Here is a 108814-nt window from a genome sequence, read left to right as displayed (position 1 = left end):
ACGGTCGTCTCCCCGACGACGTGGCGTCGTGGACGCAGTGGCGGGACGACGAGGCATCGTTCGAGTACGTCGACGACTACGTCGACCTCGAGCTTCGCGCGCACCCAGTGCAGGTCGACGACCAGCCGGTCGCACTCGACGACGGCGACGTCCTCCTCTGGGTGTGGGGTGACGTGTTCGGGCACGGCACTCGCGGCGAGTACACGCCTCGCCCCGGTGGGCCGGACGCGAGCGCCGACTACTGCGCGACGCTGTACGAGCGGCACGGACTGGAGTTCGTCGAGGAACTGAACGGACACTACGCGATCGTCCTCTACGACCGTGCAGACCGCGAGCTGACGTTCGTCACGGACCGGTTCGCCACCCACCCGATATATCACGCGTCGGTCGGCGGGAGCGTCGCGTTCGCGTCCAACCCGCAGGCGCTGACCGCGCACCCGGACGTCTCGCCCGCGTTCGACGAGGACTACCTCCACGAGTACCTCGCCCTCCGTCGCGTCTTCGGTCGCGAAACCGCGCTCGAGGACGTTCGCGAACTTCCGCCCGCGACGACCGTCACCGTCGACCTCGACGACTTCGCGACGAGCCACGAGACGTACTGGCGTCCGACGTACGAACCCGAGGACCGTCCGTTCTCGTACTTCGTGGATCGACTCGTGGACGTCCTCTGCACGATGTTCGCGGACTGGACGACCGACGACCTCGCGTACGGGACGCTGCTCTCCGGCGGCAGCGACTCGCGGATCGTGCAGGCCGCGATCGACCAGTCAGTCGTGGCGTTCCACAACGCGGACTGGATGAGTCGCGAAGCACGGATCGCGAACCGGGTCGCTGACAGCGCCGGCGACGAGTTCTGTCTGCTCGAGCGGTACGACGACCACGAAGCCCGGACGCTCACGACGACGCCGCGGCTCTCGTCGTTCAGCGGCTGGTTCGACCAGGCGTACTTCGCGGAGTTCCAGGACGAGATCACTGATCGCGTCGACGTCCTCGTCTCCGGGCTGTTCGCGGACATGCTGTTCGACGGTGGCCCACTCCAGACGCGGACCGTGTCGCTCGGGTCGGTCGGGACCGTCGACCTCCCCGTGGAGACGCCGATCGAGTCCGTCGACGACTACGTCGACGCGAAGGTCTCGAGCGCGACCGAGGTCCCGTACTTCGACGCGAACCGCGACCTCGCCGACGTCGTCCGCGACAACATCCAGGTGCTCGAGGACGGTCGCGTCGTCAGTCACGGCGTCGAGTACGCGTCGCTCGAGGACCTCGTGATGTACGGCGACTACTATCCGCTCGGCGCGGACACCGAGGCGATCTTCCCGCGGAGTCTCGGACAGATGCGTCCGTACCGGACGCCGTTCCTCGACAACCGCGTCGTCGACCTGCACCGCCGGATGCCCCAGCAGTTCTTCCTCCGCCGGAACGTCGTGAACGCCGCCCTCGAATCGATCTCGCCTGCGCTCGCGGAGATCCCGCACTCCCGGACGGGCGTGTCCCTGAAGCGCTCGTTCCCCGCGGCGTTCCTCAGCCGGAACATCACTGGGTTCTACCGCAAGCACCTGGACGACGAACCGACTCCGCAACCGCACTTCACGCACAAGCCCTGGCCGGACCGGAGCGAACTCCTCCGCGTCTCGCCGTTCGCGATCGACGCGATCCGCGAGAACGAGCACGTCCTCGACGCCCTCCCGTTCCTGGACGCCGACGCGGCCGAACGAACGTACGCCGAGCACGTCGACGGCGCCGAGTACCACCAGGTCCTGTACTCGCTGCTGACGCTCCTCGAGATGCCGGTGACCGAGCGCGTCGCGGGCGTCGACGAAGACGCTGCGAACGACGACTCGGAGGACGACTCCGGGCGGCGCGGGGTGGTCGCGTCGAGCATCGGCCGGGACGAACCCGGTGGGGGCGACGCATGAGTGCGGCAGTCGGCGAGTCGGACGCGTCGCGACGCAGCGCCCGATCGTCGATGAACACAGAGCTGTTCGGCGTGTTCGGCGACCGCGAGGAGTTCGAACGGCATCGCGACCCGACCGCGTTCGACGTCGTCCTCGAGACGCCGGGGGCGACCGTCGGCGTGCGCGCTCGCGACCTCGACGTCGACCGGCGGACGGACACGTACAGCACCGACGCGGGCGGCTGCGCGCTCTTCGGGGAGGTCGTGGAACCACAGGGCCAGGACGGGCCGGCGCGAGCGGTCTACGAGCGCGCCGACCGCGACGTCGACGCCGCACTCGACGCGCTGAACGGCTCGTACCTCGCGTTCGTCGACGTCGACGACGACCCGTTCGTCGCGACCGACCCGCTACGGTCGTGGGAGTGCTTCTACGCGGACGTCGACGGGACGCGCGTCTTCGGGACGGACGTCGCCGCACTGGAACGACTCGTTGACGACCGCACGCCCGACGAGACCGCGGTTCTCGAACTGCTCCACCTCGGGACCGTTCTCGGCGAACGCACGCTGTTCGCGGACGTCGCACGCGTGCCGCCGGACGCGACGCTCACCCCGACCGGCACCGCGGACCTGTCGCGGTTCGTGTACGAACCCAGCGAGTTCGACCACGTCGGCGAACTCACCAGGCGTCTGGAGGCCGCGATCGAACGTCGCTCGCACTACCCGGGCTCGAAGGGCGTCCTCCTCTCGGGCGGCCACGACTCCCGGCTCCTGCTCTCCCAGATCGACGACGTCGCGGCCTCGTACACCGTCGGGAGCGAGGACTCGCGGGAGGTTCGCGTCGCGAAGAAACTCGCCAGCCAGTACGACGCCCCACACACGACCCTGGAACCGGGCGCTCGCTACCTGTACCCGAGCGACGACAAACTGCTGTACGCGCAGGGCGTGAAGGAAGCCCTCCACATCCATCACGCCGGGTACGAGGACGCGTTCGACGTGGACGTCATGTACCACGGTCTCCTGTTCGACACCATCCTGAAGGGATACTTCCTCGAGTGGGACGACACGACCGCGCTCGGCGCGACCGTTCCGTCGAACTCGCTCGTCGACGACCCCTCGCCCGTCGACTGCCTCCTCGACACGCTCGGGTTCGAGCCCGATGCGAGCGCGCGACTCGGAACCGCCGCCGGCGACCTCCTCGCGAACCTCGACGTCGACGTCGACCTCCACGTCGATTCGTCGTGGGAGTTCCTCGCGGACCGCTTCCGCGAGGAACTGGACGCGTGCCGCGAGCGCGCGGACTCCCTCCACAACGCGACGGACCTCCTCGTCCTCCGGAACCAGCCCGTGATGCCGTTCCGCGTGCACCTCGCGGACAACTACCTCGAGCCGTTCGTCGCGATGGACGCCGACCTCCTCGACTGGCACCTCCGCACGCCGCCCGGGAAGCGAAACGGCGACACGTGCCGACGCGCCCTCGAGCGCGTCGACGAAGACATCTTCGAGCACGCCGCACCGAGCAAACCTCACTCGTCGCCGTACCTGAACGTCGCGGAGGAGCTCGTTCGGCGGGTCACGCCGTTCGTCGAGGAGTTCGAGCGCGCCTGGCCGAACCGCGGCGAGGTGTACGACGAAAACGACCTCGCCGAGCGATTGTTCCCCGATCATCCCGCCGTTCGCGACCTCCCCGAACGCCAGCAACTCCGCGTGAACGGCGTGCGCTGGTGGCTCGGCTGACAGCGCTGGCGACGCCGCGGTCCCGCGACCGGCTGCAGTGGGTCGCTCCGAACCGACGCGATTTTTCACGCCCGGCGTCGTCGCTTCGCGTATGCCCGGGCTGTACTACGAGGAGTTCGAAGAGGGCCAGACCATCGAGCATCGGCGTCGACGCACGGTCTCGGAGAGCGACAACCAGCGGTTCTGCGACATGACGATGAACCAGCAGCCGCTGCACCTCGACGAGGACTTCACCGCCGACACGCAGTTCGGGCAGCGGCTCGTGAACGGCCTCTACACGATGAGTCTCGCGGTCGGCATCACCATCCCGGAGACCACCGACGGCACGATCGTCGCGAACCTCAGCTACGACGACGTCGAGCACCCGAACCCGGTGTTCCACGGCGACACCATCCGCGTGCAGTCGACGATCACGGACAAACGAGAGACGAGTTCGGGCGAGCGCGGACTCGTGACGATGCGCGTCGAAGCGTTCGTCGTCGACGCCGACGCGGAACGACTCGACGAGGGCGAGGACGAACTCCTCGTCTGCGAGTTCGAACGCACCGTCCTGTCGCTGAAGCGCGAGCACGCCGAGTGACGAGGTGCGTGCTTCGGCGGACCTCACGCGCCGGCGAGGACCGCGACGTTCGCGACGGCGACGGCGCCCCACGCGACCGCGAGGGCGCACGGTGCGACCGCGGGCCGGTCGAAGCACTGGGTTCCGACGACGGCGGCCGCGAGGAGGATGCCCGCCTTCAGGAGGACGAACCCGGGGACGCCAGCGGCGGCGAGGACGCTGGCGACGAGCGGGTTCCCCTCCGCGTGACCGAGTCCGGTCCCGAGCGCCGTCGTCGCGACGTCCGCGACCGTCGCGAGCACGGCGAGACCCCACGCTACGCGCACGTGTCGTTGCCGCGACGCCGTGGAGACCGGCGTGGTCGACCGGAGGGCCTGCACCAGCGGGGACACACTAAATTCCATGTCTCTATAGGTTAAATTAGTTTCGCCACCCGCGGGTGTGTTTGTGGCTCCTGCAGCCGCGGACCGCGCTGTCGGTCAGGCGCTCGTCTCGTTCGCCGCCGTCCCGCTCGTCGACTCGTTCGCCGCCGTCCCGCTCGTCGACTCGTCGTCCTCGTAGGTGACGGTGACCTCCTGCGTGACAGGCTGGATATTGTACGTCGACCCCTGGCCGCGCTTGACCGGCGTGAAGTCCGCGGTGAAGTTCGTCGTCGTCCCCTCGCGGACCTCGAACGCCTTGTTCAGCTTCAAGCCGTTGCTGGGGACCTTCACCGTCGCGTCCCCGCCACCGTCCGCGAGGGTCGCGTCGACGTCGCCGTCGATGGTGACGCGCAGCCAGTCGTACTCGCCGGTCTCGAGGTCCGACCTGTCCACCAGCTCCGACTTCTCGCCCTTGACCTCGGTCAGGTCCACCGAGCCCTCCTCGACGTCGAGCGTCTCGGACTCGTCCGCGTCGGCCGGCATGACGTCCAGTTCCGTGACGGTGACGACGCAGGACTCGAAATCCTCGATGTCGCCAGGCCGGTCGCTGACGTGCGTCGCGAGCGTCCCCGTGCTCGCACCAGTGATACTGCTCAGGCACCCGCCAAGCGCCGCGACCGTCGAAACCGCCGTCGCGCCGAGTAGTGTACGTCGTCGCATACGTCACCGTCTCGGCGGTCTATGCGTGAATGACCGACCTAATCGTTCGAACAGTAACCGGACCAAACCTCCAACCACACAACACGAAACTGATGCTGGAGAGGTCAAACACTCCCCGCGACCCGAGCGCAGGACTTCGCGCGACCCGGCTCAGATGACGGTGCCGTGCTTCTTGTCCGGGAGGTCCTTCTCGACGGTCTCGTAGAACGCGAACCGGTTCTCGAGTTCCTCGCGGAGCGTACTCGGCGGGACGATCTCGTCGATGACGACCTCGCTCGCCATCCGATGCACGTCGATGTCCTCGCGGTACTCCTCGCGCAACTCCGCCTCGCGCTCGGCGCGCTCCTCGGGGTCGTCGATGTCGTTCAGCTTGTTCGCGTACACCGCGTTGATGGCGGCTTCGGGCCCCATGATGGCTATCTCGCCGGACGGGAGCGCGATCGTACTCTCGGGGTCGTACGCCGGGCCGCTCATCGCGTAGATGCCCGCACCGTACGCCTTCCGCACGACCACGCACTGCTTCGGGACGGTCGCGCTCGACGTCGCGTAGATCATCTTCTTCCCCTTCTCGAGGATGGCGTCCTTCTCGACGCCACTCCCCGCCATGAACCCGGGCGTGTCAGCGAGGTACAGCAGCGGGACGTTGAACGCGTCTGACTTCCAGATGAACTCCGCGGCCTTCTCCGCCGCGTCCGGGAAGATGGCGCCCGCTCGCTGCGCGGGGTTGTTCGCGACGATACCGACCGTGCGCCCGTCGATTCGCGCGTACCCCGTGACGATCTCCGCCCCGTAGTCGGGCTGGAGTTCGAAGAACGAGTCCGCGTCGACGACGCGGTCGATGACGTCGCGGATGTCGTACCCGCGATTCGGTTCCTGCGGGATGACCGAGTCGATACCCTCCGGGGACTTCTTCGGCGGCTTCCCGTCGGTCTTCGGCGGCTTCTCGTCGCTGTTGTTCGGCAGGTAGCTCACGAGGTCCGCGACGAGTTCGCGCGCGTGCTCCTCGTCCTCCGCGACGAGGTCCGCGCTCCCGGACTCCTCGGCGTGCACGTGCGCGCCGCCGAGGTCCTGCATGCTGATGTCCTCGCCCGTCACCATCTTCACCATCCGCGGGCTCGCGATCGCCATCGCGCTCATGCCCTCGACCATCACGGTGAAGTCCGCGAACACGGGCGTGTACGCCGCGCCAGCGATACACGGCCCGTACAGCACGCACACCTGGGGGACGCGCCCGGAGAGCATCGAGTGATTGTAGTAGTACTTCCCGATGCCCTCGCGGTTCGCGAAGAACCCCGTCTGCTGGTCGATGCGACCCCCGGAGGAGTCCATCAGGTACAGCACGGGCTTCGCGGTCTTCAGCGCGCGCTGCTGCATCCGAAGGAACTTCTCGACGCCCTTCCCCGCCATCGACCCCGCTTTGACCGTGAAGTCGTTCGCCATGAAGTGAACGTCACGACCCTCGAAGTCCGCGGCGCCCGTCAGGAGGCCGTCGGCGGGAATCCGGTCCTCGTTGTCGAACTCCGCGAACTTCCCGTCCTCGAACAACATCCCGTCCTCTCCGAACCACAGGTCGATGCGGTCGCGGACGAACAGCTTCCCCTGGTCGCTCAGACGATCCTTGTACTTCTCCGGGCCGCCCTCGAGTATCTCCTCGATCTCCGTCCAGAGCGCCTCTTCGCGGTCGGTCGGGCCGAGTTCGTCCTCGACGGCGGCGGCGACCTCCCCGGCGTCCGCTGGCGTCTCGGCGGTCGCGTCCTCGGGTGCCTCCTCGACTGCCGCGGGCTCGTCGGCGTTCCCGACGAACACCTCGACGTCGTCGCCGAAGCGTTCGGCGAGCGCGCCGGCGATCGCCGACGCCTCAGCCTCCGTCGCCCCGTCGCTGATTCGGACCTTCATGCCCGGGATTGCTCGCGGCGGTGAGAGAAAGGTTTCCCTTTCGGTCGCGGCGACTCTCGCCGCCCGACCGGGTTCGCTCAGGCGGTACGGTACCGGAGTGCGCGTCGGGCGCGCTTGACGCCCTGGCCGAGCGCGACGACGGCTGCGGCGACGGCGGCGAGCGCTGCGAGCGAGACCACCATCCCGAACGCGACGTAGTACATCGCGGACGCGCCGACGAACGGGATGATGCCGGCGAGCGACAACAGCACGGCCTCCAGGACGAGGAAGCGGACGGCCCACGGGTGTCTGACGAACAGCGCGCCGAGCGTCTCGCGGTCGAACGAGAGGTCGATGGACTCGGTCGAGTTCTGGTGTTCGTGTATCTGCGCCATCGTCTACGTCCCGGTCGTGGCGCCAGCCCGGTATGAGTCCGGCCAAGGCTGTGCTCCGTGAAACTCCGTCCCTGCGCGTCTCGGAGCGTTGCGAGGCGTCCTGGCGGTTCGTCGAACTCGATGCCGTGAGCGAGCCGATTCGCTACCGGCGCGCGTTCTCGTTCCGTGAAGCCGCGGGCGCGAGCCCGGACCGTCGACGCCTCTTGGCTGAGCCTTTTTGCGTGTCGGGTCGCTGTGGCTCGGACGTGACTGGTGAGTGGGACGCCGAGACCCTGTTCGACGTGTTCGAACGCGAGACTGCGCGCAAGATACTGGCGTTGACGTCAGTCGAGCCGATGGCGGCCCAGGAGCTCGCCGAACGAACCGACGAGTCCGAACCGACGATCTACCGGCGACTGGACGCGCTCGAGGAGTACGGCCTCGTCGAGGAACGCACGCACATGGACGCCGACGGGAACCACTACAGCGAGTACGAGACGAACCTCGAGGCGGTCTGCTTCCGGCTCGAGGACGGTGGGTTCACCATCGACGTCACGTACCGGACGGAACTCGTGGACTGAGCCGGTCGCGTGGGCGTGACCGACGCCACGCGAGACCGCGACGCCCGGGCGCGGTCAGTCCAGTGCGGCCTCGAGCCGGTCGATGAGGGCTTCGTTCCCGACGTGCAGGGGGACGCGCTGGTGGACGTCGCCGTCGGGCTCGACGTCGAGGAGCGACTGCGTGCCGTCGCTGGACGCACCGCCCGCGGTCTCGATTATGTGCCCGATGGGGTTCCCCTCGAACTGGAGGCGGAGCTTCCCGTCGGGCGCCGACTCCAGCGACGGGTACGCGAAGACGCCGCCGTACTCGACGACCTGGTTCACGTCCGCGATCATCGCGCCGCCGTACCGGAGCTTCAACTCTTGCTCTATCTCGCGAACGTACGCCTCGAAGTCGTCGTGCCAGTCCGGAACGCGGCCGCCGAACCCGTAGACGACGGGGTCGTCGGGGACCGTGACGTCGGCGTCCCTGACGCGGCGGTCGCCGTCGACGACCTCGTACTCGGTGACCTCGTCGTCGCGCGCGACCGTCATCGTCGTGATAGGGCCGTAGAGGACGAACGCGCTCGCGACGAGGTCGCGGCCCGACGCCGGAATCGAGCCGTCGTACACCGCGAGGATGGTCCCCATCGCGTTGTTCGACTTGAGGTTCGACGACCCGTCGAGCGGGTCGACCGCGACCGCGAGCGCGCCGTCGGCGTCCGCGTCACCGCTCGCGGAGTCGCCAGAGCCGGTACCGGAGGCGTCGCCCGCGGAGTCGCCAGAGTCAGTAGCGCCGACGGCGACCACGCCCGTGCGTTCCTCGCTCGCGTACTCGACGACGCCGTCGATGCCGCCGAGGCGTTCCTCGAGGAGCTGGTCGGCGTACACGTCCGCGGCGAGCTGGCGTTCACCGCTCTCGTTCTCGGTGTCCTGGTAGCTGCGTCGACCGACCAGCCCCTCGCGAATCTCGGGCGTGGCGCTGGCGAGCGCGTCGAGGACCGCGTCGACCGTGGTCTCCATCGTCGCGTGCATCTACTGGACTGCGTCGAGCGCTTGCTCCGCGGACTGTTCCTCGAAGATGACCTTCTCGAGCGCGTCGAGGATCTGGACGGGGTTGTCGCGCTGGAAGACGTTCCGGCCGACCGCGAGGCCCTTCCCGCCCGCACTGATGCACTCCTCGACCTGTTTGAGGAACGCGTAGTCGTCGCTCTTGGAGCCACCACTCATGACGACCTTCGTCTTCCCGGCGGCGTCGACCGCCCACTCCATCGCCTCGGGCGTTCCGGGGTACTTGACCTTCGCGACGTCGGCGCCGAGTTCGAGCGCGAGACGCGCGGCGTACGCGATGGTCTCGGGGTCGCGGTCGCTCCGGAGGCCCTGCCCGCGCGGGTACGACCACATCACCATCGGGAGGTCGTGCTCGCGTGCCTTCTCCTGGGCGTCGCGGAACTCCTCTGCCATCTCGATCTCGTTGTTCGAGCCACCGTAGAGCGTGAACCCGAGCGCGTCCGCGCCGAGTTCCTCCGCGGCGTAGTCCACCGAGCAGTTCACCGCCGAGTCGGGTTCGCCGCGCCAGAGGTTCGACGTCCCGTTGAGCTTCGCGAGGAGGTTCACGTCGTCCTCGTAGCTCGGGTAGTACGCCTCGGCGACGCCCTTCTGGACGGCCATCGCGGTGACGGCGTCGTGGGTGCCGACCTCGAAGACCGTCTCGGGGTCGATGGTCTCGGGGACGGGTTCGAAGTCGACGGGGCCGTGTTCGAGGCCGTGGTCCATCGCGAGGATGAGTATCTTGCCGTCGCGCACGAGCGGGGTGTCGTCGATGGGGAGCATGCTATGCGGGACTCCGCAAACTGACTACTAAGGTTTGACGGTCGTTCCCCGCCTCGTCGACGGTTCCCAATCCGGTAGGAGCCGGCTTCTCCAGGCAGGAATCGCTGGAATCGAGATTCTGGAAACTGACTACTGGTGTAGTTAATAGTACTTAAACCGGGGTTGCGGGGTCAGTCCGCGAGTTCGCGCGCCTGGAACCGCCACGTCCGCACCGCCATCACGTTCATCTCGAGGAGGTCGGCGACGGTGCTCGCGGAGGCGAACGCGAGCTGGCGGACCGAGGTCACGCCGACGTCGGCGAGGTCTTCGGCGTCGTCGGGGCCGACGCCGGGGACGGCGGTGACGGGCGTCGGGCGGTCGCGGTCCGCCCAGACGTCCGCGGGTTCGCGCTCGACGGGGTCGTACTCGGGGACGCCCATCTCCTCCCAGTCGCTCGCGCTCGCCGCCACCCACTCGCGCTCGCCGTCCTGGAGGCCGGAGACGTCGGCGGAGCGGTCCTCGATGCCCTCGCCGAATCGCGTCGAGTACGGGAGGCTGAACTCGCGGCGGAGCGCCGTCGCCGTGTCGGCGTCGACGCCCGCCGAGAGGAGGTCCCTGTAGCTCACCGCGCGCTCGTGGACGTCAACCGCGTCGACGTCCGCGTCCGCCATCGCGCTGGCGTCCGACTCGTCCACCCCTGGGAGCGCGGTCCGGTCCACCACTGCCTCACCCACCCCGCGCTCGGACTCCTCGCTGGCCACGTTGTCCAACCCAAGACGGGGTATCGCTTCAATGTTGGCACTCGCAGAATCGAACTTACACTTTCCTCACTAGTTCGCGCCAGTTATATTTCAGAATCCAAATCGGTTTTAGTTGAGACAGCACCGTCCAGCCAGATAGAAGCCGGCATACCTCCTCGCTTTCGTCTGCTTTTTCCGAAACTAGTTGGCACTTGCCTTCAGATACCAATTACATTATATTTAAATAATTGGTCCGGATTTCGAACTGTATGCATCGACGAGATGTACTCAAGGCGGTAGCTGGAACGAGTGTGATAACGAGCGTCGCGTCGACGGCCACGGCTGAGCGGTCGGACGGCCCGAGCACGGACGTCCGGTACCGCGGCACCCGCATCTTCGAGTACGAACCCGAGCGCGACGGGGTCGCGTACACGGAGAAGTTCCGGAGCAAGGAACTGCGGTCGACCGTCGGCCGGACCGTGGTCACCATCGACCGCGGGGTCGTCGCCGAGCGCGAACTCCCGGAGCGATACCGCGACCGCACGTCCGCGTTCAGCGTCGAGTTCGAGGACGTCGCGTACCTCGCAACCATCGAGACCTTCGCCGAGAAGGAAGCCGATATCAAGCGTCAGGCGAAGTCGTCGTCCGAACCGACCGTCTCGTCCATCGACACGGTCCCGCTGTACTCGTACTCGGACACGTCCACGGACCTCTCCGAGCGCACGGGCCCGATAAGCGTCATCTGGGACACGTTCCGCGACGCGGACCAGATACAGTACGAGATGCAGAACCTCGACGTCTGGTCGGGCAAGTGCTGGTGCTCGGCGCTCCCGAGCAAGGACCGCTACGTCATCCTCGACGACGGGAGCACGCCCGCACAGCACGCGGGGTTCGCGAAGGGCACCGGCTACCTCGGCGCGCAGTGGCACGCCCGCCTCTGGGACCTCCCGGACGGCCGCGTCGTCGCGCAACCCCACTACGACACTGCGGACCACTGTCAGATAGCGCTCGAGTGCGACTTCCGTTTCGACGAGACGCGTGACAAGGTCGTGGACTCGTTCACGTCGAACGTCGGCGATTACAGCGCCGACATGCAGTGGGCCGGCAACGGCGACGGCTACACGGACGACGAGAGCGCCGATGGCTGGGCAAAGATTATAACGCGGAACTGATAGGTACTACGTATGACTGCTACCGTCGACTCCACGTCGGTGAACCGGGACGACCTGGTCCGCGTCGCCGTGGCCACGGTACTCGGCGTTCTCGGTATCTACGTTGCCGTCGTCGCGGCCGACGCCCTCCTGCACGGGTCCGTGTCGCGGCCGGGAGACGCGGTGCTGGTGCCGTTGCTCGGCCTGCACGCGCTCGTCGTCGGCATCTGGTGCGGGCTCCGGGACATGTCGGAGAACAGCACGGTCGTCGTCAGCACCAGTTACGTCGTCGCCCTCGTGGCACTGATGCCGGTGGCCGAGTTCGTCGAACCCGTCGGCGCGCTCACCGACCCGAACCTCCCGCTGCTCGCGGTGCTGTTCGTCATGGTGCTCGGCGTCGTGCAGGGACTCTCGTACGTCGGGTATCGAGTCGGCGGCGCGCTCGCGGACTGACGCGGCGACGAGCGAACCTCCCACATTTTTACTGCCGTTCGGCGAACTACCGCTCATGGTACGCACACTCGACGACGTGGAGCGCGTCGGCGTTGTCGGCGCCGGCACGATGGGCAGCGGCATCGCGCAGGTCGCGGCGCAGGCGGGCTACGACGTGACGATGCGCGACATCGAGCAGGACTTCGTCGATTCCGGGTTCGAGACCATCGAGGACAGCCTCGACCGGTTCGTCTCCCGCGACAGCATCGACGCGGACGAGAAGGCGGCTATCCTCGACCGTATCTCGGGGACGACCGCGCTCTCGGACCTCGCGGACTGCGACGTCGTCGTCGAGGCCGCCCTCGAGGAGATGGACGTCAAGCAGAGCATCTTCACGGACCTCGAGGACGCCGTGGACGACGAGTGCCTGCTCGCGACGAACACGAGCACGCTCTCGATCACGACCATCGCGAGCGCGATCGACAGCGAGGAGCGCGTCGTCGGCCTGCACTTCATGAACCCCGTGCCCGTGATGGAGGGCGTCGAGATCGTCGAAGGCGAGAAGTCCAGTAGCGAGGCGCTCGACCTGGCGCACGCGTTCGCGGAGGACCTCGGGAAGACGACGTGGGAGTCCGACGACAAGCCGGGGTTCGTCGCGAACCGCATCCTGATGCCGTGGATCAACGAGGGCATCCGCGCGTTCGACGAGGGCGTCGCGACGAAGGAGGACATCGACACCGGGATGGAACTCGGAACGAACGTCCCGATGGGGCCGCTCACGCTCGCGGACCACATCGGCCTCGACATCTGCCTGCACGCCAGCGAGACGCTCCACGAGGAACTCGGCGACCGCTACAAGCCCGCCTACCTCCTCAAGCGGAAGGTCGACGCCGGCGACCTCGGGAAGAAGACCGGCGAAGGCTTCTACGAGTACGACTGAATCTCGTTCAGTCGTCGTCAGTGGCTGTGGTGGCAGCAGTGGTCTCGAACATCTCGCGGGGGTACTCCTCATAGCCCGTTCCGGTGACTGCGAGCTTCGAACTCGTCTCCAGCGTGAACTTCGGGACGACCCAGGGGGCGTGGTCATCGATGAGTTCCTTTGCATCGGCAACGACGTCCGTATCGGCGGCTTTCGCAGCGACCAGGTAGTCGCTTCGCGTATCTGTCCCGCCAACGATTGTCTGTTGGTTGTTCGCATCGATCTGCACAGTTTTCGAGTATGGGACCGGTTTCCCGCCATCGGTCACGCCAAGCTCGAACGTCCGCGTCCGCTGTGTCTCGTTTCGTGCGATGTATCCCGCGACGTTCAGCCACTCGTCACGGTTGTTCGACGAGAGGCAGCCGGCGAGTCCACACGCGACGGCCGACCCTGCAGTCGTCAGTAGCTGTCTTCGCGAGGTCATGTTGGGCACGACCTAGCCGTCGGACAAATGCTTCGTGGTGTTTCTGGCCGCAATTATCGGGGAATGACACGGGGAGCGGACCGCTCCAGTTCGTGGCCGGTACAGTCGGCGTTTCACTCTGGCGTGGTTTCTTGTCAGTTCGGGGAGACGGTCGAGTCGTGACTCGCAGGTTGGTCCCCGTGGTCGCCGTGGTCGCGGTCCTCGCGCTCGTCGTCGTCGCGCCGGCGCCAGCGGCCGGCGCGCACCCGCCGGTCCCGCTCTGTGGCGGGTGTACTGGCGGGTTCGAGGACGCGGCCGCGGACCACGGCGCGAACGCGACGGTACAGCGAAGCGAACTCACGCTCCGCTTCCACGAGAACGGCACGGCGACCGGGGAGGCGACGCTCCGCGTCGACGAGCGCGCCGCGAACCGCTTCCACGAGAACGCGTCGCTCCTCGACGCGGTCGCGCGGGACGCGTTCGTCACGCCCGAGCGGAGCGAGCGCTCGCACTGGGTGAGCGGGGCGGTCGTCCAGGGCGTCGAGAACGTCCGCGCCGGTATCGACGACCGGACGGTGACGGTCCGGTTCGCGCTCGACGACGTGGCTCGCGACGGCTACGGGGGCGTCGTCTATACCGACCTGTTCCGCCGGAACGGCACGGTCGGCGGTATCGACCTCCAGGTCGACGAGGCGACGGTCCTCGGGCCCGACGACCACGTGATCGTCCGCGCGCCGGACGGCTGGGGCGGGGACGCGATACGGTTCGTGGCGACGGACGGCTCGCGGTTCGTCGGGTACGGCGGGTACGTCGCGTGGGCGCCCGACGCCGGCGCGGCGAGTTACGTGAGCGCGGCGGCGAGCATCTGGACGTCGGAGGCGAGCACGGAGGTTCCGCGCGTGCTGTCGGTATCCTGGATCGCCGGGGTGCTCGCCGGCGCGCTCGCGGGGCTGTTCGCGCTCGTCGCGCACCGGTTCGACGGCCCAGAGTGGGACGACGCGGCGTGGTCCTCGCCTGGCCGCCTCGCGGTCGGGTACGCCGCGGCCACGGTCGCCGGCCTCGCAGTGACGTACGTGGCGCTCGCGTGGTTCGGGCTCGGCGGCCTCGGGATGACGGTGCTCGCGACCGTTCCCGGGGTCGTCGTCGCCGCAGTCCTCGCGGGTGCGCTCGCGGTGGTCGGCGGTCGCGTCCGGCGACCGGTCGCTCGACTCCCGACCGCGGTGCTGTACGTCCTCCCGGTACTCGCCGTCGGGTCGTTCGCGGCCGCGGTCGCGGCACCGGGGACGGCGGCGCTCTGGGCGTCGTCGACGAGCGTCCTCCTCCTCGGCGCGCTCGGCGTGGCGACGACGCGCGGAATCCGTCCGACGCTCGCGGTCGCGGTCGCGTTCGCGCTCGCACCCGTCTGTCTGGCGTTCCCGACGCTCTCGCCGTCGAACTTCGCGCCGCCGCTCGGCCTCGCGTGGGTGCTGGTCGTCGCGCTCGTCGGCGTGCCGCTGTTCGCGCTCGGCCGCCGTCGCGGCGGCACGGAGCGGCGCGGGTCCGGAGAAGGCCCCGCGGCGACCGCCGACTGACTCAGAGGTATCCGGCGCGGTCGGCGAGCAAGAGCGGCGTGAGCGTCCACCCGGTCGCCTCGGCGCTCGTCGCGACCCCCATGGCTTCGTCGGGGTCGACGACGTGCACGTCCAGGAACTCGTCCGCGTCCGGGTCCGCGCCGTCTGGGGTCGGTTCGACGTCGGTCGCGACCGCGACCGCACGGCGGACCCTCGCGACGCCCATCGGTCGGTACGTCTGGAGGACGTGGACGTTCCGACTCTCGACCGCGTACCCGGTCTCCTCGCGGAGTTCGCGACGCGCCGCTGACTCGAAGGACTCGCCGTCGCGCACGCCGCCGGCGGGGCACTCGACGCACGCCTCGCCGAACGTCGGCCGGTACTGCTCGACGAGCACCACGTCGCCGTCGGGCGTGAGCGCGACCACCGCGACCGCCTCTGGTGTGTCCTCGTCGCCTGCGTCCACGTACGCGTGCTCGTCGCGGACGCCGTCCGGGCGGACGAGGCCCTCGCGGACGAGCGCCAGCGAGCCCGCGGTCGCGACGCGCTCCTCGTCCCCGTCGTGCTCCCACTCCTCGACCATGCCTGATGACACCGGGTTCTCGGACAAGACACTTACCGTCGCCGGGCGCACCGCGTTGGTATGAGCGCCCTCCATCGCGCTATCGCGGTCACGTTCGCGGTCCTCGCGGTCGCGAGCGTCCTCGCGCCGCTCGCGGTCGTGCCGGCGACGGCGAGCACGCCCCCGGACCCGGTGTGTCCGGTGTGTGCGCGCCACGTCGAGTACGCGAGCGACGACGCGGGCGTCGAACTCGAGGTCGTCGAGAGCGAGGTCGTGATGCGAGTACAGGACGACGACAGCGCGCGGTTCCGCGCTCGCGTCACGGTCACGAACGACACCGCGAGCGCGCTCCGCGGGAACGAGAGCGCGGTCGACGCCGTGGTCGACGAGGCGTTCGAGTACCGGTACGTCGGCGACGAGCGCGGTGCGCGGAACGTCACGGCGTCGTTCGCTGGCGACGAACTCGTCGTCGCGTGGACCATCCCGGACGCGGCACGCAGCGGCCCTGGTGGGACGACGATACTGACGCTGTTCGGCGAGTCACGGGTGGGCGTCCAGCTGAACGCGGACCGCCTCGTCCTCTACGGCGACGACGACGCGCGCGTCGTGAACGCACCGCGCAGCGGCGTGGTCGAGGACCTCGCGGCGACCGGGAACGGGTCGCTCGACGGCGAGCGCGTCGTCTGGAACGGGAACGCGGACTACGACGCGCCCGGGCACCTCGAATCGGGGACGTACGTCGCGTTCGCACCCAGCGAGGGCGTCGTCGCGAGTGCCGGCGGCGAACTCGGCGTCGCGCTCGCCGTGGGGCCGGCGATGCTCGGCGACGCCGTGATGGCGGGCGGCCCGAGCGCGCTCGTGCTCGCCGCGGCGCTCGCCGCGTGCCTGTTCGTCCTCGGCGGGAGCAGTGATCCGGCGCGAGACGCCCGCTGGCTCGCGGTCGTCGCCGCGCTCGCGGTCGTCGGAGGCGGCGCGTACGCGCTCGTCGACGGCTACGGCCCGCTGCTCGACCGGAACCTGGAACTGCTCGCGCTCCCCGCCGGCATCGCCGCGTTCGGCGCGCTCACCGCGCGCGCTCCCGCGGTGGCGAACCTCCGCGAGGCCGCGCTCCGCGTCGCCGGCACCGTCGGCGTCGGCGGCGCCATCGCCGTGGCACTCTCCGGGTCCTTCGTGAACGTCGTCGTGGCGACGTTCACCGTCGCCGTCGGCGGGTTCTACCTCGTCGGCGTCTACGACGGGCGCGTCGGCTGGCCCGTCGCCGCCGTCACCGCACTCGTGCTCGCGACGCCCGTCCTCGCCGTGCTTCCGGCCACGCCCGTCGGCGGATTCGGTCCCGGGTTCGTCGCGTTCATCGTGACGCCCGTCGCGCTCGTCGCCGCGCTCGTCGGCGTCGTCGCGTACCGCATCGGCGCCGGCAAACCGGTGACCGGCGAACGCGTCGTCGAACGCGCCCAGACCGCCTGAAGCGGTCGCGTCGAACCAGCACCGAAGCCGCGAGAATCAGTACTTCCGCGCGAACGTCAGGTAGCCGGTGTGGCCGACGCCGCCGGTCGCGGGTCGGCTCCCGCGGTCGTCGAAGTCCATCGGTCGCTGGATGGTCTCGTCCGTGCGGGCGTCCTGCAGGCCCGCCTCGCGAGCGGCTTCGACGGCTTCGCGGGTCTGTTCGACGAACGGCGAGTACACCGCGACGAACCCGCCGTAGCGCAGGACCTCGGGCGCTCGCGCGACGACGTCCGCGGCGTCGCCGGTGTCGAGCGTGAGGACGTCGTAGGACTCGTCGGCGTGCGCGTCCAGTTCCTCGGTGAGGTCGCCCGTACGGACGTCCACGTTGTCGTCGACGCCCGCGAGCCGCATGTTCTCGCGAGCGACGTCCGCGAACTCGGGGTCGCGCTCGTACGTCGTCACGTCCGCGCCCATGCGGCCGAGGTACGCCGACAGGACGCCCGTGCCGGTTCCGGCGTCGAGCACGCGATCACCTGCTGCGACGCCGGTATTTCCGACGACGAGGCCGACGTCTCGCGGCATCATCGGCGCGCCGGTGCGCTCGAAGTGCTCGAAGAGGTCCGGGCCGCGGAGCGGCCGGACCGTGAACGTCTCGCCGAGATGCGTCTCGAGGACGTCGCCGTGTTCGACGTCCTCGGGGACGTCGAGCACGCCCAGGTCCGTGTGGAGTTCGTCCCCGGGAGCGCGGAGGTACTCGCGGTCCTCGTGGACGAGGAGGACGCTCACTCTTCGAGCTCGGAGACGGCCGCGGCGAGGTCGCCGTCGTTCGCCTCCAGGGCCTCGCGGGCCTGGTCCTCGGGGACGCCGGCGCGCATCGCGACGAGCTCGACGTCGTCGTCCGGGATGCCCGCATCGTCGGCGTCGCCGTCCGCGTCGCCGGACTCGACTGCGGGCGCGTCACCGCCGCCCTTCTCGCGGGTGTCGGGCGACCCGACGACCTGGTAGGTCTCCTGGCCGCGAGCGTCCATCTTCGTCACCTGCGCGTCCGAGAAGTACAGCTCCTCGTCCGCGGTCCGGATGATGACCTCCTCGACGTCGAGCTCGTCGACGTCGATACCCATCTGCTTCATCATCTGCTGCATCTTGCGCGGGTTCATGCCGCCGCCGCCTCCTCCAAACATACCCGAGAGTCCTGCGTCGACGAGCAAAAGAGTGACGAACGGTCGCGTCCGGGTCGAAGACGCCCGACGGCGCGCTCGCGGCTCGTCGGGACCGCTACTCGTCGGCGCCGTCGCGCACCTGGACGGCCATCCCGGCGTCGAAGTCGAGCATGGCGTCGGCGGGGAGTTCGGCGCGACCGACCGCGAGGACGTCCCCAGAGTCCTCGTGGACGACCGCGACCTCGTCGTACGGACGGATCTGGGGGTCGGCGTCGGTGACGAACTTCGCGAAGACGTTCTTGCCGTCGCGGACGAACGGTTCGCTCTCGTCGCCGACGACGACCTGGTAGGCGTCGTCGCCGAGGCCGGCGACGAGGCGGCGGCCGGCTTCGATGCCGAGCGTGTACCGGCCGTCGGTGCCGAGCGTGACGAGGCGGTCGTCGCCGACGGCGACCTGCTCGATGCGGCCGCTCGACGTTCGCTTCACGTCGTACTCGTCGTCGGCGGGGAACAGCGCGTCGCCGGCGCCGGCGCCGAACTGGTAGTCGGCGACGGTTCGGGCGCGGGCGGCGTCCGCGAAGGCGTCCGTGGTCATGGCGAGGCGTTCGCGAGTGCGGACCGAAAGGGTGTCGAAGCGACTCGGCGGGTCCGTGGTGACCGACGACCGACAGAATATCACGTTCGTTCACGATTCATCCTGGTCTTGCATGAGACGCGGTAGCATATTTCTCAGGTATTTCGAGAGAGAAAGATATAACCTTGGAGAACCGCACTAGGCGTGTACGCATGGACACAACGAAAGTCGCACTCGGCGCGCTCCTGCTCGTTGCGAGCACGGCAGCGCTCTTCGCACTCAGCCCGACGGACAGCGTCCTCCCGCTCCTCGTCGGAGGCGTCGCCTCCCTGACCATGGCAGCGGGCGCACTCCTCGTCGGAACGTCCGGCGAAGGCCGCCCGGTCTGAGTCCTCTCCCTTCTCGCTGCACGCAACACGCTCGATAGCACCCGCGCTGTCCGTCGAGCACTCGTGCTGTCCGTCGAGCACTCGTGCTGTCCGTCGAGCACTCGTGCTGTCCGTCGAGCGGTCGCGGTGCGAACGACGCCGCGCTCAGAGCAGGAACGTCTCGTGGCGTTCCTCGAGGTCGATGAACTCGTCGACGGCGTCGACGAGGTCCTCGCTCGTCGACGTCTGGAAGCCCATCGCTTCGACGCGCACGCCCTCGTGGCGGAGGTGACTGCAGAGCCGCGAGAAGTCGCCGTCGCCCGTGCAGAGGACGACGGTGTCGACGTGGTCCGCGAGCGTGACCGCGTCGAGGCTCATCCCGACGTCCCAATCTGCTTTCTTCGACCCGTCGGCGAACGTCTTGATGTCCTTGATCTTCGTCTCGAATCCGATGTCGACGAGCGCGTCGAAGAACGACTCCTCCTCCTCGTGGTCCGCGCGGATGACGTACGCGATGGCGCGCGTCAACGTCCGGTCCTGTACGGCCTTCTCCAGCAGCGACGAGTAGTCGATGTTCCGCGTGTACTTCGATTGCGCCGTATGGTAGAGGTTCTGGGAGTCGGCGAGCACCGCGACGCGCTGGCCGGGATGGATGTCGGTCATGCCTCGAACTGCGGCCGTCTCCCTGAAGGGTCTTGCTACCGACCCGGCACCAGCGAACACCCCGCATCCACGACCCCGCATAGCAGCGCGCCGTGTGAGCACGAACCACGGTATCGCTGGGTGACACGGGCACTTTCTGCGGTCGGCACAAACATTATGCCACTCGGTCCCCCTCGAATCTCATAATGCGGCGTGACACCTCGCGACCGGTTCGCTCCCGGCCCGAGAGTGCCACAGCTGGTTTTACATTCGGCAAACGGACGCGATAGCCGCTCGCAGCGGGCGTAGCACCCCCGTTCCGGGCGATACCGACGACCCGAATCGCGTCCGACATCGAACGCCGACATCCGCAATCCGACAGCCGAACCCCACGTAATGACAGACCACATCGACCTGCGCGGCGTCTACCCCGCGCTCACCACGCCGTTCGCGAGCGACGGCAGCATCGACTTCGAGACACTCCGCGAGAACGCCCGACGCGTCGAAGCCGCTGGCGTCGACGGCGTCGTCCCCGTCGGTTCGACCGGCGAGTCCGCGACCCTCACGCACGACGAGCACGTCGAGGTCGTCGAGGCGGTCGCCGACGCCGTCGACGACGTCCCCGTCATCGCCGGTGCGGGCTCGAACAACACCCGCGAGGCGCTCGACCTCGGCGAGCGCTCCGTCGAGGCGGGCGCGGACGCGCTCCTGCTCATCTCGCCGTACTACAACAAGCCCGAGCAGCGCGGCCTCCGCGCGCACTACGAGACGCTCGCCGACGAGATCGACGCGCCCCAGATCGTGTACAACGTGCCCTCGCGGACGGGCCGGAACATCGAGCCCGATACCGCGGTGGCGCTCGCCGCCCACGAGAACATTGTGGGGTTCAAGGCCGCGTCCGGCGACCTCGGCCAGATAACGGAGATCGTCGAGCGGACGCGCGACGAGGAGTTCGCGGTGCTCTCGGGCGACGACGCGCTCACGCTCCCCATCTGCTCGATGGGCGGCCAGGGCACCATCTCGGTGGTCGCGAACGTCGAACCCGAGCGGACGACCGCGATGGTCGGCGCCGCGCTCGCCGGCGACTACGAGACCGCCCGAGCGATCCATCACGAGCTCGGCGAGCTGAACAGGGCGCTGTTCTGGGAGACGAACCCGATTCCGGTCAAGGAGGCGATGCACATTCGCGGGCATCACGCGCCCGAGTTGCGGTCGCCGCTCGGCCGGCTCGCGCCGGAGTACCGCGACGACCTCGCGGCGGTGCTCGACGACCTCGACGACTTCGAGCGCGAGCAGTACGACCGCGGTGACGGCTCCGCCGACGACCAGCTCGCGGAGGTGGATTCCTGATGCGCGTGGCGGTCACGGGCGCGACCGGTCGCACCGGCGGCGAGGTGCTCGAGGAAGCCGTCGCCCGCGGGTACGAGGTCGTGTTCGCGACCGCGCGGAACCCACCGGCATCGCCCGCTCACGGCGTCGACGTCGACGCGAGCGAGGATTTCGAGGCGCTCGTCGACGAGCACGAGCCGAACGTCGTCGTGGACTTCACGGGCCCCGACTCCTGCGTCGCGTACGCCGAGGCGTGCGCGGACGCGGGCGTCGCGTTCGTCACCGGAACGACCGGCCTCGGCGACGACCAGCAGGCCGCGCTCGAGGCGGCGAGCGACCATATTCCCGTCCTGCAGGCGGCGAACTTCGCTCGTGGCGTCCAGGCGTTGCTCGCGCTCGTCGGCGACGCGGTCGCAGCGCTCCCGGGGTACGACGTCGAACTCGTCGAGGCGCACCACAACGGGAAGCGCGACGCCCCGAGCGGGACCGCCGAGGCGATGCTCGACGCGGTCGACGACGCCCGCGAGCGTCACGACGTCGACGCCGGCGACGCTGCCGGCGAGCGCGTGCACGGACGCGAGGGCGAATCGCTCCGCGAACCGGGTGAGGTCGGCGTGCACTCGCTGCGCGCGGGCGACGTCCCCGGCGAGCACGAGCTCGTCGTCGCCGGGAACCACGAGGAGCTCCGCCTCCAGCATCGCGCGACCGACCGCGGCGTGTTCGCCGCGGGCGCGCTCGACGCCGCCGACTGGCTCTCCGGGCGCGACCCCGGCTTCTACGCGTTCGAAGACGTCGTCGCCGCGGGGTCGGCAGATATGGTCGGTACCGACGACGGTCAAGTACCCGGGGACGCTGGAGGGGAGCAATGAGTCTGGAAGCCGACGTCGCCGACCTCTGGGCGCGACACGAGGCCGGTGACCTCGACGCGGACGCGCATCACGTCCACGACGTCCTCCACGAGTTCCTCGACGCGCTCGAAGCGGGCGACGTGCGCGCTGCGGAACCGACCGGCGACGGGCCGGGTCGCTGGGAGGCGAACGCGTGGGTGAAGCAGGGCATCCTCCTCGTGTTCGCGACGCACGGCATCGACCAGTACGAGTACGGCGGCGTGACGTACAACGACGTCCTCCCCTTGCAGGATACGAGCGACTACGGCCAGCGTGGCTCGCGGAACACGCCCGACGGTACGGTCGTCCGCACGGGCGCGCACGTCGGCGCGGACTGCATCCTCATGAGTCCGAGCTTCGTCAACATCGGCGCGTACGTCGGCGACGGGACGCTCGTCGACTCCTGCGACACCGTCGGCTCGTGCGCGCAGATCGGCGCGGACGTGAAGCTCGGTGCGAACACGCTCATCGGGGGCGTGCTCGAGCCCGTCGAGGGGACGCCGGTCGTCGTCGAGGACGGCGTCTCGCTGGGCGCGGGCTGCCGGGTCACGTCGGGGTTCGTCGTCGGCGAGAATTCGGTGGTCGGCGAGAACACGCTCCTGACCCCCAGGATTCCCGTGTACGACCTCGTCGACGACGAGGTGTACTACGGCGAGCTCCCCGCGGAGCGCCGTGCGTTCCAGCGGTACGTCGAGTCGAGCGTGAGCGACGAGGACCTCATCCCGGGGGCGGCGTACAAGCCCGCGGTCGTCGCCACGGACCTCGGCGAGGAGACCCTGGAGGCGACCGAGCGCGAGGAGGTACTTCGAGAATGAGCGAGGAGTCCGCGAGCCGAACGGGCGACGACGGCACCGGCGAGTCCGGCGCTGTGTGCGACGGCGCTGGCGAGTCCGGCGCCGCGTGCGACGGCGGTCCCGAAGTGCGACGGCTCGCGGACTGGGACGCCGACACCCTGCTGGACCTGCGCCGCCAGTACGGGAGCCCGAGCTACGTGCTCGACCTCGACCGCGTGCGCGAGAACTACCGGCGGCTCGCCGCGGCGTTCCCGGACGCGGCCGTGCACTACGCCGCGAAGGCGAACGCGCTCGGGGACGTCTTCGAGGCGCTCGACGACGAGGGCGCGGGCGTGGAGTGCGCGAGCGCCGGCGAGGTCGTCCGCGCGCTCGACGCCGGCGTCCCGAGCGACCGCGTGCACTACACCGCCGTGAACCCACCTGCGGTCGACCTGGACACGGTCGTCGAGTTGTGGACCGACGGCGTCGCCGCCGACCTCACCGTCACCGTCGGCGCCGAGGACACCGTCGCGCGACTCGCGACCCGCGGCTACGACGGCCGCCTGTGTGTGCGCGTCAACCCCGGCGTCGGCGCCGGTCACCACGAGAAGGTCCAGACCGGCGCGAACGCGAAGTTCGGCGTGCCGCGCGACCGCGCGCTCGACGTAGCCGAGACCGCCACCCAGGCCGGCATGGACGTCGTCGGCGTGCACGCCCACGCCGGGTCGGGCATCCACGACGCCGACGACCTGGACGCGCACCGCGAGATGGTCGCGCGCGTCGGCGACGTCGCCCGCGAGTTCGACGCCGCGCACGACCTCGAGTTCGTGGACGTCGGCGGCGGCCTCGGCGTCCCCTACCGCGAAGCCGACGCACCACTCGACCTCGACGCCGTCGCGGACGCCACCCGCGACGCGCTCGGCGACGTCGACGCGCAACTCGTCGTCGAACCCGGCCGCTACCTCGTCGCCGACGCCGGCGTCCTCCTCACCGACGTCAACACCGTCAAGGAGACCCCCGACACCACCGTGCTCGGCGTCGACGCCGGCATGACCACGCTCGCGCGCCCCGCCATCTACGGCTCGTATCATCCGATTCGAAACGTTACCGCAGGGGGTGACGGTCGCGGCGAGGTGCGTGCGACCGTCACCGGCCCCATCTGCGAATCGAGCGACGTCTTCGCCGAGGACCGCCCGCTCGCCGAACCGGTCCGCGGCGACGTGCTCGCCATCGGGAACGCCGGCGCGTACGGCTACGAGATGGCGAGCAACTACAACACGCGGCCGCGGCCCGCGACCGCAGTCCTCGAAGACGGTTCGGCGTCGCTCGCGCGACGCCGCGAGACGCTCAGCGACATCACGACTCTGGAACTATGAACGTACAGCGACACACCCATCACCGACGCAGTCACGCCCCGCTTCGACCCGAACAGCCAGCGAACCACGAACTCGCGACCGACGCCAGCACCCGCCGCGGTGCGCGCGGAGGCGAGCGATGAGCGTCCACGACGAGGTCGGGTTCGAGAAGTACCACGGCACGGGGAACGACTTCCTCGTCGTGGACGCGAACGAGTACGTCCCCGACCGTGCCGCGTTCGCGACCCGGCACTGCGACCGAGCCGACGGCGTCGGCGCGGACGGCGTGCTCTTCCTCGCGCTCGAGGACCGCTTCGACCCGCCGCGGGTCGTCATGACGCTCGTCCAGCCCGACGGGTCGACCGCGGCGATGTGCGGGAACGGTGCGCGCGTCGCCGCCGAATGGGCGATGGAGCGCACTGGCGCCGCGGACGTCATGATAGACACGCAGGCCGGGACCCGGCACGCGCGCCGCGAAGGCGACGACGTCGCCATCGAGATGGGCGAGCCGCGCTTCGAGCCGGAGGTCGTGCCGCTCGCCGACGAGTACGACGAGCCGATGCTCGGCGAGGACCTCGAAGGGTACGCCGTGACCGCGTTGAACACGGGCGTCCCGCACGCGGTCGCGTTCGTCGACGACGTCGACGCGGTGGACGTCGACGCGGTCGCACCGCCGATCCGGAGTCACGACGCGTTTCCAGAGGGCGCGAACGTGACGTTCGCCTCGCGGCGCGAGGACGGCGGGTTCGACCAGCGGACGTACGAGCGCGGCGTCGAGGGCGAGACCGCGTCGTGCGGGACGGGTGCGGTCGCGATCGCGGCGGCGGCGCGCGTCCGGGACCGCATCGCGGCGGACGTCGTGCACGTCTCCCCGCCGGGCGGCGACCTCGTCGTGTCGTTCCCGGAGGACGGCGCGGCGACGCTGACCGGGCCGGTCGCGCACGAGTTCGACGGCGAGGCCGCGGCGACCGTCGACCGCGTCGAGCCGCAGCCGTGACCGCAGGCGACGACGCGTCCGCTGGCGGTGACTTCGACCCGGTCTCCTTCCTCGTCTCGCTCGCGTCGTTCGAGACCCACGAGCGCGTCGACGACGCCCGCGAGTACCTCGTCGAGACCATCGACGAGTACGCGGCGTCGGGCGTGGACGCGACCGTCGACGACGCGGGGAACGTGCTCGCGACGACCGGCGACCCGACCAGCGGGCCGCACGTCGTCCTGAACACGCACGTCGACACGGTCCCGCCGGACGTCCCGTTCGAGCGCGACGGCGACGTCCTCCGCGGTCGCGGGACGTGCGACGCCGGCGGGCCGCTCGCGGCGCTGCTCGCGGGCTTCCTCGCAGTCGACCGCGTGGTCGCCGCTCACGAGCGGGAAGACGCCGGCGACCGCGACGAGAACGACGACCGCGACGCGTCCGTCGCGGGTGCGGTGACGCTCGCGGTGACGCCCGACGAGGAGACGCTGAGCGAGGGCGCGCACCACCTCGTTACGGCCGGCGGGACCGCCGATGCGCCCGCACCAGTGGCGGCCATCCAGGACGCGGACGCGTTCGTCGTCGGCGAACCCACCGACCTCGCGGCGTGCACCGCCGCGAAGGGCCGGTTCCAGGGGACGCTGACGCTCCGCGGTGAGAACGCGCACGCCGCGGAACCCGATTCCGGGACGAACGCGGTCGCCGCCCTCGAGGACGCGCTGGGGGCGGTCGGGACGTTCGACGATCGCGCCGACGCGCCGCCGGTCCACGACCAGCTCGGCGCGGCGACGCTCACGCCGACGGTCGTCGACGGCGGCACCGCGACGAATCAGGTGCCGGCGAGCGCGAGCGTCGTCCTCGACCGGCGGTCGGTCCCGCCGGAGACCGCCGCCGGGTTCCGGGACGCGCTCCTCGCGCACCTCCGCGAGGCGGTCCCGGGTGACGTCGGCGTCGAGTTCGCGTTCACGGAGCGCGAGACGCCGTTCCTCGAGGCGTGGGCGACCGACGAGGGAGCGCGGGTCGTGGACGCGCTCGTCGACGCCGGCGCGCGCTCGCCGCGACCGTTCGGGGCGGCGACCGAGGCGTCGTACTTCGCCGCGCTCGCGCCGACCGTCGTCTTCGGGCCGGGCGTGCTCGCGGACGACGACGGCGCCGTCGCGCACTCCCCGCGCGAGTACGTCCACGCGAGCGACGTCGAGCGCGCCGCCACCGTCGTCGCCGACGCGCTCCACGCACTCCTCGACTGATCTGTTTCTTCGACGACGGCCCCGAAACCGCCCAGGACGGCTGTCTCGGCCTCTCAAAAATATCTGAACGGTAGATTCATACGTTCATTCCGCGTAGTTCCTGTCATGAGCGCGATATCGATAGCGGGGTTGACGAAGGACTACGGGGACGTCCGCGCGAACGACGACGTCACCCTCGACGTCGAGTCCGGCGAGGTCTTCGGGTACCTCGGCCCGAACGGCGCCGGGAAGACCACCACCATCCGGACCATCATGGGCTTCCAGTCCCCGACCAGCGGGACCGCGACCGTCCTCGGCGCGGACGTCGACGACGAGGGCGCGCTCGTCGACGCGCGCGAACGAATCGGGTACCTCCCCGCGAACCCCGCGTTCGACGACGAGGCGACCGGCCGCGAGGTCCTCGACCTCCACGCGAGCGTCAAGGGCGACTCGCGACGCGAGGAACTCCTCGAGCTGTTCGAGGTCCCGGTCGACCGCGAGATACGCGGGTACTCCACCGGGCAACGCCAGAAGCTCGGGCTCGTCCAGGCGTTCATGCACGACCCCGACCTCCTCGTGATGGACGAACCCACCGCCGGCCTGGACCCGCTCGTCCAGCGGACGTTCAACGACTTCGTCCGCCAGGAGAAGGCCGCCGGGAAGACGTTCTTCCTGTCCTCGCACGTCCTCAGCGAGGTCCGCCGGGTCTGCGACCGCATCGGTATCATCCGCGACGGCCGCATCGTCGAGGTGGCGTCCGTCGCGGACGTCCTCCAGCGCGCCGGCAAGTACGTTCGAGTTCGCGTCGCCGCCGACGTGGCGCGCGAGGACGTCTCCCTCGACGGCGTGCACGAGCTCACGGTCCAGTCCGTCGACGGCGGATACGCGGACCTCCCGATGGCGACCGCCGGCGGGGCCGGCGAGGGGAGCGACGAGCGAGACGCGGACGCGACCGGAACCGCGTTCGCCGAGTTGACGTTCACGTACACGGGGTCGTTCGACGCGCTCGTCGACTACCTCGACGGCTTCCACGTCCTCGAACTCGACGTCGAGGAAGCACCCCTCGAGCGCGTCTTCATGCGGTTCTACGACGACGAGACCGTCGGCGTCGACACCGGGGCCGACGTTGCCGGAGCCGGGACCGGAGACGCCCGCACCGAGTCGACCGACCGCGGCGACGACCCGATGCCAGCGGGCGCGGACGCCGGCCACGGGGGTGACGCCTGATGTTCGAGTTCGCGCGGTACTACGGGCGTCGACGCGTCAAAGGAACGGCCGTGATGACCGCCGGGTTCGCGGTGCTCGTCGCGCTCTACGTCTGGATGTTCCCGTCCATCAGCGAGGGTATCGACCTGGACGCGTACGTCGCGTCGCTCCCGCCCGCACTCCAGCAGGCGTTCGGCCTGCAGTCCCTGAACACCATCGAGGGGTTCCTCGCCGCGGAACTGTACGCGTTCGGGTGGGTGCTCCTGCTCGGCATCTACTTCGCGTACGCCGCCGCCAGCCTCGTCGCGGACGACGTCGACCGCGGCCGCATGGACATGCTCCTCTCCCTTCCAGTGACTCGGTCGAAGGTCCTCCTGGAGAAGTTCGCGAGCATCCTCGTCCCGCTCGTCGTCGTGAACGTCGTCACGCCGGTCGTCGTCTACCTCGCCGTCCTCGGCATCGACGAGTCCATCGCGATCGCCGACCTGGCGATGGTGCACGCGCTCGCCGTGCCCTACCTGCTGGTCGCCGCCGGCGTCGGCCTCCTCGCCTCCGTCGTCTTCGACCGTGCGAGCGTCGCCCAGCGCGTCGCAGCCGGCGGGTTCTTCGGGTTCTTCCTGCTCGACTCCGTCACCGCCGGCACCGACGTCGCGTGGCTCGGCACGCTCTCGCCGTCGCGGTACTACGACCCGACCGCGGTGCTCGTCTCGAGCGAGTGGGACCTCCAGGGCGCCGGCGTCCTGCTCGCCGCCGCGGTCGTCCTCGTGCTCGCGAGTCGCGCGTACTTCCAGCGGAAGGACGTTGCATGACCCGCACCGGACGCCACTCGCGGTCGTCCCGTCGACGTCACGTCGCGAACCGGAAGCGTCGAGTCCGTCGGGTCGAACGTCGAGGTGAGAGATGAGCAGCGGCTTCAGTGACGCGGACCGGGAACGCATCCGCGAGGAGCTCGTCGCGGCGGGCCGCGAGCTCTTCGAGCGCTACGGGCTCTCGAAGACGACCATCGCCGACCTCACCGACCCGGTCGGTATCGCGAACGGGACGTTCTACCAGTTCTTCGACTCGAAGGAAGCCCTGTTCCTCGAGGTGCTCGACCGCGAGGGCGAACGTCTCCTCCCCGAGCTCGTCGCGCCGTTCGAGCGCGAGGACGACGACCCGGAGGCGGTCATCGTCGCGTTCCTCACGCGCCTCATGGACGAGATCGAGACGAACCCGCTCATCGAGCAGTTGCTCGTCGACGACGACGACCTCCAGCGGCTCAGGAACGTCCACACGGACGCGGAACTGGAGGCCGAACGCCAGGAATCGCTCGCGTACTTCCTGCCCTACGTCGAAGCGTGGTACGAGGCCGGCGCGGTCGACGGCCCGGACCCGGAGACGGTCGCGAACGCCATCCGCGCGGTCTCGCTGCTGACGCTGCACATCGACGACCTCGGTGGCGGCGACACGTACCGCGAGACCCGCGACCTCGTCATCCGCGCCGTCGCGAAGGGATTGACGACGGATTGACTGGTCCGTAACGTCCCTTACTCGTCCACGTCGTCGACGAGGTCGCTCGCCACGCCGACGTACCCCGTCGGCGTGAGCGTCTTGAGTTCCTCGCGGACGCCGTCGTCGACGTCGAGGTCGTCGAAGAGGGCGTGGAAGTCCTCCATCGTCACGCGCTTCCCTCTGGTGAGGGCCTTGACGCGCTCGTAGGCGTCGGTGTCGCCCTCGCGGCGGAGGATGGTCTGGATGGCTTCGCCGAGTATCTCCGGCGTGGATTCGAGGTCCTCGCGCATCACGTGCTCGTTCGGGACGACCTTCGCGAGCCCGTTCTGGGTCTTACCGTACGCGATGAGGCAGTGCGCGAACGCCCCGCCGATGTTGCGTTTCACGGTCGAATCGGAGAGGTCGCGCTGGAGCCTGGACGTGGTGACGTACTCCGCGAGGAAGTTGAGGTCCGAGTTCGCTTTCGAGAGGTTCCCTTCCGAGTTCTCGAAGTCGATGGGGTTGACCTTGTGCGGCATCGTCGAACTCCCCGTCTCGCCCTCGGTGGCTTCCTGTCCGAGGTAGCGCTGGCTGACGTACAGCCAGACGTCGAGGTCGAGGTCGAGCAGGACCTGGTTCGCGCCGCGGAGCGCGTCGAACAGCGCCGCGAGGTCGTCGCAGGGGTTCACCTGTGACGCGAGCGGCGTGAACCCGAGGCCGAGGTCGGTGACGAACTCGCGAGCGAACGCCCGCCAGTCGACGTCCGGGTACGCGGCGTGATGCGCGGCGTACGTGCCGGATGCACCGGCGAGCTTCCCGCTGAGGTCGGCGGCGGCGCTCGCGACCCTGGCAGTGGTCCGCCCGAGGCGGGCGGCGTACACCGCCATCTCCTTCCCGAACGTCGTCGGGGTCGCGGGCTGGCCGTGCGTGCGTGCGAGCATCGGGACGTCTCGGTGCTCGCGAGCCATCTCGGTGAGCGTGTCCCGTATCTCGCGGAGCTCGGGGAGGAGGACGTCCTCGACGGCACCCTTCGCGAGCAGGCGGTGCGCGAGGTTGTTCACGTCCTCGCTCGTGAGCCCGAAGTGGATCCAGTTCGCGGCGTCGAGGCCCTCCGGCTGATTCAGGCGGACGTAGTACTCGACGGCCTTCACGTCGTGGTTCGTCGCCGAGTAGTCGCCGTAGCCGTCGACCTCTATCTGCTTGACGACCTGGGCGTCCTCGGTCGACCAGTCCTCGTAGCACGACCGGAGTTCGGCCGCCTGCGCGTCCGATATCTCCAGGGGCGTGGCGTCGAGGTCGCTCAGGGCGAGGAGGTACTCGACCTCGACCTGGACGCGAGCGCGCATCAGCGCGGACTCGCTCGCGTACGGCGCGAGCGGACTGGTCCGCGAGGCGTACCGGCCGTCCAGTGGCGAGACGGCCAGCAGGGGGTCTGTCATGGCCGGAACTGCCACCGGTGTCGGGAAAAGCGTGTCGGAACGCAACCACACGGGCGTGCATACTCGTGGCGATACTCAGGGCACTCGCGGCACAGTTATGCTCGTTCGTGCATACATTCGCGGTCTGGACCGAAACCACTAACCCGCCAGCGAAAGCGGCTGTAGGTATGACACGCATCGCGGGCCTCGCCTCGAACCGCGGCCGGAACCTCGTGCACGTCCAGGACCTCCAGCCCGGCGGCGCCGACCTCGCCGTCGTCGCATCCAATCACGCCGACGCACCCGTCCTCGAGAAGGCAGCGGACCGGGGCATCCCCACGGTCGCCGTCGAACGCGGCGACGACGAATCCCGACGCGAGCACGAGCAGCGACTCGTCGACGCCCTCGCCGAGTACGACGTCGACCTCGTCTGCCTCGACGGCTACATGCGCATCCTCTCCGATACCTTCCTCGACGCGATGCCGACGACGATCAACGTCCACCCGAGCCTCCTCCCGTCGTTCCCCGGCATGGACGCGTGGGGCGACGCGCTCGACGCCGGCGCGAAGACCACGGGCTGCACGGTGCACGTCGTCACCGACGCCACGGACGACGACGGGAACGTCGTCGACGAGAAGGTCGACGGCGGCCCCATCGTCACGCAAGAGCCCGTCCCGGTCTACGAGGGCGACGACGAGGATTCGCTCGCCGAGCGCGTCCTCTACGAGGGCGAGTTCAAGGCGTACCCGCGCGCCGTGAAGTGGTTCGCCGAGGACCGCGTCACCGTCGACGTGGACGCGAACACCGTCAGCGTCGAGGGCGACGACGCGGACGACGAAGGCGGACTCCCGGAGCGCCGCGTCGTCACCGAGGACCGCCACGCGGACCTCCGGTACGGCGAGAACCCGCATCAGGACGCCGCGCTCTACGCGGACGCGACGAGCGAGGAGGCGAGCGTCGTCCACGCCGACCAGTTGAACGAGGGCGCGAAGGCACTCAGCTACAACAACTACAACGACGCCGACGGCGCGCTGAACCTCATCAAGGAGTTCGACGAACCCGCCGCGGCGGTCATCAAGCACACCAACCCCGCGGGCTGCGCGACCGCGGACACCCTCGCCGAGGCGTACTCGGACGCGCTCGCGACCGACGCGAAGTCCGCGTTCGGCGGTATCGTCGCCCTCAACCGCGAGTGCGACGCCGACACCGCCGAACGCGTCGCGGACTCGTTCAAGGAGGTCGTCGTCGCCCCCGGCTACACCGACGACGCGCTCGACGTCCTCACCGCGAAGAAGAACCTCCGCGTGCTCGACGTCGGCCACCTGACTGCCTACTCTGACGACGGCGAACTCGTCGACGACCGCGAGCGCTTCACGAGCAAGGAACTCGTCGGCGGCCGCCTCGTCCAGGAGCGCGACCTCGAACCCGTCACGCGCGAGGACCTCGAGGTCGTCACCGAGCGCGAACCCACCGAGGAAGAGCTGGAGTCGATGCTGTTCGCGTGGAAGGTCCAGAAGCACGTCAAATCGAACGGTATCGTGTTCGCGAAGGGCACCGAAACCGTCGGGCTCGGCGTCGGCCAGGTCTCCAGAGTCGATGCGGTCGAGATCGCGGCGATGAAAGCCGAGCGCGACGCCGAAGGCAAGACGGCGGAGGGCGCCGTGATGGGGTCGGACGCGTTCTTCCCGTTCCCGGACGCCGTCGAGGAAGCCGCCGAAGCCGGTATCGAGGCCGTCATCCAACCCGGCGGGTCGAAGAACGACGACAAGGTCATCGAAGCGGCGAACGAGCTCGGAATGACGATGGTGCTGACCGGGCAGCGGTGTTTCCGGCACGATTGAGCGTCAGCGATTGAGTGCCGGAAATCGGCGAGTCGCAGCGCGCGAGCGAACGCAGTGAGCGAGCGCGACCGTCTCGCACGACTTCCGACATGACTGAACGTCAGTGAGGGAGTGCCGGAAGGCAGCGAGACGAGCGGAGCGAGTCTCGCCCGCCTCCAGACGCGGCCGAGCGGAGCGAGGCCGGGTCTGGAGACGGTGCACGTGGTCAGTCGGTGGTGGTTTCGTCGTCGCTCTCGATGCTGATGGTTCGTGTGAGACTGTTGAGGCCCCAGTCGAGGGTGAGTTCGAGTTCGTAGCTGTCGCCGTCGGTTGGGGCGTAGGGTTCGAAGGGGATGGTTTCGGTGTTGCCGGGGGTGATGGTGTCGCCGCGGGTCCACCACTTGTCGTGGATGGCGTTGTGCGTGCTGGTGGCGACGAGGGTGGCGGGGCTTCCGCCGTTGTTGTGGACTTCGAGTTCGTATCGGAGTGGGCCGCCGGTGACGGTGTCGGGGACGTGTGGGGTGACGTCGAGTTTCGGGGGGTCGCGGAGCGTGGCGAGGTGGGCGTCGTCGAGCGGGTATCGGGCGGTGCCGTTCGCGGTGTCGAGGACGACGCTGGCGGTGTCGTGGTCACCGGTGGGGACGGCGACGGCGAACTCCTCGGGTTGGTTGTCTTCGAGGCGGGCGTACCCTCCGTCGGTCACTGCGTCGTCGTCGACGCGAGCGCGAACGGGTGGGTCGCTGAACAGCTCGGTCGCGCGGTCCGTGCTCGCGTCGAGGACGCGAACGTCGAGGACGACCATGAGGTGGTCGGCGTGGCCGTGGGCGTCCCAGACCGGCCAGCCGTACTCCACGAACGACGACTGGAGGTCGAGCGCGCCGAGTTCCACGGTGACGGACCCGAGGTCGACCTCGTCGTCCTCGCCGACGACGCGCGGCGCGTCGGGCGTCGACGAGCCGTCGGTCGTGTTCGAACGGCTCGCGGGTTCGTTCGTTCCGCCGGTCGTGGTGTCGGCGTCGTCGCCGGTGTCCGCGTCGAGACAGCCGGCGAGGCCGAGCGCGAGCGCGTTGCTGGCGGTCGCTCCGAGGAGGGCGCGGCGGCGCATGCAGGAGGCTGGCCGGGCCGTCGGTAAGTGTCTTCGGCCCGGCGTCGACGGACGCGGGCCACCGACGCGCGGTCAGTCGTCGACGACCGCGACGTCGAAGTCCTGTTCCCCGAGCCCGTAGTCGACGACGACCTGAACGGTGTCGTAGCTCTCCTCGTCGACGCGCGTGTCGTGGACGTGTTCGGCGCTGACGGTCTCGCCGGGTGGGACGGTCGTGCGGTACGTCCACCAGGCGTCCTCGATGACGCTGTGGGTCGTCGTCCACGCGACGGTGCCGGGGGTCGCGCCGTCGTTCGTGACGGCGAACTCGACGGGGACGGTTGCGCCGCCGGTTTCCGCTGGGACGTCGAGCGTGGTCGAGTAGGTGGGTGGGTCCGCGAGGACGTCGCGCTGAGCGTCGGTCAGCGGGTAGCGTGCAGCCCCGTCGTTCCCGAGGACGACGGCGGCGTCCTGGACGGCGTCGCGGTCGGGGACGCTCGCGGCGAGTCGGTAGCCGTCCTGGTCGTTCTCGTTCACGAGCGCGCCGCTGCTGGCCTCCTCATCGTCGACCTCGACGTGGACGACGGTGTCCTGAATGACGTCCGCAGCGTCCGACGAGTCCTCGCCGGTCGGCGTCAGTGGGAGGACCGCGAACCGGCCGCGAGGATTCTGCTTCGCGTTCCAGTACCAGAACGGGCGGCCTTGCTCGACGAACGTCGACTGCAGGCGGAGGTCGCCGACCTCGAAGTCGACGCCGCCGAGGGTGACCACGTCTCCCGCTTCGATTTCTCGCGACCCGCCGAGCGGCCCGGCGATGCAGCCGGCGGTGCCGAGGGCGAGGGTCGTGCTGGCGGTCGACGCGGCGGAGGCGAGGAGGGCACGGCGGCGCATGCGTGGGTCTGTCGGTTGCTCCGACAAGTGTCTTCGGCTGGTACGCACCCGCGTCGTGCGTCGACGGCGCAGCGTGTCACGTCTCGACCGGGACGGTGCCGGTCCAGGCGTCCTGCCCCCAGTCGAGCGTGAGTTCGAGTTCGTCGCGGTCCCCGCAGAGGCACCCGAACCGGAAGCCGAACGTGGACTCGCCGCCGACGTCGGCGTCGAACTCGTGGGTCCAGTAGAGGTCGGTGGCGGCGTCGTGCGTGAGCAGCGCCGCGAGTCGACCGGGGGTGTCGCCGGCGTTCGTCGCCGTCGCCCAGGCGCGGGCGGTCCCAGCCTCAGGGACCGCGTCGGGCGGGTCGACGGCGACGCGCCACGCCGGCGGGGAGCGTAGTCGCCGCTGGAGCGCACGGTCGAGCGGGTACCGTCTTTCGCGGTCGTCCGCGTCCGTGAGGACCACGCGCCAGGCACTCCCGGAATCGCCGCCCGTCGTCGTCGACGGTGCGTCGAATCCGTCGAGCGCGTCGCCCGCGGGCACGGGGAACGCGATACGCGGCTGGCCGTCGCCGGCGCCGGAGGCGAGCGCGCCCGCGGCACCCGCGAGTCGGTCCGCGCCGCGTTCGACCGCGAGCGGGAGGTCCTCGATGGGTGCGTTGTACGCGCGGAGGTCGCAGTCGAGGACGACGTAGGCCGTGCCTGCGTCGCCGTGGACGGCCGCGGGCGCGGTGGTGTCGTCGACGAACGACGACTGCACGGAAAGCTCGCCGAGCGTCACCTCGCCGGCGTCGAGTTCGACGACGTCGCCCGCACCGACCTCGCGCTCGGGACCCAGGAGGGCGCAGCCGGCAAGGCTGGCGGGGACGGTCGAGCCGACGGTGGCGAGGAGGGCGCGGCGTCGCACGCTCGGGGATGACGCGGCCGCAGGTAAGTGCCTTCGGGAGCGTCGCGCGCCTTCGGCCGAATCGTGCGTGGGTTTTTCTACTGTGTACCGCGAATCTGGCGGTATGAGCGTACTCTCGGACCGACGGCTGCGGTGGTTGTCGGTGGTGCTGGTGCTGTCCGTGCTGGCGGGGGTGAGTGTGACGGTCGCGGGCGCGGTCGCGGTGGTGTCGGCGGTCGCGGGTGCGGCGGCCGGTGACGTTCTGTTGGTAGTCGCGCTCCGTGCGGCGCTACCGTTCCTGCTCGGGCTCGCGACGCTCACGGTGGTGGGCGCCGGTGCGCTCGGGTGGTTGCTGGTTCGGGCGCTCAGGCTCGCGGAGCTCCCGCGGAGCGAGCGACTGGAGCGCGTCGCTCGCGCCGTCGAACGGCTCGTTCCGTGGCTGGTCGAGGGGAAGGTGTCGCGGCGGGTCGCGCCGACGGTCGATGACCGCCGCGAGGCCGTCGCGCACCGGTACGCGGCCGGCGAGCTCACGGAGGACGAGCTGGAGCGGGAGCTCGAGCGCGTGCTGGCCGACGAGGAGTCGGCGACGGAGTGGTCGATGGCGGACGGCGACGACGCATTCGATAGAGCGTTCCGGGCGGACCTCGCTCGAGGGAAGACCAACACGGACGACGTCTACGAGGTTGCAGGCGGCGACCCCGACGTGCTCGAGGGTGCCGGCGGCGACCACGATGCTGAGGTCGGGGCGCACGACCGCGCCGGCGTGGACGTGGACCACGATCGACGGTAGGCGCTGGCGGCTTCTCCCTCGCAGGTTTCTTCTCTCGGCGGCCCGTCGACGGTTCCATGGGGTTGTTCGACGCGATGCGTCGCGCGCTCGGTCGCGGCGGCGACGCGGACGCGACAGACGACGGTGACGAGAGCGACGGTGCCGACGCTGGCGGGGACGGCGCGAGCGGCGAGTGGGGCGTGGACGCGGACGCGGCGGCGCTGGACCCGCAGCCGGGGCCGCGGCGTCGCGGCGGCGGGCACGGCCGCCACTGGGATACCGCGGTCGACTCGGACGCGGCGCTGCAACGCGTCGTCGCGACGACGCTCGACGAAGGGCGCGTCCGCGAGAGCCGCGTCGAGGGCGTGGACGCCGTCGAGTACGGCGCTGGCCACTTGCGCGCTCGCGTCCTCCGCGAGGACGGCGACGTCCTGACCGCGTACCCGGTCGGGGACGGCGTCGTCCACGAGACGACCGTGACCGACGTGACGCCGTGGGAGACCGACCTGGAGGCGGACGCGACGATCGTCCTCGGCCCGGAGGAGTTCGCGACGTACGGCGCGAGCGCGTGGGGCGTCGGCGGCGTCCCGCTCGGCGACGCCGAGGTCGAACTCGCGGCGCTCGCGTACGCCGTCGAGCTCGCGGACGAGGAGACGTACGAGACCGACGACGGCGGCGAGTTCTCCACGCGCGGGATGGCGGGGTTCGCGCCCGTCGAGGGCGGTGGCGTCGCGGACTTCGCGTTCCAGACCACGGTCAGAGAGGTCCAGCGCGTCCCGTTCTTCGACGCGAACGGCTACCGGTTCCGCGTGCCGCTCACCAGGGACGGCGACGGCACCGACTACGAGACGTGGCTGTACGCCGGCGCGCACGCTATCGACGGCCGCGTGCCCGAAGCCGGCGAGGACGTCTCGGGGGTCTTCTGGGTGCAGTCGCACGTGCGGTGAGGTCGGGCGAGGGGGTCAGCCCTCGAGGACCTGGTCGTAGAGCAGGAGGCGATCGAGTCGATAATAGCTGTCTGCAACCCGAACGGAGATGTTCTCGGGCGGTTCGTCGTGGCGTTCGCGGTACCGGTCCGACGCGTCGGTGAGCGCCGAGAGCAGCGACTGGAACGCCGTCGGGTCGTCGCCCTCGCAGGCGACGGCGCTCCCGCGGTCGAGGTAGTAGCGGACGACGAGCTTGGCGGGGTCGGCGAGGTCGCGGTACGGGACGACTGCCGCCTCGTCGCCCACCTCGTCCAGCGGCCCGGCGAACGACACGGACGCTCGCACCCAGTCCTCGTCGCAGGCACCGCGCTCGCGGAGCGACTCCGGCGGGTTCGAGACGGTGAACGTGTCGGTGCCGGTGGCAGGGAGTCCAGCGAGGCAGCCACCGCTCCCGGCTGCGAGGCCGGTCGCGGCGACGAGCAGGGGTCGTCGTCGCACGCAACCGGGTTCGGCCGCGTCCCGCAAGAACCCCGGCGTTGGGTGAAACGCCGACTTGGGTGACCCGCCTTCGACACGCCTAAGCGCCGCGGTCCGGTGACTACAGGCATGCAGTATCACGAGGCGGCGAACTTCCTGTTCGACCTGCGGCGGTACCGTCCGAGTCCGGGGACGGCGTCGACCGCGCGCCTCCTCGAGCACCTCGGCGACCCGCACGAAGGCTGCGAGTTCGTGCAGGTGGCGGGGTCGAACGGGAAGGGGAGTACGGCGCGGATGGTGGAGTCCGTGCTGCGGGAGACGGACCTGACGGTCGGGTTGTTCACGAGTCCGCACCTGGAGGACGTCCGCGAGCGCGTTCGCGTCGACGGGCGGAAGGTCACGCGCGAGGCGCTCGGCGAGTTCGTCGAGGAAGCGAAGCCCCACGTCTCGGCGCGGGCGGCCGACGGGGAGTCGCCGACGTTCTTCGAGACGATGACGGCGCTCGCGCTGTGGTACTTCGGGGAGCGCGAGGTCGACGTGGCGGTCTTGGAGGTCGGTATCGGCGGGAAGTTCGACGCGACGAGCGTCGTCGACCCCGCCGCCAGTGCGGTCACGAGCGTCACCCTCGAGCACACGGGCGTGCTCGGGGACACGATCGCGGAGATCGCGACCGACAAGGCCCACGTCGCGCCGGCTGACGCACCGCTCGTCACTGGTGCGACCGGTGAGGCGCTCGCGGCGGTCCGCGAGCAGGCGGGGGACGTCGTCACCGTCGGCACGGACGACGACGCGGACGTTCGCGTCGCGTACGAGGGGCGGACGAATCACGCGGAGGCGGCGGTCGGTATCGAGACGGACGCCGACGGTGCGCTCGACGTCCGCATCCCGCTCCTGGGCGAGTACCAGGCGGTGAACGCGGGCATCGCGGCGACGCTCGCGCGCCAGGTCGCGGACGTGAGCGACGACACGCTCGCCACGGGCCTGCGCTCTGCGCACTGGCCGGGCCGGTTCGAGGTGGTCTCCCAGGAGCCGTTGACGGTGCTCGACGGCGCGCACAACCCGGGTGCGTTCGAGGGGCTCGCCGAGACCCTGTCGACGTTCGACTACGGCGACCTCCACCTGGTCGTCGGCGCGATGCACGACAAGGACCACCGCGGGATGGCGGAGGCGATTCCGACGCCCGCGCACTGTTATCCGTGCGAGCCGGACCTCGACCGAAGCGAGGACGCCGACGTCCTCGGACGCGTCTTCGGCGCGGACGCCGAGACGGTGACGCCACGGGAGTCGGTCGCGAGCGCGCTCGACGCCGCGCTCGACGCCGCCGGGTCGGAGGACTGCGTGCTCGTCACGGGGTCGCTGTTCGCGGTCGCGGAGGCCCGCGAGCGCTGGACGCGCATCGAGGTCCCGAAGACGATACGCGACCTCGACGACGCCGAGCGGACGCTCGCGGGCGCGAACGTCACCGACGGCGGCGTCGCGGAACTCCGCTCTGAGGGCGTGCATCGCGTCCTGCGGACGCGCCTCCAGGAGCGCCAGGCGAACGCGCTCAAGGAGGCGTTGCTGCGCGTCGGCGGCGAGTGCGCCGTTTCGGGACTCGACGGGAACGACGAGCGCGTGGACGTCGTCCTCATGGGGACGCTCGCGCAGTTCGAGCGACTCGCGGCCGCGCTCGACGACGGCCCGTACGGCCTCGCCCGGTTCGCCAGTGAACTCCGGGACGCACTCGCCCTCGACGCGCCCCACGGCACGGGTTCCGATACCGTCGAGGGCGACGGCGACGACGAGAACGCCGACCCGCAGTGGCCGTGGACGGATGGGACGGCCGTGATGGGTATCCTGAACGTGACGCCGGACTCGTTCTTCGACGGCGGCGAGTACGACCGCCTCGAGGACGCGGTCGCGCGCGCCGAGGAGATGGTCGCGAACGGCGTGGACGTCGTCGACGTCGGCGGGGAGTCGACGCGTCCGGGCGCGGACCCCGTCACGGTCGACGACGAGATCGACCGCGTCGTCCCGGTCATCGAATCCATCCGCGACGCGGGCCTCGACGTCACCATCAGCGTCGATACGCGGAAGGCGGCGGTCGCGGACGCCGCGCTCGACGCGGGCGCGGACGTCGTGAACGACGTCTCGGGGCTTTCCGACCCCGAGATGCGGTTCGTCGCCGCGGAGCACGACGCCGGGCTGTGCGTGATGCACTCCATCGACACGCCCGTCGACCCGGAGAACGACGTCGCGTACGACGACGTCGTCGAGGACGTCCTCGACCAGCTCCGCGAACAGGTCTTGCTCGCGGAGAAAGCCGGTGTCGCGCGCGAGGATATCGTCGTCGACCCCGGGCTCGGGTTCGGGAAGACCCCAGCGGAGTCGTTCGAACTGCTGGGGCGCGTCGACGAGTTCGCCGCGCTCGACTGCGCGGTCCTCGTCGGGCACTCCCACAAGTCGATGTTCGGCGCCATCGACCGCGACGAGGACGACCGGCTCTCGGCGACGGTCGCCGCGACCGCGCTCGCCGCCGACCGCGGCGCGGACGTCGTTCGCGTGCACGACGTCGACGAGAACGTCGCCGCGGTCGACGCCGCACGCGCCGCTCGTCGCCCCGGGGAACTCGAAGAAGACTGATTGTCGCGGGTCGAACTCCGTCCGTTCGACTCGCTGTGTGGAACTGGTCGCTCAGTTCGCGTCGGCGACGACCATCGCCCCGGCGTTGGCGGCGTCGAAGCCGGCCGGTGCGACGCGCTCGGTCGCGCTCTCGTTCTCGTCGGTCTGATGCTTGATGCCCTCGATCATCGTGAGGATCTCCTGTTCGCCCGCGGGGAGTTTCGTCGGGTGGCCGCCGATGGCGAGCACGATGTCGTCGCCGTGACGCACCCGGGTGACGTACAGTTTCACCTCGACCTCCTCGCCGCCGAACGTCGTGTTCGTCGCGAACACGCCGACGCGCGCGTCCTTCCCGAGGACGGACGCGGTCTTGTTCTCGACGAACCGCGCGTTCTCGAGGTTCCCGAACGCGGTGTCGTAGTCCGCGGTGAGGTTCGCGAGGATACCGCTGTAGCTCATGTTCGCGTACGGGTTCGTGGTGTGCCCGAACACGTCGACGCGATGCGTCGAGACGACCGCGAGGACGCCCGTGGTCTCCTCGGCGATGTCGTCGTACTTCTCGTACCGCAGGTACCAGTTCGTGACCTCGATCCGGCGGTCCGAGACGGTCTGGTTCACGACCAGTTCCTCGCGTAGTTGCCGTTCGTATCCGCTCGCCGTCTTCGCGTCCGCGTCGACGCTCACCTCGTTCGCCTGGTAGACGAGCGCCTCCTCGCCCGTGACGAACCCGATGCAGCCGCTCGTCACTATCACGAGGACGAGCGCGACGACACCCACGCTCCGCGTCGATTCCATGCACCAGTGGTGTCGGTAAGTGCCAATCAACCTTCCGGCTGTTCGGGTGCAGTGTATCGGCCCGCGAACTGGTCGATTCGGGCGAATTCTGGGATGCTGGTAGGTGTCCGAAACGCCCGCATTGTCGTGGTAAGACGTACCATAACGCGTGCTGAGTCGTCCAAAAGACCCTTAACCCAGGCTCTAATTACATCTCATTACAGATGGCCGACTTCCCCGACTACCTCGACGTCGACTACACGGACGGCGAAGGCGAGAACCCCGAGGACTACCCCTCGGTCGAACACAAGATCGAGAAAGCCATCGAGGTCACGAAGAAGGGCCTCGAGGAGTACGAGAACCCCGTCGTCATGTGGACCGGCGGGAAGGACTCGACGCTCACGCTGTACTTCGTCAAGGAGGTCGCCGACCGTTTCGACCTCGAGGTGCCGCCGGTCGTCTTCATCGACCACTTCCAGCACTTCGAGGAACTCATCGACTTCGCGAAGCACTGGGCCGACGAGTGGGACCTCGACGTCATCTGGGCGCGCAACGAGGACATCGGCTCCATCGTCGACGAGCGCGACCTCGAGCCCGGTGACGACATCGAGATCGACGAGCTCAGCGACCACAACCAGCATCACGTCCGGAACATCCTCGAGTACGAGGAGGACTCGTTCCCGTTCCTGCTCGACACGTACGTCGGCAACCACCTCCTGAAGACGGTGGCGCTCAACGACGCCATCGAGGAGCACGACGTCGACGGCATCCTCTCCGGCGTCCGCTGGGACGAGCAGGAAGCGCGCGCGGACGAGACGTTCTTCAGTCCGCGTCACGACCCCGACATCTACCCGCCCCACGACCGCATCCAGCCCATCCTGCACTTCGACGAGCGCGCGGTCTGGGACACGTTCTGGCACTTCACCATCCCGGACGTCGTCGAGGGCTACCCCGAGGAGGGCTACGTCCCCGAGAGCGACACGGACCTGCCCGAGGGCATCGAGCAGGAGGACATCCCCGTGAGCCCGAAGTACTTCGCCGGCTTCCGCTCGCTCGGGAGCGAAGTCAGTACGGACAAGTCCGCGGAGGAACCCGCGTGGCTCCAGGACCTCGACAACACGACCGAGCGCGCGGGCCGCGCCCAGGACAAGGAGGACCTGATGGAGCGCCTGCGCGACCTCGGCTACATGTAACGGCGGGCGACTGACGACTGACACACGTGACTGCGGCCGACTGACGGCCGACCGTCGACTCGCGGCCGGCCCGCGACGCAGCGTCTCCGTTCGATTCTTCGACGCTCGACCACGTAGCCGGCGGCTACTCGCATCGAGCTTTGGTAGCCGATTCCTGTGCTACTGGTTGTCGGCATACAACCAATACCTCCGGGCGCGTCAAGAGGGACATGAGTACGTTCCCAGAGTACGTCACAGTGGACTACGAGCGCGGGGCGAGTGAGACGCCCGCGGACTACGCGTCGCTCGAATCGAAGTTCGCGGTCGCCGCCGAGACGGTCCGGACGGCGCTCGAACAGTACGAGAACCCGGCCGTGATGTTCACGGGCGGGAAGGACTCGACGCTCGTCGCGTACGTCGTCCGCGAGGTCGCCGTCGAGGGCGGGTTCGACCTGCCACCGCTCGTGTTCCTCGACCACTACCGTCACTTCGAGGAGACGCTCGCGTTCGCCGAACGCTGGGCCGACGAGTGGGGTTTCGAACTGGTCGTCGCTCGCAACGACGCGTTCGCGAGCTTCGAGCCGGGGAGCGAGGTCGCGGTCGCGGACCTCCCCGAGCACACGCAGCGCGAACTCCGCGAGGTCCTCGAGTACGACGACGACGCGTTCGTGTTCTCGCCGGACACGCTCGCGGGCAACCACCTCCTGAAGACCGTCGCGCTCAACGAGACCATCACCGACCGCGGGTTCGACGGCGTCTTCTCCGGCATCCGATGGGACGAGCAGGACGCGAGAGCGACGGAGACGTTCTTCAGTCCGCGTCACGACGCCGAGAAGTACCCGCCCCACGACCGCGTGCACCCGATCCTCGCGTTCGACGAGCGCGCGGTCTGGGACGCCATCTGGGGGTACGTCGTCCCCGACAGCGTCCCCGGCTACCCGGACGGCCACGTGCCCGTCGACGTCCTCGACCTCCCCGACGACCTCGACGTCCTCGACCTCCCCGTGCACCCGCTGTACTTCGAGGGCTACCGGAGCCTCGGCACGAAGGAGGGGTCGGCGGCGAACGACGACCGCGCCGCGTGGACCCAGGACGTCGAGGGCACGACCGAGCGCGAGGGGCGCGCGCAGGACAAGGAGGACATCATGGCGCGACTCCGGGACCTCGGCTACATGTAGGGACGCGTCGGCGAGGGACGCGTCGGCGAGGCGTCCGTTCCGCGGGCGTCAGTCCCAGGAGCGGACGCGCGTGTAGTAGTTGAACATGTCCGCGTACGTCGGGTCGGCCGCGGCGACCTTCTCCCGGTTCGAGTCGTCCGGAATCGTGCGTTTCGCGAGGTCGACGGTCGCGCCGTCCTGGAGGAACCCGCGGCGTTCCTGGCCGTCCTCGAACAGCCGGCCGTCGCGGACGAACTCGGAGACGTCGCCGACGAGCCGACGGCCGTCGACGCGGAGGACGCGCGGGACGTCCGCGAGGAGCGCGTCGGGGTCGCCGGCGGCGACGCGCTCGCCGTGCTGGACGAACGCGACGTGACTCGCGATGTCGGCGTCCATCGGTTCGTGACTCGTGAAGACGACGGTCTTCCCGTCGTCGACGAGGTCGCGGAGGTACGAGTGCAGGCGGTCGATCGTCGTCATGTCCAGTTCCGCGCTCGGCTCGTCGAGCAGGTAGAGCGGGACGTCGACCGAGAGCGTCGCCGCGAGCTCGAGCTTGCGCGTCATCCCGCCCGAGTAGTCGCGAACGGGTTTGTCGAGCGCGTCCCTGTCGAGGTCGAGCCAGTCGACGATGTCGCGCCACTCGTCGGTCGCTCGCGGGTGGAGGCCCGCGTAGAACTCGAGGTTCTCGCGGCCCGTGAGGTCCGGGAGCGCGAGCCCGCCCTGGATCATGAACGAGAGGTCGGTTCTGGCCTCGGTCGGCGACCGCCCGAGCACCTCGACGTCGCCGTCGTCGGGCGAGAGCGCGCCGCAGAGACACGACAGGAGGATGGTCTTCCCGGCGCCGTTCGGCCCCATGAGGAGCGTGACGTCGTTCGCCGGCACGCGAAGGTCCGCGTCGTCGAGCACGACCGCGTCGCCGAACGTCTTCCGGACGCCGGTCGCGCTCACCGCGAGCGCGTCACTCACCCGCATCACCCCCGTAGACGGCGCGACGCATCGTGAGGACGGCGACACCCCAGAGCGCGACCGCGAACCCGAGGAGGACGACGAGGTAGACGGGGTCCGCGGGGAGTTCCGGCGGCGTGACGCCGGCGCTCGCGGCCGCGCTTCCATGGACGTCCGTGAGGTGGTATACCTGGAGGCGTGCGGCGAGCGAGTTCGGGACGAGGTTCACGTAGTCCGCGAGCGGCGACATCGCGGGCTGGACGCCGTTGAAGCCCGTGGAGAAGAACAGGACGAGGAGCGTGGTGTTCGTGATGACGGTGAGGTACTCGCCCTTCGTGACGACCGCCGAGAGCACGACCGCGGTCGACATCCCGACGATACAGAACAGGAGGAGGCTCGCGAGCACGACCGGCACCGAGAGTACGCTGTGGAGGTCGAAGCTCGCGCCGTCGACGTACCCGACCGCGATGACGCTCCAGAACGACGCGAGCGCGAGCACGAACCCGGCGAGGAACCGCCCGGTGAGGTCCGCCGACGGATAGACGGGGAGCGACCGGAGCTTCCGGTAGCGCTTCTCCTCGAGGTCGGCGGTGAAGTTCTGCGCGAACGAGACGAGCGTCACCGTGAACGCGCCGAACAGCCCGAACGAGATGGCGTTCGTCGCCTTCGTGTCCGCCATCACCGCCGCCAACTCGGCCTCCGGGACGCCCTGTGGTTCGCTGATGAACAGCACCATCGTGAGGAAGTACCAGAACACCGGCCAGAGGATCGCCCAGAACAGCGCGACCTTGCTGCGCGCGAGTTCGCGGAGCGACCGCCGAGCGAAGCTCTTCGTCTGCCTGTACCATGGGGCGACGCCCGTGGCGTCGTCCGCTCGCTGCGTCGTCTGGGTCGATGCGTGGTCGGTTGCCATGTGTGTCCTGGAATGGTCGGTCGTCGAGTGCGCGCGCTCGGTCGTTGCGTGATCGGTCGTCGTGGACTCGGACGTGGTCATGGGTCGAGCCCCCGGTCGAGGTACGCGAGCGCGAGCGGCCACGCGGACCGGGCGGCGCGAGCGTTCGCGTCGACCGAGCCGCCGCCGGCGAGCGAGAGCCCGGGCACGATGTCGCCGACGTCCGTGCGCGTCGCGTCGTACGGCACCGGGACGACGTGCCCGGCGCCGTCGGTCGAGTGGTGCTCGTGAGCGTACGCGTGGTCGTGCGCGTCGAGGCGCGCGTCGAGCTCGTCGCAGAACCGGCTGGACGGCCAGAGCGCGTCGTCGGTCCCGGAGACGAGGAGGACGGGGCCGGCGACGCGCTCGACGGGGATGCGGGCGTCCGCGACGACGTCGTCGTCGGCCTGCTCGATGCTGCGTTCGTAGATCGGGCGGAGTTCGAGTTCGTCGCGCTTCACGAACCGCCCGAGTGCACCGGGCACGAACCGCTTCCCGAACGAGTACGGGACGAAGGGAACGTCGACGCCGCCGCGCGTCCACGGCGTGCCGACGCTCCCCCAGCCGTCCGGGATGCCCTGGAAGACGACGCTGCTCGGCGCGTACGCGACCACCGCGCCGATCTCTGCGTTCTGCGCGGCGAGCAGGAGGCCGGCGTTCGCGCCGCGAGACCAGCCGACGACGCCGAACGGGGCGGCGCGGACGCTCGACCGGTTCGAGAGCCAGTCGAGCGCACGCTCGAAGTACTCGATGCGGATGCCGTCGAGCGCGTCCGGCCGCCCGTCGACCTCGGGGCCGAAGTACGAGAGCGCCAGCACCGCGTACCCCTCGCTCGCCAGCAGCGGCCCGACCTTCCACGGCGGGTCGCCGCCGCCACCGGCGAGCACGAGCACGCCCGGGTGCGGGCCGTCGCCCGCGGGTTCGAGGAACCGCCCGACGACGCCGCGGTCGTCGACGACCGACGCCGTGACGCCCTCGGGCGCGAGCACGCGCTCGACGGTCGTCTCCGCGACCGGTTCGCCGTCGACGCGCGCGGTCACGTCCACGACGAGCGACGTGACGGCTTCGTCGGGCGCTGCGAGGTCGCGCTCGGTCGTCATCGACAGCGTCCGGAACAACCCCATCGCGTCCGCGCCGTCGTACGCGTCGTCGACCGGCGCGTGCTCGGCGAGGTCGACGACGCCGTCGCCGTCCGCCTCGAACGTCGCCGACGACTCGAGGACGCCCGACCGGTCCGGCATCCGCGCCGAGAGTTCGACGCGCGCACCGGGGTCGACGCCCGAGAGCCGGAGTTCGACGCGCTCCGTGAACGCAGGACGGCGAGGCGTCACGTCGAACGAGGCGTCGGTCATGTCGACGCCACCCCCGTCGCGTCGCGGTCCGTCAGCGTGATGTGCGTCCGCGGTGACCGCTCGGGCACGATGCACGACGGCCGCGAGATAGCGCGACGAGTGACGCCACGGGACCGCGACCCGAGCCGCCGACCGCGGAGGCGGGTCGCGTGACGGTCGCGTGGGCCGCCGTCGCGCTCGCGTACGTCCTCGTCGTGCCGGTCGCGTTCGCGGGCGTCGTCGTGCTCGGCCCGCGCGTCGGGTACGCGTACCGGCGCGAGCACGACCGCTGGGTGTACGCCGCGCTGTCGATAGCGTTCGCGAGCGCGCTCGTCCTCGGCGGACCGGTCGCGCCGACGCTCCGGTTCGAGCCCGCGTTCGCGCTCGCACTCCCCGCCGGCGTCGCGCTCTACTTGCTCGACACCGCCGTCGTCGAACGCGTCACGGGCGCGGCCGTCGAACGCGGAACGAGCGAATTCGCGTACGCCGCACCGATGCTGCTCGCGGTCGTCCCCGAGGAACTCGTCTTCCGGACGGCGCTCGCCCCGCTCGCGAGCGCGTACGGCGACGTCGCGTTCGTCGCCGCCTCCGCCGTCGGGTTCGGGCTCGCGCACGTCGCTCGCGGCCGCCGAGAGGTCGCCCTGAAGACCTGGGATGGCGTGGCGTACGCCGTCGCGTACGTCGCGACCGGGACCGTCGTCGTGCCGGTGCTCGCTCATCTCGGGTACAACCTCGCTGCGTTGTGGACCATTGCGTTCACGGGAATGGATGCGGTCGGTCGGTGAGTTCGTCCCCGTCGAACGCCGGATGGTTCTCGGGGAGCGCGAACGGGAGCGTCAACGGCACGAGTTCCGGGACGACGACGCGCGTCACGGCGAGCCCGACGTCGCGGACGTCCCGCGTCGTCAGGTCGAACGCGATCGGCGTGAACCCCGCGTCGTCGAGTTCGTCGAGCACGAACTCGAGCGCGCGCTCGGTCGACCAGTCCGAGCGGTCCGGGAACCCCTCGGACGGGACGGGCTCCGGGTCGCGTTCGAACAGCGTCGCGACCTCGTCGAAGTGCTCGGGGAGCGTGTAGTAGAGGACGTTCGCGTCGAAGTTGTCCTCGGGGTCCGCCGGGTCGAGGTCGTCGACGTCGTACTCGACGGCGAGTTCGGCGGCGTACGGCCATCCCTGCACGCACTCGACGAGCGACGACAGCACGGCGTCGACGGGGTCGACGTCAGCGCCGCCGCCGAGCAGGAACTTCGGGCGTTCGTCGCGGTCGTTCACGAGCGCCGCACCGAGCGTCGGCACGTCCAGCGGGGAGTCGTACGCGAACGCGTGCGCGGTCGTCGCCCGGTCGACGTGGTCGTCGAGGAAGTCGTCGACGCCCGGGATGGACGCGGGGTCGTACCGCGTCGGCGGCTCCTGGCGCCCCCACGACCGCATGAACGCGTCGCGTTCGACGAGTTCGTAGAGCGACCCGAGGAGCGCCGACGGGACGTCCGGGCCCGCGGCGCAGCCGTTCGAGGTGCCGAGGAGTCGCGTCTCCGTCGCGGCGAGCGACCCGACGTCCGCCCACACGAGGTCCGCGGGCACCGCTACCGGTTCGCCCGTGAGGAGGTTCGTGCCGGTCGTCCACGGCAGTTCGACGTCGCGCGAGAACTCGGCGAGTCGCTGCTCGTAGACGCCGTCGCCCCAGATGTCGAGGTGCTCGTAGTCGACGACGCGCTCGCTTTCGGCGACCGCCTCGTACGTCGCCATCTCGAGGTCGTCGAGCGCCGGCGGGAAGCACAGACAGTAGCGTTCGACGGTCTCGCCGAGCGCGCTCATGAACGACCCTTCGAGGTCGCGGGCCTTCCCGCCGAGCGAGAGTTCGAGGGGCGCGTCGGCGTCAGCGAGGTACGCGACGTCGGTTGTGTCGGGCGTGCACAGCGTCGCCCGCGGCTCGTGGCGGGACTGCTGCATGAGGTGCAGCGAGTTCACGATGCCCGTGTGCTCGCCGAGCAGCCGTCCCGCGTTCGCGTCGATGGGCGTGTCGTGCACGTGGACGTCCACGGTCACGCACCTCCCCGAGCGGTCTCAAGCACGGTCAGTCACCTCCCCGAGCGGTCTCTGTCGACCCCCGGATGCGGTCGGCGTGCACGACGTCGTCGAGCGAGACGAACGGCGAGTGGCCGTCGTCCGGGTCGACGCCGCAGGTCGGGCAGCGCGGGAGGCGCAGGACGTCCTCGGTGGTGGTCGCGCAGTCGAGCGCGTTCACGGTGACGACCGCACCCGCGGTGAATCCGACGCCGAACGCGAGCAGGTGCACGAGGTCGAGCGAGAGGTAGCCGGCGACCGCGCGTTCGAGCATCGGGAGCGAGCGCGCCGCGAGGTGGTCGTCGACCTCGACCGCGTCCCGGTACCCGAGGTAGCCCTCGCGGTTCGCGACGTTCGCGAGCGTTCGCCGCTCGAAGCACTCGTAGCACGCGGTCTCCCCGGGGAAGACGGCGGGCCCGACGACGCCGTCGAACCCGAGCGCCTGCCCGAGCACCCACGGCGTCCCCGCCTCGTGCGTCGCCTCGTTCAGGTCCGCGAGCAGCGTCGGTCGCGGGCGCGTCCCCGCGTAGACGACGAAGTCCGCGGCCGCGACGACCTCGTGGAGCGCATCGCGCTCGAACACCTCGAACCGGTCGTCGTCGCGGACGTACGCGAACGCGTCCCCGCCAGCGACGCCGTCGACCTCGACTCGCGCGGCGTCGCCGCCCGCCGTCGACGCGTCCTCGCCGACCGTTGCTCCGCCGCCCGCGGTCGCGTCGTCGAGCGAGACGACGCCGACGTCGCCGACGCCGAGCGCGAGCACGTCCTCCGCGACGTGACGCACCATCCTGGCGTCGCCGACGAGCGCGACCGTCTTCGACGCGACGCGGTCCGCGTCCGCCGCCCGGAACCGATGCCGCATCGCGAGATGGTGATGGAGTGGGTCCGCGTCGTCGCTCGCGTCGTACACGACGTCGTTCTCGGCGAGCGCCGCGAGCGCGTCCAGGACCTCCTCGCGTTCCGCGCCCTCGAACCCCTCGAGGACGTCCTCGACGTGCGTCTCGCCGTCGATCCGGTCCACGAGCGCGGTGATGCCGTCGTCCTCGTCCGCGTCCCGGAGCGTGAGGATGGGGCCGCTCCACGGGCCAGCGCGAACGTGGAGGGTGTTCTCGTCGACCTGTGCTGGGACGACCGTCGGGTTGAACGCGGGATACGTCACGTCCAGCGCGTCGTGCGTTGCTGATTCGTCTGTCATGGATCGCCTCCGTGGTCGAGCTGCCCGACCGAGATACTGTAGACTGCGGCCTCGTTCACGCCGTCGACGCCGAGGAGGTCGTTCGCTTCGTCGTCGTAGAACGCCGCGAGCGGCACCGACGCCAGCCCGACCGCGTTCGCCGCGAGCTGGAGGTTCTGCGCGAGATGCCCGGACTCCTGGAGGACGAACCGGTACCCGCGCGGCCCGTACTTCGCCATCGCCCGCCAGAACGCGCCCGTGAGGAACACCGACACCGCGGCGTCCGTCGGGTCGTGGACGTCACGTGGAATCGAGATGACGTCGTCCACTCGGTCGACCACGTCCGGGTCGCGGTCGAGCACGCGGACCGCGTGCTCCTCGGGGACGTAGTAGTACAGGCCCCGCGGGAGGTCAGCGCCCTCGTTGACGACCGCGACGTACGCCTCGACCGGGTAGAGTCCACCCGCCGACGCGTACGCGCGGAACGGCTTCTCGACGTCATCGTGCCCGTCGCCCGTCTCCCCGACGACGTCCTTCCCGGTGACGCCGCACGCGTGCTGGAGGAGCGTCGACAGGTCCTGGAGCGAGATACCTTCGCCCGACATCGCTCGACGGCTTCGACGCGTCACCACGACCGTGTCGAACCGGTCGTCCAGGCCGTCCGTCGGCGGGAGGTCGACGAGGTCCGCGTCGGCGTGGTCGGGCTGGAGGCGCGCTTGCGCGTACCCGAGCGACGGGTCGCCCGTGAACGTCCCCGCCGCAGGACCCAGCTGGAACTCGGATTGACGCGTCAGTTTCGTGTTCTCGTGGAACCGCTCCGCGACGTTCCCGGACTCGAACGCCCGCCCAGTGTACTCGTTGAAGTACGATTCGCGCGGTCGCGCGACCGTCGGGTCGAAGCGCTGACTCCGGAGTTGACGGAGTCGATTCAGGTCGACGTTCATCGCGCTCGCCCTCCGTCAGTCATCGCACCGGTCCTCCGTCGGTCGGCGCGTCGCGTTCGTGAATCGTGGCACTGGGTGTCCGTCGGTCGTCACTCCGAGTTCGGTGGTCATGGCGCTGGGTCTCCGTGGGTCATAGCGCTGGGTCTCCGTGGGTCGTGGCGTCGAGTCGCGATGGTGGGTCCTCGTGGAGGAGGCGTCACGGGAGCGGGGTCGTTCGAGTCGGCGCCGTCGCCCCCGCTGCGAGAGGACCGGGTGGCGACGGCGGTCGTCGGTCGATGCGTCCGGGAGTGCAGCGCACTGGCGGCCCGCCGGCGCTGCTGGCTCCCCGTCAGTTGGCGTTACAACAGCAGGAGCTGCACGTGCAGCAGCTACAGCTGGAACCGCCGTCGACGGGGACCGTGCGCTCGGTCGTCGAATCGTCGGTGATCTCGAGCTTCATGAGATACATCTTATCCACTGTTAGGATAATATTTAAACATTCTGGCGGTGGAGATTATCGCGGCTCGAACGCCGGTAATCCGCCGCTGTCTGTCGATTCAGTGGCGAGCGAACGGTCGGGAACGGACACGGAGTTCTTCCTCGCGAACGCAACTGCATGAAGAGCCGTGGGGCGAATACGGACGCTCATTTATGGCGCTGACGCAGCGTCGACCGATACCCACAGCCGAGACCCACACCCACAGCACGCGCTCGGCGAGGGACTGCACGATTGCGGCGGCACCGGAGAACGAAGAACTGCTGGGGCTACCCGCCGAACTGTCGCGACCCGTCACCGCCGCCGCCCGCGCGGTGCTCGCCGTGCTTCACGCCGAGGAACAGACACAGCCCACCGAAGACGAGCACGGACGGTGCCACCATCATCAAGATCGTCGACGCCGCCATCACGCCGGAAGCGAGCAAGCCGCCGACGCCAACGACGACGACGAGCAGGAAGAGACCGATCGTTGTGCCTTGAGTGAACTCCATACCTGTCGATACGAGTGCGACGACGAGAAGATGACGGTCGCGGAACCCCCCGCCGGACCCGTCCCCGGAGTCGCGACGACCTACGCGGTCGGCCGGGCGGCGTTCGCGAGTGACACCAGAATCCCGACGAGCCATCCGAGCGGGATGGACACCGCGAGCCACATCGCGACGTACGCGACCCCGGTGAGGTCGTACTCGGTCCGCAGGTAGTCGTTCACGCCACCGAGCGCGAGGACGTTGTCGAGGAACCACGCCGCGACGCTCTCGCTCCCGCCGAACACGACGTCGCCGAGCGCCGGCGAGTAGAACGCCGCGACGACCGGCGGCAGGAACAACGCGGTCACCGCCGCCGGATACGCCGCGAGCACCGTCGTGGCTCGGCCACCGACCTGCGAGAACAGGAACGCCAGCCCCGCGCACGCCGTCGCGACGAGCGCCGCCGCCACCATCGCGATGAACCCACTGAACGTGAACCGGAAGTACGACGCCGCCGCGAGCGCACCCCACGCCAGCACCGCGAGGAACAGCGTCCCCAGCAGCCCCAGGCGCGTGGACGTCGAATCCGCGCTCCACGCGAGGTACCGGAGGACGACGCCCGCGAGCGCGAGCGGATACCCCACCAGCACGAAGAGCGCGCCGAGCGCGCTCCACGCGCGGTACGCGACCATCCCGCTCGTCGTCTCCGGCGTCCACTTCCCGAGCACTTGCGACTCCTCGGTCCGCTGCCGCGGGAAGAACAGCGCCATCCACGACTCGTGGAGCCGCCGCACGTCCACCGCGACCCCCTCGACCAGACCACTCATACGCTACCGCACGCCCCCCACCGTTTGAACGCTTACGGCTCTCGCCGCCACGCGAACGGACGCGAACCGCGGTGTGCGACCGGTCGCGACCACGAGCACGCTACCAGGGCGCGAACCCGGGGTCGACCTCGCGGTCCGAGCGGTCGAGCCGCCCGATGCGCTCCAGGTCGCCGTCGTCCAGGTCGACGCCGAGACTCAGCCAGTTGTCCTCGATGTGCGCGTGCCCCGTCGCCTTCGGGATCGCCGTGATGCCCTGCTCGCGGAGCCACGCGAGACTCACCTGCGCCTCGCTCACGTCGTGCTTCCCCGCGATCTCCGAGATGACGGGTTCGTCGAACACGCTCCCGCGAGCGAGCGGCGAGTACGCCACGAGTTCGACGTCGTGCTCGTCGCACGCCGCCCGGAGCTCCTCCTGTTGGAGGAACGGATGACACTCGACCTGGTTCGCGAACACGTCCGCCGCGAGTATCTCCTCCGCCTCCGCGACGTGCTCGGGTTCGAAGTTCGACACGCCGACGTGCTCGATGGTGCCGTCCTCCGCGAGCGCGTCGAACGCCGCGAGCGTGTCCGCTGGGTCGTACGTTCGGGACGGCCAGTGGACGTAGAGGAGGTCGACGTAGTCCACGCCGAGCTTCTCGAGGCTCTCCTCGGTCGTCGCGAGCACGTCGTCGTGACTGAGGTTGTCGATCCAGACCTTCGTCGCGAGGAAGACGTCCTCGCGGTCGACGTCCGCCGCCTCGATACCGTCGCCGACGGCCGCCTCGTTCCCGTACGCTTGCGCGGTATCGATGTGTCGGTACCCCATGTCGAGCGCGGTCCGCACGGACTCCGCGCACTGCTCGGGGTCTTCGTTCTGCCACGTCCCGAGGCCGAGCATCGGCATGTCCTTCGCGTGCGGTACGTCGCTCGCCGTTCGCGGTGGTGTCGTCATGGTGAGTGCGAGACGCTATGCCCTGAAAGCGATTGGGGTGGCGGCCAAGAGACGTTGGCGACCACCGGGCAACGACGACCGACGCGACGCGTCGACGCGGGCGCTGCGGGCGAGTCACCGGCGTTTAACTCGCTCGCGGTCGACCGACCGCGCATGGAGTACGTCTACGTCGTCGCCGCCGCCGCGATCGCCGTCGTCGGGTCCGGATTCGCGCTGCTCGTCCTCCGGAAAGGGAAGAACGCGGAAGCCCGGAAGTCCGAGCGAGCGCACGCCGACGCCCAGAAGCGCGACCCGCCCGTCGACCTCGGCGAGACCTACGAGTTCGGCGTGCACGAGTTCACCACGCATCACTCCGGCGAGTCGATCGCCGTCGGGAAGGTCGAAGGGTTCGTGCTGTTCGTCGAGGACGTCCCCGCGAGCGTGCAGGTCGGGGACGTCATCGAAGCGACCGTTCTCTCCTGGAACGACGGGCGGACGTCCGCCGACGCGACGTTCGAACGCGAACGCTGACTCGGCCCGCGGCGACGCTGCGAGGCGACGCCGGTCGAAGCATCGCGGCCATCGTTTTATCCCACCCCCGGGCGTCGTGCGGAGTATGGCAACGACGGTCTCCAGCGTCATCGTGTTCGTCGTATCGCTCCTCGTCGGCGGCGTCGCAATCCACCTCGGCGCGACGTTCGCGCTCAAGGGCAAGGACTACACGTACGCCGTCGTCACGGCACTCCTCGGGTCGCTCGCGTGGACGGGCGTCGAGGTCGCGTTCTCGCTCGCGGACGTCTCCCTCGGGTCGCTCGCGAGCGTCCTCGCGCTCGTCGTCTGGGTCGGCGTCGTCAAGTGGCGGTATCGAGCGGGCTGGCTGCGCGCCGGCCTCATCGGCGTGTTCGCGTGGATCGCCGCGCTCCTCGTCCTCTCGCTCCTCTCGCTCCTCGGCGTTACCGCGGTCGACGCGTACGGCGTCCCCGGAGTCTGACCCCAGGAATCCCATTCTGTCGATGGCGTCCCGCGGCCCGCTTCGCGCGCCGCGACCGCCACCCCGGTCGCGTCGTCACGTGGTCGTCGACTGGTAACCAACCAGCAGGTATCGGGGCGGTACGATTGTCATTCTGGGGTGCAAGGAGCCAGCAATGGACCGCCGCCAGCTCCTGGCATCGGGAGCGCTGGTCGGGAGTGGGCTCCTCGGCGACACGACGCTACGTGCCGCTCGACGACACCTCGGCCTGTGGAGCGCCCCACCGAAGCCGCGCGCGACCCCCGTCGTCCGCGACCCAGGACTGACCGGTCGCATCGACGCCGTCGACGACGACGCCGTGACCGTCTCCGTGACCGCGACCGACCCACGCGACCCGTTCCGGGTCGTCGTCTGCAGGCGCACGTACCCCGACGGTCGCGTGCGAGCGCGAGCGAGGACCGACCGCGTCCGGGTCGACGCGGACACGCCCACGGCGACGGTCACCGTCGAGGTCGCTGACGGGACGGTCGAACGCGACCGCGACCCCTGGTTCTACGAGGTGTACGCACGCCCCGGGCTCGACGGCGAACGACGCGCGTACCTCTGCGAGTCCGCACCGTACGCGTGGACGTCCGCCGGGGACGCCGTCCGTGCACCGCGCGTCGCCGACGCCAAGCCCGCGGTCGACGGCGGCGACTTCGAGCGTCGACGCGACCGGAACGACTACGCGCTGACGTACCGCTGGCGGGACGTCGCCGACGCGACGTGGGCGGTCGACTACCGAGTGCGGCGGTCGACGCACGAGGCCGCCGTCGCCGCCGACCGCGGCTACGTCCGGACCTACGAGGAATCCCTGGCGAGCCCGGTCGCAGCGCACCTGCTCGCATCCCTCGACCAGGACGCTCGCCGCCCCGAGACGAGGAGACGAACACCGGACGACGGTCGCAACGACAGCCCCGACGCCAACCGCGACGACAACCGCGCCGACGGCCGCGACGACAGCCGAGACGACCGAGACACCGACAGCGGTCTCGCGTCGCTCTCCGCCGGCCGACGGTTCGACGCCCTCGTGCGGTTCGTGCAAGCCATCGAGTACGGGTACGACGCCGACACCGTCGGCGCGTACGACTACCACCGCACCGTCGAGGAGACCCTCGTCGCCGGCGTCGGCGACTGCAAGGACCGCACGTACCTGCTCGCCGGCCTCCTCCACCACGCGTTCGACTGCCGGACCGCGCTCCTCTTCCAGTCCGGGCACGTCCTCCTCGGCGTCCACCCCGACGACGTCCCCGCACTCCCCTACGCCCACGACCCCGTGCGTATCGGCGACGACGACTGGGTGCCCGTCGAACCGTCGCTCCGCGTCCCCGTCGGCTACCACACGTCCGCGCCGTTCATCGCCGTCTACGCCGGCGGCGAGTGGCGATACCACGACGCGAGCGCCATCGTCCGCGGCGCCGACCGCGTCCTCGAGACCTTCACGGACTACGTCATCTGACAGACCCAACCACGTCAGGTCACTCCTTCGGCTGCGCGACGCGGTCGCTCCGCACAACAGACAGCCGTCGAGAATCCGAACCGCTCGTCTCGCCGCACCGCTCGCGCCGCAGTATCAGCTGATGAACTTGTTGTCGCGCCAGTTCACGCCGCTCTTCCCCTCCTCGTTCTCGCCGGGACCTTCGACGACCTCGATCTTCGCCGGGCGTTCCTCGCCGTCGACGATACGGTGCGCGGTCAGCTCGCCGTCCTGGCTCGTGATGGCGGTGAGCGTGCCCTTGTCCGCGAGCTTCGCTATCTCGCGGAGCACCTGGAACATCTCGTACTGCAAGAGGGAGTTCTGGAGGACGGTCTCGCGGTCACCCTTGAACGCCGCGAACTCCACGAGCTCGCTCTCGATCTCCTCTTCCTCTTCGTCGCCCCACGTCGGCCCGTTGTTCACCTCGTCGGGGTCCTCCTCGTACACGCGGACCTCCGTGACGCTGGCCTTCAGCTGGGCGGTCGGCGTGTACTTGCTGACCTTGTCCTCGGCGATGGCCTTGAGAATGAGGGTGTTGTTCCGACGCGTGATGTCCACGTCGTCGACGTCGACGGGGAGTTCCGGGTCGTTGTCGAAGTACTCTCGAACGTCTTCGAGAGGCAGTTCGAGTGTCGAATGCAATCGGTAGACGTGACCTGTTTCGTCTGATGACATGGGAATAGTTTACGGCGCCGCCTGGTGGCCCTGCCGCTTGCCCTCTAGTAGGGCTGGCGAGTTTATATGACCTGCTGTTTGTTCCGAGTTTTGCGGTGTGGAATATCGGGCCTCAGCCCGCGAACCGCACGAACGTATGAGAAACCCTACCACGACCGGTGTGGGTGGTGGTGGCGTGGTCAACCGAGCACGACCGAGACCAGGGAGCAACCGCGTTGGCGACGAGAACCAGGACCGGGGTGCTCGTCCGGGAAGGCACCGGTACGCGTTCAGGCGTCGGTCGTCACTCGTCGTTCCCGACGCGCAGCACCTGCAGGAGCGAGTAGACGGGGACGCCGTCGATCTCGTCGTGGCCCTGTTTGTCGACGAGGACGCACGCGGCGACGGGCTTCCCGCCCTGCTTCTTGACGGCTTCGATGGTTTCGGTGAGCGTCGTGCCGCTCGTGATGATGTCGTCCACGACGTAGCACTCGCGGCCGCGGATCTGCGCGAAGTTCCGCGAGAACGACCCGCCGAGGTCGTCGAGGTCGCCCTCGTCCCACTGGTGCTTGCGGGGCGCGTACGTCGCCAGGTCCGTGTCGAGTTCGCGCGCGATGCTCGTCGCGATGGGTGCACCCGCCTTCTCGATGCCGATGGTGAGGTCCACGGAATCGCCCTCCTTCTCGAGGAGGTCGGCCATCGCGGCGGACATCGTCGACAGCCGCCAGGAGTCCCGTCCGATGGCGGACCAGTCGACGTGGATGTCGTGCGGGCCGCTCGGGCCGTCGCTGGCGCCCGCGTCGGCGGCGGGTGACGCGCCCGAGCGCTCCACGAGCCAGCTCGCGGTCTCGCGGGACACGTTCAGTTCGTCTGCGATCTCGCCCTTGCTGAGGCCGCGGTCGGCGAGTTCGGCTGCACTCTCGATGAGGTCGTCGACGTTCTTCATCTACGCCCGAATTCGACGGCCGTTTTTATAGTGCTGTCGTCGGTGGCGAACGCCGCGTCGAGTTCGTCCAGACCGTACACGCCCGTGACGAGGTCGTCGAGGAACGCGTCGTCGAGCCCGAGGAGGGTGTCGACGCCGGCTTCGAAGTCGCTGACGCCGGAGTTGACGCTTCCGACGAGCGCCTTGTTGTGGAGGACGAGTTCGCGATGAATGGCGCCGCCGTCGACCTCGAACTCCCAGTCTCCGGGGACGCCCAGGAGCGCGCCGACGCCGTTCGGCGCGAGCGCGTCGACGGTCTGGAACGCGTGGGGCGCGTACCCGGTGGCTTCGTACACGAAGTCGATTGGTTCGTGCACGTCGGGTATCTCGTCGACGGGCGTTTCCCGAGAGTCGACGTACGTCGCGCCGAGGTCGTCGATGACGTCGATGGTTGGGTCGGGGCGGTCGCGGCGACCGAGACAGTAGAGGCGCTCGAAGCGGTCGCTCGCGTCGAGCATCGCGAGCGTGAGGAGGCCGAGGCTGCCGTTCCCGAGGACGGCGGCGGTCTCGGGCTGCCAGTCGAACGCGGACCGGGCGGCGAACGCGAGCGCGAACGCCTTCTCGCTGATGCTCGCGGGTTCGACGAGGAACCCGAGGTCCGCGAGTTCCTCGGGTATCTCGACGAGGTACTCGGCGGGGCTCGTGAAGTACTCGCTCATGAAGCCGTGCGCGCCGACGATGCCGCGCTCGTGGTACTGGCCGTCGGGGGCGTAGTCGGGTTCGCCGCGAGCGAAGTACTCGTTCTCGCCGTTCGGGCGTCGGCGGACGGTCGGAACGACGACGTCGCCTTCTTCGAGGTCGGTGCCGTTCGGGTCCTCGACGACGCCGACCGCTTCGTGCCCGAGGACGAGGTGGTCCTCGCCGTCGGGGAACCCGCCGTGACTCCCGTCGATGACCTCGTGGTCGGTGCCGTCGATGCCGACGCGGAGCGTCCGCACGAGGGCTTCGCCCGACCCTGGTTCGGGTCGTGGTTTCTCGATGCGGACGGGGCGATCCCCGCCGCGGCGGACTGCGATAGCTTGCATAGCGTTCCCAATGCACCCCATCGTCAAAAGATTTATTCTCTACCGAGTAAAGTATGAGGTGCCGGTGGGTGTCAGCCTGTCGACGCCGAGAGGACCCGTGCCACAGTACTCTCGGCAGGCCCAGCAACGTTTCCGTGCCAGCCACCACCCACCGCAACTCTCTCCCCTCTCTCTCACGCGCCGAGCGACCCGACCCAGGAGCACCCCGCTCGCGAGCGAAGACACGCCGAGGTCTCCGCGTCGTCGCAGGGCTACGTTTAACCCGACGGCGGGCGCGCTTCCGGTATGGAACTGTACGACGAACTGTACGCGCTCTACGAGGAGTTCGAGACCGGGACGCTCCGGGACTACCAGGAGTTCGTCGACGTCTTCCCCGCCGTCGACTCCAGGGTCGCGCTCGACCACTGGCAGCAGGCAAACGACGAACTGGACCGCCGGAAAGCCGAGGTCCGCGAACGCTTCAGTGCCGGCGAGACATTCGCCGAGGTCGCCTCCGTCGCCAGCCGCGACCAGGCGTTCACCGCCCTCGACCTCCTCGCCAAGTACGACCGCGCGCCGAACGTCCTCGTCCTCGACGTCGACGAGACGCTGCGGTCCGCTGGGAACACCGACAACGAGATCCCCCGCGACACCCTGCACGTCCTCACCGAGTTCCACGAAGCCGGGATCCCCATCGTCATCTGTACCGGCCAGACCCTCGAGAACGTCAAGGGCTTCATCACGCAAGGCCTCGGGAGCGAACTCGTGCACTCCGGCGACCTCTCCGTCGTCTACGAGGCCGGGACGGGCGTGTTCACGCCCGGGCACGGCGCCGACACCAAGCAGTTGCTCTACGAGGACCTCGGCGAGGACATCCGCGCGGTGTTCGACGACGTGCGCTCGCGCATCCTCTCCGAAGCCCCCGAGCACCTGCGGACGGGCACGCACCTCCAGGGGAACGAGTTCAACGTCACGATGAAACCGAACTTCGAGACCGGGAGCAAGCGCGCTCGCGAGGTCATCGACGACGCGCTCGTGTACGAACTCGACCTCCTCGGGGACGTCGTCGCGGACGTCGTCGACGGCCATCCGAGCCCCGAGGACGACGTCGAATCGTTCGACGCGTGGTCCGCGGACGCCGACGACCTCGCACCGGCCGCGGCGTGGGCGCGCCGGTTCTACGCGGCCGCGGACCCCGAGATTCGGAGCGTCCTCGAGGGCGTCGGCGGGTTCCCCGACGTCGACGTCGAGGACGTCCCCGAGGCCGTCGCGGAGGTCTTCGAGCGCATCGACGTGGCGTACTACGAGGCCGACGCCGCCGAGATAGGCAGCCTGGAACTGAACAAGGTCGTCGGCGTCGAAGCCGCGCTCGACGTCCTCGACGTCGCGGACCCGTTCTCGCTCGTCATGGGGGACTCGAAGAGCGACCTCCGCGTGATGCAGTGGGTCGCCGACGAGGACGCCGGCATCGCGGCGGCACCAGAGCACGCCTCCGGCGACGTCCTCGAGCACGTCCTCGAGACCGACGAACTCGTCTTCGACCGCGGCGCGAGCGCAACGATGCTCCGCACCGTGTACGTGATGGCGTTGCTCGCGCGACTCGACGACTGACGTCGACCGTCGCCGTCGCCTCGACGCGGGCGGGGGTCGAGAACTGACCGGAACGCACTCCTTTTCCGTGGGAGCGACCAAGCCGAGCGTATGCGATGCTCGCGGTGCGGCATGGAACTCGAGAAGCCCGGAGACTTCTGTCTCGAGTGCCGCACCGCGAACGCCGACGGCGTCGTCCTCGACGCGGCCCGTGACCGCGCGGCGATCACGATGCTCGACGAGGACCAAGTGGTCGGGGAGACGACGGTGACGACGACGCCCGAGGACGGCGCGGAGACGGGCGTCGTCGAACTGCGGAACTTCGCGGGCCGGGTCGCCGACGAGATCATGCGCAAGCGCCCGGAGGCGGTGTACGCGGCGGGCGACCGCGACGTCATCCAGTCGGTGCGCGCGCAGAGCCACTTCGAGTTCTTCCGCGTCGACGGCGACGACCCCGTCGACGCCGCGATCGGGAGTCGCGGCGAGGAAGCCCTGGAGACCGTGGACGCCGCGCCACTGGAGAAGATCGGTGGGTCGCACTCGACGCTCGTCGGCGGCCGCACCGGGATGCGCGCCATCCAGACGGTCGCGGCGTACCCGCACGTGAAGAAGGTCATCCCGGGCCCCATCGACGCCAGCGGCAGGGGCTCGCAGGCGAGCATCACGGCGAAGGTGACGCGCGCGGACAAGAACGGGAACGTCCGCCTGCTCGTCCGCGACGGCTCCAGCGTCCAGGAGAACCGCATCGTCACGACCGCGGGCGACCGCGACACCGGCGAGCGCGTGCGCGACGACCTGAACGCGGCGCTCGACGACGAGGACCTGCGGTAAGGCCCCGGTCACCACTCGCTCGACTCGGCGCGACCTCCCGAAGACACTTGCCGCGGCCGGGAGTCGATTCCGGTATGCCGTCCCGACGCAGCGCACTTGCATTGGTCAGCGGTGCCCTCGCTGGTGCGGTCGCTGGCTGTACCGGGTCACTCGGCGAGTCGACCGCGACGGCGACGACCGCGGGCGGGTCCGTCCCCGGTGGAAACCCACCGCCGTGGCTCCGCGAGGACGCGGTCGCGGACGTGGTGGTGTCCGTCGGCGAACGCGGCCTCACCGAGGAATCGCCAGTCCGCGGGACGGTGCGCGTCGGAGACGTCTCGCGGCAGGTCGAACTGGCGACTGGCGAGTACTGGCTGTCCGCGGACCTCGTCGCCGACGGCGAGACGCCGACGGTCGCGCTCGAACTCGATTCCGGCGCCAGCGAGACCGTCGAGTGGTTCGAGTCGATGGGGACCGACGGCGTCGTCCTGTTCTCCGTCGTCGCGGACGGAATCCGCGTGACCCGCCACGGGCCCGGAACTGGCGAGACGCGGACGCCAGAACCGGACGCGTGAACGGCTTCGCGATTCGTGTCGTCCACAAGGCCTTTCCGTGGTAATTACATCTCATTAGACGAGATGCGTCGAGCCGACTTCGTGCTCGCGGCCATCCCCGGCATCGTCGCCACCGGCCTGTTCGCGGAGCGCGCCACCGCCGCCGTCGCCGACTCCGGCGGCGGGGCCGCCGACACTCTCGCGACCCTCCCGCTGTTCGCGGTCGCGCTCGTCGGCGCCCTCGCGCTCATCTGCTACGAGGTCACCACCGCGAACGCCATCGACGCCTGACCCACCCAGGGCGAGCACACCACGCCACGAGCGAGTCGCTCACCAACCATCCCGGCATCCTCGCACCGCCACCAGCGGACCGCTCCAGCGGCGCTTGCGGGGAGTTCCCACGGCGTCGTCGCGGCCTCGACTCAACAGGTTTAACTGTGCCGTAGCGGTATCAGCGAGTATCATGGCCAAGAAGCAGGGACGCACCGGCAGTGCCGGCCGATTCGGCGCCCGATACGGGCGCGTGGCCCGCCGCCGCGTCATGGAGATCGAGCGCGACATGAACAAGGACCACGCCTGCCCGGACTGCGGCACCGACGCCGTGGACCGCAAGGGCACCGGCATCTGGGTGTGCCAGCGCTGCGGGCACAAGTTCGCCGGTGGCACGTACAGCCCCGAGACGCCCGGCGGCAAGAGCGTCCGCCGGTCCATCCGCGCCGCACTCGAGGAGCAGGGCGAATGAGCTACAAGTGCTCGCGGTGCAAGCGCGACGTGTCGCTCGACGGCTACGGTGGCGTGCGCTGTCCGTACTGCGGGCACCGCGTGCTGCTGAAGGAACGCAGTCAGGACGTCAAGACCGTCCCCGTCCAGTAACGCGGATGGTCGCGGCGGCTTGCGACGGGCGATGACCGCGTTCTCTCACGAGACCGTTCTCGAACTCTCCTACGACGACGAGTCGCTGGCTCGGGTCGTCGAGCGGAGCGTCGGTCGCGAGGTCGGCGAGATAGACGACGACCGCTCCGAGACGACGGTCTCCCGCGACGGCGCAACGGTCGCGTTCACGGTCGGTGCGCGCGACCTGACCGCGCTCCGCGCGGCGACGAACACGTGGCTGCGGCTCGCGATGGTCGCCGAACGGACGGCGGCACTCGCCTGAGCGCTCGTCTCGTGGGTCCTGCGCGGAAAGCGACGGGTTTTCGGTGGCGGGTCGTGCTGGTCGGGGTATGTCGATCGAGCCGCGGGTGGTGTTCCAGGACGGTATCGACGCGTTCCTCTCGCGGAAGGCCGTCGCGCTCGGCGCGCTGTTCGTCGTGGTCGGGACGCTCGCGTCCGTCGCCGTGGACTCGCTCGGGCTTTCGCTCTCGGAAGCGCTGCTGGCAGCGGCGCGCGAGCAGGGACCGGTTCCCGCGGACGTCCAGGCGGAGTACGCGCGGTTACGCGAGCAGTTGGCGTGGGCGGCCGACGTGTCGGTCGCGGGCGCGTTCTGGTTGTTCGTCGCGTCCGTCGCGACGGGCGAGGTGGCGCGCATCGGCGCGATCCGCGCGCTCGCCGACGAGGAGAGCGACGACCTCCGCGTCGAGCACTTCTCGCGGCGCTTCCTCCGCGTGTTCGCGAACCGCATCGTGGTCGCGATACTGACCGCGGTCGTCCTCGCCGTCACCGCGATACCGACACTCCTGCTGCCCTCCATCGTCTCCGAGTTCCTCGCACTCCTCGGCCTCGTCCCGTTCGCGTACGTGCTCGTCGGCGTGTACTTCGCGTCGTTCGCGGTGACGCTCGACGACGACGGCCCGCTCGAGGCGTTCACGCGGTCGTGGTCGCTCGCCGCCGGGAACCGCGTCCCGCTCGTTCTCGTCGCCCTCGGCGTGCTCGCCGTCACGCTCGCGTTCTCCCTCCCGACCGTAGTCGCGCTTCCACTCCCGACCGGCACCGGGTCACTCGCCGCGGCCGTCGCCGCGAGCCCCGCCGGGTTCGCCGTCGCCGCAATCACGGGCGCTATCGCCGCCGTCTTCCGCATCGCCATCGCCACGCACGCCTACCGACAACTCCTCGACCGAGCACGACCGACCATCGACGACCACGCGAACCCAGCGACGCCGACCGAGGACGGCTTCTGACCGAGTCGCGCGGCGACGACGAACCACCGGCTCGCTCGCCGAGAACCGACTCGTGTCGGTGCCTCCAGTCCTGAACCACCGGATTCCGCGTTGTCCGCCTACGAGGTCCGAAAGCGGGGGTTTTTCAATCCGGACGTACTGCCTCTGGGTATGCAAGGCAATCTGCCGCCCGAGGCACAAGAGAAGATCGAGGAACTGCAGGACCTTCAGGAGACAGCCGAGCAGGTCGCCCGCCAGAAGCAGCAGGCGGAGTCCTCGCTCACCGAAGCGCAGACGGCGCTCGACGAACTCGACGACATCGACGAAGACACGACGATGTACCGCGAGGTCGGCGAGCTCCTCGTCCAGACCGACTACGACGACGCCGCTGACTCCCTCGACGAGAAGGTCTCGAGCCTCGAGATCCGCGTCGAGACCCTCGAGAAGCAGGAGGAGCGCGTGCAGACGCAGTTCGAGGAACTCCAGGGCGAGCTCCAGGAGATGCTCGGTGGCGCCGGCGGCGGCGGCCCGATGGGCGGCGCTGGCGGCGCGTAAGCGCATGCCCAGCGACGAAGCAGTCGTGCAGGCGGCCGCGGAAGCGGCGGAGGGACTGGTTTTCTCCCGGTTCAAGCGCTCGGCAGTCGACGACTTCGACGTCCAGGTGACGTTCGAGGACGGCGTGCTCGAGGTCGACGTGTGGATTCACGCCCCCGAGAGCGACGTGGACGAGGAGACCGTCGCCGAGGACGCGACGCTCGCCGCACGCAGCGCCGTCGACGACCTGTTCGAGGACGCCGACGAGCAGTAACCGACGGTCGTCCTCGCTTCGTTCTCGAACCAGCTATCTCCTCGTAGTCGTGAGTCCGCAACGCTCGGAGGTGTGAAGTCAGAGGAACGCGCCGAGGGTGCCGCTCGTGAGGAGGACGACGAGGAGGCTGAGGGCGACGGTGCCGGCGGTGACGAGGAGCGCGAGTGCGCCGCCGAGGCTCACCATGACGTTCGCGTGACTGGCGAGGGTTTCGGTGCGGTCGTTCCCGAAGACGGTGACGGTCGCGCGCTCGGTCGCCATCCCGGCCTCGACGGGTTCGAGGTCGTCGATGGCGTCGTCGGCGAGGTCCTGGATGACCGCGATGAGGGCGTCCTCGTCGATGGATTCGCCGACCTGGTTCGACGCCTCGACCTGGTTCACGATGTGCGTGTCGGTCGTCATAACCTCGGCGTCCTCGACGCGGTCGCCGAGCGCCTTCAGGATGCGTTCGCGGAGCCCGGGCTCCATGTTGTTCCCGTCGACGAGGACGTACGCCGTCAGCTGGTCGTCGACCTCGGTCACGGCGATGCGGACGCCGAGCGGGCCGATGCCGTCGAGTGGCCCCCACTCGGTCTCGTCCCACGCGGTCCCGAGGCGGAGCGGGTGCTGGTCGGCGTCAGCGAGCGCCTGAGCGGTGCCCTTCGACGCCTGCATCATGTCGAACGAGCGCTCGCTCCCGGGCGTGACGTGCCCGAGGTCCTCGCCCTGGAGGCCGTTGTTGCAGTTGTGCGCGTCGACGAGCAGGACGTTCTCGAACCCGCCGGCGCGCGCCTCCGAGGCACACGAGAGACCGACGGCGTAGTCGACGTCGTCCGCGAACTCGGGGCTGTGCGTGGAGACGAGGAGGATGCCGTCGTCGAACGCCTGCCCGATGACCTTCGCGTTCCCCTCGACGGTTCGGACGCTCTTGGTTGCGTCCCGACCGTACTCGATGGATTCGTACGCTGCTTCGGCGCGGTCGATGATGGTGTCGACCTCGCGGCTCGTCACGAGGTTGAAGTCGTGACCCGCGGTCGCGTGCGGCGGGAACGCGAGCCCGTCGGATTCGCGCGCCACGCGCTCGGGGAGGTTCCCGCCGCCGATCTCGCCCATCGGACCGGGATGAATCATCGGGAGCACCCAGCGCGCCTTCTCGGTGCCGTCCATGCGGCGGAACGAGGTGACGGTGACGGGAACGACCGCCTCCTCGCCGACCTCCTCGAAGAAGTCCTCGAGTTCCGTCGACCCCTCCGCGATGTGGCCGATGAAGCCAGCGACGAAGTCGAGGACGGAGACGCCCATGTTCGTCCGCCACGGACGGTCGATCGCGTACAGGAAGCCGACGACTGCGAGGCCGTGGAGGAGGCAGACCGCACCGAGGAGGACGAAGTCCGCGGGGACGACCGCGTACGATATCTCGACGGGTGCGTGCTCGGGTCGGAAGAGGAACGACTGCGCGAGCGTGCGCTCGGGGAACCCGCCTTCGGGCGTGCTGAGGTAGTAGAGCGTCCCGGAGTACACGAACAGGAGGCCGGCGGCGGCGACGGTCTGGATGCTCGCGGGGATGGCGGCGACGAGCGGTCGATGCCGCGAGATGGCGGTGATGACGAACAAGCGGAGCGCGAAGATGCTCGCCAGCCCGAGGAAGAGGACGTCGAAGACGAAGCCGGCGCCGAGGGTCTCGGAGGCGAGCGCGATGGCGCCGCCGACGACGAGGAACGCGACGACGATGACCTCGCAGAGGAGCGCGAGCAGAGCGGCGCGGTTGTGACTGAGTTGGCCGCCGAGGCGCTGGTCGACCCACGCGGTTCCGGCGCTCGCGAGGATGGTCGGGATGCCGATGAAGAACACGCCCTCGAACGCGTCGTTGAGCGCGACGAGGAGGCCGGCGTCCGTGACGAAGTTCGAGCCCGTCGGGTCGATACCGAACGCGCCGAAGCCGATGAGTGCGCCGAAGACGATGGCGAACGTCCAGCTGGTGTACCAGCGTGGAGCCCGGAAGATGAACCGGGACATACTCGCGAGGTCGCCCTGCGACGCCGTCATGTGTTCCCTTCGAAACGTCAGAACGGGATAAGCCTAACTAACCAGTTTCGTACGCTCGCAGCCGAAAGTATGGGCGGTCTCCGGGTCGCTGTCGGCGTTACCGGTCCTCGCAGATGGCGACGAAGTTCTCGAACACTTCCTCGCCCTCCTCGGTGTGTGCGACCTCGGGGTGCCACTGGACGCCGTAGAGGTCGCGGTCGGGGTCGCTCATCGCTTCGACGCCGCAGACGTCGGATTCGGCGGTGCGCGTGAACCCGTCGGGGACCTCCTTGACCTCGTCGGCGTGACTCGCCCACGTCCGCGTGTCCGGGTGGAGACTGCCGACGAGCGGGTCGTCCGCGTCGAGGATGTCGACGGTGACGTCGGCGTACCCGCCGTACTCGCCGCTGCCGACGCGCCCGCCGTCGAGCGCGTGCGCCATCACCTGCATCCCGAGGCAGATGCCGAGGACGGGGCGGTCGTCGTCGAGGTAGTCGTCCGAGCGGCCGCGACGGTCCATCTCGGGGCCGCCCGAGAGGACGATACCGTCGGCGTCGACGTCGCTCGGGGGCGTCTCGTTGTCGACGATCTCGGTGTCGACGCCCATGTCGCGGAGGGCGCGGTGCTCGAGGTGCGTGAACTGTCCGTGGTTGTCGACCACGACGATCCGAGTCATATCGGTCGAAGGCGGTCCCCGGTCAAAAGCCGTCCGGAACGCGCCAGACGGTGTCCGACACGCACGGCCGCCGCCAGCCTGTCAGCACGTAGCTGGCTCGACGTGACGGCATCGTACGCCCGCCTGCGACCGATCGCTACGTCGTGTTCGTGACGCTCGGACGGGTGGGTGGACGTCAGCGACGACTACGCAGTCGACTGACCGTGCCGCGGCGAACAACGCTCGGAAACGCGCGCGGCGGCCGTAACGACAACCGCTAAGTCACCAGCGTCACACCGACTGGGTATGAACGTCGACCTCTCGGAGTTCGACCACCCGACGTGGTTCACCGCCGGCGCGACCGCCGCGGGCTACCTCGTCCTGCTCGCCGTGATGACCGTCCTCCTGTTCGGGATTCCGTTCGGGCTCTTCTACTTCCTCGGCGTCGCCTGAACGCCCGACCGTTGCTCGGCGTCGCCCGAACGCCCGTTCGCATCGTGCTTACCGGCCAGCGGCGGCGTCGAGCGCGTCGCCGGCGTGGTCGAGGACGAGTTCGAGGTGGTCAGCGGGCTCGCGGTGCAATCGAGTGTCGGGGAGGACGCGGTCGTAGTGGTCGGCGGCGTCCGGGTGGACGTTCTCGTCGTCGGCGCCGTGATAGACGTGGACGGTCGGCCCGACGGTGTACTCGTCGAACCCCCAGTCTGTCGCGAGCGCTCGGTAGTCGTCGACGAGGCCGCGGTGGCCGCGTTCGAGCGCCAGGTCGCGCTCGGTCGCGAGAACTTCGGGGACGGTGGCGTCGTCGACGACGACGTCGTGCGCCACCGGCGCGGTCGTGAAGAGGTCCAGCAGGCCGTCGCCGTTCTGTCGGCCGAAGACCGCGGCCTGGATACGGCAGGCGAGCGAGAGCCCGAGGCTCGTGTGGCGAGCGAGGGCGTGCGTCGCGCGAATCATGGTCTCTTGGGGGACGTCCGCGTCCGGCGGGGCGGGACTCGCGAGCAGTGCCGTGCCGTGGACGCGCTCGGGGGCGAGCGCGGGGCACGCGAGCGCGTGCGGGCCGCCGCCGGAGAACCCGAGGACGCCCGCCGAATCCAGATCGAGCGCGTCGAGGACGCCCGTGAACAACGACGCGGCGTCCGCGACCGACCGCTCCGGACGCGGCTCGGACCCACCGAAGCCGGGGCGGTCCGGCGCGAGCACGCGAACGCCGCGCTCGCGCGCCGGCGCGTCGAGGAACGCCCCGAACGCCCGCGACCCCGGCGTCCCGTGCAGTGCGACGACCGGCGCCCCCTCGGGGTCGCCGAACGAGGCGAACGCGACCGTCCGTCCGTCGACGTCGACCCGCTCCGTCGGCACGGAGAACGAGCCGGTAGTCGGCGCGTGCGTCGAGTCAGCAGCAGTCGAACGCGGAGACATACCGGAGTCTGTCGAGGCAACTGGCAAATAAGTAACTGGAGCGTCCCACCGACCGCCACACTCCGACCGCGAACGACGCGAGACCCGGTGCGCGGGCATGGCAGTGCGCCGAAGCCCGCTCACGCGAACGCCTCGCAGGGGAGAACCCGGCGCGGCTCAGGCGAACGTCTTCGACACTTCGTCGTCCTCTTCCTCGGCCTGGATCTTCTCCCAGGCCTCCTCGAAGTCGCTCCGCTGGACCGTCGTCCGGTCGTCGCGGATCGCGAACATCCCGGCCTCCGTACAGATGGCCTTGATGTCCGCGCCAGACGCGTTCTCCGTGTCCTCCGCGAGCGCCGCGAAGTCCAGGTCGTCGGCGACGTTCATGTTCCGCGTATGGATCTGGAAGATGAGTTCGCGGCCCTCGGCGTCCGGCTTCGGGACTTCGATGAGGCGGTCGAAGCGCCCGGGGCGGAGGATGGCGCGGTCGAGCATGTCGAAGCGATTGGTGGCGGCGATGATGCGGATCTCGCCGCGGTCCTCGAACCCGTCCATCTCACTGAGGAGCTGCATCATCGTCCGCTGGACCTCCGCGTCACCCGAGGTCTTGGACTCGGTACGCTTCGCGGCGATGGCGTCGATCTCGTCGATGAAGATGACGGCGGGCTCGTGCTCGCGAGCGACCTCGAAGAGGTCGCGGACGAGCTTCGCGCCCTCGCCGATGAACTTGTGGACGAGTTCGCTCCCGGCCATCTTGATGAACGTCGCGTCCGTCTCGTTCGCGACGGCTTTCGCGAGCATCGTCTTCCCGGTGCCCGGCGGCCCGTACAGGAGGACGCCGCTCGGCGGTTCGATGCCGACGTCCACGAACATGTCGGGGTGCTCGAGTGGCATCTCGACGGTCTCGCGGACCTCCTGCATCTGCTCTTCGAGGCCGCCGATGTCCGCGTAGGACACTTCGGGGCTCTTCGTGACCTCCATCACCCGTGCCCGGACGTCCGTCTCGCTGGAGAGTTCCTTGACGATGGAGAGAGAGTTGTTGACGGCGACGCGGTCGTCCGGTTCGAGGTCCTCCTTCATCTCGTCTGTGACCTCGGTGAGGGCCTCCTGGTTGTTCCCGTGTTGCTTGATGATGACGCCGTCGTCGGTCACTTCCTGGATGGTGGCGACGAACAGCGGGGACTGCTTGAGCTTCTTGTTCTCGTGCGTGAGCCGCTCGAGTTTCTGCTGGTACTTGTTGTTCTCGGCGTTGGCGTCGAGGAGTTTGTCGCGCATCTCCTCGTTCTGCGCCTCCAGGACTTCGAGGCGCTCCTGCAGGGCGCTGATCTTCTCCTGCTTGGACGCGTCTTCCGCGTACGGGAAGTCCACGTCGTCCACGGTATCGGTCATCACCCACTCGTAAGGCACTGATTCTTAAGAGGCTTCGGGTGCACTGAGAAAGCCGATTCGCGACCGTGCTATGGGGGAGTCCCGGGCGCGAAAGCGTGGCAGACGGTGGACGACAGGCAGTTCCACCGCAGACAGTGCTATGCTTGATTGTGGCATAAAGCACCCACCGACCATACTCTATATTACCATCAGGAATATTCGAACATGGTTAGTATTATTAGGGAGTATGGGCTATGGTGTGCTACGATGAGCACGAACGTCTACGACCATCGCGACGAGGAAGCCAACGAAGAACCGACGGGCACGTGGGACGACGTGACCGACCTGCCGCCGAGCGCGAAGCTCGTCGCAAAGGTCCTCGAGTACGAGGACTCCCTGACCCAGAGCCAGCTCGCCGAGGAGACCCTGCTGCCCGCGCGCACCGTCCGCTACGCCCTGAACCGCCTCGAGGACGAGCACGTCGTCGACTCGCGGTTCTCTTTCTCCGACGCCCGCAAGCGCATCTACACGCTCAAGCTCGACTAGAGCGCACCAGACCTCGACCGGGCGCGACGACGTACGCGTGCGGTACCCCCCACCGGCGCCGTTCACTTCCGCCGCGCTCTGCAAACCCCTTTAGGCGATGCCGGCCAAGGCCGGGGTATGACACGGGTGATTCACACGGGCGACACCCACGTCGGCTACCGCCAGTACCACTCGCCCGAGCGCCAGCGGGACTTCCTCGCGGCGTTCGAGCAGGTGGTGGCCGACGCCGTCGACGACGACGTCGACGCGGTCGTCCACGCCGGAGACCTCTTCCACGATAGACGACCCGGCCTCCGGGACCTCCAGGGAACCGTCGCCGCGTTGCGCGACCTCCGGGACGCCGGCATCCCGTTCCTCGCGGTCGTCGGGAACCACGAGGGGAAGCGCGACGGACAGTGGCTCGACCTCTTCGAGGACCTCGGGCTCGCCGAACGCCTCGGCGACGAACCGCGAGTCGTCGACGACACCGCGTTCTACGGGCTGGACTTCGTGCCGCGGTCGCGACGCGAGGACCTCGAGTACGAGTTCACCGAGCACGACGCGACGCACGCGGCGCTCGTCTCGCACGGGCTGTTCGAGCCGTTCGCGCACGCCGACTGGGACACCGACCGACTCCTCGACGAATCCACGGTCGCCTTCGACGCCGTCCTCCTCGGCGACAACCACGCGCCCGGCACCGAGCGCGTCCAGGACGCGTGGGTGACGTACTGTGGGTCGACCGAGCGTGCGAGCGCGAGCGAGCGCGACGACCGCGGCTACAACATCGTCACGTTCGACGCGGACGAGAAGACGAGCACGGACGAACCGAACTCCGACGCACTCGGCGAGGGCGTTGCCATCTCGCGACGGGGCCTGGATACGCGCGAGTTCGTGTTCGTGGACGTCGACCTCGAACCAGGTGAGGGCGCGGACCGCGTTCGCGAGGCCATCCGCCAGTACGACGCGACCGACGCCGTGGTCGTCGTCACCATCCGCGGCGACGGCGAGCCCGTGACGCCTGCACCCATCGAGGAGCTCGCGCTCGACGACGGCGCGCTCGTCGTTCGCGTGAACGACCGGCGGGACGTCACCGTCGACACGGAGACGAACGTCTCGTTCGCGGACCCCGACGAGGCGGTCCGCGAGCGCGTCCGCGACCTCGGACTGAGCGAGGCCGCGCGTGGGATCGACGAGACCGTCCGCGAGAGCGCGGTCGCGGACTCGAACGTCCGCGGCACCGTCGAAAAGCGCGTCCGGGACATCGTCGACGACGACGCCCTCGACGCGTTCGCCACCGCAGACGACGCGGCGAACGCCGACGACGACGAAACGGTCGGCGACCAAGCCACCGACGAATCGCTCGACGCCGCGGACGAGGCCACCGACGAATCGCTCGACGCCGCGGACGAGGCCACCGACGAATCGCTCGACGGGGACGACCAGTCGGCGGCGGTCGACGCCGCGGCCGCGGACGGCGGCGACGGCGAGGACCAGTCCTCGATGGGTGAGTTCCTGTGAGGTTCCAGCGGGTCGCCCTCGAGAACTTCAAGTGCTACGCGGACGCCGACCTCTCGCTCGAACCCGGCGTCACGGTCGTCCACGGCGTGAACGGGAGCGGGAAGTCCTCGCTCCTGGAGGCGTGCTTCTTCGCGCTCTACGGGAGCGCCGCCATCGACGGCACCCGGGAGAGCGTCATCCGAACCGGCGAGGACGAGACGGTCGTCGAACTCTGGTTCCGGCACGCCGGTGCCGAGTACCACCTCGAACGGTCGCTGAAGGACTACGGCGACCGCGTCAGTCACGACTGCCTGCTCGAAGGCCCCGACGACGAGACGTGGGAGGGCGCGACCGCGGTCGACGGCGCCATCGCGGACCTCCTGCGGATGGACGCGGACGCGTTCGTGAACTGCGCGTACGTCCAGCAGGGCGAGGTGAACAAGCTCATCCACGCCACCCCCAGCGAGCGACAGGACATGCTCGACGACCTCCTCCAGCTCGGGAAGCTAGAGGAGTACCGAGAGCGCGCGAGCGACGCGCGGTTGGCAGTACGAGACGTTCTTCGAGATGCAGAACAGACCTATGAAAATCGCAAATCGGACGTCGAGGAGAAGGAGGCGAAGGGCCTCCACGATCGGTTGAACGCGCTCGAATCCAAGCGCAACGAGACGACCGCGGAGATAGAGCGCCTGGAGGAGCAGGTGGAGACCGCGAAGGGGACGCGCGACGACGCGCAAGCCGTCCTGGACGAGCACGAGGAGAAACGCGAGGAGCTCGAGGCCATCGAGGACGACGTCGAGGAACTCCAGGCGAAGATCAGCGAGACCGAGCGCGAGCGCGACGACCTCAAGGAGCGCATCGCGGAGCGTCGGGAGGCCGCCGACGAGCACGAGACTGCAGTATCGGAGCACCTCGAGGCGTCGTCGCTCGACGCAGCGGCGGTGCGGAACGGAGACGGGACCGTCGACGTGGACGCGGTCGACGACGCGGTCGCGGCCCTCGAGGACGAGGTCGACGCGCTCCAGGAGCGCATCAACGAGCTGTCGGTCGACATCGGGTCGAAGACGGACGAGGCGGACCGGCTCGCGGAGCGCGCCGAGGAACTCGAGGCGGAGGCCGACACGAAGCGCGAGGAAGCCGAGTCGCTCGCCGACGACGTCGAGACGGCGGAGAACGAACTCGCGGACCGAGAGGCGAAGGTCGAGGATCTGGAGGACGACATCGCTGAGGAGCGGGCGGCGTTCGAGAACGCGCCCGTCGAGTTCGGCGACGCCGAGTCGCTCGTCGCGGAGCGCGAAGCCGAGCGCGACGACCTGCGCGAGGAGCGCGACGCGGTCCGGGCCGAGGTGGAGTCGCTCCGCGACCGCATCGAGGAAGGCGAGCGTCTCCTCGAGGAGGGGAAGTGCCCGGAGTGCGGGCAGTCCGTCGACGGGTCGCCGCACGTCGACTCGCTGGACGAGGACCGCGAGCGCCTCGACGCGAAAAAAGCGGAACTCGATGCGCTCGACGACGACCTCGAGAGCGTGGCGGACCGCATCGAGGCCGCCGAAGCGCTGCGGGAGCGCGAGCGCGAGGTGGCGTCGCTCGAGGACAACCTCGAGAACCTCCGACAGCTCCTCGACGAGAAGCGCTCGAGCGTCGCCGACAAGCGGGAACGCCGCGAGTCGCTACTCGAGGAAGCCGACGAGCGCGAGTCGGCTGCAGCCGAGAAGCGCGAGGCCGCGGCCGAAGCGCGCGACGACGCCGACGACCTGCGGAGCGACCTCGGGGAGGCCAACGGCGAGAAGACCCAGGCGAAAGCGCGCATCGAGACGCTCGAAGCGCTCCGGGAGGCGAGCGACGCGCTCGCGGATGCCCGCGAGGACGTCGAGCGACTCCGCGAGGAGCGCGCGAGCCTCGCCGAGTCGAACGAGGAGCGCCGCGAGTGGCTCGCGGAGAAACGCGAGCGCAAGCAGGAGCTCGAGGCCGCGGTCGACGAGTCCGTCGTCGAGGAGGCACGGGCGGAGAAGGACCGCGCCGAAAGATACATCGAGAAGGCCGCGTCCGAACTCGAGTCGCTCCGCGAGGAGCGGGACCAACTCCAGAACGACATCGGTGGCGTTCGCGGCGAGATCGAGGAACTCGAGTCGCTCCGCGAGAAGCGCGACGCCGCCCGCGAGCGCGTCGACGCCCTGGAGTCGCTGTACGACGAGACCCAGGACCTCCAGGAGATGTACGGCGAACTCCGCGCGGAACTCCGCCGGCAGAACGTCGAGACCCTCGAGCGGATGCTGAACGAGACGTTCGACCTCGTCTACCAGAACGACTCGTATTCGCACATCGAGCTATCGGGCGACTACGAGTTGACGGTCTACCAGAAGGACGGGGAGACCCTGGACCCCGACCAGCTCTCTGGCGGAGAACGCGCCTTGTTCAACCTGAGTCTGCGCTGTGCGATCTATCGCTTGCTCGCGGAGGGCGTCGAGGGGGCGGCGCCGATGCCGCCGCTCATCCTCGACGAGCCGACGGTCTTCCTCGACTCCGGGCACGTCACCCAGCTGTTGACGCTCGTGGAGACGATGCGCGTGGACTACGGCGTCGAACAGATCCTCGTCGTGAGTCACGACGAGGAACTCGTCGGTGCAGCCGACGAACTCGTGCACGTCCGGAAGGACTCGACGACGAACCGCTCCACGGTCGAGATCGGGGAGACGCCGACCGCGGACCTGCTCGCCGACGACTGACCGCGGACGCTGTTTTCGGCCCGAGGTGTACGTGGTCGTTAATCGCCTCCCAGTCCACGTCGCTCGCCGTCTCCGTTCGCGTCCGTCCTGAGGTGTGCGATGCCGTCGCGAGCGAGCGCGGTGGCGTCGTATCCGCGTTCGCCGTGGACGCGGGTCTCTTCGACGAGCCCGGCGGCGCGGAACTCGGTGAGGAGGCCGTGGAGGTCGCTCTCGCAGCGGTCGTAGTCGTCGAGGAGCGTCACCGCCGGGAGCGGCCCGCGGTCGGCGAGTTCGAGGAGGAGGCCGAGCGACTCGTCGTCGTGGACGGCGGTGAGGACGCGACGCGTCGCGAGCGGAACGCCGGTCGCTGCGGCCGCGAGCGCGGAGTCGCCGTCGAGTTCGGTGACGTCGCTGCGCGCGACGTAGCGCTCCTCGCCGGTCTCGGGGTCGGCGACGAGCAGCGAGTCACCGGACGCCTTCCGCACGATGAGCGTGGCGCCATCGGGACCTTCGACGGTACGCATACCCCGGGATTGGCTGGCGGGGCGGTTAGGCGTCACGGTCCCCGCGAACGCAGTCGGAGCAGGGTTCGGTCAGGGCGTGTGCTGGCGGTTCCGATACCTGTGGACGAGGAAGAGCCCGGCGAGTCCGCCGACGAGCAGTGCGAGCAATCCGAGGGGGACGTTCTCCTGGAAGCCGACGAGCATCGCGCCCAGCGAGAGCCCGAAGAGCGCGACGTTCGCGGCGAACACGAGCTCCCAGAACTCCGCGCGCAATCCCTCGGGGACGTCGTCCGTCGACGGTGCCTCGGGCGTGTCCGGCGTGGTGTCCGGGACCTCGGGTCGCGGGACGTTCTCCGCTGGATTCTGGAGGCCGTCGCGCGGGTCGGCGAGCGCGTCAGGCCCGCCGGCGAGTCGCGACTCGATGCCGTCCGCCTCCGCGTCCTCGCGCGCCGCCGACGCCGCCGCACTCTCGCCGCGGCGCTCGTCCGCGTCCTCGTCTCGCCCCGACGCGTCGCTCTTGGTCGCGGCTGCGTCGGCGGGTTCAGCGTCGCCGTCGGCGGGCGAATCCTCCTCGGTCGTCACTGTCGAAGATTCGATACAGGGCAGCAAAAGCGTGTTCGTTGGCGGTCGCGCGGTGTCAGGCTCGCTCTCGGAGCGAGCACGTCTCGTTGGCTTCCACCCACGCGAGCGGGTTCTCCGCGTCGTAGAATACGACGCCGTCGTTCGTCTCGTATGTCTCGATTGACCCCATCTCGTCTGCCTCGGGCTCACGGTCGTCGGCCTGCTGTTCGTCACCGTCTGGTGCGTGGTTGGTCAAGCCCGTTCACCTCCACCTGTGCCAAGAACTCACATACATAAAGGTCTTGTTGCCACCGCAATCCCACGACCCGCAAGACGGCGCGGGGATTAATCGGCGTCTACCGGGCGCGAGACGGCCGGGCTGAACGCACCTAATCAGGGTTCTTTTTACTGGGGGCCCCCGAGGGTGTGGACATGACAGATTCGGACGCCGGACAGATGTCGCTGACCGACGCGTTCTCCGGCGGCGACGACGGCGACCGGCCCGACGAGGAAGCACGGGCGATCGCCGACGACGTCTCCTCGGAGGCGTCCGTCGTCGACACCGACCGAGAGGGCCTCCCGGACGCCGACGGATACCTCGACGTCGCGGTCACGCAGGTCGACTACACCATCGAGGGTCGCGGCGAGAACGAGGAGCCCATCATCCACGTCTTCGGCCGCCGTCCCGACGACCAGACCGCCGTGCACGTGAAGGTGTACGGGTTCCAGCCGTACTTCTACGCGCCCGTCGAGAACATTTCGGACGAACGCATCGCGGATTTCGACGGCCTCACCGGGTACGAGCTCGCGGACGACGACGGCAACCCCTTCGAGAGCATCCGCGGGGACGAACTCGCGCGGATCTTCGGGCGGACGCCGCGGGACGTCGGGAACGTCCGCGACCACTTCGAGCACTACGAGGCGGACATCCTCTTCCCGAACCGCTTCCTCATCGACAAGGACGTCAAGAGCGGGCTGCGCGTCCCGAACGCGTGGAACGACGACGGCTCCGCCATCCGCGTCCACCACGAGGACGTCGAAGCGACGGACGCGACCGTGACGCCGCGCGTGAACACGTTCGACATCGAGGTCGACGACCGGAACGGCTTCCCCGAGGACGGCGAGGAGGAGATCGTCTGCCTGACGAGTCACGATTCGTATCGCGACGAGTACGTCTGCTGGCTCCAGGTCGCCGACGCCACGGGAGCGACGACGAGCACCGACGACCTCGACTACGACCCCATCCCCGACGAGATGGACTACCGCGTCGAGGTGTTCGAGGAGGAGGAAGCGATGCTCGCGGCGTTCCTCGACTACGTCACGGAGACGGACCCGGACGTGATGACGGGGTGGAACTTCGAGGACTTCGACGCGCCGTACTTCCTCGACCGCCTGGACGTCCTCCAGTCGCCGACGCACGACCACGACCTCGACGCGAACCGGCTGTCGCGCGTCAACGAGGTATGGCGGTCCGGCTGGGGTGGCCCGGACGTCAAGGGCCGCGTCGTCTTCGACCTCCTCTACGCGTACAAGAGCCGGCAGTTCACCGAACTCGACTCCTACCGGCTCGACGCAGTCGGCGAGACCGAACTCGACGTCGGGAAGGAACGCTACTCGGGGGACATCGGCGACCTCTGGGAGCAGGAACCGAAGCGACTCCTCGAGTACAACCTCCGGGACGTCGAGCTCTGCGTCGAGCTCGACCGCAAGCAGGACATCGTCGCGTTCTACGACGAGGTCCGGACGTTCGTCGGCTGCAAGCTCGAGGACGCCCCTACGGCGGGCGACACCGTCGACATGTACGTCCTCCACAAGGTCCACGGCGAGTTCGCGCTCCCCTCGAAGGGCCAACAGGAGAGCGAGGACTACGAGGGCGGCGCCGTCTTCGACCCCATCACGGGCGTCAAGGAGAACGTCACCGTGCTCGACCTCAAGAGCCTCTACCCGATGTGCATGGTGACCGTGAACGCGAGCCCGGAGACGAAGGTCGACCCCGACGCGTACGACGGCGACACGTACCGCGCGCCGAACGGGACGCACTTCCGCAAAGAACCGGACGGCATGATCCGCGAGATGGTCGACGAACTCCTCGGCGAACGCGAGGACAAGAAGGCGCTACGGAACGAGCACGAACCCGGCACCGTCGAGTACGAGACCTACGACCAGCAGCAAGCAGCTGTCAAGGTTATTATGAATTCTCTCTACGGCGTGCTTGGGTGGGACCGGTTCCGGCTGTACGACAAGGAGATGGGCGCTGCCGTCACTGCAACGGGGAGAGAGGTCATAGAGTTCACGGAGAGGTCTGCGAACGAGTTGGGGCATCATGTCGCATATGGCGACACTGACAGCGTCATGATAGAACTCGGGCCGGACGTCGGGACCGAGGAGGCCATCGAACAGTCCTTCGAGATAGAGGAGTACATCAACGCCTCGTACGACGACTTCGCACGCGACGAGCTCAACGTCGAACTCGACGCGGGCGAGGAACATCGCTTCCAGATCGAGTTCGAGAAGTTGTATCGGCGGTTCTTCCAGGCGGGGAAGAAGAAGCGATACGCGGGCCACATCGTCTGGAAGGAGGGGAAGGACGTGGACGACGTGGACATCACGGGGTTCGAGTACAAGCGCTCGGACATCGCGGCGGTGACGAAGGAGGTCCAGAAGGACGTCATCGAGCGCATCGTGTACGGGGAGGATCTGGAGAACATCCGGTCGTACGTGAGCGAGGTCATCGACGAGTTCCTCGCGGGCGAGTACAGTTACGACGAGATCGCGATTCCGGGTGGTATCGGGAAGAAGCTCGACAACTACGATACGGATACGGCGCAGGTTCGTGGGGCGAAGTACGCGAACCTCCTGTTCGGGACGAACTTCTCCAGTGGCTCGAAACCCAAGCGCCTGTACCTGGAGGGCGTGCATCCGTCGTACTTCGAGCGCGTCGAGGAGGAACTCGGGTTGGATCCGCGTGAGAATCCGCTCTACGGGGAGTTCAAGCGCGACCCGGACGTGATATGTTTCGAGTACGACGACCAGATTCCCGAGGAGTTCAGCGTGGACTACGAGAAGATGCTGGACAAGACGCTGAAGGGCCCGATTGCGCGGGTCATCGAGGCGCTGGGGATGTCGTGGGACGAGGTCAAGACCGGCCAGGAGCAGACGGGACTCGGTTCGTTCATGTAGCTGCGGGCGTCGAGGGTGCGGGTAGAGTGGCGTTCACTCGGTGAGCGTGGTCAGCAGTGGCGTGCGGTTCGGGCCGTCGGCGAAGGGTTGCTAGCCTTTCACGCACATCGTTTGTTTTTCGGGAAAGATTATTTCCCGCAGACAAAGCAGAACTGGTGGCGTTACGAAAGCTTGATGGGGCACACACCCTAGGCTACAGGTGATAAGAGGCTTCACTAATGGCACGACTCGAACTCAGTAACCTCCACGCGAAAGTGGCGGAGGACGACGGCGAGAAGATTCTCGACGGTGTCGACCTGGAAGTGTACTCCGGCGAGATTCACGCGCTCATGGGACCGAACGGGTCCGGGAAGTCCACGACCGCGAAGGTCATCGCGGGCCACCCGGCCTACGAGGTGACAGACGGCGAAGTGCTCCTGCACCTCGAAGAGGGTGACTTCGGCGAGGACTTCGAGATTCCGGAGGACAAGCGCACGTGGAACCTCCTCGAGCTCGAACCGAACGAGCGCGCGGCGCTCGGTATCTTCCTCGGCTTCCAGTACCCCGCGGAGATCGAGGGCGTCACGATGACGAACTTCCTCCGTACGGCGCTCAACGCGAAGCTCGAGGAGCGCGACGAGCTCTTCGAGGACGACGACGCGGACGAGGAGGAAGAGGAGGACGTCGGCTACGAGACGTCCCCGATGGAGGGTAACGTCGACGAGGGCGAGGTCGGCGTCGCCGAGTTCCAGGGCCTGCTCCAGGAGAAGATGGAGCAGCTCGACATGGACTCGAAGTTCGCGCAGCGGTACCTGAACGCGGGCTTCTCCGGCGGCGAGAAGAAGCAGAACGAGGTCCTGCAGGCCGCCATCCTCGAGCCGAGCATCGCGGTGCTCGACGAGATCGACTCCGGGCTCGACATCGATCGCCTCCAGGACGTCTCGCAGGGCATCAACGCGCTCCGCGACGAGCAGGGCACGGGCGTCCTCCAGATCACGCACTACCAGCGCATCCTCGACTACGTGGAGCCGGACAAGGTCCACATCATGCTCGACGGCCAGGTCGTCATGAGCGAGGGCCCCGAGCTCGCGGAGAAGCTCGAGGACGAGGGCTACGACTGGGTTCGCGAGCAGGTCTACGAGACTGCTTAACCGTCTGGCCCACCAAACAAGGATACATCAATCATGAGTTCAGATCAAGACCACCTGAAGGAGACCGACACCGAGGCTCGCTTCGAGTTCAAGAAGGAGGAGAAGTCCGCCTTCCAGACGGAGAAGGGCCTGACCGAGGAGACCATCCGTCTCATCTCGGAGGACAAGGACGAACCGGAGTGGATGTACGAGCGCCGTCTGCGTGCGCTCAAGCAGTTCCAGGAGATGCCGATGCCGACGGACTGGCCCGGCCAGCCCGACCTCTCTGAGGTCGACATCGACGAGATCGTGCCGTACATCCGGCCGGACATCGAGACGCGCGGCGGCGCGGAGAACTGGGAGGACCTCCCGGAGGAGATCCAGGACACGTTCGAGAAGCTCGGCATCCCCGAGGCCGAGCGCGAGGCCCTGAGCGGGGTCGGCGCGCAGTACGAGTCCGAGATCGTCTACCAGAACATGCAGGAGCGCTGGGAGGAGAAGGGCGTCATCTTCTGCGACATGGACAAGGCGGTCCAGGAGCACGAGGAGAAGGTCAAGGAGTACTTCATGACGAAGTGCGTGCCGCCGAGCGACAACAAGTTCGCGGCGCTGCACGGCGCGGTCTGGTCCGGTGGGTCGTTCGTCTACGTCCCCGAGGACACGACCGTCGAGATGCCGGTGCAGGCGTACTTCCGGATGAACTCCGAGGGGATGGGCCAGTTCGAGCACACGCTCATCATCGCGGAGGAGAACTCCGAGGTGCACTACATCGAGGGCTGTTCGGCGCCGAAGTACTCGGCGTTCAACCTCCACAGCGGCGGTGTGGAGGTCTTCGTCGGCGAGAACGCGCACGTTCAGTACTCGACCGTGCAGAACTGGTCGAAGAACACGTACAACCTGAACACGAAGCGCGCTATCGTCGAATCCGAGGGGACGATGGAGTGGGTGTCCGGGTCGATGGGGTCGAAGGCGACGATGCTGTACCCCGCGACGATCCTGAAGGGTCGTGGCGCGACGGACAACCACATCACGATCGCGTTCGCTGGCGAAGGGCAGGACATCGACACGGGCGCGAAGGTCTACCACAACGCGCCGGACACGAAGTCGACGATCGAGTCGAAGTCCATCAGCAAGGACGGCGGCCGCACGAACTACCGCGGGCTCGTCCACATCTCTGATGGTGCGGAGAACTCCTCCACGTCCGTCGAGTGCGACGCGCTGATGTTCGACAACGAGTCGACGTCGGACACGATGCCGTACATGGAGATCCAGGAGTCGAAGGTCGACGTCGCCCACGAGGCGACCGTCGGCAAGATCGGCGACGAGGACGTCTTCTACCTCCAGTCGCGCGGACTGGACGACGACGACGCCAAGCAGATGATCGTCGCCGGCTTCATCGAACCGATCACGGAGGAACTGCCGATCGAGTACGCGGTCGAACTGAACCGCCTCATCGAACTCGAGATGGAGGGTAGCCTCGGGTAACTCCCGGGAGGAGACAATGAGTACGCAGGTACACGCGAACCTCACACGAGAGCAGGTGGAACAGATCTCCGCGGACCTCGACGAGCCGGAGTGGCTCACCGAGACCCGCGTCGAAGCGCTCGAGGCGCTCGACGACCTCGACATGCCGGACGTCATCCGGACGCCGGGTCGTGACTGGACGAACCTTCACGCGCTCGACTTCGAGACGCTCGTCGACCCGCTGAACGCGGCCCAGGACAAGGACCGCGTGAGCGACGAGGGGATCGAAGTGCTGGAGTGGAGCGAGGCGCTCGCCGAGCACGGCGACCTCGTCCGCGAGCACTTCGCGAGCGTCGTCGACCCCGAGGAGAACTACCTCACGGCGCTGTCGACGGCGCTGTTCTCCGCGGGCACCGTCATCTACGTTCCGGAGGGCGTGGACGCGGAGGACGTGAAGATCCGGACCGCGATGAACTCGCGGTCGCTGTTCAACTACACGCTCGTCGTCACCGAGGAATCCTCCTCGGTCACGATCCTCGAACGCCAGAGCACGGGCGAGGACGTCGAGGGCGCGCGCTACTACAGCGGTATCGTCGAGGTCGTCGCTGGCGAGAACTCTCGCGTGCAGTACGGTGCGCTCCAGAATCTCGACGAGGAGACGTACAACTACACGCTGAAGCGCGGGCACGCCGGGACGTACGCGACGGTCGACTGGATCGAGGGCAACATCGGCTCGCGCCTCACGAAGTCCAGCGTCGAGACGTACCTGAAGGGTGATTCCTCGGAGACGAAGACCGTCGGTGCGTTCTTCGGGCACGACGACCAGCACATCGACATCGCGGCGCGCGTCTGGCATCAGGGCGAGCACACGACCGCGGACCTCGTGACGCGTGGCGTCCTCGACGATGAGGCGCGCTCGGTGTACGAGGGCGTGCAGGACGTCGGAACGGACGCGTGGGACACGAGCTCGTACCAGCGCGAGAACACGCTCATGCTCTCCGACGAGAGCGAGGCGGACGCGAGCCCGAAGCTCATCATCAACAACCACGACACCGAAGCGAGTCACTCCGCGACGGTCGGGCAGGTCGACGAGCAGGACCTGTTCTACATGACGTCGCGCGGCGTGCACCCGCAGGTCGCGAAGAACATGCTCGTCGAGGGCTTCTTCGTGCCGGTGCTCGACGAGGTCGACGTGGACGAACTCCGCGACGACCTCGAGGAGCTCGTCGCCGAGCGCCTCCGCGAGTAGACGTACGCGGCGAGTCCCGGGAGACAGCTGTCGACTTCGCACTCGAAGCATCGACGCCTCGATGCGTTCGGGGTCGTTCCGCTGTCGAGGTGTTTCTCTTTGCTGTTCTTTCGCACACCGCCGAAAGCGTGAGGTGTGGCGTTCACGTCCGTCATCGTATGTCAGATACCGACTGCGTCTTCTGCGATATCGTCGCCGGTGACGCGCACGCGCTCGTGGTGGACGAGACCGCGGAGACGCTCGCGTTCTCACCGCTGGACCCGTTTGCACCCGGGCACGTCCTCGTGATTCCGAAAGCCCACCACGAGTCGCTGTTCGACGTCCCCGCGGACGCGCTCGCGGACGTCACCGAGCACGCTCGCGTGCTCGCCCGAGAGCTCTGCGGCGGCGAACGCGGGTTCGACGGCGCGAACCTCTTCAACGACAGCACGTCCTACCAGTCCGTCCCGCACCTCCACCTCCACGTCGTCGGTCGACGCGCCGACGACCCCGACCTCTTCCCGGAGACGGAGTACGACGGCGACCGCGAGGACGCACACGCCGCCGTCACCGCAGCACTCGAAGCCGACGGAGACCGCGACTCGGCGGAACGCGAGAGGGAGAGCGTTAAGTGACCGGCTCCCGGACGTGGGTGTATGAGTTTGGGACAGCGCATCACCGACGACCACCAGCTCGCGCGCCTCCTCCAGATCGGCGTCGTGCTGGAGGAGGTCGTCGAATCCCGCGCACACCACCACCTCGATTCCTTCGACGCCGGCGACCGGGACCCAGCGGTCGAGGCGTTACTGGAGGAGGCCGCCGAGGAGTCCGCGGCCCACCGCGACCGACTGGAGGCACTCGTCTCGGACCTGAACGCGGAGACGGTTCCCTACGAGGAGATCAACGCACTCGTCGAAGCGCAGTACGCCCAGACCGCCCCGGAGGACTTCGACGACCTGCTGTACGACCAGTTGTGTAACGAGGAGACCGCGTACAAGTTCTACGACGACCTCATCGAGGCGATCGAGGCGAGCGACACCGAGTTCAGTATCGACCGCGAGCGCGTCCTGGGCGTGCTCGCCGAGATTCGCGAGGAGGAAGCCGAGGGCGTCGAGGAGGTCACGGAACTGATGGAGGCCCACCAATGAATACCGCAGAACAGTACCTGAAAGCGATCTATCTGGCGCAACGCATCGAGGACGGCCCGGCGGCGACGGGAATGCTCGCGGACATGCTGGAGGTGTCGCCCGCGAGCGTCAACGAGATGATCGGGAAGCTCGAGGACCGCGAGCTCGTCGACCACGAGAAGTACAAGGGCGCGACGCTCACCGACGAGGGCATCCGGCGTGCCGAGGACGCCCTCCAGACGTACTGTATCATCGAGCGCTTCCTCGCGAACGTCCTCGAGGTGGAGGACTTCCGCGGTGAGGCGACCGCGCTCGAAGCCGTCATCGACGACACGGTCGCCGAACGCCTGGATACGATCATCGACCGGCGCAGCGAGTGCCCGGATTGCTTCGACGCGGACGCGGACAAGTGCGAGTACCTCACGGTGCCCGCGGACCCCGCGGACTGACCGTCTGTCCCTGTTCCACCGGCGAGACCTTACTGTACCTGTTCGACGAGCCAGTCGACGTGCGTCTCGAGCATCCGTCGACCACCAGGGGTGAGGTCGTAGACGTCGTGAACGCCTTCTTGCTCCACCTCGACGTGGCCGGCGTCGACGAGGGCGTCGAGCGCGCCGTAGAACGTCTTCGGTTCGATGTGCTCGTCGTAGTGCGCTTCGAGTGCGGTCTTGAGTTGCTGGCCGCGGCGCGGCTCGCTAGCCAGGAGCGCGAGGACGTCGCGACGCATCCCGCTCTGGACGTACTTCGTCATGCCACTCGGTACGCTTGCGTCGCCCGTGGGCGTTGCGGTCCGCGTTCGCTCGCCGACCCCGAGAGTCCCCGCGGTTCGACTCCGGGACCGCTGGGGTTTCGTACCCGTGGACCGAACGCTCTCGCATGACCGACGACGCTGCTGTCGACGAGGAGACCGAAGCGACCGCGAACGGTATCACGGCGCGGTACTCGCTGACCGACAGCGAGCGCGTGCTCGAGTTCGAGCGCGACGGGACGAGGGCGGTCGTCGCGCAGAACCGCGACGGGTACGCGATGCTGAAGGTTCGGACGGGCGTCGACGGCGACGAACTGGAGCGCTACTACGGGTTCGACATGGCGCTCGACCACGTCGCCGAACGCCTCGGCGTGCGCGAGCACGACCTCCCGATTCCGGACGCGAGCGCCGACATGGGTATGTAGCCGCGAGCGAGCAAACCGGCTGCGGCCGATACTCGACGTCAGGCGGCGACGGCGTACACCATCAGGAGCCCGAAGTAGAGGAGGATGAGCGCGACGGCGGCCTTCAGACGATAGCGGCGTATCTCCGCGTTCTCCGCGAGGTACGCGGCCTCGAAGGCTTCCTCCTCGCCGGGCGTGCAGACGTCGTAGTGCTGGAGGCCGACGTGAAGGGCGACGCGGTCCTCGCGGGTGAACGGCCGCTCGCAGTACGGACACTCGTGGGCGGTCGCGTCCGCCGGGACGCTCGTCGCCACGCGTCCCTCGGTGTCGGTCGCTGGTGCGTCGGTCGCGTCGACGTCCGTCTGTGGTGGCGTCATGGGCTTAGAGGAACGGAGGGGTGACGGTCGGTTGTGAGACGATCCAGAGGCTGAGCGTGGTGTACGCGATCATGACGGCGACGAACGCGTACTGCGCGCGCACCGCCTGGAGGCGTTCGGGGAACAGTTCGAACCCGATGGCGTGCGCGACCCAGACCGCGAGCAGGTGCCCGACGAGGATGGCGGTGATGGCGATACCGCCGAAGAACGACGGGAGGACGAACAGCTGCGGGGCCGGCGGTGCGGTCGGGGCGGCCAGCGCCGAGGCGAGCGGGAGCGACAGCGACACGAAGAACCCGAGGTAGTGCGCGAGGTGGTAGCCCGCGGCGATGGCGAGCAACGGTGGCGCGAACCGGCGCGCGAGCTCGTCGACGGCGACGAACGTGTCGCCGGTCCGGCGGCCGCTCCGGGCCGCCCACCGGTAGACGGCGACGAACGCGAGGTATCCGAGTGCGTACGCGATCGCGTACACGAGGACGCCCGGAACGCCCGGGGCGTGAACCGCTTCCGCGATGGACCGCCAGGCGGGCGTGGCGACGAACCCGTCGTACGTCGTCGCGAACACGAGCGCGACGACGAACGCGACGCCCCCGGCGTCAGCGAACGGCCCACCAGCGGTCGCGTCCGCGTCCGACGCACTCGGACCGTCCGCACGGCGACCCGTCTCACCGGTGGCGTCGACGAGTCCGGCGCCCGGCATGCGGAGGACGACGCCGTCGTCGGTCCGCGCGAGCGGTGCGACGCGACCGTAGTGGTCGAACGCTCGCGCGACCGGGTCCGCGGTCGCGAACCAGTCGTCGACGCCGAACGTGACCGCACCCGTAACCGTCAGAGCGCCGTAACCGGCGACCGCCGCGGCGAGCAGCCCGGGGTCCTCCGCGAGCGGTAACGCCACCTCCACGAACACGAGCGCGAGCAGGCCGACGACCGCCGGCCACGCCCCCCAGTGACCGGGGTACTCGCGGTCGAGCGACGGGAGCGCTCGTGCGATCGTCCGGAACGGGTCGAGTGCCGGCCACGTGTTCCCGACGAGGTACAGCGACATCACGTAGCCCGCCCACCAGCCGACCCAGACCAGGAGGATGGCGAGGTTCTGCTGGGGGTCCGCGGGCGCGACGTCGACCGCCGCACCGAACCCGAACGCGAGCACGGCGAGCAGGCCGAGGAGGCCGACCAGTGGCGCGACGACCGCTCGGAGCACGCGCGGGACCGCGGCGAGCACGCGTGCGTGGTCGTGACTTCGACGAACGAACGTCCGGTCGGTGGCGAACGTCGCCAGGAGGAACGACGCGCCGACGACGCCGCCACCGGTCGCGAGGAACAACCACGTCGGTATCGACAGGGACCCCGCGGACTCACGGAGCGCCGCACCGTGCGCGCTGACCGTACCGGTTGCGAGAACGAGGGCGACGACTATCGAGACGAGACGACGAACGCGAGTCATGGCGGACCGACTCAGATGGCGGTCGCGCCGATGTAGATCGCTGCGACGAGGAAGATCCAGACGACGTCCACGAAGTGCCAGTACAGCGCCGCCGTCTTCAGGGAGACGTGCCGTTCAGCGGAGTACTGCCCGCGGAGGCCGCGCACGAACACGATACCGAGGAGGACCGCGCCGAGCGTGACGTGCAGGCCGTGCAGGCCCGTCAGCGCGTAGAACGCGCTCGCGAACGGGTTCGAGTAGACGACCTCACCGCCGGCGATAGCGGCCGGCGTGAAGTTCTTCACGGCGAGGAACTCGTAGTACTCGTACACCTGCCCCCCGATGAAGATGACGCCCATGAGGAGCGTGGCGCCCAGCAGCGCGATGAAGCGCTTCCGGTTCCCGTTCCGGAGCGCCACCTCGCTGAAGTGCAGGACGAAACTGCTCGCGATCAGGAGGAGCGTGTTGAAGATGACGAGGCTCCCGAAGATGTCCGGGATCTCACCGAGGCCGCCAGCCTGGATGAAGAAGAAGTAGATGAACCCGGCGCTGAACGTCGCGATCTCGCTCCCGAGGAACGCGTACATCCCCCAGACGAGCTTGGATTCGCTCTGTTCGGACTTGTGGCGCTCCCAGAAGCTCGCGACGAACCCGTGGTAGAGCCAGCCGAGGATCCCGAACACGAACAGCCCGATGCTCCCGATGCTGACCGCGGCCGCGGTTCCCATGGTGATTCCGAAGCCGCCGCGGGCGGCGAGGAGGAACAGTGCTGCCCCGACGTAGATACCGGAGCCGCCGATGGCGGTGACGAACGGCCACCAGGAGGCCTCCCCGAACCCGCGCGGGAAGTCCTCCACGGCCGGCAGGTGGCCGCCGTGTCCGTGGTCGCCTGCATCTTCCGTTGCTGTCATAGACGACGCTTGCAAGTCCACTACTAAAAATCCATCCAAGCGCCCGCGCCGGAGCCGACAGGTCGACGCGGCCACCGTCGGCGCGGGACGCGCTGCGAGCGCGCGCCGGTCGGTGGACTGATTGGCGCCCGCCCGGAACGCGATGGCCGTGCGAGACCCAAGCGACCGCGCTCCCGGAGACGGTTCGTTGCGGCCACGACCGTGGACGCACCCTGGCGACGAGGACGTCGTGGTGCGCCCGTTCGCGTACGTCCACGACGACCCGGTGCTCGTCGAACTCCCCGACCGGGAGGTCTGGCTCGGGAACGTCCACGCGGCCGACGTGACGCGACACGACCGGTCGTTCGAGCACGTGCTCTCGCTCACGCGCGAGCGACAGCCGGCGACGACCCACCATCACCCGTTCGCGGACGACCGCGACCACGACGCCGCCGCGTTCCGCGCGGCCGTCGACACCGCCAGAGGCCTCCTCGACACCGACGACGACGTCCTCGTGCACTGCAAGGCAGGTGTCTCTCGGAGCGCGGCCGTCCTCGCGACAGCGCTCGCCGCCAGCGACGACCAGTCGTTCGGGGACGCACTCGACGTCGTCCAGCGCGCACGCCCGGTCGCCACCCCGCATCCGGCGCTCGTCACGACCGCCGTCACCTACCTCGCAGCGACCCACGACGACTGACGCTCGCTAGCGCCACCGCTCGCGGGCGCTGATTCGACGTCGAGAAGCGTCGAGAGATGACGTGAAGAGAAGCGGAGCGAACAGCAGCGGAACGAAGAGACGCGAGAACAGCGACGTGGTTCGAGTCCGTCAGGCCGCGCGCGCGGCGAGCGCACCAGTCGACCCGTCGACGTCCGGTGCCGCGACCGACGCGGTACCGTCGCCCGCGTCACTCGCGGACACCGACGAACTCGAGTTCCCGTCCGGGTTCCACTCGCAGGTCTCCTCCTGCGCGTTCCAGGTCTTGTTCGTCGTCTCCGCACAGATAGCGGATATCTCGTCGAGCATCGCCTGCCGGTCCTCCACGACCTGCACCTCGAACATCATCCCGGAGTGCCCGGTCCCACAGTACTCCGCGCAGTACCCCTGGTAGGTCCCCGTCTGCGTCGCCGTCGTCTTCATCCACGCGACCTTCCCGGGGACGGCGTCGTGCTTCAGGCCGAGCGACGGCACGTGGAACGCGTGCAGCCAGTCGTCGGTTGTCAGACTGAAGTACGTCGCCTGTCCCTTCGCGAGGTAGAGGGGCTGCTGGGTGGCGTCCGTCGTCACGTTGTACTCGGGGTAACTGAACGTCCACCCGTACCGGTACGCGGTGACGTTCACCTGCTCCTCGGTGTCAGCCGATATCTCGGGGTCGTCGGGCGTGATGACGGAGTCGTCCGCCATCGTGATGCTCGCGGAGATACCGACGAACAGGAGGACCGCGGCGGTCGCGATCGTCCACGTGATCTCCAGGCGGCGGTTCTCTCGCGTCGGCTTCGCCTCGTCCTGGTCCTTGTACTTGAATACCGTGTAGATGAGGACCGCTTCGACGAGGACGGTGATCGGGATGGCGACGACGAGGAGTTTCTCGTTGAGGCTCGTGATAGCCGCGTCCGAACTCGACGCCTGCGCCGCGACGGGCTGGGCGGCGAGCGCGAGGCCGGCGAGGGCGGCGAGCAGCCTCGATGTGATCCGCTCTCTATCCATGTATACCGGTGCTTTGGATTTCGGGGTTAAATATGTGGCTAATGCCCCCCGAGGGGGCGAAAGCGGCGGGTTGAAATACGCGGAGTCCGACTGTTCGGCTAGTGACTCGACGGTATCCGACACCGGTCGGTTCGCACGGCCGGTTCAGTGGGTTGCTCGCCGCGACCGCGATCGGCGTGTATCTGCTGGTTGTCGTGGGGGCGACGACGACGCTGACGGACGCGGCGGCGTCGTGCCCGACGTGGCCGGCGTGTAACGGCCAGTTCCTGCCGTCGTTCTCGGACCCGCTGCTGGTGGTGGCGTGGGGGCATCGCGTCGTCGCGCTCGTCGTCGCCGCGCTGGTGGTTGCGTCCGCTGTGGTCGCGTGGGTGGGCGAGGCGACGACTCGCGTCCGCGCGCTCCTGTCGGTTGCCGCGGTGACGTACCTCGTGCAGGTCGGAGTCGGTGCGGTGGCGGCGACGTCGGGGACGCCGACGACGCTGTCGGCGGTCCACCTCGTGCTGGGCGTGTTCATCTTCGGGGTCGTCATGCTCGCGCTCTCGTGGACGTTGGAGACGGAGACGGCGAGCGACGACGACTGGGAGGCGATGGACGACCCCGAGCCCGTCGCGGTCGACGACGGTGACCGTCCGCCGGTGCCGTCGGCGTTCGTGGCGCGCGCGAAAGCGACTGTCCTGGCGTACGTTCGGATGACGAAGCCGCGACTGATGTGGTTGCTGTGTCTCGTCGCGGCCGCGGGGATGGCGCTCGGGTCGACCGTCGAGGGGGCGGCGGGCGGGAGTGCACTGACCGTGGAGACGGTGCTGTTCACGCTCGGCGGTGGCGTGCTCTCCATCGGGTCGTCGGGGACGTTCAATCACGTCCTGGAGCGCGACGTCGACGAGAAGATGGAGCGCACCGCGGACCGCCCGCTCGCCGCCGACCTGATTCCGGTGTCGCACGCGCTCGCGTTCGGCGTCGTGCTCGGGGTGGCGTCACTCGCGTTGTTCGCGAGCGTGAACCTCCTCGTCGCCGTCCTCGGGTTGACCGCGATCGTGTTCTACAGTATCGTGTACACGCTCGTCCTGAAACCGAACTTCGTGTCGAACACGGTCATCGGTGGGGCCGCGGGCGCGCTCCCGGCGCTCATCGGGTGGGCGGCGGTGACGGGCGGCCTCGGGATTCCGGGCGTGATGCTCGCGGTCGTCATCTTCCTGTGGACGCCCGCGCACTTCTACAACCTCGCGCTGGCGTACAAGGAGGATTACGCCCGCGGCGGGTTCCCGATGATGCCGGTCGTGGAGGGCGAGGCGCCGACGCGCAAGCACATCCTCTGGTACATCGCGGCGACGCTCGTGAGCGCGGGCGTGCTCGCGGTCGTCGCGGACCTCGGGCTCCTGTACGCGGTGACGAGTGCGACGCTCGGCGGCGTCTTCGTGTACTTCGCGGTCCAACTGCACTACGAGCAGTCGGAGGCGGCGGCGTTCCGGGCGTTCCACGCGTCGAACGCGTACCTCGGCGCGCTCCTGCTCGCCGTGGTCGTGGATGCGCTGGTGCTGTAAGATGACGCGGCTCGTTCCGGGAACCGACCGGTGGCGACGCCGGCGAGGGCGATGAACGCCGAGCGCGTCGCTCGGGTCCTGCCGGGTATCCGGGGGTTGTCCCTCGGGCTGGCGGTCGTCACCGCGGAGGTGCTCGTGTTGGGGCTGCATCTCGCGTCGTCCACGGCGACCTATACTGACCCGCTCGCGCTCGCGTACCCGTTCGTCTGGGTGAACGCCGCGTTGCTCGGGGTGTGGTTCGCGGACGTCCCGGATGCTGTCGGTCGTCGACGACTCGCCGCGGGCGTGGTCGCGGGCGGCTACCTCCTCGTGCTCGCGTACTTCGGTGGCGTGCTCTCCCCGGGATACGGCCTCGTCGGTGGCGCGGACACGGCGTCGCCGGGCTGGTACGTCTCCTCGGGGCTGCCGCCGGGGTACGGGCCGGCGGCGGTGTACGAGAGCGCGCTCGCGACCGTCGTTCTCGTACCGTACAAGCTCGCGGGGTACGCGACGCTCGCGTACCTCGTGTACGGGACCGTCGTCGATGCCGTCCGTACCGGCGTCGCGGGCGTTCTCGGGCTGCTGTCGTGCGTGTCGTGCTCGTGGCCGGTGCTCGCGGCGCTCGTCTCCGGGGTCGCCGGGAGCGGGTCCGCGGTCGCTGCGGCGACGATGGACCAGTCGCTGGGGTTGTCGACGGTCGTGTTCGTCGTCACGGTCGCGCTCCTGGCGTGGCGGCCGACGTTCGGGTGACCGGGCGAGCGGCCAGTCGGGACGAACGCCCAGGTGCCGTGTCCGCGCGCGCTCGCGGAGGGTGGCGAATGTTGACAGCGTCCGTCATGCTTAGGTGTCGTGGTCGCTTTCGCCGCAGTACATGGTCGCACAGACGATGGATCGAGTTCCACACGAGCAGTTCTAGAACGATTCTCCTGACTGGAGGTGAGCGGACGTGTCGGTGACCGAGACCACCGAGCGACGGCTGTCTCGGACCGGCGTGGACGCGCTGGCGGTCAAGCCCGCGGAGTGCGACGTCTCGCGCGCACTCGACGTGGACGTCGACGCGGTGACGGTAGACTACGAGGGCCGCGAGCACGTGCCCGATGCGAGCGTGCTCCGCGAGCTCGCGGACGCGAAGACGCTGCGGGTGACGACGCCGGTTCGCGCGAGCGGGTTCGACCCGACGGGCGATAGCTCGCTCGACGACGCGCTCCCCGCTGACGTGGGGCGCGTGCTCGTCGCGGGCCACGGCGCGTACCTCGACGACGAAGAGCAGTCCCGGAGCGTCGCCGACCGCCTGGGCGCGGCGGTCTCGAAGCACCCCGAGGCGTGGGTCGGGACGGAGTCCGTCGAGCGCGTGGCGCTCGCGACGGGCGCGACGCAGTTCGAACTCCTGTCGCGGTCGACGCATCGGGACGTTCGCGCGCTCCGCGCGGCCGGGTTCGACGGCGAGGTGGCGGTGTACGCGCCGACGGTCCTGACCGACGACGAGGACGCGGTCCTGGACTCGGTCGGTGCGTACGCCGCCCGTCGCGGCCCCGTCCGGCGCGCGCTCCCCGACCCCGCGGACGGGCGCGACGCCGTCGCGACGGACGCGTCGGCGTCGGGACGCGCCCGCGAGGTGCTCTCGAAGGCGGTGCGGGACTACGCGCTCGTCGGGGACGTCGCGACGGTCCGCGAGCGCGTGGACGCGCTCCACGACGTCGGCGTCGACCACGTCGTCGCCTATCCCGCTCGCGGCCTCGAACACGTCGCCTGACCGGTAAACGATTGCTCGCGGTCCCCGTCGGGGCGCGGCGACACCGAGCGTTTTTCGGCACCACCGCTCCCAGCCGTGCGTATGGAACTCGCGACGCACACGACGACGACGGCCGCCGACGCGTTCGAGGACGTCGAGGTGGCGGTGCTGCCGACGGGGAGCGTCGAACAGCACGGGCCGGCGCTCCCGCTCGGCACGGACCTCTACTCGGCGACGGCGGTGGCCGAAGCAGTCGGCGACCGCGACGACGTCGCGCGCTGCCCGCCGATTCCGGTCGGGGTGAGCGCGCACCATCGACAGTTCCACGGGACGCTGTCGGTGACGCCCGAGACGTTCGAGGACTACGCGTACGACGTGGTGGCGAGTCTCGCCGAGCACGGCGTCCGGAAGGCCGTGTTCGCGAACGGCCACGGGGGGAACGTCGACGCGCTGACGCGAGCGGCGCGACGCCTCCGCGAGCACGACGTGGCGTTCGCGACGCCGTGGAACTGGTGGTCGAACCTCGACGGCCTGGAGGGCGAGCTGTTCGACGTCGACGGCATCACGCACGCCGACGCGATGGAGACGAGCATGATGCTGTACCTGACCGAGCACGTCCGCGAGGACGCCCTGGAGGACGCGGAGGCGGGAGCGTCGGACGCGTGGGGCGAGACGGTGCACGGTGCGCCCGTCGGGTTCGACACCGCGGACTTCTCGGAGTCGGGCGCGGTCGGCGAGCCGACGAAGGGGAGCGTCGAGGCGGGCGAGGCGCTGTTCGAAAAGGCCACCGAGGAGCTCGACGCGCTCTGCGACTGGCTCACCGCACAGGACTTCGCGGACCTCGCCCCGGAGGCGCACCGATGACCAGAGACGTCGCGGTGCTCGGTGCGGGCGCGCTCGGCGCGACGGTCGCGTTCGACCTCGCGTTCGCGGGCGAGGACGCGGACGGCGAGGACGTGTCGGTGACGCTGTTCGAGGCGGGGAGCGTCGCGGACGGCTCCACGGGCCGCGCCGCGGGCGTGTGCTACAACGCGTTCGCGGAGGACGTCGACGCCGAACTCGGCGCGCGCGCCATCGAGCGCTTCCGGACGTTCGACGAGGTCGGCGAGTTCGAGTTCCACGAGTCGCCGTACGTGTGGCTGGCTCGCGAGGGCGACGACGACCGCGAGCACGCCATCCGAGAGCAGCTCCCGCGCATGCAACAGCACGGCGTCACCGCGGTGCGGATGGAGCGCGACGAGTTCGCCGAGCGGTTCCCGAGCGTCCGGAGCGACGACGTCGCGGTCGCCGCGGTCGCTGGGGCGGCCGGCTACACGACGCCGGCGTCGTACGCGCGGACGCTCGCGGTGCTCGCGAAGCGCCAGGGCGCGGACCTGCGCCAGCAGACGCCCGCGAGCGTCGACACCGACCCGCTCGCGGTGAACGGCGAGGCGTTCGACGACGTGGTCGTCGCAACCGGCGCGCACACCAAGCAGGTGCTCGCCGACGCGGGCTATAGCATCGCGATGAAGCCGTACCGCGTGCAGGCGGCGACGTACGCGACCGAGTACGACGGCCCGATGGTCTACGACGCCACGGACGGGTTCTACTTCAGGCCGCACGCCGACGGCCTCCTGGTCGGGAACGGCACCGAGGAGCGAGAGGCCGACCCCGACGACTACGACGAGGACGCGAACGACGGGTTCGCCGAGTCCCTCCAGGCGCGCGCGAGCGAGCGGACCGCGGCCATCGAGGACGCGCGAATCACGGACGCGTGGGCGGGGCTGTGCACGGCGACGCCTGACCGTGACCCGCTCGTCGGCGCGCTCGACGACGGCCTCTACGTCGGCACCGGCTTCCAGGGCCACGGCTTCATGCGCGCCCCAGCCATCGGCGAATCGCTCGCAGAACAAGTTCTCGGCGAGGCCGACGGCATCGAGCCATTCGACCCCACGCGCTTCACGGGCGACGAAGAGTTCGACGTCGTCGAGGGGATGCTCGTCGACGACCGATAGCGGCCCGCGAGGAAGACGCTACTTCTCTGCGTCCTCGACCGCGTCCGCATCGCTATCTGATTCGTCAGCCTCCGCATCCACCTCTTCGCCCTCCGCAGCGTCGCTCTCGTCGTCGGGCGTCGCTATCTCGACGGTGCCGGCGCTCGCGTCCCGCTCGCCCGCGGTGGGTTCGCGCTTGGGGACGCGGACCTCGAGCGTACCGTTCGCGCGGAGCGTCGCCGTGGACGCGTCGGCGTCCACGAGCGCGTCCGCGGGGAGGTCGGCGCGGCCGTCGAGACTCATGCCGCGGCCGGGGACGCGCATCTCGTGGTCGTCGTAGAACTCGCGGAACCGGTCTATCTGGACCTCGACCGCGTCGTCGACGTACCGCACCTGGACGTCCGTCTGCGCGACCCCTGGGGCGTCGAACACGACGAGGTACGCGTCGTCGCTCTCGAGAACGTCCGCGGGCAGCGGCTTCGACTCCTGGACGCGGCTCGCGGCACGGCCGACGGTCTCCAGGACGCGGTTCCCGACCGAGCGCGACACCTCGCCGAAGTTCATACCTCGATCTCCTCCAGGCAGTCCGTGCCGCCGCACAGCGGGCACGCGAGGTCCCCGACGGTGTGGTCGTCCGCGATGTCGTACGTGTAGTGATTCTCGAACATGTCGAGCTCGCAACCGTCGCTCGTGCAGCGGACCTCCTTCGTGGCGGGCATACTGGTCCGTTGGGCGGGAACGGGAAAGGGGTTTTCGGAGCAGGAACCCCCGGGTCGAGCGGGCCGGGCGGTCACTCGAACGGGGCGCGGCCCCGCTGGAAGAGTCGGCCGTCGAGCCCGACCCGGTCGGTGTCGACGGTCCCCGAGACGGCGACGATATCCCCGTCGGTCGTTATCTGGACGTCCCGGAGGGCGTCGACGTCCTCCGCCTGGGACCGCATCAGTTCCGCGTCGCGGTCGCGGAGGCTCACCCAGCGCGCGGTCGTGGTGTCGCCCGAGACGGCGTAGCTGAACGCCTCGCCACCGTACTCGTCCGAACGGCGGCCCGTGAATCGGATCTCGGTCGCGTCGTCGAAGCCGACCGTCCGCAGGAACTCGCGGACGTCGTCGGGGAGATCGCTCGAGTACGACGACCTGCTCGTGGCGTTCTCGACCAGCGTTCGCGCTCGCGATTCCCGTCGGGCGTAGATGCTCGCGGCCTCGCCCTCGCGGACGGCACCGTGGTTGCTCCGGCTGTACGTCACGAGGTCGAAGTTCCCGGCGGTCCCGTAGGAGCTCCCCGGTAGTGTCGAAGGGAACGCCTGGAGGGCAGCCAGGCGGTGGGCCGTCTCCTGGTCGAAGCGCCCGGCGTTGACGAGGAGCTTCGGGACGTCGGCGTACGGGTTCCCGACCCGGAGCGAGTGGTCGAGCGCCGCTGGCTCCAGGTCGACCGCGACGTCGCCCTCGACCAGTTCGCCGTCGAGGACGCGGTCGACGTCCTCGGGGCGGACCGACGGGTGGAGGTGGGCGGCGTCGGCGTGGAGGCTCGACGGGGACCGATACGAGACGTCGAGGAAGGCGAGCTCGCCGGTCTCGTGGTTCGCCGGCGCGTAGATCCACCGGCGGGCTGCCGCCTCCGGGGACCGTCCGCCGAGGGGGCCGTTGCAGCCAGCGACTGTCGCGGCCGTCGCGCAGGCCGTGCCAGCGAGGAACGCCCTTCGGGACGTCGGTTCTTTCATACGCGACCCTCGAACGAGACGGATGTAAGTGTTTTGACCTGTCAGACGTCGCTTCGCACGCGTTTTACCGCTCGGGCGTCAACACCGTCCCATGACTGACCCTGCTGACGTCGACGTGACCCTCGTCGACGGCTACGTCGACGAGCCGGCGCACTTCGGGGTGCCGCCGTACGTGTCGACGTACCCGCGGTACACGGCGGGCGCGCTCGTCGACGCCGGGGTCCCCGAGGCGAACGTCACGTACCACACCATCGACGAGTTGCGCGAGGACCGCTCGAAGTGGCTGGACGTCGAGGAGGCGGACCTCATGGTGTACATCGGCGGGATGACGGTCCCCGGGAAGTACGTCGGTGGGACGCCCGCGGAGCCGGACGAGGTCCGCGAGCTCGCGTGGACGGCGAACGGGACGAGCGTCATGGGCGGCCCGGTGCGGTTCGGCGTCGGCGAGGAGAACGCTGGCGCGACGGAGACGGAGCGCAAGAACCTCGACTTCGACTTCCTGGCGATGGCGGACGTCGAGGCGGCCGCGTACGACCTCGTCCAGAGCGGCTTGGAGGGGTTCAACGACCGGTACCGCGACGTCGCGGAGGTCGACCGGTGGGCGAGCCGGGGCGCGTTCGTCGTCGAACAGCACCCGAATCATCCCCAGTACCTCATCGCGGAACTGGAGACCTCCAGGGGGTGCGCGTACCGGTGTTCGTTCTGCACGGAGCCGATGTACGGCGACCCGGACTTCCGGACGCCCCCGAGCGTGGTCGGCGAGGTCGACGCGCTCTCGAATCGGGGCGTGAAGCACTTCCGCATCGGCCGGCAGGCGGACATCCTCGCGTACGGCGGCGACGGCGAGAAACCGAACCCGGAGGCGTTACGGCAGCTCTACGGCGGCATCCGCGAGGTCGCGCCCGACCTGGAGACGCTGCACCTCGACAACATGAACCCCATCACGGTCGTGAAGTGGCCGGAGCTGTCCCGTGAGGGCATCCGCATCATCGCGAAGCACAACACGCCCGGGGACACGGCCGCGTTCGGCCTGGAGTCGGCGGACCCGGTCGTCCAGGAGCAGAACGAACTGAACGTCACGGCCGACGAGTGCTTCGAGGCGGTCCGCATCGTGAACGAGGAGGGCGGGTGGCGGCCCGGCGAGGAGCCCGGAACGGGGCCGTCGACGGACGTCGCAACCGGGGCAGATGCGGTCGCGTACGGCCGCGGCGACGAGAGCGGGTCGTCGAGTCCACGCCTCCCGAAGCTCCTCCCCGGCATCAACCTCCTGCACGGCCTCGACGGGGAGCGCGAGGAGACCTACGAGCTGAACAAGCAGTTCCTCGAACGCGTGCTCGACGCCGGCCTCATGCTCCGTCGCGTGAACATCCGGCAGGTGATGGCGTTCGAGGGCACCGACATGGCCGAAACCGGGGCGAGCATCGCGCTCGACCACAAACGCCAGTTCAAGGCGTACAAGCGCGAGGTCCGCGAGACCGTCGACAACCCGATGCTCCAGCGCGTCGCCCCCGTCGGCACCGTCCTCCCGGACGTCCACTTCGAGTACCATCAGGACGGTCGGACGTTCGGCCGCCAGCTCGGCACGTACCCGCTCCTCGTCGGGATTCCCGGAGAGCGCGAACTCGGCGCCGTGCGGGACGTCGCCATCGTCGACCACGGGTATCGCTCCGTGACGGGCGTCCCGTACCCGCTGGACGTGAACGCCGCGAGCATGGACGAGTTGACCGCGATTCCCGGCATCGGGTCCGGGACCGCGGGCGACGTCGTCGTGAACCGGCCGTACGAGTCGACCGACGACCTGCCCGTGGACGCCGACGTCGGCCTGGAGGGATTCGCGACGGTCGACGACGGGCCACGCCACGGCCAGCCGTCGCCCTGACCCGCGAGAACCCGGGAACGCGAAACCATCGACCTCGCGGTTCCGGGGCTGGCGGCTGCGTGGGTGGGTCTCCGGCAAAGTTACGCCGTCGTTGGCGGTAGTTCTAAGGTGTCGCCGCTGCCAGGTACGGACGAGGGTTCACTGTGGAAATATCTGATAAGCTCTTGTGTCTGTTCAGCGCCGAAGTGACCGACGACGGCGACTCCTATACGGTCGAGATTCCGAAGCGAGAGGTCGAACGTGGGACCGTCGCTCCCGGCGACACGTATCGGGTCGCGCTCATCGAACGCGAGCGGTCCGCGTCGAGCGACGACAGCGGCGACGAGCCGTCGCCGTCCGAGCCACAGCCGCCGGTCGAACGCGGCGAGACCCGGTACGTGGAGATCGAGGACATCGGGAAGCAAGGTGACGGTATCGCTCGCGTCGAACGCGGGTACGTCATCATCGTGCCGGGCGCCGACGTCGGCGAGCGCGTGAAGGTCGAGATAACGGAGGTCAAGTCGAACTTCGCGGTCGGCGAGATACTCGACGAGGAGTTCTGACCGGCGCGCGTCTCGTTTCGCGACCGACTCTTTTTTGCGTTAGACGCGTCTAAATTCTCGTGAGCGAATGTTGAGTGACGTGATGGAGGACTACCTGAAGGCGATCTACGAGCTACAGGACGAGCACGACCCGCCGGTGGCGACGTCCGCAATCGCCGAGCACCTGGACGTCACCTCGCCGACGGTGACGAGCATGGTCGAGAAGCTCGCCGAGCGCGGGCTCGTCGACCGCGAGAAGTACAAGGGCGTGGAGTTGACCGAGGAGGGGCGGACGGTCGCGCTCGAGGTCCTCCGTCATCATCGACTGCTGGAGACGTACCTCACGGAGCACCTCGAGTACGACTGGACGGAGGTGCACGACGAGGCGGACGTCCTCGAGCATCACATCAGCGAGGAGTTCGAGCGTCGGCTCGCGGCCGCGCTCGGTGAGCCGACGGTCGACCCGCACGGCGACCCCATCCCGAGCGCGGACCTGAGCGAGCCGGAGGCGACCGGCAACACGCGGCTCGCGGACCACGACGCCGGGGACGTCGTGGAGGTCGCACGCGTCAGCGACCGGGACGACGAAGAGCTCCGCTACCTCCAGAACGCCGGTATCACCCCTGGGACCGTCGTCGAGGTCGTGTCGGTCGCGCCGTTCGGGATGGTGACGGTCGCGGTCGGTGACGCCGAGCAGAGCCTTCCGGAGGCAATCGCTGCGTCCATCGAGGTCCGCGACCCCGACGGCGACGCCGGCGAGAGCGAGGGCGACGACGCGCGCGAGGGGAGCGATGACGAGGACGACGCGCACGAGGGCGACGAGCCGGAGGACGGTGACGGCGTCGAGAACGACGAGGTGCTCGATGCGTGAGTGCGGTCCCGTTCTGGGAGCTCGTCGTCATCGCGCTCGTCGCACAGTTGACGGTCCTCCCCGGTGAGAAGGTCCAGTTCATCATCGCGGGACTCTCGACGCGGTACAACCCGCTCGTGGTGGTCGCGGCGGCAGGGAGTGCGTTCGCGCTGTGGACGGTCGTCGAGATACAGGTCGGGGGCGTCATCCAGCAGGTCCTCCCGGGCGTCTGGCTGACCGTGTTCACGGGCGCGATGTTCCTCGTGTTCGCGGTGCTCCTCTACCGCTCCGCGCCGGAGAAGGGGCAGTCCGCGAGCGAGGCAGCCGTCGGTGCGGAGACCGACGGCGGCGTCGTGCAGGACGAGGACGCGGGCGGGCTGCTCGCGGGCGACGCCGACGACGTCACCGTGTTCGGTCGCGAGGTCCCGAACGCGCTCGGCGGGTTCGTCCCGATATTCGCGATGATGCTCACGGGCGAGTTCGGCGACAAGACCCAGATCATCACCATCACGCTCGCCGCCGAGTACGGTGCGCGCGCCGGCATCTGGGTCGGCGAGATGCTCGCCATCATCCCCGTGAGTATCGCGAACGCGTACTTCTTCTACACGTTCAGTCACCGGTTCGACGTCCGGAAGGCGCACTTCGTCGGCGCGGGCGTGTTCGCGTTCTTCGCGTTCGACACCGCGCTCGCGCTCGTCTTCGACGTATCGCTCTGGGAGCGGTTCGTCGCCGCGGTCACGGCCGCGGTCGCACCGCTCCTCGACGCGGTCGCAGGCGTCCTCCCGGCCGCGCTCGCGGTCGCACTCTGACGCCAGCAGACCACCGCCAACTCGCGTACGGTTCGACGACGACCCGTGCACGGGTCGCCGACGACGACGGACTTTTCGGGCGGTCGCTCCTACACCAGCGAGAATGGTTTCACTCGTCGCGACGCTCGCACTCGGCGTGGTGTTCGGGCTCGCACTCGCCGCCCCACCGGGACCGATGAACGCCGTCATCGCCCAGGAGAGCGTCGTCCGCGGCTGGCGAGCCGGTGCGAGTGCCGGCCTGGGTGCGTTCACCGCAGACGCCGCGTTCTTCGTCCTCGCCGCGGTCGGCGTCGTCGAGTTCGTCGAGACCGCACCGATGCTGAAAGCCGCGATGGTCGCCGGCGGTGGCGTCCTCATGCTGTACTTCGCGTACGGCGCCATCGGGGACGTTCGCGACGGCGCCGCGTTCGGCGTCGACCCCGCCGCGACCGACGGCGAGCAGGCTGTGTCGCGCGTCGACGCGGACAAGCGCGGGTTCACGAAGGCGTTCGCGCTCGCCATCACGAACCCCTACCAGATCGTGTTCTGGCTGACCGTCGGCGTCAGGATGCTCCAGCCGGGGACCGTCGACGTACTCTCGCACACGCCCTACGTCGGCGGGTCGCTCGACGGCGTGCTCGTCGTCACCACCGGGAGTCCCGCACTCATCGCCGGGTTCTTCCTCGGCATCCTCTGCTGGGTCGGCGGGTTCCCCGCGTCGCTCGTCGCCGCCGGTAGACGCGTCGACGACTTCGCGCCAGCCGTCGCCGGCGCGAGCGCGCTCGTCCTCGCCGGGTTCGGCGTCGTCTTCCTCTACGACGCCGCCGGAACCCTCCTCTGAACGCACGAACGAATCTCGGAGACCAACGCCAGCGGCAGCGGACGTCGCCGGCTCCCTAGCGCAGGTCGACGTCGTGCTCCTCGACGTCCATCTCGGCGACCTCGCCCTGCAGCCACTCGCGGAACCACTTCACGCGCTTGAGTCGCTGGTGCGCGATGGATTCGGCGGTGTCGGACTCGATGCGTTCCACGGCGTCCTCGCCGCGGTCGAGCACGCGCTCGACCATCTCAGCGCTATCCATGTGCGTCCGCGCCTCGTACCCCATCCGGAGGAGCATCAGTGCCGTCCCGTTCGCGCCGACCTTGTCGAGGATGTCCGCCTCGATGAGGCACTGCGTCTCCATCGGGAGGTCGCCCAGCTCGTCCTGGTACGAGTGGAGTTCGATACTCCGACAGACCTCGTCCACGAACGACGTCGGGAACGACCCGCGCGTCTCCAGGTACTCGCGAGCGACCCTCGCGCCCTCCTCGGCGTGCACGTCCTGGTCCGCGTCGAGTTTCGCGATGTCGTGGAACAACGCCGCGACCTTCGTCACGTCCACGTCCGCGCCCTCCCGTTCCGCGATCTTCCCGGAGAGCTCGACGACGTTCAGGATGTGATTGTAGCGGTACTCCGCGGAATGCCACGGATACCACCGCATCCGGCCGCCCTCCTCCTCGTTCTCGACGCTCGCCGCGAGGTAGTCGTACACGAACTGCTTCATGTCCGCGAACTCCTCGTCGGTGACGCGCCCTTCCTTTATTTCGACGCCCACGCGTTCCCACCTCGAAGAAGAACCGCAATCGAACTGTGCTTGGTCATTGTTGTCTCTAAAAACGCCCGTTCAACTCTTAGGCGTTTCGACACCCCACACTTACGTTTCACGGCGTCCTCCGAGCGACCGTGACCGAGCGACGTTACCTCGACGATTCGAGCGTCCGTGAGTTCGCGGCGACCGTCACCGACGTCCGCGACGACCGCGTGGTGCTCGACGCGACGCAGTTCTATCCGACCGGCGGCGGGCAACCGCACGACACGGGCGTGTTTCGAACGGAGCGCGACGAGTTCGACGTCGTCGACGTCCAGTTGACGGACGAACTCGAACACCACCTCGACCTCGACCTGGATGGCGACGGCGAGATAGCGGGCGACGAGGCGCTCGACCTCGCCGTCGGCGACGACGTCGTCGGCGTGGTCGACGACGCGCGCCGGACCGCGCACTCGCGGTACCATACCGCCCAGCACCTCCTGTCGGCTGTCCTCCTCGACGAGTTCGACGCGCGAACGACCGGGAACCAGCTCTACGAGGACCGCGCGCGCCTGGACTGCGAGCACGACCGCTTCGACGACGACGACCTCGCGGTCATCGAGTCGCGGCTCCGCGACCTCGTCGACGCGAACGAGCCCGTTCGCTGGTACACGATGGATCGCGACACCGCCGAGCACGAACTGGATACCGACCGGACGCGCATCGACCTCCTCCCGGACAGCATCACGGAACTCCGCATCGTCGAGATCGGCGGCGACGGCCCGCGCGGGCACTGCGACCGCGACGACGCCGCGGGCGACCCCATCGACCGCACGGCGTGCGCTGGCACGCACGTCACCGGCACCGGCGACGTCGGCGACCTCACCATCACGGGTCGCGAGACAGCCGGGAAGGGCGAGGAGCGCGTCCGGTTCGAACTCGAGTGACGACGCGGGGGTCCCGACGGTACGGCGAAGCGAGCGTCTGCGCGGGGCCACTACGCTTATTCGTCGATAAACCAACCTCGAGACGATGCGTAGACGTACGGCGCTCGGCGCGCTCGGGGGCGTTCTGGGGACGGCCGGCTGCCTGCGACTGGATTCGTCAGAGGGAGCGACCGCGACCGACGGAGAGACCGCCACGGCTGGCGCGGCGACGACGACGCGCGCGGACGCCACGGCGACCGATGAGGAGACGACGGCGGATGGATCGACGACGGACGAGTCGAACGGGGGTAGCGTGGTGGACGCCAGCGGCAGCGTCCCGAGCCACAGCTACGACCCGGCCAACACCGGGTTCGCGGACGTCACCGGACCGACCTCGAAGCCCGAGGTAGCGTGGGAGACGTCGGTCGCGAGCGGCGATGACCCTCGCCTGATCGTCGGGATGCCGACGCTGGTCGACGGGACGCTGTTCACGTCGACGAGGGAGGGCCTGGCCGCGGTCGCGGCCGGCTCCGGCGAGGTCCGCTGGCGCGGGAGCGCGGGCCAGGCCGGGACGCCCACGGTCGCCAACGACCGCGTGTTTGCGGGCGGATACGGCGCGACGGCCGCGTACGTCGCCGAGAGCGGCGACGGCGTCTGGTCGCGCGATTGGCGAACGAACGGCGTGACCGTCGCCGGCGGCCTCGCGTTCGTCGCGTCCGGGGACGGGCTTCGGGCGGTCGATCCGGCCTCCGGCTCCGTCGCGTGGGAGGCGCTCGCGGGAATCAGCGTCGGGAGCGCGCCCGCGGTCGGCGACGGCCGCGTCTACGTCGGGACCCGCGAGGGGTCGGTGCGCGCGTTCGACGAGGCGTCGGGCATCGAACGCTGGCGCGTGGACGTCGAGGGCGAGTACGGCTACTTCATCGCGTCCCCGACGTACGTCGACGGCGTCGTCTACGCGAGCTCGGAGAACAAGACGTGCTACGCGATCGACGCCGCCTCCGGGTCGGTGCTCTGGGAGTACTCGGCTACCGGTGGGATGAACCCGACGCAGGCCGTCGCCGACGGCACCGTCTACGTCGGGCACGACGGCAGGGCGGTGGAGGCGCTGGACGCCGAAACCGGCGACGTCCAGTGGACGGGCGACGCAAACACCGGGCCGATTACCGTCGCGCTGACCGTCGACCGGAACCAGGTGTACGCGATGGACGACGCCGGCCTCCTCGTGGCTTACGAGCGCGACACGGGCGACGTCGCCTGGCAGTACGGCGTCTCGCGCAGCCCGTCCCGGAGCGCGCCCGCGGTCGTCGACGGCCGCGTGTTCGTCGGCGGCGGCGGCGGGAGGCTGTACGCGCTCACCGCCTGACGGTCGCAGTGGGGTCGGCCGACGGTCGTGGCCGCTACGGGCCCGCCCACCGAGCCTGCCCGAACGGTCCTGCGACGCGCTCACACAACCGAACGTTTTCACGGCCGCCACGAGCACGCTCGGGTATGAACATCAAGGACGTCCTCCCGCGGGACGCCATCCCGAGCGTGGACGACCCGACGTACGAACCGGTGAGCGAGTACGCGGGCGACCCCGGGGACGAGGTGGTCGTCGTCGACAGCGTCGCGTCGGCGGCGCGACGAGCAGACGGAACCACGAGCGGCGGTTCCGTCGACGGCGATCCAGCGCGCGCGTTCCCCATCCGGTACCTGCACTACCACGAGATCTGTAACGCGGTCGTCGACGGCGAGCCGGTTGCGGTGACGTGGTGTCCGCTCTGCGGGAGCGCCGTCGTCTACGACAGGACCGTCGCGACCGACGACGGCGAACGCGTCCTCGAGTTCGGCGTGAGCGGGAAGCTCGCGGACGACGACCTCGTGATGTACGACCGCGAGACCGAGAGCGAGTGGAAGCAGTCCACGGGGACCGCCATCGCGGGGCCGCTCGAAGGCACCGACCTCGACCTCCTCCCGGCGGCGATGACCACCATCGAGGCGTTCCGCGACGCGAACCCGGACGGCGAGGTACTGGCCGCGCCGGGTGGCGAGAGCGAAGCGGCGAGCGACACGGACGAGCCCGCACCCGTCGACTACGACGAGGCGCCCTACGAGTCGTACTTCGAGATGGACGGGTTCGGGCTCGGCGCGCACCGCGGGACCGGCGACGGCCGCGAGTGGGAGCGCGACGACCTCGCCCCGAAGGAGGTCGTCATCGGCGTCGAGCGCGACGGCGACGCGCTCGGGTTCCCACTGGACCGACTGGCGGCGAACGGGAGCGTCGCGCACGCGACCGTCGGCGACCTCGACGTCGTGGCGTTCGCGACCGCAGACGGCGTGCACGCCTACGAGAACCCCGGCTTCGAGTTCGAACGAACCGTCGAACCGGACACGTACGTCGCCGACGACGCCCGCTGGACGGGCGCGACCGGCGAGAGCGACGACGGCCGGACGCTCGACCGCCTCCCGGCCCGTCGCCTGTTCGCGTTCGCGTGGCAGGACGACCACGGCCCAGACGCCTTCTGGACGCCTTAACCGGCGTCAACACGGTCGACAGCGCTCAGAACGGTATCTCGTCGAACCCGGCGGACGCCGCGTCCGCGACGTCGAACACGAACTGCTCGGAGCCCTCGATACCTCGCCCTTCCCCGAACACCTGCTGGGTGTACGCGACTCGCGCCACGTCCACGCCGGCGGGCAGTTCCTGGCAGATGACGACGCCGTTGACGCGCGCACCCGCCTCGACCTCCATGTCGCCGCCCTTCCAGCGCGGCGGGAGTTTGTCCGCGTGCGGCCGAAGGTGCGTCGCGCTCTCGTACATGTAGCCGTCGGTCCCCACGAACCGCGCGTGCTGGTGGCCGCGCCACGGCAACCGCCGGTCGCTCGTGTTCCGCACCTCGAAGAACGCGACCGTCCGTCGCGTCCCGTCCGCGCGATGACTCGCCACCACCGGCGCCAGGTCCATGTTCTCGACGACGCCCCGGAGGACGACCGTCATGTGCTCGCCCTCCTCGAAGAGCCCGCGGGACTCGTCCCACCCCATCGAGCCGTCGAACCCGGTCGCGCCACGTCCCGCCGTCCACTCGGAGGCACCCGCGCTCCCGGTGGCCGTTCGCGTCCCGCCGTCTGCGGCGCGCTCCCGTTCTGCCTCCCCGGACACCACGGCCTCGTACGCACGACGCACCCGCATGAACGCCTCGCGACTCCCACCCTGGTCCGGGTGATACTCCTTCAGCAGCGAGCGGTACCGTCGCCGCACGACGCTCTCGTCGGCGTCCGGCTCCACCCCCAACACGGTGTACGGATCACCCATACTATGCACATACAGGAGAACCGTACAAAAGTATCTTTCTACCGGGCCGGGCTCGAACGAATCGGCGGCCGGGTCGGGTCGGAACGACTCGAATCACCCCCGCAATGCCGACGACGGTCGACCGTGACCGTCGAATCAGTCGTCGTCGCCGCCCTTCATCTGGGACAGCTGATCCACGAGCTCCTCGTTGGACATCTCGGACTCGAAGGAGACGTCGCCGTCGTGCTCGGACTCGTGCACGTTCACCGCGTCGTCGTCGTCGAAGTCTGTGTTGTCGTCCTTCTGTTCGGACTCGTCGTAGCTACCAAAACCCATACCTGAAACGTGGGGGAGGCCCCCGGAAAAACACCCCGGTATCGTCGCCACCACGACACGCGCTCACGCCCCACCCTTGGCACGCTCACAACCCACCCATCGCGTGCTCACGACCCACCCGCGACGCGCTCGCACCATCACGAACCCCCGGGAACGCAGGACGTATTCGCCACCACCCCCTAGCTGTTGCATGGACGAGTGGGTCTGCCGGACGTGCGGCGCAACCTACCACGAGGAGACGACGCCGTGCCTGCAGTGCGCGAGCGACGACGTCCGCCACGTCGACGACGACGACGTCGAGGACTACAGCATCGACGCGGTCGCCTTCCGCTGTCCGAACTGCGGGAAGACCGTCCCGAAGCACACGCCGCCGTGTGACCGCTGCGGGAACATGCAGTTGGAGACCGTTCGCGGCGACGACGTCGACGACAGCGAGAGCGCGCTCCCCGACAGCTGGTTCGACCCCCAGGGACCGCTCTACGGTACCCGCCAGACGCTCTGGACGCTCGCGACGTACACGCTCGGCGCGAGCGCCATCGCCGCGTTCTTCACGTTCGCCGGCGGCGGGAACGCCGCCACCTTCGGCGGCGGCCTCCTCCGGCTCACGCTCGCGCTCTTCGCGCTCGAGGTTCTCCTCATCGCCGGAAGCGTCGCCTTCGACCACCTCAGCACTCGCGCCGAGAGCTGAACCGAACCCGCCGCGAACACCCACCCAGCGCAACCGCTCGTCGTCGTCGCCACGAACCACAGAAGACCGCTCCCTCCGCCAGTGGAGGGTTCCTCAGTTCGAGATCGTATCGCACTGCCAGCCGGGGTCGCGTCCCGTCTCCTGGAGGAGTTCGGACCGGCACGCCGGACAGATCTCCGGTTCCTCGCTCTCCGTTCGCGGGACGTACACCGCGCCGCCGCATTCGCCGCACGCGTCGGCTACCACTGTCACGCAGTCCGCACAGACGTTGAAGTCGTCTACGGTGAGATCACGCAGCCCTTCGAGTTGTTTGTCCAACAGGTACTCGTCGATGGTCGCCTGACAGTTCTGGCACGATTGGAACACGGTACACCACAACGCATGACACACCCCCGTATAGGCCTTCCGGCCACAGCAAAACACACCACAGCACCAACTCAAACCTCAACTAGTGCCGATCCCCCACAGTAACTGCTAATCGGTCTGGATTTCGAAACACCGAGGTGTAGATCAGCCACAGTCTAGTTAAGCATCTCCGCAACTGGCGTGCGTCCATCGAGCGGCCGGTACGGTCGCTGGTGGCTGTAGTAGTGCATGCACTGTGTATGCGACGTCGAGTACCAGCTTCGTCTCGACGTCGATTGCAGCGTACAGCCAAGACTACTCGCCGTTGTTCTTGACAGCGGTCTCATCGACGGCGATCCGCAACGGCTGCGCCGTCGGCGGGTCGGACCCGCGGTCAGCGATTCGATGCACCCAGTTCCAGACCACCCTATGAGACCGTTCGACGACTAATTCCGCGAGAATCATATCTTTCTCTCTGACCGAACAACCAGTCTGATGGGGCCGGACAGCGAACGCCCTGACGGGCGTCGCTGTCCGCTCGTTCTCCCAAACTTCATCTAAATCGGTGTCGTAGCTCTCCCTGAGCGAGTCTCCGAGCATCTTGGTCGATTAACTCAACGGCCTGCTCGTTCCTCAAACTCCCTCAACTAGACAGCGCCTTTAAGTATATATGCGTATAATATGTCATTTTTTTATTTTTAAATAGTATAATAAAGAAATTGCGAATGTAAGGTTTGTGGCAGTCAGCACGTGCCTCATATATGACCAAGGATTATTAAGTATATACATCTGATATCCGTATATCAGGAACGCTGTAACATTCGCTGCAATAAACGCATTTCGGGCGCTAAAAAGCACATATTCCCTGTCCATGATTCCAATAGGAACTACAGCTATTTAATCGTGACAGCTAGGTTCTACATAGATGAGTGGCGTTGAGAATATCGTAGGCTGATAAATACAAACATCAAACATAACGTTATCACAATCTTTCCCCCTTGATTCGAATTCTCTTTTAGCGGTGTCATAGAGGAAACACCCACTTTGTTGAGTAACTTCTGCCAGAGTAGCGTATGCCATTACTTCATCACCGGGGAGAGGACTTGCTAATGTGATAGCAGTGCCGCCTGCAAGCGCCAGTCCATCGAGGACATAACAAACGTCATTTCCAGAGATTGTTGCCACATGTGATCCCTTATGACAGGATCCATTACCTAACGTAGTGATGGGGTCCTCTGCGCTAGAGATGAGTGAGTGAGATTCAGGAGCGCTAAGTTCATTTTGCTCGACAAGGAAATAGTTATATTCGGAGTTTGTATCATTTGAACCTTGTATAGATACACCCGAAGAGTCAGCAAAACGGATTCCAACAACAGGTTCGTCGTACGCGTTGAAGCTCACAGAGATCTCGGCTTCCTGTCCGCTTTCCCTCGACTCGAAATTATAACTAATAATAACAATTTCGTCTTCAAGCATCTGTCCAGAGCGTTTTAATCCTGACCTTCCTCCAAAGACTGTATACCCTCTTTCAGATACTTCTGAAACTGCTGTCTTAAAGTCTGACAGGTTCCGTGTTTTATTTGCGTGACGGACTTCCCGATGCCGGCTTAACTCTTCGTCTTGTAATATGGGCTCGTCTTTCTCACTTGCTGTTGAGAGACCAGATATGGCAGACAGAGCACTGACTCCACCAATACCTTTCACAATATTTCGACGACTGAATCCATGGCGTTTTGC

General features: G+C 68.8%; 117 protein-coding genes and 1 pseudogene (2 of these 118 cut by a window edge). 66 read left to right on the top strand and 52 right to left on the bottom strand.

The features are described 5' to 3' along the window. The 3 genes from ACZ48X_RS18410 to ACZ48X_RS18400 form a co-directional block, all read left to right on the top strand. Positions 1-1916: the 3' portion of an asparagine synthase-related protein gene (locus tag ACZ48X_RS18410; protein WP_336348302.1), read on the top strand. It extends 28 nt beyond the left edge of the window; only the last 1916 of its 1944 coding nucleotides appear in the window; its start codon lies beyond the left edge, outside the window; it ends in the stop codon at positions 1914-1916. Beyond that, complete coding sequence (locus ACZ48X_RS18405; RefSeq protein WP_336348303.1) at positions 1913-3628, top strand: asparagine synthase-related protein; 1716 nt, start codon at positions 1913-1915, stop codon at positions 3626-3628. The genes ACZ48X_RS18410 and ACZ48X_RS18405 overlap by 4 nt, the downstream gene beginning before the upstream one ends. Positions 3629-3719: 91 nt before the next feature. Next, positions 3720-4208 (top strand): MaoC family dehydratase, encoded by a 489-nt coding sequence (locus ACZ48X_RS18400; RefSeq protein ID WP_336348304.1) that lies wholly within the window; start codon positions 3720-3722, stop codon positions 4206-4208. A 23-nt stretch (positions 4209-4231) separates the two neighbouring features. Here ACZ48X_RS18400 and ACZ48X_RS18395 read toward each other — a convergent pair whose 3' ends face one another. The 4 genes from ACZ48X_RS18395 to ACZ48X_RS18380 form a co-directional block, all read right to left on the bottom strand. Then, positions 4232-4579, bottom strand: a complete 348-nt coding sequence (locus ACZ48X_RS18395; protein ID WP_336348305.1) for a DUF5658 family protein — start codon at positions 4577-4579, stop codon at positions 4232-4234. 87 nt (positions 4580-4666) lie between these two features. Continuing rightward, a complete protein-coding gene (locus tag ACZ48X_RS18390) occupies positions 4667-5269 on the bottom strand; it encodes a DUF4382 domain-containing protein (protein WP_336348306.1) in 603 nt (200 codons plus the stop codon). A gap of 150 nt (positions 5270-5419) precedes the next feature. After that, positions 5420-7165 (bottom strand): acyl-CoA carboxylase subunit beta, encoded by a 1746-nt coding sequence (locus tag ACZ48X_RS18385; protein WP_336348307.1) that lies wholly within the window; start codon positions 7163-7165, stop codon positions 5420-5422. Positions 7166-7242: 77 nt separating this feature from the next. Continuing rightward, on the bottom strand, positions 7243-7539 hold the full coding sequence (locus tag ACZ48X_RS18380) for a hypothetical protein (protein ID WP_336348308.1): 297 nt from the start codon (positions 7537-7539) through the stop codon (positions 7243-7245). 245 nt (positions 7540-7784) lie between these two features. Between ACZ48X_RS18380 and ACZ48X_RS18375 the strand changes: the two genes are divergently transcribed. Continuing rightward, positions 7785-8099 (top strand): ArsR/SmtB family transcription factor, encoded by a 315-nt coding sequence (locus tag ACZ48X_RS18375; RefSeq protein ID WP_336348309.1) that lies wholly within the window; start codon positions 7785-7787, stop codon positions 8097-8099. Between the two features lie 54 nt (positions 8100-8153). Here the strand turns inward: ACZ48X_RS18375 and ACZ48X_RS18370 are convergent, their stop codons facing one another. From ACZ48X_RS18370 to ACZ48X_RS18360, 3 genes are all read right to left on the bottom strand, one after another. Further along, complete coding sequence (locus ACZ48X_RS18370; protein ID WP_336348310.1) at positions 8154-9080, bottom strand: class 1 fructose-bisphosphatase; 927 nt, start codon at positions 9078-9080, stop codon at positions 8154-8156. Between the two features lie 12 nt (positions 9081-9092). Then, the gene (locus tag ACZ48X_RS18365) at positions 9093-9890 is read right to left on the bottom strand and encodes a class I fructose-bisphosphate aldolase (RefSeq protein ID WP_336348311.1); all 798 of its coding nucleotides are present in this window, start codon (positions 9888-9890) and stop codon (positions 9093-9095) included. 170 nt (positions 9891-10060) lie between these two features. Beyond that, positions 10061-10630, bottom strand: a complete 570-nt coding sequence (locus ACZ48X_RS18360; RefSeq protein ID WP_336348312.1) for a DUF7409 domain-containing protein — start codon at positions 10628-10630, stop codon at positions 10061-10063. A gap of 248 nt (positions 10631-10878) precedes the next feature. Between ACZ48X_RS18360 and ACZ48X_RS18355 the strand changes: the two genes are divergently transcribed. The 3 genes from ACZ48X_RS18355 to ACZ48X_RS18345 are packed head-to-tail and all read left to right on the top strand — an operon-like array spanning position 10879 to position 13132. Next, on the top strand, positions 10879-11781 hold the full coding sequence (locus ACZ48X_RS18355; RefSeq protein WP_336348313.1) for a hypothetical protein: 903 nt from the start codon (positions 10879-10881) through the stop codon (positions 11779-11781). 12 nt (positions 11782-11793) lie between these two features. Continuing rightward, positions 11794-12213, top strand: a complete 420-nt coding sequence (locus tag ACZ48X_RS18350) for a hypothetical protein (RefSeq protein ID WP_336348314.1) — start codon at positions 11794-11796, stop codon at positions 12211-12213. Positions 12214-12268: 55 nt separating this feature from the next. Next, positions 12269-13132 (top strand): 3-hydroxyacyl-CoA dehydrogenase family protein, encoded by an 864-nt coding sequence (locus tag ACZ48X_RS18345; protein WP_336348315.1) that lies wholly within the window; start codon positions 12269-12271, stop codon positions 13130-13132. Positions 13133-13139: 7 nt separating this feature from the next. Here ACZ48X_RS18345 and ACZ48X_RS18340 read toward each other — a convergent pair whose 3' ends face one another. Next, positions 13140-13595 (bottom strand): hypothetical protein, encoded by a 456-nt coding sequence (locus tag ACZ48X_RS18340; RefSeq protein ID WP_336348316.1) that lies wholly within the window; start codon positions 13593-13595, stop codon positions 13140-13142. 158 nt (positions 13596-13753) lie between these two features. Here ACZ48X_RS18340 and ACZ48X_RS18335 point away from each other — a divergent pair, with 158 nt between their 5' ends. Continuing rightward, positions 13754-15145 carry a hypothetical protein gene (locus ACZ48X_RS18335; protein ID WP_336348317.1) on the top strand — a complete coding sequence of 464 codons (1392 nt, stop codon included), beginning with the start codon at positions 13754-13756 and terminating at the stop codon, positions 15143-15145. Between the two features lies 1 nt (position 15146). Here the strand turns inward: ACZ48X_RS18335 and ACZ48X_RS18330 are convergent, their stop codons facing one another. Next, on the bottom strand, positions 15147-15707 hold the full coding sequence (locus ACZ48X_RS18330) for an NUDIX hydrolase (protein WP_336348318.1): 561 nt from the start codon (positions 15705-15707) through the stop codon (positions 15147-15149). 60 nt (positions 15708-15767) lie between these two features. Here ACZ48X_RS18330 and ACZ48X_RS18325 point away from each other — a divergent pair, with 60 nt between their 5' ends. Beyond that, complete coding sequence (locus ACZ48X_RS18325) at positions 15768-17150, top strand: hypothetical protein (RefSeq protein ID WP_336348319.1); 1383 nt, start codon at positions 15768-15770, stop codon at positions 17148-17150. A gap of 36 nt (positions 17151-17186) precedes the next feature. Here ACZ48X_RS18325 and ACZ48X_RS18320 read toward each other — a convergent pair whose 3' ends face one another. The 3 genes from ACZ48X_RS18320 to ACZ48X_RS18310 form a co-directional block, all read right to left on the bottom strand. Beyond that, on the bottom strand, positions 17187-17915 hold the full coding sequence (locus ACZ48X_RS18320) for a tRNA (adenine-N1)-methyltransferase (protein WP_336348320.1): 729 nt from the start codon (positions 17913-17915) through the stop codon (positions 17187-17189). After that, positions 17912-18310 (bottom strand): nascent polypeptide-associated complex protein, encoded by a 399-nt coding sequence (locus ACZ48X_RS18315; protein WP_336348321.1) that lies wholly within the window; start codon positions 18308-18310, stop codon positions 17912-17914. Before ACZ48X_RS18315 ends, ACZ48X_RS18320 begins: the two co-directional genes overlap by 4 nt. 94 nt (positions 18311-18404) lie before the next feature. Then, positions 18405-18884 (bottom strand): PUA domain-containing protein, encoded by a 480-nt coding sequence (locus ACZ48X_RS18310; RefSeq protein ID WP_336348322.1) that lies wholly within the window; start codon positions 18882-18884, stop codon positions 18405-18407. A 191-nt stretch (positions 18885-19075) separates the two neighbouring features. Here ACZ48X_RS18310 and ACZ48X_RS18305 point away from each other — a divergent pair, with 191 nt between their 5' ends. Next, positions 19076-19252, top strand: coding sequence for a hypothetical protein (locus ACZ48X_RS18305; RefSeq protein WP_336348323.1), 177 nt, complete (start codon positions 19076-19078; stop codon positions 19250-19252). A gap of 144 nt (positions 19253-19396) precedes the next feature. Here the strand turns inward: ACZ48X_RS18305 and ACZ48X_RS18300 are convergent, their stop codons facing one another. Next, positions 19397-19894, bottom strand: a complete 498-nt coding sequence (locus tag ACZ48X_RS18300; RefSeq protein WP_323675184.1) for a LabA-like NYN domain-containing protein — start codon at positions 19892-19894, stop codon at positions 19397-19399. 375 nt (positions 19895-20269) lie between these two features. Between ACZ48X_RS18300 and dapA the strand changes: the two genes are divergently transcribed. From dapA to ACZ48X_RS18255, 9 genes are all read left to right on the top strand, one after another. Continuing rightward, complete coding sequence (dapA, locus tag ACZ48X_RS18295) at positions 20270-21223, top strand: 4-hydroxy-tetrahydrodipicolinate synthase (RefSeq protein WP_336348324.1); 954 nt, start codon at positions 20270-20272, stop codon at positions 21221-21223. Continuing rightward, entirely contained in the window at positions 21223-22071 is an 849-nt protein-coding gene (gene dapB / locus ACZ48X_RS18290) for a 4-hydroxy-tetrahydrodipicolinate reductase (RefSeq protein ID WP_336348325.1), read from the top strand. The genes dapA and dapB overlap by 1 nt, the downstream gene beginning before the upstream one ends. Continuing rightward, complete coding sequence (locus ACZ48X_RS18285; protein ID WP_336348326.1) at positions 22068-22904, top strand: 2,3,4,5-tetrahydropyridine-2,6-dicarboxylate N-succinyltransferase; 837 nt, start codon at positions 22068-22070, stop codon at positions 22902-22904. Before dapB ends, ACZ48X_RS18285 begins: the two co-directional genes overlap by 4 nt. Then, entirely contained in the window at positions 22901-24238 is a 1338-nt protein-coding gene (gene lysA, locus ACZ48X_RS18280; protein WP_336348327.1) for a diaminopimelate decarboxylase, read from the top strand. Before ACZ48X_RS18285 ends, lysA begins: the two co-directional genes overlap by 4 nt. A 118-nt stretch (positions 24239-24356) precedes the next feature. Beyond that, positions 24357-25214, top strand: coding sequence for a diaminopimelate epimerase (dapF, locus tag ACZ48X_RS18275; protein WP_336348328.1), 858 nt, complete (start codon positions 24357-24359; stop codon positions 25212-25214). Continuing rightward, positions 25211-26437, top strand: a complete 1227-nt coding sequence (locus tag ACZ48X_RS18270; protein WP_336348329.1) for a M20/M25/M40 family metallo-hydrolase — start codon at positions 25211-25213, stop codon at positions 26435-26437. Before dapF ends, ACZ48X_RS18270 begins: the two co-directional genes overlap by 4 nt. Before the next feature lie 105 nt (positions 26438-26542). Next, entirely contained in the window at positions 26543-27643 is a 1101-nt protein-coding gene (locus ACZ48X_RS18265; protein ID WP_336348330.1) for an ABC transporter ATP-binding protein, read from the top strand. Further along, on the top strand, positions 27643-28431 hold the full coding sequence (locus ACZ48X_RS18260; protein ID WP_336348331.1) for an ABC transporter permease subunit: 789 nt from the start codon (positions 27643-27645) through the stop codon (positions 28429-28431). The genes ACZ48X_RS18265 and ACZ48X_RS18260 overlap by 1 nt, the downstream gene beginning before the upstream one ends. Positions 28432-28522: 91 nt before the next feature. After that, complete coding sequence (locus ACZ48X_RS18255; RefSeq protein ID WP_336348332.1) at positions 28523-29131, top strand: TetR/AcrR family transcriptional regulator; 609 nt, start codon at positions 28523-28525, stop codon at positions 29129-29131. Positions 29132-29148: 17 nt separating this feature from the next. Here ACZ48X_RS18255 and purB read toward each other — a convergent pair whose 3' ends face one another. Further along, positions 29149-30531, bottom strand: a complete 1383-nt coding sequence (gene purB, locus ACZ48X_RS18250) for an adenylosuccinate lyase (protein WP_336348333.1) — start codon at positions 30529-30531, stop codon at positions 29149-29151. A gap of 167 nt (positions 30532-30698) precedes the next feature. Here purB and purH point away from each other — a divergent pair, with 167 nt between their 5' ends. Continuing rightward, the gene (gene purH, locus ACZ48X_RS18245; protein ID WP_336348334.1) at positions 30699-32351 is read left to right on the top strand and encodes a bifunctional phosphoribosylaminoimidazolecarboxamide formyltransferase/IMP cyclohydrolase; all 1653 of its coding nucleotides are present in this window, start codon (positions 30699-30701) and stop codon (positions 32349-32351) included. 205 nt (positions 32352-32556) lie between these two features. Here purH and ACZ48X_RS18240 read toward each other — a convergent pair whose 3' ends face one another. From ACZ48X_RS18240 to ACZ48X_RS18230, 3 genes are all read right to left on the bottom strand, one after another. After that, on the bottom strand, positions 32557-33435 hold the full coding sequence (locus tag ACZ48X_RS18240) for a hypothetical protein (RefSeq protein WP_336348335.1): 879 nt from the start codon (positions 33433-33435) through the stop codon (positions 32557-32559). A 72-nt stretch (positions 33436-33507) separates the two neighbouring features. After that, on the bottom strand, positions 33508-34305 hold the full coding sequence (locus ACZ48X_RS18235; protein ID WP_336348336.1) for a hypothetical protein: 798 nt from the start codon (positions 34303-34305) through the stop codon (positions 33508-33510). Positions 34306-34381: 76 nt separating this feature from the next. Next, on the bottom strand, positions 34382-35191 hold the full coding sequence (locus ACZ48X_RS18230; protein WP_336348337.1) for a hypothetical protein: 810 nt from the start codon (positions 35189-35191) through the stop codon (positions 34382-34384). Between the two features lie 103 nt (positions 35192-35294). Here ACZ48X_RS18230 and ACZ48X_RS18225 point away from each other — a divergent pair, with 103 nt between their 5' ends. Both ACZ48X_RS18225 and ACZ48X_RS18220 read left to right on the top strand, forming a co-directional pair. After that, complete coding sequence (locus tag ACZ48X_RS18225; RefSeq protein WP_336348338.1) at positions 35295-35960, top strand: hypothetical protein; 666 nt, start codon at positions 35295-35297, stop codon at positions 35958-35960. A 56-nt stretch (positions 35961-36016) separates the two neighbouring features. Further along, the gene (locus tag ACZ48X_RS18220; protein ID WP_336348339.1) at positions 36017-36886 is read left to right on the top strand and encodes a hypothetical protein; all 870 of its coding nucleotides are present in this window, start codon (positions 36017-36019) and stop codon (positions 36884-36886) included. 15 nt (positions 36887-36901) lie between these two features. On the opposite strand, the gene ACZ48X_RS18215 is transcribed toward ACZ48X_RS18220, so the two are convergent. Next, complete coding sequence (locus tag ACZ48X_RS18215) at positions 36902-37363, bottom strand: hypothetical protein (RefSeq protein WP_336348340.1); 462 nt, start codon at positions 37361-37363, stop codon at positions 36902-36904. 108 nt (positions 37364-37471) lie between these two features. Between ACZ48X_RS18215 and folP the strand changes: the two genes are divergently transcribed. Then, positions 37472-39964, top strand: coding sequence for a dihydropteroate synthase (folP, locus tag ACZ48X_RS18210; RefSeq protein ID WP_336348341.1), 2493 nt, complete (start codon positions 37472-37474; stop codon positions 39962-39964). A 51-nt stretch (positions 39965-40015) separates the two neighbouring features. On the opposite strand, the gene ACZ48X_RS18205 is transcribed toward folP, so the two are convergent. Beyond that, complete coding sequence (locus tag ACZ48X_RS18205) at positions 40016-40738, bottom strand: DUF6517 family protein (RefSeq protein ID WP_336348342.1); 723 nt, start codon at positions 40736-40738, stop codon at positions 40016-40018. 203 nt (positions 40739-40941) lie between these two features. On the opposite strand from ACZ48X_RS18205, the gene ACZ48X_RS18200 reads away from it, so the two are divergent. Together ACZ48X_RS18200 and ACZ48X_RS18195 are read left to right on the top strand one after the other, a co-directional pair. Continuing rightward, positions 40942-41910 carry a phosphoadenosine phosphosulfate reductase family protein gene (locus ACZ48X_RS18200; protein WP_336348343.1) on the top strand — a complete coding sequence of 323 codons (969 nt, stop codon included), beginning with the start codon at positions 40942-40944 and terminating at the stop codon, positions 41908-41910. A 209-nt stretch (positions 41911-42119) separates the two neighbouring features. Beyond that, a complete protein-coding gene (locus tag ACZ48X_RS18195) occupies positions 42120-43067 on the top strand; it encodes a phosphoadenosine phosphosulfate reductase family protein (protein WP_336348344.1) in 948 nt (315 codons plus the stop codon). 48 nt (positions 43068-43115) lie between these two features. Here the strand turns inward: ACZ48X_RS18195 and ACZ48X_RS18190 are convergent, their stop codons facing one another. The 3 genes from ACZ48X_RS18190 to ACZ48X_RS18180 all read right to left on the bottom strand — a co-directional run bounded on the left by ACZ48X_RS18190 (position 43116) and on the right by ACZ48X_RS18180 (position 46274). After that, the gene (locus ACZ48X_RS18190; protein WP_336348345.1) at positions 43116-44018 is read right to left on the bottom strand and encodes an ABC transporter ATP-binding protein; all 903 of its coding nucleotides are present in this window, start codon (positions 44016-44018) and stop codon (positions 43116-43118) included. Further along, entirely contained in the window at positions 44005-44904 is a 900-nt protein-coding gene (locus tag ACZ48X_RS18185; RefSeq protein ID WP_336348346.1) for an ABC transporter permease, read from the bottom strand. Before ACZ48X_RS18185 ends, ACZ48X_RS18190 begins: the two co-directional genes overlap by 14 nt. A 77-nt stretch (positions 44905-44981) precedes the next feature. Then, positions 44982-46274, bottom strand: a complete 1293-nt coding sequence (locus tag ACZ48X_RS18180) for an acyl-CoA thioesterase/bile acid-CoA:amino acid N-acyltransferase family protein (RefSeq protein ID WP_336348347.1) — start codon at positions 46272-46274, stop codon at positions 44982-44984. Between the two features lie 149 nt (positions 46275-46423). Between ACZ48X_RS18180 and ACZ48X_RS18175 the strand changes: the two genes are divergently transcribed. Continuing rightward, positions 46424-47038: a CPBP family intramembrane glutamic endopeptidase gene (locus ACZ48X_RS18175; RefSeq protein ID WP_336348348.1), complete on the top strand. Its 615-nt coding sequence runs from the start codon at positions 46424-46426 to the stop codon at positions 47036-47038. Here ACZ48X_RS18175 and ACZ48X_RS18170 read toward each other — a convergent pair. The 6 genes from ACZ48X_RS18170 to ACZ48X_RS18145 form a co-directional block, all read right to left on the bottom strand. Then, on the bottom strand, positions 47010-48299 hold the full coding sequence (locus ACZ48X_RS18170) for a YcaO-like family protein (protein WP_336348349.1): 1290 nt from the start codon (positions 48297-48299) through the stop codon (positions 47010-47012). The two genes, ACZ48X_RS18175 and ACZ48X_RS18170, sit on opposite strands and share 29 nt — an antisense overlap. 28 nt (positions 48300-48327) lie before the next feature. Continuing rightward, positions 48328-49512, bottom strand: a complete 1185-nt coding sequence (locus tag ACZ48X_RS18165; RefSeq protein WP_336348350.1) for a TOMM precursor leader peptide-binding protein — start codon at positions 49510-49512, stop codon at positions 48328-48330. Next, the gene (locus tag ACZ48X_RS18160; protein WP_336348351.1) at positions 49509-50435 is read right to left on the bottom strand and encodes a SagB/ThcOx family dehydrogenase; all 927 of its coding nucleotides are present in this window, start codon (positions 50433-50435) and stop codon (positions 49509-49511) included. Before ACZ48X_RS18160 ends, ACZ48X_RS18165 begins: the two co-directional genes overlap by 4 nt. A gap of 744 nt (positions 50436-51179) precedes the next feature. Further along, complete coding sequence (locus ACZ48X_RS18155; RefSeq protein ID WP_336348352.1) at positions 51180-51401, bottom strand: DUF7333 family protein; 222 nt, start codon at positions 51399-51401, stop codon at positions 51180-51182. 80 nt (positions 51402-51481) lie between these two features. Continuing rightward, positions 51482-52204 (bottom strand): hypothetical protein, encoded by a 723-nt coding sequence (locus tag ACZ48X_RS18150; RefSeq protein ID WP_336348353.1) that lies wholly within the window; start codon positions 52202-52204, stop codon positions 51482-51484. A 100-nt stretch (positions 52205-52304) separates the two neighbouring features. Then, positions 52305-53135, bottom strand: a complete 831-nt coding sequence (locus tag ACZ48X_RS18145) for an aldo/keto reductase (RefSeq protein WP_379761775.1) — start codon at positions 53133-53135, stop codon at positions 52305-52307. A 153-nt stretch (positions 53136-53288) separates the two neighbouring features. On the opposite strand from ACZ48X_RS18145, the gene ACZ48X_RS18140 reads away from it, so the two are divergent. The 3 genes from ACZ48X_RS18140 to ACZ48X_RS18130 all read left to right on the top strand — a co-directional run bounded on the left by ACZ48X_RS18140 (position 53289) and on the right by ACZ48X_RS18130 (position 55582). Next, on the top strand, positions 53289-53645 hold the full coding sequence (locus tag ACZ48X_RS18140; protein WP_336348354.1) for a hypothetical protein: 357 nt from the start codon (positions 53289-53291) through the stop codon (positions 53643-53645). A gap of 85 nt (positions 53646-53730) precedes the next feature. Next, positions 53731-54105 (top strand): hypothetical protein, encoded by a 375-nt coding sequence (locus tag ACZ48X_RS18135; RefSeq protein ID WP_336348355.1) that lies wholly within the window; start codon positions 53731-53733, stop codon positions 54103-54105. Between the two features lie 154 nt (positions 54106-54259). Further along, positions 54260-55582 carry a hypothetical protein gene (locus tag ACZ48X_RS18130; protein WP_336348356.1) on the top strand — a complete coding sequence of 441 codons (1323 nt, stop codon included), beginning with the start codon at positions 54260-54262 and terminating at the stop codon, positions 55580-55582. 114 nt (positions 55583-55696) lie between these two features. Here ACZ48X_RS18130 and ACZ48X_RS18125 read toward each other — a convergent pair whose 3' ends face one another. The 3 genes from ACZ48X_RS18125 to ACZ48X_RS18115 all read right to left on the bottom strand — a co-directional run bounded on the left by ACZ48X_RS18125 (position 55697) and on the right by ACZ48X_RS18115 (position 58264). Then, positions 55697-56275 carry a DUF7110 family protein gene (locus ACZ48X_RS18125; RefSeq protein ID WP_336348357.1) on the bottom strand — a complete coding sequence of 193 codons (579 nt, stop codon included), beginning with the start codon at positions 56273-56275 and terminating at the stop codon, positions 55697-55699. Between the two features lie 283 nt (positions 56276-56558). Next, positions 56559-57200: a transcriptional regulator GfcR gene (gene gfcR, locus ACZ48X_RS18120; protein WP_336348358.1), complete on the bottom strand. Its 642-nt coding sequence runs from the start codon at positions 57198-57200 to the stop codon at positions 56559-56561. Then, positions 57197-58264, bottom strand: coding sequence for a glucose 1-dehydrogenase (locus tag ACZ48X_RS18115; protein ID WP_336348359.1), 1068 nt, complete (start codon positions 58262-58264; stop codon positions 57197-57199). The genes gfcR and ACZ48X_RS18115 overlap by 4 nt, the downstream gene beginning before the upstream one ends. Before the next feature lie 285 nt (positions 58265-58549). Between ACZ48X_RS18115 and ACZ48X_RS18110 the strand changes: the two genes are divergently transcribed. The 10 genes from ACZ48X_RS18110 to ACZ48X_RS18065 all read left to right on the top strand — a co-directional run bounded on the left by ACZ48X_RS18110 (position 58550) and on the right by ACZ48X_RS18065 (position 64101). Then, entirely contained in the window at positions 58550-59854 is a 1305-nt protein-coding gene (locus ACZ48X_RS18110; RefSeq protein WP_336348360.1) for an HAD hydrolase family protein, read from the top strand. A gap of 90 nt (positions 59855-59944) precedes the next feature. Further along, positions 59945-60664: a DUF2103 domain-containing protein gene (locus tag ACZ48X_RS18105; protein WP_336348361.1), complete on the top strand. Its 720-nt coding sequence runs from the start codon at positions 59945-59947 to the stop codon at positions 60662-60664. A 74-nt stretch (positions 60665-60738) separates the two neighbouring features. Further along, on the top strand, positions 60739-61218 hold the full coding sequence (locus ACZ48X_RS18100) for a hypothetical protein (RefSeq protein ID WP_336348362.1): 480 nt from the start codon (positions 60739-60741) through the stop codon (positions 61216-61218). Between the two features lie 63 nt (positions 61219-61281). Continuing rightward, positions 61282-61488, top strand: a complete 207-nt coding sequence (locus tag ACZ48X_RS18095) for a hypothetical protein (protein WP_336348363.1) — start codon at positions 61282-61284, stop codon at positions 61486-61488. 172 nt (positions 61489-61660) lie between these two features. After that, a complete protein-coding gene (locus ACZ48X_RS18090; protein ID WP_336348364.1) occupies positions 61661-61939 on the top strand; it encodes a 50S ribosomal protein L37ae in 279 nt (92 codons plus the stop codon). Further along, on the top strand, positions 61936-62070 hold the full coding sequence (locus ACZ48X_RS18085) for a DNA-directed RNA polymerase subunit P (RefSeq protein WP_227134824.1): 135 nt from the start codon (positions 61936-61938) through the stop codon (positions 62068-62070). Before ACZ48X_RS18090 ends, ACZ48X_RS18085 begins: the two co-directional genes overlap by 4 nt. Positions 62071-62101: 31 nt before the next feature. Further along, positions 62102-62353: a KEOPS complex subunit Pcc1 gene (locus ACZ48X_RS18080; RefSeq protein ID WP_336348365.1), complete on the top strand. Its 252-nt coding sequence runs from the start codon at positions 62102-62104 to the stop codon at positions 62351-62353. Positions 62354-62420: 67 nt separating this feature from the next. Then, the gene (locus tag ACZ48X_RS18075) at positions 62421-63314 is read left to right on the top strand and encodes a DUF7847 domain-containing protein (RefSeq protein WP_336348366.1); all 894 of its coding nucleotides are present in this window, start codon (positions 62421-62423) and stop codon (positions 63312-63314) included. A gap of 150 nt (positions 63315-63464) precedes the next feature. Next, positions 63465-63848: a prefoldin subunit beta gene (locus ACZ48X_RS18070; RefSeq protein ID WP_227134821.1), complete on the top strand. Its 384-nt coding sequence runs from the start codon at positions 63465-63467 to the stop codon at positions 63846-63848. Positions 63849-63852: 4 nt separating this feature from the next. Continuing rightward, the gene (locus ACZ48X_RS18065) at positions 63853-64101 is read left to right on the top strand and encodes a DUF3194 domain-containing protein (protein WP_336348367.1); all 249 of its coding nucleotides are present in this window, start codon (positions 63853-63855) and stop codon (positions 64099-64101) included. A 78-nt stretch (positions 64102-64179) separates the two neighbouring features. On the opposite strand, the gene ACZ48X_RS18060 is transcribed toward ACZ48X_RS18065, so the two are convergent. Both ACZ48X_RS18060 and ACZ48X_RS18055 read right to left on the bottom strand, forming a co-directional pair. Then, the gene (locus ACZ48X_RS18060; protein WP_336348368.1) at positions 64180-66126 is read right to left on the bottom strand and encodes a DUF2070 family protein; all 1947 of its coding nucleotides are present in this window, start codon (positions 66124-66126) and stop codon (positions 64180-64182) included. 97 nt (positions 66127-66223) lie between these two features. After that, positions 66224-66781, bottom strand: coding sequence for a GMP synthase subunit A (locus ACZ48X_RS18055; protein WP_336348369.1), 558 nt, complete (start codon positions 66779-66781; stop codon positions 66224-66226). A gap of 285 nt (positions 66782-67066) precedes the next feature. On the opposite strand from ACZ48X_RS18055, the gene ACZ48X_RS18050 reads away from it, so the two are divergent. Continuing rightward, a complete protein-coding gene (locus tag ACZ48X_RS18050) occupies positions 67067-67213 on the top strand; it encodes a hypothetical protein (protein ID WP_336348370.1) in 147 nt (48 codons plus the stop codon). A 48-nt stretch (positions 67214-67261) separates the two neighbouring features. Here the strand turns inward: ACZ48X_RS18050 and ACZ48X_RS18045 are convergent, their stop codons facing one another. Together ACZ48X_RS18045 and pan1 are read right to left on the bottom strand one after the other, a co-directional pair. Next, positions 67262-68173, bottom strand: coding sequence for an alpha/beta hydrolase (locus ACZ48X_RS18045; protein WP_336348371.1), 912 nt, complete (start codon positions 68171-68173; stop codon positions 67262-67264). Positions 68174-68329: 156 nt separating this feature from the next. Further along, positions 68330-69541, bottom strand: a complete 1212-nt coding sequence (gene pan1, locus ACZ48X_RS18040) for a proteasome-activating nucleotidase Pan1 (protein ID WP_336348372.1) — start codon at positions 69539-69541, stop codon at positions 68330-68332. A gap of 246 nt (positions 69542-69787) precedes the next feature. Here pan1 and ACZ48X_RS18035 point away from each other — a divergent pair, with 246 nt between their 5' ends. From ACZ48X_RS18035 to rad50, 3 genes are all read left to right on the top strand, one after another. Next, positions 69788-70066: a MarR family transcriptional regulator gene (locus tag ACZ48X_RS18035; RefSeq protein WP_336348373.1), complete on the top strand. Its 279-nt coding sequence runs from the start codon at positions 69788-69790 to the stop codon at positions 70064-70066. Between the two features lie 117 nt (positions 70067-70183). Beyond that, entirely contained in the window at positions 70184-71563 is a 1380-nt protein-coding gene (gene mre11 / locus ACZ48X_RS18030) for a DNA double-strand break repair protein Mre11 (RefSeq protein ID WP_336348374.1), read from the top strand. Continuing rightward, a complete protein-coding gene (gene rad50, locus ACZ48X_RS18025) occupies positions 71560-74265 on the top strand; it encodes a DNA double-strand break repair ATPase Rad50 (protein ID WP_336348375.1) in 2706 nt (901 codons plus the stop codon). The genes mre11 and rad50 overlap by 4 nt, the downstream gene beginning before the upstream one ends. Positions 74266-74303: 38 nt before the next feature. On the opposite strand, the gene ACZ48X_RS18020 is transcribed toward rad50, so the two are convergent. The 3 genes from ACZ48X_RS18020 to ACZ48X_RS18010 form a co-directional block, all read right to left on the bottom strand. Beyond that, the gene (locus ACZ48X_RS18020; protein ID WP_336348376.1) at positions 74304-74768 is read right to left on the bottom strand and encodes a DUF7346 family protein; all 465 of its coding nucleotides are present in this window, start codon (positions 74766-74768) and stop codon (positions 74304-74306) included. Positions 74769-74837: 69 nt separating this feature from the next. After that, the gene (locus ACZ48X_RS18015) at positions 74838-75329 is read right to left on the bottom strand and encodes a DUF7322 domain-containing protein (RefSeq protein ID WP_336348377.1); all 492 of its coding nucleotides are present in this window, start codon (positions 75327-75329) and stop codon (positions 74838-74840) included. Between the two features lie 55 nt (positions 75330-75384). Next, a complete protein-coding gene (locus ACZ48X_RS18010; protein ID WP_336348378.1) occupies positions 75385-75564 on the bottom strand; it encodes a DUF7331 family protein in 180 nt (59 codons plus the stop codon). 176 nt (positions 75565-75740) lie between these two features. Here ACZ48X_RS18010 and ACZ48X_RS18005 point away from each other — a divergent pair, with 176 nt between their 5' ends. The 7 genes from ACZ48X_RS18005 (at position 75741) to ACZ48X_RS17975 (ending at position 83865) form a co-directional block, all read left to right on the top strand. Continuing rightward, on the top strand, positions 75741-78488 hold the full coding sequence (locus tag ACZ48X_RS18005) for a DNA-directed DNA polymerase (RefSeq protein WP_336348379.1): 2748 nt from the start codon (positions 75741-75743) through the stop codon (positions 78486-78488). 218 nt (positions 78489-78706) lie between these two features. Beyond that, the gene (locus ACZ48X_RS18000) at positions 78707-79618 is read left to right on the top strand and encodes an ABC transporter ATP-binding protein (protein WP_336348380.1); all 912 of its coding nucleotides are present in this window, start codon (positions 78707-78709) and stop codon (positions 79616-79618) included. 33 nt (positions 79619-79651) lie between these two features. Then, positions 79652-81082: a Fe-S cluster assembly protein SufB gene (sufB, locus tag ACZ48X_RS17995; RefSeq protein ID WP_336348381.1), complete on the top strand. Its 1431-nt coding sequence runs from the start codon at positions 79652-79654 to the stop codon at positions 81080-81082. Positions 81083-81098: 16 nt separating this feature from the next. Further along, positions 81099-82310 (top strand): Fe-S cluster assembly protein SufD, encoded by a 1212-nt coding sequence (gene sufD / locus ACZ48X_RS17990; protein ID WP_336348382.1) that lies wholly within the window; start codon positions 81099-81101, stop codon positions 82308-82310. 158 nt (positions 82311-82468) lie between these two features. Beyond that, entirely contained in the window at positions 82469-82924 is a 456-nt protein-coding gene (locus tag ACZ48X_RS17985; RefSeq protein WP_336348383.1) for an HIT family protein, read from the top strand. A gap of 21 nt (positions 82925-82945) precedes the next feature. Then, positions 82946-83437, top strand: coding sequence for a ferritin-like domain-containing protein (locus ACZ48X_RS17980; RefSeq protein ID WP_336348384.1), 492 nt, complete (start codon positions 82946-82948; stop codon positions 83435-83437). Continuing rightward, positions 83434-83865, top strand: a complete 432-nt coding sequence (locus ACZ48X_RS17975) for a metal-dependent transcriptional regulator (RefSeq protein WP_336348385.1) — start codon at positions 83434-83436, stop codon at positions 83863-83865. Before ACZ48X_RS17980 ends, ACZ48X_RS17975 begins: the two co-directional genes overlap by 4 nt. A 29-nt stretch (positions 83866-83894) precedes the next feature. Here ACZ48X_RS17975 and ACZ48X_RS17970 read toward each other — a convergent pair whose 3' ends face one another. After that, on the bottom strand, positions 83895-84167 hold the full coding sequence (locus ACZ48X_RS17970; protein WP_336348386.1) for a PadR family transcriptional regulator: 273 nt from the start codon (positions 84165-84167) through the stop codon (positions 83895-83897). A 125-nt stretch (positions 84168-84292) separates the two neighbouring features. Between ACZ48X_RS17970 and ACZ48X_RS17965 the strand changes: the two genes are divergently transcribed. Next, positions 84293-84589: a DUF7111 family protein gene (locus ACZ48X_RS17965; RefSeq protein ID WP_336348387.1), complete on the top strand. Its 297-nt coding sequence runs from the start codon at positions 84293-84295 to the stop codon at positions 84587-84589. Positions 84590-84627: 38 nt separating this feature from the next. On the opposite strand, the gene ACZ48X_RS17960 is transcribed toward ACZ48X_RS17965, so the two are convergent. The 3 genes from ACZ48X_RS17960 to ACZ48X_RS17950 are packed head-to-tail and all read right to left on the bottom strand — an operon-like array spanning position 84628 to position 87279. Beyond that, a complete protein-coding gene (locus ACZ48X_RS17960) occupies positions 84628-84945 on the bottom strand; it encodes a DUF7410 domain-containing protein (protein WP_336348388.1) in 318 nt (105 codons plus the stop codon). A 4-nt stretch (positions 84946-84949) separates the two neighbouring features. Continuing rightward, entirely contained in the window at positions 84950-86389 is a 1440-nt protein-coding gene (locus ACZ48X_RS17955) for a hypothetical protein (protein ID WP_336348389.1), read from the bottom strand. 11 nt (positions 86390-86400) lie between these two features. Beyond that, positions 86401-87279, bottom strand: a complete 879-nt coding sequence (locus ACZ48X_RS17950) for a cytochrome c oxidase subunit 3 (RefSeq protein ID WP_336348390.1) — start codon at positions 87277-87279, stop codon at positions 86401-86403. 187 nt (positions 87280-87466) lie between these two features. Here ACZ48X_RS17950 and ACZ48X_RS17945 point away from each other — a divergent pair, with 187 nt between their 5' ends. Beyond that, positions 87467-87955 (top strand): dual specificity protein phosphatase family protein, encoded by a 489-nt coding sequence (locus ACZ48X_RS17945; RefSeq protein WP_336348391.1) that lies wholly within the window; start codon positions 87467-87469, stop codon positions 87953-87955. 129 nt (positions 87956-88084) lie between these two features. Here the strand turns inward: ACZ48X_RS17945 and coxB are convergent, their stop codons facing one another. Next, positions 88085-88963 carry a cytochrome c oxidase subunit II gene (coxB, locus tag ACZ48X_RS17940; RefSeq protein ID WP_336348392.1) on the bottom strand — a complete coding sequence of 293 codons (879 nt, stop codon included), beginning with the start codon at positions 88961-88963 and terminating at the stop codon, positions 88085-88087. Positions 88964-89064: 101 nt separating this feature from the next. On the opposite strand from coxB, the gene cyoE reads away from it, so the two are divergent. From cyoE to ACZ48X_RS17915, 5 genes are all read left to right on the top strand, one after another. Next, positions 89065-90504 (top strand): heme o synthase, encoded by a 1440-nt coding sequence (gene cyoE / locus ACZ48X_RS17935; protein ID WP_336348393.1) that lies wholly within the window; start codon positions 89065-89067, stop codon positions 90502-90504. A 51-nt stretch (positions 90505-90555) separates the two neighbouring features. Further along, positions 90556-91233: a DUF7546 family protein gene (locus ACZ48X_RS17930; protein ID WP_336348394.1), complete on the top strand. Its 678-nt coding sequence runs from the start codon at positions 90556-90558 to the stop codon at positions 91231-91233. A 202-nt stretch (positions 91234-91435) separates the two neighbouring features. Beyond that, on the top strand, positions 91436-92236 hold the full coding sequence (locus ACZ48X_RS17925) for a DUF7388 family protein (protein WP_336348395.1): 801 nt from the start codon (positions 91436-91438) through the stop codon (positions 92234-92236). Positions 92237-92317: 81 nt separating this feature from the next. Then, positions 92318-93079 carry a creatininase family protein gene (locus ACZ48X_RS17920; RefSeq protein ID WP_336348396.1) on the top strand — a complete coding sequence of 254 codons (762 nt, stop codon included), beginning with the start codon at positions 92318-92320 and terminating at the stop codon, positions 93077-93079. Further along, positions 93076-94209: an NAD(P)/FAD-dependent oxidoreductase gene (locus ACZ48X_RS17915; protein WP_336348397.1), complete on the top strand. Its 1134-nt coding sequence runs from the start codon at positions 93076-93078 to the stop codon at positions 94207-94209. Before ACZ48X_RS17920 ends, ACZ48X_RS17915 begins: the two co-directional genes overlap by 4 nt. An 18-nt stretch (positions 94210-94227) precedes the next feature. On the opposite strand, the gene ACZ48X_RS17910 is transcribed toward ACZ48X_RS17915, so the two are convergent. From ACZ48X_RS17910 to ACZ48X_RS17900, 3 genes are all read right to left on the bottom strand, one after another. After that, complete coding sequence (locus ACZ48X_RS17910; RefSeq protein ID WP_336348398.1) at positions 94228-94752, bottom strand: Hsp20/alpha crystallin family protein; 525 nt, start codon at positions 94750-94752, stop codon at positions 94228-94230. Then, on the bottom strand, positions 94749-94907 hold the full coding sequence (locus ACZ48X_RS17905) for a DUF7559 family protein (protein ID WP_336348399.1): 159 nt from the start codon (positions 94905-94907) through the stop codon (positions 94749-94751). The genes ACZ48X_RS17910 and ACZ48X_RS17905 overlap by 4 nt, the downstream gene beginning before the upstream one ends. Before the next feature lie 71 nt (positions 94908-94978). Further along, positions 94979-95905, bottom strand: a complete 927-nt coding sequence (locus ACZ48X_RS17900) for a hypothetical protein (RefSeq protein ID WP_336348400.1) — start codon at positions 95903-95905, stop codon at positions 94979-94981. Positions 95906-95996: 91 nt separating this feature from the next. Between ACZ48X_RS17900 and ACZ48X_RS17895 the strand changes: the two genes are divergently transcribed. The 5 genes from ACZ48X_RS17895 (at position 95997) to ACZ48X_RS17875 (ending at position 100784) form a co-directional block, all read left to right on the top strand. Continuing rightward, positions 95997-97784 (top strand): radical SAM protein, encoded by a 1788-nt coding sequence (locus ACZ48X_RS17895; RefSeq protein WP_336348401.1) that lies wholly within the window; start codon positions 95997-95999, stop codon positions 97782-97784. A 143-nt stretch (positions 97785-97927) separates the two neighbouring features. Further along, positions 97928-98326 (top strand): TRAM domain-containing protein, encoded by a 399-nt coding sequence (locus ACZ48X_RS17890; RefSeq protein ID WP_336348402.1) that lies wholly within the window; start codon positions 97928-97930, stop codon positions 98324-98326. Positions 98327-98393: 67 nt separating this feature from the next. Continuing rightward, on the top strand, positions 98394-99176 hold the full coding sequence (locus tag ACZ48X_RS17885; RefSeq protein WP_336348403.1) for a metal-dependent transcriptional regulator: 783 nt from the start codon (positions 98394-98396) through the stop codon (positions 99174-99176). Continuing rightward, positions 99173-99964, top strand: coding sequence for a TMEM165/GDT1 family protein (locus ACZ48X_RS17880; protein WP_336348404.1), 792 nt, complete (start codon positions 99173-99175; stop codon positions 99962-99964). The genes ACZ48X_RS17885 and ACZ48X_RS17880 overlap by 4 nt, the downstream gene beginning before the upstream one ends. 139 nt (positions 99965-100103) lie before the next feature. After that, the gene (locus ACZ48X_RS17875; protein ID WP_379761969.1) at positions 100104-100784 is read left to right on the top strand and encodes a LysE family transporter; all 681 of its coding nucleotides are present in this window, start codon (positions 100104-100106) and stop codon (positions 100782-100784) included. Positions 100785-100839: 55 nt separating this feature from the next. Here ACZ48X_RS17875 and ACZ48X_RS17870 read toward each other — a convergent pair whose 3' ends face one another. Next, on the bottom strand, positions 100840-101538 hold the full coding sequence (locus ACZ48X_RS17870) for an HD domain-containing protein (protein WP_336348406.1): 699 nt from the start codon (positions 101536-101538) through the stop codon (positions 100840-100842). A 128-nt stretch (positions 101539-101666) separates the two neighbouring features. Between ACZ48X_RS17870 and ACZ48X_RS17865 the strand changes: the two genes are divergently transcribed. The 3 genes from ACZ48X_RS17865 to ACZ48X_RS17855 all read left to right on the top strand — a co-directional run bounded on the left by ACZ48X_RS17865 (position 101667) and on the right by ACZ48X_RS17855 (position 104951). Further along, positions 101667-102458: an alanyl-tRNA editing protein gene (locus ACZ48X_RS17865; protein WP_336348407.1), complete on the top strand. Its 792-nt coding sequence runs from the start codon at positions 101667-101669 to the stop codon at positions 102456-102458. An 85-nt stretch (positions 102459-102543) separates the two neighbouring features. After that, positions 102544-103800: an outer membrane protein assembly factor BamB family protein gene (locus tag ACZ48X_RS17860; protein WP_336348408.1), complete on the top strand. Its 1257-nt coding sequence runs from the start codon at positions 102544-102546 to the stop codon at positions 103798-103800. 125 nt (positions 103801-103925) lie between these two features. Continuing rightward, entirely contained in the window at positions 103926-104951 is a 1026-nt protein-coding gene (locus tag ACZ48X_RS17855; RefSeq protein WP_336348409.1) for a DUF3179 domain-containing protein, read from the top strand. A 25-nt stretch (positions 104952-104976) separates the two neighbouring features. Here ACZ48X_RS17855 and ACZ48X_RS17850 read toward each other — a convergent pair whose 3' ends face one another. Continuing rightward, a complete protein-coding gene (locus tag ACZ48X_RS17850; protein ID WP_336348410.1) occupies positions 104977-105729 on the bottom strand; it encodes a J domain-containing protein in 753 nt (250 codons plus the stop codon). 135 nt (positions 105730-105864) lie between these two features. Continuing rightward, a complete protein-coding gene (locus tag ACZ48X_RS17845; RefSeq protein ID WP_336348411.1) occupies positions 105865-106044 on the bottom strand; it encodes a DUF5786 family protein in 180 nt (59 codons plus the stop codon). A 190-nt stretch (positions 106045-106234) separates the two neighbouring features. Between ACZ48X_RS17845 and ACZ48X_RS17840 the strand changes: the two genes are divergently transcribed. After that, positions 106235-106732, top strand: coding sequence for a hypothetical protein (locus ACZ48X_RS17840; protein ID WP_336348412.1), 498 nt, complete (start codon positions 106235-106237; stop codon positions 106730-106732). A 93-nt stretch (positions 106733-106825) separates the two neighbouring features. Here ACZ48X_RS17840 and ACZ48X_RS17835 read toward each other — a convergent pair whose 3' ends face one another. From ACZ48X_RS17835 to ACZ48X_RS17825, 3 genes and pseudogenes are all read right to left on the bottom strand, one after another. After that, the gene (locus tag ACZ48X_RS17835) at positions 106826-107098 is read right to left on the bottom strand and encodes a DUF7571 family protein (RefSeq protein WP_336348413.1); all 273 of its coding nucleotides are present in this window, start codon (positions 107096-107098) and stop codon (positions 106826-106828) included. 180 nt (positions 107099-107278) lie between these two features. Beyond that, positions 107279-107677 (bottom strand): annotated as a pseudogene (locus tag ACZ48X_RS17830) (IS6 family transposase); the annotation flags it as partial. A gap of 297 nt (positions 107678-107974) precedes the next feature. Then, positions 107975-108814, bottom strand: the 3' portion of a protein-coding gene (locus ACZ48X_RS17825) for a hypothetical protein (RefSeq protein ID WP_336348414.1). It continues 3 nt past the right edge of the window; the window shows 840 of its 843 coding nt (coding positions 4-843); its start codon lies off the right edge, out of view; the stop codon is at positions 107975-107977.

Source organism: Halorubellus litoreus (genome assembly GCF_055378595.1).
This window is presented reverse-complemented; position numbering and strand designations above follow the sequence as displayed.

What these genes read in the sequence shown, in the direction of transcription:
- ACZ48X_RS18405 (WP_336348303.1), top strand. Translation starts at nt 1,913, where the DNA reads ATGAGTGCGGCAGTCGGCGAGTCGGACGCGTCGCGACGCAGCGCCCGA.
- ACZ48X_RS18400 (WP_336348304.1), top strand. Translation starts at nt 3,720, where the DNA reads ATGCCCGGGCTGTACTACGAGGAGTTCGAAGAGGGCCAGACCATCGAG.
- ACZ48X_RS18390 (WP_336348306.1), bottom strand. Translation starts at nt 5,269, where the DNA reads ATGCGACGACGTACACTACTCGGCGCGACGGCGGTTTCGACGGTCGCG.
- ACZ48X_RS18385 (WP_336348307.1), bottom strand. Translation starts at nt 7,165, where the DNA reads ATGAAGGTCCGAATCAGCGACGGGGCGACGGAGGCTGAGGCGTCGGCG.
- ACZ48X_RS18380 (WP_336348308.1), bottom strand. Translation starts at nt 7,539, where the DNA reads ATGGCGCAGATACACGAACACCAGAACTCGACCGAGTCCATCGACCTC.
- ACZ48X_RS18370 (WP_336348310.1), bottom strand. Translation starts at nt 9,080, where the DNA reads ATGGAGACCACGGTCGACGCGGTCCTCGACGCGCTCGCCAGCGCCACG.
- ACZ48X_RS18365 (WP_336348311.1), bottom strand. Translation starts at nt 9,890, where the DNA reads ATGCTCCCCATCGACGACACCCCGCTCGTGCGCGACGGCAAGATACTC.
- ACZ48X_RS18355 (WP_336348313.1), top strand. Translation starts at nt 10,879, where the DNA reads ATGCATCGACGAGATGTACTCAAGGCGGTAGCTGGAACGAGTGTGATA.
- ACZ48X_RS18350 (WP_336348314.1), top strand. Translation starts at nt 11,794, where the DNA reads ATGACTGCTACCGTCGACTCCACGTCGGTGAACCGGGACGACCTGGTC.
- ACZ48X_RS18345 (WP_336348315.1), top strand. Translation starts at nt 12,269, where the DNA reads ATGGTACGCACACTCGACGACGTGGAGCGCGTCGGCGTTGTCGGCGCC.
- ACZ48X_RS18340 (WP_336348316.1), bottom strand. Translation starts at nt 13,595, where the DNA reads ATGACCTCGCGAAGACAGCTACTGACGACTGCAGGGTCGGCCGTCGCG.
- ACZ48X_RS18330 (WP_336348318.1), bottom strand. Translation starts at nt 15,707, where the DNA reads ATGGTCGAGGAGTGGGAGCACGACGGGGACGAGGAGCGCGTCGCGACC.
- ACZ48X_RS18325 (WP_336348319.1), top strand. Translation starts at nt 15,768, where the DNA reads ATGAGCGCCCTCCATCGCGCTATCGCGGTCACGTTCGCGGTCCTCGCG.
- ACZ48X_RS18315 (WP_336348321.1), bottom strand. Translation starts at nt 18,310, where the DNA reads ATGTTTGGAGGAGGCGGCGGCGGCATGAACCCGCGCAAGATGCAGCAG.
- ACZ48X_RS18310 (WP_336348322.1), bottom strand. Translation starts at nt 18,884, where the DNA reads ATGACCACGGACGCCTTCGCGGACGCCGCCCGCGCCCGAACCGTCGCC.
- ACZ48X_RS18305 (WP_336348323.1), top strand. Translation starts at nt 19,076, where the DNA reads ATGGACACAACGAAAGTCGCACTCGGCGCGCTCCTGCTCGTTGCGAGC.
- ACZ48X_RS18300 (WP_323675184.1), bottom strand. Translation starts at nt 19,894, where the DNA reads ATGACCGACATCCATCCCGGCCAGCGCGTCGCGGTGCTCGCCGACTCC.
- dapA (WP_336348324.1), top strand. Translation starts at nt 20,270, where the DNA reads ATGACAGACCACATCGACCTGCGCGGCGTCTACCCCGCGCTCACCACG.
- dapB (WP_336348325.1), top strand. Translation starts at nt 21,223, where the DNA reads ATGCGCGTGGCGGTCACGGGCGCGACCGGTCGCACCGGCGGCGAGGTG.
- ACZ48X_RS18285 (WP_336348326.1), top strand. Translation starts at nt 22,068, where the DNA reads ATGAGTCTGGAAGCCGACGTCGCCGACCTCTGGGCGCGACACGAGGCC.
- lysA (WP_336348327.1), top strand. Translation starts at nt 22,901, where the DNA reads ATGAGCGAGGAGTCCGCGAGCCGAACGGGCGACGACGGCACCGGCGAG.
- dapF (WP_336348328.1), top strand. Translation starts at nt 24,357, where the DNA reads ATGAGCGTCCACGACGAGGTCGGGTTCGAGAAGTACCACGGCACGGGG.
- ACZ48X_RS18265 (WP_336348330.1), top strand. Translation starts at nt 26,543, where the DNA reads ATGAGCGCGATATCGATAGCGGGGTTGACGAAGGACTACGGGGACGTC.
- ACZ48X_RS18260 (WP_336348331.1), top strand. Translation starts at nt 27,643, where the DNA reads ATGTTCGAGTTCGCGCGGTACTACGGGCGTCGACGCGTCAAAGGAACG.
- ACZ48X_RS18255 (WP_336348332.1), top strand. Translation starts at nt 28,523, where the DNA reads ATGAGCAGCGGCTTCAGTGACGCGGACCGGGAACGCATCCGCGAGGAG.
- purB (WP_336348333.1), bottom strand. Translation starts at nt 30,531, where the DNA reads ATGACAGACCCCCTGCTGGCCGTCTCGCCACTGGACGGCCGGTACGCC.
- purH (WP_336348334.1), top strand. Translation starts at nt 30,699, where the DNA reads ATGACACGCATCGCGGGCCTCGCCTCGAACCGCGGCCGGAACCTCGTG.
- ACZ48X_RS18240 (WP_336348335.1), bottom strand. Translation starts at nt 33,435, where the DNA reads ATGCGCCGCCGCGCCCTCCTCGGAGCGACCGCCAGCAACGCGCTCGCG.
- ACZ48X_RS18235 (WP_336348336.1), bottom strand. Translation starts at nt 34,305, where the DNA reads ATGCGCCGCCGTGCCCTCCTCGCCTCCGCCGCGTCGACCGCCAGCACG.
- ACZ48X_RS18225 (WP_336348338.1), top strand. Translation starts at nt 35,295, where the DNA reads ATGAGCGTACTCTCGGACCGACGGCTGCGGTGGTTGTCGGTGGTGCTG.
- ACZ48X_RS18220 (WP_336348339.1), top strand. Translation starts at nt 36,017, where the DNA reads ATGGGGTTGTTCGACGCGATGCGTCGCGCGCTCGGTCGCGGCGGCGAC.
- folP (WP_336348341.1), top strand. Translation starts at nt 37,472, where the DNA reads ATGCAGTATCACGAGGCGGCGAACTTCCTGTTCGACCTGCGGCGGTAC.
- ACZ48X_RS18205 (WP_336348342.1), bottom strand. Translation starts at nt 40,738, where the DNA reads ATGGAATCGACGCGGAGCGTGGGTGTCGTCGCGCTCGTCCTCGTGATA.
- ACZ48X_RS18200 (WP_336348343.1), top strand. Translation starts at nt 40,942, where the DNA reads ATGGCCGACTTCCCCGACTACCTCGACGTCGACTACACGGACGGCGAA.
- ACZ48X_RS18195 (WP_336348344.1), top strand. Translation starts at nt 42,120, where the DNA reads ATGAGTACGTTCCCAGAGTACGTCACAGTGGACTACGAGCGCGGGGCG.
- ACZ48X_RS18190 (WP_336348345.1), bottom strand. Translation starts at nt 44,018, where the DNA reads ATGCGGGTGAGTGACGCGCTCGCGGTGAGCGCGACCGGCGTCCGGAAG.
- ACZ48X_RS18185 (WP_336348346.1), bottom strand. Translation starts at nt 44,904, where the DNA reads ATGGCAACCGACCACGCATCGACCCAGACGACGCAGCGAGCGGACGAC.
- ACZ48X_RS18180 (WP_336348347.1), bottom strand. Translation starts at nt 46,274, where the DNA reads ATGACCGACGCCTCGTTCGACGTGACGCCTCGCCGTCCTGCGTTCACG.
- ACZ48X_RS18165 (WP_336348350.1), bottom strand. Translation starts at nt 49,512, where the DNA reads ATGACAGACGAATCAGCAACGCACGACGCGCTGGACGTGACGTATCCC.
- ACZ48X_RS18160 (WP_336348351.1), bottom strand. Translation starts at nt 50,435, where the DNA reads ATGAACGTCGACCTGAATCGACTCCGTCAACTCCGGAGTCAGCGCTTC.
- ACZ48X_RS18155 (WP_336348352.1), bottom strand. Translation starts at nt 51,401, where the DNA reads ATGGAGTTCACTCAAGGCACAACGATCGGTCTCTTCCTGCTCGTCGTC.
- ACZ48X_RS18150 (WP_336348353.1), bottom strand. Translation starts at nt 52,204, where the DNA reads ATGAGTGGTCTGGTCGAGGGGGTCGCGGTGGACGTGCGGCGGCTCCAC.
- ACZ48X_RS18145 (WP_379761775.1), bottom strand. Translation starts at nt 53,135, where the DNA reads ATGACGACACCACCGCGAACGGCGAGCGACGTACCGCACGCGAAGGAC.
- ACZ48X_RS18140 (WP_336348354.1), top strand. Translation starts at nt 53,289, where the DNA reads ATGGAGTACGTCTACGTCGTCGCCGCCGCCGCGATCGCCGTCGTCGGG.
- ACZ48X_RS18135 (WP_336348355.1), top strand. Translation starts at nt 53,731, where the DNA reads ATGGCAACGACGGTCTCCAGCGTCATCGTGTTCGTCGTATCGCTCCTC.
- ACZ48X_RS18130 (WP_336348356.1), top strand. Translation starts at nt 54,260, where the DNA reads ATGGACCGCCGCCAGCTCCTGGCATCGGGAGCGCTGGTCGGGAGTGGG.
- ACZ48X_RS18125 (WP_336348357.1), bottom strand. Translation starts at nt 56,275, where the DNA reads ATGTCATCAGACGAAACAGGTCACGTCTACCGATTGCATTCGACACTC.
- gfcR (WP_336348358.1), bottom strand. Translation starts at nt 57,200, where the DNA reads ATGAAGAACGTCGACGACCTCATCGAGAGTGCAGCCGAACTCGCCGAC.
- ACZ48X_RS18115 (WP_336348359.1), bottom strand. Translation starts at nt 58,264, where the DNA reads ATGCAAGCTATCGCAGTCCGCCGCGGCGGGGATCGCCCCGTCCGCATC.
- ACZ48X_RS18110 (WP_336348360.1), top strand. Translation starts at nt 58,550, where the DNA reads ATGGAACTGTACGACGAACTGTACGCGCTCTACGAGGAGTTCGAGACC.
- ACZ48X_RS18105 (WP_336348361.1), top strand. Translation starts at nt 59,945, where the DNA reads ATGCGATGCTCGCGGTGCGGCATGGAACTCGAGAAGCCCGGAGACTTC.
- ACZ48X_RS18100 (WP_336348362.1), top strand. Translation starts at nt 60,739, where the DNA reads ATGCCGTCCCGACGCAGCGCACTTGCATTGGTCAGCGGTGCCCTCGCT.
- ACZ48X_RS18095 (WP_336348363.1), top strand. Translation starts at nt 61,282, where the DNA reads ATGCGTCGAGCCGACTTCGTGCTCGCGGCCATCCCCGGCATCGTCGCC.
- ACZ48X_RS18090 (WP_336348364.1), top strand. Translation starts at nt 61,661, where the DNA reads ATGGCCAAGAAGCAGGGACGCACCGGCAGTGCCGGCCGATTCGGCGCC.
- ACZ48X_RS18085 (WP_227134824.1), top strand. Translation starts at nt 61,936, where the DNA reads ATGAGCTACAAGTGCTCGCGGTGCAAGCGCGACGTGTCGCTCGACGGC.
- ACZ48X_RS18080 (WP_336348365.1), top strand. Translation starts at nt 62,102, where the DNA reads ATGACCGCGTTCTCTCACGAGACCGTTCTCGAACTCTCCTACGACGAC.
- ACZ48X_RS18075 (WP_336348366.1), top strand. Translation starts at nt 62,421, where the DNA reads ATGTCGATCGAGCCGCGGGTGGTGTTCCAGGACGGTATCGACGCGTTC.
- ACZ48X_RS18070 (WP_227134821.1), top strand. Translation starts at nt 63,465, where the DNA reads ATGCAAGGCAATCTGCCGCCCGAGGCACAAGAGAAGATCGAGGAACTG.
- ACZ48X_RS18065 (WP_336348367.1), top strand. Translation starts at nt 63,853, where the DNA reads ATGCCCAGCGACGAAGCAGTCGTGCAGGCGGCCGCGGAAGCGGCGGAG.
- ACZ48X_RS18060 (WP_336348368.1), bottom strand. Translation starts at nt 66,126, where the DNA reads ATGACGGCGTCGCAGGGCGACCTCGCGAGTATGTCCCGGTTCATCTTC.
- ACZ48X_RS18055 (WP_336348369.1), bottom strand. Translation starts at nt 66,781, where the DNA reads ATGACTCGGATCGTCGTGGTCGACAACCACGGACAGTTCACGCACCTC.
- ACZ48X_RS18050 (WP_336348370.1), top strand. Translation starts at nt 67,067, where the DNA reads ATGAACGTCGACCTCTCGGAGTTCGACCACCCGACGTGGTTCACCGCC.
- ACZ48X_RS18045 (WP_336348371.1), bottom strand. Translation starts at nt 68,173, where the DNA reads ATGTCTCCGCGTTCGACTGCTGCTGACTCGACGCACGCGCCGACTACC.
- pan1 (WP_336348372.1), bottom strand. Translation starts at nt 69,541, where the DNA reads ATGACCGATACCGTGGACGACGTGGACTTCCCGTACGCGGAAGACGCG.
- ACZ48X_RS18035 (WP_336348373.1), top strand. Translation starts at nt 69,788, where the DNA reads ATGAGCACGAACGTCTACGACCATCGCGACGAGGAAGCCAACGAAGAA.
- mre11 (WP_336348374.1), top strand. Translation starts at nt 70,184, where the DNA reads ATGACACGGGTGATTCACACGGGCGACACCCACGTCGGCTACCGCCAG.
- ACZ48X_RS18020 (WP_336348376.1), bottom strand. Translation starts at nt 74,768, where the DNA reads ATGCGTACCGTCGAAGGTCCCGATGGCGCCACGCTCATCGTGCGGAAG.
- ACZ48X_RS18005 (WP_336348379.1), top strand. Translation starts at nt 75,741, where the DNA reads ATGACAGATTCGGACGCCGGACAGATGTCGCTGACCGACGCGTTCTCC.
- ACZ48X_RS18000 (WP_336348380.1), top strand. Translation starts at nt 78,707, where the DNA reads ATGGCACGACTCGAACTCAGTAACCTCCACGCGAAAGTGGCGGAGGAC.
- sufB (WP_336348381.1), top strand. Translation starts at nt 79,652, where the DNA reads ATGAGTTCAGATCAAGACCACCTGAAGGAGACCGACACCGAGGCTCGC.
- sufD (WP_336348382.1), top strand. Translation starts at nt 81,099, where the DNA reads ATGAGTACGCAGGTACACGCGAACCTCACACGAGAGCAGGTGGAACAG.
- ACZ48X_RS17985 (WP_336348383.1), top strand. Translation starts at nt 82,469, where the DNA reads ATGTCAGATACCGACTGCGTCTTCTGCGATATCGTCGCCGGTGACGCG.
- ACZ48X_RS17980 (WP_336348384.1), top strand. Translation starts at nt 82,946, where the DNA reads ATGAGTTTGGGACAGCGCATCACCGACGACCACCAGCTCGCGCGCCTC.
- ACZ48X_RS17975 (WP_336348385.1), top strand. Translation starts at nt 83,434, where the DNA reads ATGAATACCGCAGAACAGTACCTGAAAGCGATCTATCTGGCGCAACGC.
- ACZ48X_RS17970 (WP_336348386.1), bottom strand. Translation starts at nt 84,167, where the DNA reads ATGACGAAGTACGTCCAGAGCGGGATGCGTCGCGACGTCCTCGCGCTC.
- ACZ48X_RS17965 (WP_336348387.1), top strand. Translation starts at nt 84,293, where the DNA reads ATGACCGACGACGCTGCTGTCGACGAGGAGACCGAAGCGACCGCGAAC.
- ACZ48X_RS17960 (WP_336348388.1), bottom strand. Translation starts at nt 84,945, where the DNA reads ATGACGCCACCACAGACGGACGTCGACGCGACCGACGCACCAGCGACC.
- ACZ48X_RS17955 (WP_336348389.1), bottom strand. Translation starts at nt 86,389, where the DNA reads ATGACTCGCGTTCGTCGTCTCGTCTCGATAGTCGTCGCCCTCGTTCTC.
- ACZ48X_RS17950 (WP_336348390.1), bottom strand. Translation starts at nt 87,279, where the DNA reads ATGACAGCAACGGAAGATGCAGGCGACCACGGACACGGCGGCCACCTG.
- coxB (WP_336348392.1), bottom strand. Translation starts at nt 88,963, where the DNA reads ATGGATAGAGAGCGGATCACATCGAGGCTGCTCGCCGCCCTCGCCGGC.
- ACZ48X_RS17930 (WP_336348394.1), top strand. Translation starts at nt 90,556, where the DNA reads ATGAACGCCGAGCGCGTCGCTCGGGTCCTGCCGGGTATCCGGGGGTTG.
- ACZ48X_RS17920 (WP_336348396.1), top strand. Translation starts at nt 92,318, where the DNA reads ATGGAACTCGCGACGCACACGACGACGACGGCCGCCGACGCGTTCGAG.
- ACZ48X_RS17915 (WP_336348397.1), top strand. Translation starts at nt 93,076, where the DNA reads ATGACCAGAGACGTCGCGGTGCTCGGTGCGGGCGCGCTCGGCGCGACG.
- ACZ48X_RS17910 (WP_336348398.1), bottom strand. Translation starts at nt 94,752, where the DNA reads ATGAACTTCGGCGAGGTGTCGCGCTCGGTCGGGAACCGCGTCCTGGAG.
- ACZ48X_RS17905 (WP_336348399.1), bottom strand. Translation starts at nt 94,907, where the DNA reads ATGCCCGCCACGAAGGAGGTCCGCTGCACGAGCGACGGTTGCGAGCTC.
- ACZ48X_RS17900 (WP_336348400.1), bottom strand. Translation starts at nt 95,905, where the DNA reads ATGAAAGAACCGACGTCCCGAAGGGCGTTCCTCGCTGGCACGGCCTGC.
- ACZ48X_RS17895 (WP_336348401.1), top strand. Translation starts at nt 95,997, where the DNA reads ATGACTGACCCTGCTGACGTCGACGTGACCCTCGTCGACGGCTACGTC.
- ACZ48X_RS17885 (WP_336348403.1), top strand. Translation starts at nt 98,394, where the DNA reads ATGTTGAGTGACGTGATGGAGGACTACCTGAAGGCGATCTACGAGCTA.
- ACZ48X_RS17860 (WP_336348408.1), top strand. Translation starts at nt 102,544, where the DNA reads ATGCGTAGACGTACGGCGCTCGGCGCGCTCGGGGGCGTTCTGGGGACG.
- ACZ48X_RS17855 (WP_336348409.1), top strand. Translation starts at nt 103,926, where the DNA reads ATGAACATCAAGGACGTCCTCCCGCGGGACGCCATCCCGAGCGTGGAC.
- ACZ48X_RS17850 (WP_336348410.1), bottom strand. Translation starts at nt 105,729, where the DNA reads ATGGGTGATCCGTACACCGTGTTGGGGGTGGAGCCGGACGCCGACGAG.
- ACZ48X_RS17845 (WP_336348411.1), bottom strand. Translation starts at nt 106,044, where the DNA reads ATGGGTTTTGGTAGCTACGACGAGTCCGAACAGAAGGACGACAACACA.
- ACZ48X_RS17840 (WP_336348412.1), top strand. Translation starts at nt 106,235, where the DNA reads ATGGACGAGTGGGTCTGCCGGACGTGCGGCGCAACCTACCACGAGGAG.